The sequence below is a fragment of the Nocardiopsis sp. JB363 genome, from assembly GCF_900143625.1.
Classification (GTDB): domain Bacteria; phylum Actinomycetota; class Actinomycetes; order Streptosporangiales; family Streptosporangiaceae; genus Nocardiopsis.
On sequence record NZ_FRFF01000072.1, the window covers coordinates 1 to 115343 of the forward strand.

104 protein-coding genes, 1 pseudogene and 1 riboswitch (1 of these 106 running past the window's edge) are annotated in these 115343 nt (G+C 68.9%); of the genes and pseudogenes, 28 read left to right on the top strand and 77 right to left on the bottom strand.

All coding sequences use genetic code 11. From position 1 onward, the window contains the following. Positions 1 to 449: 449 nt before the first annotated feature. Positions 450 to 1748 carry a tyrosine--tRNA ligase gene (gene tyrS, locus BQ8420_RS10800; RefSeq protein ID WP_087097944.1) on the bottom strand — a complete coding sequence of 433 codons (1299 nt, stop codon included), beginning with the start codon at positions 1746 to 1748 and terminating at the stop codon, positions 450 to 452. A 170-nt stretch (positions 1749 to 1918) separates the two neighbouring features. Between tyrS and BQ8420_RS10805 the strand changes: the two genes are divergently transcribed. The 3 genes from BQ8420_RS10805 to BQ8420_RS10815 all read left to right on the top strand — a co-directional run bounded on the left by BQ8420_RS10805 (position 1919) and on the right by BQ8420_RS10815 (position 4103). Beyond that, positions 1919 to 2728, top strand: coding sequence for an alpha/beta fold hydrolase (locus BQ8420_RS10805; protein ID WP_087097946.1), 810 nt, complete (start codon positions 1919 to 1921; stop codon positions 2726 to 2728). Continuing rightward, on the top strand, positions 2721 to 3302 hold the full coding sequence (locus BQ8420_RS10810) for a TetR/AcrR family transcriptional regulator (protein ID WP_087097948.1): 582 nt from the start codon (positions 2721 to 2723) through the stop codon (positions 3300 to 3302). The genes BQ8420_RS10805 and BQ8420_RS10810 overlap by 8 nt, the downstream gene beginning before the upstream one ends. Positions 3303 to 3392: 90 nt before the next feature. Then, positions 3393 to 4103, top strand: a complete 711-nt coding sequence (locus BQ8420_RS10815) for an HNH endonuclease family protein (protein ID WP_087097949.1) — start codon at positions 3393 to 3395, stop codon at positions 4101 to 4103. Here BQ8420_RS10815 and BQ8420_RS10820 read toward each other — a convergent pair. The 35 genes from BQ8420_RS10820 to BQ8420_RS10990 all read right to left on the bottom strand — a co-directional run bounded on the left by BQ8420_RS10820 (position 4100) and on the right by BQ8420_RS10990 (position 44271). Then, positions 4100 to 4606 carry a hypothetical protein gene (locus BQ8420_RS10820; protein WP_087097951.1) on the bottom strand — a complete coding sequence of 169 codons (507 nt, stop codon included), beginning with the start codon at positions 4604 to 4606 and terminating at the stop codon, positions 4100 to 4102. The two genes, BQ8420_RS10815 and BQ8420_RS10820, sit on opposite strands and share 4 nt — an antisense overlap. A gap of 116 nt (positions 4607 to 4722) precedes the next feature. Next, the gene (gene lhgO / locus BQ8420_RS10825; RefSeq protein ID WP_087097953.1) at positions 4723 to 5952 is read right to left on the bottom strand and encodes an L-2-hydroxyglutarate oxidase; all 1230 of its coding nucleotides are present in this window, start codon (positions 5950 to 5952) and stop codon (positions 4723 to 4725) included. A gap of 57 nt (positions 5953 to 6009) precedes the next feature. After that, complete coding sequence (locus tag BQ8420_RS10830) at positions 6010 to 6456, bottom strand: DUF742 domain-containing protein (protein ID WP_087097955.1); 447 nt, start codon at positions 6454 to 6456, stop codon at positions 6010 to 6012. Continuing rightward, positions 6446 to 8611, bottom strand: a complete 2166-nt coding sequence (locus tag BQ8420_RS10835) for a nitrate- and nitrite sensing domain-containing protein (protein WP_087097957.1) — start codon at positions 8609 to 8611, stop codon at positions 6446 to 6448. The genes BQ8420_RS10830 and BQ8420_RS10835 overlap by 11 nt, the downstream gene beginning before the upstream one ends. Positions 8612 to 8885: 274 nt before the next feature. Continuing rightward, positions 8886 to 9803, bottom strand: a complete 918-nt coding sequence (locus tag BQ8420_RS10840; protein ID WP_087097959.1) for a sirohydrochlorin chelatase — start codon at positions 9801 to 9803, stop codon at positions 8886 to 8888. Between the two features lie 149 nt (positions 9804 to 9952). Then, on the bottom strand, positions 9953 to 10555 hold the full coding sequence (locus tag BQ8420_RS10845; RefSeq protein WP_087097961.1) for an ATP/GTP-binding protein: 603 nt from the start codon (positions 10553 to 10555) through the stop codon (positions 9953 to 9955). Beyond that, the gene (locus tag BQ8420_RS10850; RefSeq protein WP_087097963.1) at positions 10536 to 11009 is read right to left on the bottom strand and encodes a DUF742 domain-containing protein; all 474 of its coding nucleotides are present in this window, start codon (positions 11007 to 11009) and stop codon (positions 10536 to 10538) included. Before BQ8420_RS10850 ends, BQ8420_RS10845 begins: the two co-directional genes overlap by 20 nt. Continuing rightward, positions 11006 to 11440: a roadblock/LC7 domain-containing protein gene (locus BQ8420_RS10855; RefSeq protein WP_087097965.1), complete on the bottom strand. Its 435-nt coding sequence runs from the start codon at positions 11438 to 11440 to the stop codon at positions 11006 to 11008. Before BQ8420_RS10855 ends, BQ8420_RS10850 begins: the two co-directional genes overlap by 4 nt. 1 nt (position 11441) lies before the next feature. After that, complete coding sequence (locus tag BQ8420_RS10860) at positions 11442 to 13961, bottom strand: nitrate- and nitrite sensing domain-containing protein (RefSeq protein ID WP_087097967.1); 2520 nt, start codon at positions 13959 to 13961, stop codon at positions 11442 to 11444. A gap of 261 nt (positions 13962 to 14222) precedes the next feature. Further along, positions 14223 to 15641, bottom strand: a complete 1419-nt coding sequence (gene argH, locus BQ8420_RS10865; protein WP_087097968.1) for an argininosuccinate lyase — start codon at positions 15639 to 15641, stop codon at positions 14223 to 14225. Positions 15642 to 15687: 46 nt separating this feature from the next. After that, a complete protein-coding gene (locus BQ8420_RS10870) occupies positions 15688 to 16224 on the bottom strand; it encodes an arginine repressor (RefSeq protein WP_087097971.1) in 537 nt (178 codons plus the stop codon). Beyond that, positions 16221 to 17165, bottom strand: coding sequence for an ornithine carbamoyltransferase (argF, locus tag BQ8420_RS10875; RefSeq protein WP_087097973.1), 945 nt, complete (start codon positions 17163 to 17165; stop codon positions 16221 to 16223). The genes BQ8420_RS10870 and argF overlap by 4 nt, the downstream gene beginning before the upstream one ends. After that, a complete protein-coding gene (locus BQ8420_RS10880; protein ID WP_087097975.1) occupies positions 17162 to 18370 on the bottom strand; it encodes an acetylornithine transaminase in 1209 nt (402 codons plus the stop codon). Before BQ8420_RS10880 ends, argF begins: the two co-directional genes overlap by 4 nt. Further along, a complete protein-coding gene (gene argB, locus BQ8420_RS10885) occupies positions 18367 to 19353 on the bottom strand; it encodes an acetylglutamate kinase (protein ID WP_087097978.1) in 987 nt (328 codons plus the stop codon). Before argB ends, BQ8420_RS10880 begins: the two co-directional genes overlap by 4 nt. Then, positions 19350 to 20132, bottom strand: coding sequence for a bifunctional ornithine acetyltransferase/N-acetylglutamate synthase (locus BQ8420_RS10890; RefSeq protein WP_087097980.1), 783 nt, complete (start codon positions 20130 to 20132; stop codon positions 19350 to 19352). Before BQ8420_RS10890 ends, argB begins: the two co-directional genes overlap by 4 nt. Positions 20133 to 20145: 13 nt before the next feature. Further along, on the bottom strand, positions 20146 to 21174 hold the full coding sequence (gene argC / locus BQ8420_RS10895; protein ID WP_087097982.1) for an N-acetyl-gamma-glutamyl-phosphate reductase: 1029 nt from the start codon (positions 21172 to 21174) through the stop codon (positions 20146 to 20148). A gap of 119 nt (positions 21175 to 21293) precedes the next feature. Next, positions 21294 to 22739 (bottom strand): FAD-binding oxidoreductase, encoded by a 1446-nt coding sequence (locus BQ8420_RS10900; protein WP_087097985.1) that lies wholly within the window; start codon positions 22737 to 22739, stop codon positions 21294 to 21296. Positions 22740 to 22901: 162 nt separating this feature from the next. Further along, the gene (locus BQ8420_RS10905; protein WP_087098130.1) at positions 22902 to 23393 is read right to left on the bottom strand and encodes a MarR family winged helix-turn-helix transcriptional regulator; all 492 of its coding nucleotides are present in this window, start codon (positions 23391 to 23393) and stop codon (positions 22902 to 22904) included. Positions 23394 to 23587: 194 nt separating this feature from the next. Then, positions 23588 to 24814, bottom strand: coding sequence for an aspartate aminotransferase family protein (locus tag BQ8420_RS10910; protein ID WP_087097987.1), 1227 nt, complete (start codon positions 24812 to 24814; stop codon positions 23588 to 23590). A 433-nt stretch (positions 24815 to 25247) separates the two neighbouring features. Continuing rightward, positions 25248 to 27737 (bottom strand): phenylalanine--tRNA ligase subunit beta, encoded by a 2490-nt coding sequence (gene pheT / locus BQ8420_RS10915; RefSeq protein WP_087097989.1) that lies wholly within the window; start codon positions 27735 to 27737, stop codon positions 25248 to 25250. Further along, complete coding sequence (pheS, locus tag BQ8420_RS10920; protein WP_087097992.1) at positions 27737 to 28855, bottom strand: phenylalanine--tRNA ligase subunit alpha; 1119 nt, start codon at positions 28853 to 28855, stop codon at positions 27737 to 27739. The genes pheT and pheS overlap by 1 nt, the downstream gene beginning before the upstream one ends. Before the next feature lie 233 nt (positions 28856 to 29088). Then, entirely contained in the window at positions 29089 to 30225 is a 1137-nt protein-coding gene (locus BQ8420_RS10925) for a HAMP domain-containing sensor histidine kinase (protein ID WP_087097994.1), read from the bottom strand. Between the two features lie 521 nt (positions 30226 to 30746). Then, complete coding sequence (locus BQ8420_RS10930; protein ID WP_087097996.1) at positions 30747 to 31592, bottom strand: RNA methyltransferase; 846 nt, start codon at positions 31590 to 31592, stop codon at positions 30747 to 30749. Between the two features lie 25 nt (positions 31593 to 31617). After that, entirely contained in the window at positions 31618 to 31989 is a 372-nt protein-coding gene (rplT, locus tag BQ8420_RS10935) for a 50S ribosomal protein L20 (RefSeq protein ID WP_200815888.1), read from the bottom strand. Positions 31990 to 32158: 169 nt separating this feature from the next. Next, positions 32159 to 32353 (bottom strand): 50S ribosomal protein L35, encoded by a 195-nt coding sequence (gene rpmI, locus BQ8420_RS10940; RefSeq protein WP_067607638.1) that lies wholly within the window; start codon positions 32351 to 32353, stop codon positions 32159 to 32161. Positions 32354 to 32523: 170 nt separating this feature from the next. Next, positions 32524 to 33108: a translation initiation factor IF-3 gene (gene infC, locus BQ8420_RS10945; RefSeq protein ID WP_087097998.1), complete on the bottom strand. Its 585-nt coding sequence runs from the start codon at positions 33106 to 33108 to the stop codon at positions 32524 to 32526. Positions 33109 to 33480: 372 nt separating this feature from the next. Beyond that, on the bottom strand, positions 33481 to 34311 hold the full coding sequence (locus BQ8420_RS10950; RefSeq protein WP_087098000.1) for a shikimate dehydrogenase: 831 nt from the start codon (positions 34309 to 34311) through the stop codon (positions 33481 to 33483). After that, positions 34311 to 36551 (bottom strand): endolytic transglycosylase MltG, encoded by a 2241-nt coding sequence (mltG, locus tag BQ8420_RS10955; protein WP_087098002.1) that lies wholly within the window; start codon positions 36549 to 36551, stop codon positions 34311 to 34313. The genes BQ8420_RS10950 and mltG overlap by 1 nt, the downstream gene beginning before the upstream one ends. Further along, a complete protein-coding gene (gene ruvX / locus BQ8420_RS10960; RefSeq protein ID WP_087098004.1) occupies positions 36548 to 37036 on the bottom strand; it encodes a Holliday junction resolvase RuvX in 489 nt (162 codons plus the stop codon). The genes mltG and ruvX overlap by 4 nt, the downstream gene beginning before the upstream one ends. Positions 37037 to 37529: 493 nt before the next feature. Then, entirely contained in the window at positions 37530 to 40196 is a 2667-nt protein-coding gene (gene alaS, locus BQ8420_RS10965) for an alanine--tRNA ligase (RefSeq protein WP_087098006.1), read from the bottom strand. 265 nt (positions 40197 to 40461) lie between these two features. Next, positions 40462 to 40821 carry a hypothetical protein gene (locus tag BQ8420_RS10970; RefSeq protein WP_087098008.1) on the bottom strand — a complete coding sequence of 120 codons (360 nt, stop codon included), beginning with the start codon at positions 40819 to 40821 and terminating at the stop codon, positions 40462 to 40464. 213 nt (positions 40822 to 41034) lie between these two features. After that, positions 41035 to 41595, bottom strand: a complete 561-nt coding sequence (locus tag BQ8420_RS10975; RefSeq protein ID WP_087098010.1) for a hypothetical protein — start codon at positions 41593 to 41595, stop codon at positions 41035 to 41037. A gap of 175 nt (positions 41596 to 41770) precedes the next feature. Further along, positions 41771 to 43441, bottom strand: coding sequence for a DUF262 domain-containing protein (locus BQ8420_RS10980; RefSeq protein ID WP_087098012.1), 1671 nt, complete (start codon positions 43439 to 43441; stop codon positions 41771 to 41773). A 156-nt stretch (positions 43442 to 43597) separates the two neighbouring features. Continuing rightward, on the bottom strand, positions 43598 to 43882 hold the full coding sequence (locus BQ8420_RS10985; RefSeq protein WP_087098014.1) for a hypothetical protein: 285 nt from the start codon (positions 43880 to 43882) through the stop codon (positions 43598 to 43600). Continuing rightward, positions 43879 to 44271: a DUF948 domain-containing protein gene (locus tag BQ8420_RS10990; protein WP_087098016.1), complete on the bottom strand. Its 393-nt coding sequence runs from the start codon at positions 44269 to 44271 to the stop codon at positions 43879 to 43881. Before BQ8420_RS10990 ends, BQ8420_RS10985 begins: the two co-directional genes overlap by 4 nt. Positions 44272 to 44665: 394 nt before the next feature. On the opposite strand from BQ8420_RS10990, the gene BQ8420_RS10995 reads away from it, so the two are divergent. Further along, complete coding sequence (locus BQ8420_RS10995) at positions 44666 to 46240, top strand: serine/threonine-protein kinase (RefSeq protein WP_087098018.1); 1575 nt, start codon at positions 44666 to 44668, stop codon at positions 46238 to 46240. On the opposite strand, the gene BQ8420_RS11000 is transcribed toward BQ8420_RS10995, so the two are convergent. Together BQ8420_RS11000 and BQ8420_RS11005 are read right to left on the bottom strand one after the other, a co-directional pair. After that, positions 46237 to 47577, bottom strand: a complete 1341-nt coding sequence (locus tag BQ8420_RS11000) for a replication-associated recombination protein A (protein WP_087098020.1) — start codon at positions 47575 to 47577, stop codon at positions 46237 to 46239. The two genes, BQ8420_RS10995 and BQ8420_RS11000, sit on opposite strands and share 4 nt — an antisense overlap. A gap of 36 nt (positions 47578 to 47613) precedes the next feature. Beyond that, positions 47614 to 49644: a SpoIIE family protein phosphatase gene (locus BQ8420_RS11005; RefSeq protein WP_087098022.1), complete on the bottom strand. Its 2031-nt coding sequence runs from the start codon at positions 49642 to 49644 to the stop codon at positions 47614 to 47616. A 581-nt stretch (positions 49645 to 50225) separates the two neighbouring features. Here BQ8420_RS11005 and BQ8420_RS32295 point away from each other — a divergent pair. Next, a complete protein-coding gene (locus BQ8420_RS32295; protein ID WP_200815889.1) occupies positions 50226 to 50363 on the top strand; it encodes a hypothetical protein in 138 nt (45 codons plus the stop codon). 98 nt (positions 50364 to 50461) lie between these two features. On the opposite strand, the gene BQ8420_RS32675 is transcribed toward BQ8420_RS32295, so the two are convergent. From BQ8420_RS32675 to BQ8420_RS11025, 5 genes and pseudogenes are all read right to left on the bottom strand, one after another. Then, a complete protein-coding gene (locus tag BQ8420_RS32675; RefSeq protein WP_235006085.1) occupies positions 50462 to 50746 on the bottom strand; it encodes a hypothetical protein in 285 nt (94 codons plus the stop codon). Between the two features lie 336 nt (positions 50747 to 51082). Continuing rightward, positions 51083 to 51319: pseudogene (locus tag BQ8420_RS33010) on the bottom strand (HNH endonuclease); the annotation flags it as partial. Next, positions 51220 to 52014: a transposase family protein gene (locus BQ8420_RS11015; protein ID WP_235006072.1), complete on the bottom strand. Its 795-nt coding sequence runs from the start codon at positions 52012 to 52014 to the stop codon at positions 51220 to 51222. The gene BQ8420_RS11015 and the pseudogene BQ8420_RS33010, both read right to left, overlap by 100 nt. A 179-nt stretch (positions 52015 to 52193) precedes the next feature. Next, positions 52194 to 53000 (bottom strand): RNA-guided endonuclease IscB, encoded by an 807-nt coding sequence (gene iscB, locus BQ8420_RS11020; protein ID WP_369825497.1) that lies wholly within the window; start codon positions 52998 to 53000, stop codon positions 52194 to 52196. A gap of 118 nt (positions 53001 to 53118) precedes the next feature. After that, complete coding sequence (locus BQ8420_RS11025) at positions 53119 to 53448, bottom strand: hypothetical protein (RefSeq protein ID WP_087098027.1); 330 nt, start codon at positions 53446 to 53448, stop codon at positions 53119 to 53121. Positions 53449 to 53562: 114 nt separating this feature from the next. Here BQ8420_RS11025 and BQ8420_RS11030 point away from each other — a divergent pair, with 114 nt between their 5' ends. Then, complete coding sequence (locus BQ8420_RS11030; RefSeq protein ID WP_087098029.1) at positions 53563 to 54399, top strand: helix-turn-helix transcriptional regulator; 837 nt, start codon at positions 53563 to 53565, stop codon at positions 54397 to 54399. Continuing rightward, the gene (locus BQ8420_RS11035; RefSeq protein WP_087098031.1) at positions 54396 to 54602 is read left to right on the top strand and encodes a DUF397 domain-containing protein; all 207 of its coding nucleotides are present in this window, start codon (positions 54396 to 54398) and stop codon (positions 54600 to 54602) included. Before BQ8420_RS11030 ends, BQ8420_RS11035 begins: the two co-directional genes overlap by 4 nt. Before the next feature lie 49 nt (positions 54603 to 54651). On the opposite strand, the gene cmoA is transcribed toward BQ8420_RS11035, so the two are convergent. The 4 genes from cmoA to BQ8420_RS11055 form a co-directional block, all read right to left on the bottom strand. Further along, the gene (cmoA, locus tag BQ8420_RS11040) at positions 54652 to 55380 is read right to left on the bottom strand and encodes a carboxy-S-adenosyl-L-methionine synthase CmoA (RefSeq protein ID WP_087098033.1); all 729 of its coding nucleotides are present in this window, start codon (positions 55378 to 55380) and stop codon (positions 54652 to 54654) included. Continuing rightward, on the bottom strand, positions 55373 to 56986 hold the full coding sequence (locus BQ8420_RS11045) for a ThiF family adenylyltransferase (RefSeq protein WP_160049295.1): 1614 nt from the start codon (positions 56984 to 56986) through the stop codon (positions 55373 to 55375). The genes cmoA and BQ8420_RS11045 overlap by 8 nt, the downstream gene beginning before the upstream one ends. Before the next feature lie 210 nt (positions 56987 to 57196). After that, positions 57197 to 58969 carry an aspartate--tRNA ligase gene (gene aspS, locus BQ8420_RS11050; RefSeq protein ID WP_087098037.1) on the bottom strand — a complete coding sequence of 591 codons (1773 nt, stop codon included), beginning with the start codon at positions 58967 to 58969 and terminating at the stop codon, positions 57197 to 57199. Positions 58970 to 59354: 385 nt separating this feature from the next. Further along, the gene (locus BQ8420_RS11055; RefSeq protein WP_087098039.1) at positions 59355 to 60032 is read right to left on the bottom strand and encodes an MBL fold metallo-hydrolase; all 678 of its coding nucleotides are present in this window, start codon (positions 60030 to 60032) and stop codon (positions 59355 to 59357) included. Between the two features lie 459 nt (positions 60033 to 60491). On the opposite strand from BQ8420_RS11055, the gene BQ8420_RS11060 reads away from it, so the two are divergent. Next, on the top strand, positions 60492 to 61724 hold the full coding sequence (locus tag BQ8420_RS11060) for a DUF349 domain-containing protein (protein WP_087098041.1): 1233 nt from the start codon (positions 60492 to 60494) through the stop codon (positions 61722 to 61724). Between the two features lie 72 nt (positions 61725 to 61796). On the opposite strand, the gene BQ8420_RS11065 is transcribed toward BQ8420_RS11060, so the two are convergent. The 14 genes from BQ8420_RS11065 to pyrR form a co-directional block, all read right to left on the bottom strand. Further along, positions 61797 to 62477 (bottom strand): DUF11 domain-containing protein, encoded by a 681-nt coding sequence (locus BQ8420_RS11065; protein ID WP_087098043.1) that lies wholly within the window; start codon positions 62475 to 62477, stop codon positions 61797 to 61799. Positions 62478 to 62659: 182 nt separating this feature from the next. After that, positions 62660 to 63853 (bottom strand): methionine adenosyltransferase, encoded by a 1194-nt coding sequence (gene metK / locus BQ8420_RS11070; RefSeq protein WP_087098045.1) that lies wholly within the window; start codon positions 63851 to 63853, stop codon positions 62660 to 62662. Positions 63854 to 64140: 287 nt separating this feature from the next. Then, positions 64141 to 65343 (bottom strand): bifunctional phosphopantothenoylcysteine decarboxylase/phosphopantothenate--cysteine ligase CoaBC, encoded by a 1203-nt coding sequence (coaBC, locus tag BQ8420_RS11075; protein WP_087098136.1) that lies wholly within the window; start codon positions 65341 to 65343, stop codon positions 64141 to 64143. A 115-nt stretch (positions 65344 to 65458) separates the two neighbouring features. Continuing rightward, positions 65459 to 65725, bottom strand: coding sequence for a DNA-directed RNA polymerase subunit omega (gene rpoZ / locus BQ8420_RS11080; protein WP_087098047.1), 267 nt, complete (start codon positions 65723 to 65725; stop codon positions 65459 to 65461). Between the two features lie 139 nt (positions 65726 to 65864). After that, the gene (gene gmk, locus BQ8420_RS11085; protein WP_087098049.1) at positions 65865 to 66455 is read right to left on the bottom strand and encodes a guanylate kinase; all 591 of its coding nucleotides are present in this window, start codon (positions 66453 to 66455) and stop codon (positions 65865 to 65867) included. A 321-nt stretch (positions 66456 to 66776) separates the two neighbouring features. Continuing rightward, positions 66777 to 67100 (bottom strand): integration host factor, actinobacterial type, encoded by a 324-nt coding sequence (mihF, locus tag BQ8420_RS11090; protein WP_017546565.1) that lies wholly within the window; start codon positions 67098 to 67100, stop codon positions 66777 to 66779. A 391-nt stretch (positions 67101 to 67491) separates the two neighbouring features. After that, the gene (pyrF, locus tag BQ8420_RS11095) at positions 67492 to 68199 is read right to left on the bottom strand and encodes an orotidine-5'-phosphate decarboxylase (RefSeq protein WP_087098051.1); all 708 of its coding nucleotides are present in this window, start codon (positions 68197 to 68199) and stop codon (positions 67492 to 67494) included. A 303-nt stretch (positions 68200 to 68502) separates the two neighbouring features. Then, entirely contained in the window at positions 68503 to 69438 is a 936-nt protein-coding gene (locus BQ8420_RS11100; protein ID WP_087098053.1) for a dihydroorotate dehydrogenase, read from the bottom strand. 69 nt (positions 69439 to 69507) lie between these two features. Continuing rightward, entirely contained in the window at positions 69508 to 70407 is a 900-nt protein-coding gene (locus BQ8420_RS11105) for a dihydroorotate dehydrogenase electron transfer subunit (RefSeq protein WP_087098054.1), read from the bottom strand. Positions 70408 to 70493: 86 nt separating this feature from the next. Next, positions 70494 to 73802, bottom strand: a complete 3309-nt coding sequence (gene carB, locus BQ8420_RS11110; protein ID WP_087098056.1) for a carbamoyl-phosphate synthase large subunit — start codon at positions 73800 to 73802, stop codon at positions 70494 to 70496. 15 nt (positions 73803 to 73817) lie between these two features. Then, the gene (carA, locus tag BQ8420_RS11115; RefSeq protein ID WP_087098058.1) at positions 73818 to 74960 is read right to left on the bottom strand and encodes a glutamine-hydrolyzing carbamoyl-phosphate synthase small subunit; all 1143 of its coding nucleotides are present in this window, start codon (positions 74958 to 74960) and stop codon (positions 73818 to 73820) included. 44 nt (positions 74961 to 75004) lie between these two features. Beyond that, positions 75005 to 76306 (bottom strand): dihydroorotase, encoded by a 1302-nt coding sequence (locus tag BQ8420_RS11120; protein WP_087098060.1) that lies wholly within the window; start codon positions 76304 to 76306, stop codon positions 75005 to 75007. An 88-nt stretch (positions 76307 to 76394) separates the two neighbouring features. Beyond that, positions 76395 to 77303 carry an aspartate carbamoyltransferase catalytic subunit gene (locus BQ8420_RS11125; RefSeq protein WP_087098062.1) on the bottom strand — a complete coding sequence of 303 codons (909 nt, stop codon included), beginning with the start codon at positions 77301 to 77303 and terminating at the stop codon, positions 76395 to 76397. Then, complete coding sequence (pyrR, locus tag BQ8420_RS11130; RefSeq protein WP_087098064.1) at positions 77303 to 77977, bottom strand: bifunctional pyr operon transcriptional regulator/uracil phosphoribosyltransferase PyrR; 675 nt, start codon at positions 77975 to 77977, stop codon at positions 77303 to 77305. Before pyrR ends, BQ8420_RS11125 begins: the two co-directional genes overlap by 1 nt. Before the next feature lie 502 nt (positions 77978 to 78479). Here pyrR and BQ8420_RS11135 point away from each other — a divergent pair. Both BQ8420_RS11135 and BQ8420_RS11140 read left to right on the top strand, forming a co-directional pair. Further along, positions 78480 to 78974: a transcriptional regulator gene (locus BQ8420_RS11135; RefSeq protein WP_013154123.1), complete on the top strand. Its 495-nt coding sequence runs from the start codon at positions 78480 to 78482 to the stop codon at positions 78972 to 78974. A gap of 312 nt (positions 78975 to 79286) precedes the next feature. Then, positions 79287 to 79895 carry a GNAT family N-acetyltransferase gene (locus tag BQ8420_RS11140; RefSeq protein WP_200815890.1) on the top strand — a complete coding sequence of 203 codons (609 nt, stop codon included), beginning with the start codon at positions 79287 to 79289 and terminating at the stop codon, positions 79893 to 79895. Here BQ8420_RS11140 and metF read toward each other — a convergent pair. Next, positions 79813 to 80742 (bottom strand): methylenetetrahydrofolate reductase [NAD(P)H], encoded by a 930-nt coding sequence (gene metF / locus BQ8420_RS11145; protein ID WP_087098140.1) that lies wholly within the window; start codon positions 80740 to 80742, stop codon positions 79813 to 79815. The genes BQ8420_RS11140 and metF overlap by 83 nt on opposite strands. A gap of 260 nt (positions 80743 to 81002) precedes the next feature. On the opposite strand from metF, the gene BQ8420_RS11150 reads away from it, so the two are divergent. The 4 genes from BQ8420_RS11150 (at position 81003) to BQ8420_RS11165 (ending at position 85537) form a co-directional block, all read left to right on the top strand. After that, complete coding sequence (locus BQ8420_RS11150) at positions 81003 to 82079, top strand: polyprenyl synthetase family protein (protein WP_200815891.1); 1077 nt, start codon at positions 81003 to 81005, stop codon at positions 82077 to 82079. Between the two features lie 156 nt (positions 82080 to 82235). Beyond that, positions 82236 to 83516, top strand: coding sequence for a DUF418 domain-containing protein (locus tag BQ8420_RS11155; RefSeq protein WP_087098069.1), 1281 nt, complete (start codon positions 82236 to 82238; stop codon positions 83514 to 83516). Between the two features lie 67 nt (positions 83517 to 83583). Then, a complete protein-coding gene (locus BQ8420_RS11160) occupies positions 83584 to 84477 on the top strand; it encodes an SDR family oxidoreductase (protein ID WP_087098071.1) in 894 nt (297 codons plus the stop codon). Between the two features lie 85 nt (positions 84478 to 84562). Next, entirely contained in the window at positions 84563 to 85537 is a 975-nt protein-coding gene (locus tag BQ8420_RS11165; RefSeq protein WP_087098073.1) for a zinc-binding dehydrogenase, read from the top strand. Between the two features lie 14 nt (positions 85538 to 85551). Here BQ8420_RS11165 and thiE read toward each other — a convergent pair whose 3' ends face one another. Both thiE and BQ8420_RS11175 read right to left on the bottom strand, forming a co-directional pair. Then, a complete protein-coding gene (gene thiE, locus BQ8420_RS11170) occupies positions 85552 to 86214 on the bottom strand; it encodes a thiamine phosphate synthase (protein ID WP_087098075.1) in 663 nt (220 codons plus the stop codon). A 75-nt stretch (positions 86215 to 86289) separates the two neighbouring features. Beyond that, on the bottom strand, positions 86290 to 86649 hold the full coding sequence (locus tag BQ8420_RS11175) for an Rv2175c family DNA-binding protein (protein ID WP_087098077.1): 360 nt from the start codon (positions 86647 to 86649) through the stop codon (positions 86290 to 86292). Positions 86650 to 86725: 76 nt separating this feature from the next. Further along, positions 86726 to 86836, top strand: a riboswitch (TPP riboswitch). On the opposite strand from BQ8420_RS11175, the gene thiO reads away from it, so the two are divergent. The 7 genes from thiO (at position 86834) to thiI (ending at position 94896) form a co-directional block, all read left to right on the top strand. Continuing rightward, positions 86834 to 88036 (top strand): glycine oxidase ThiO, encoded by a 1203-nt coding sequence (gene thiO / locus BQ8420_RS11180; protein WP_087098145.1) that lies wholly within the window; start codon positions 86834 to 86836, stop codon positions 88034 to 88036. It overlaps the preceding riboswitch by 3 nt. 26 nt (positions 88037 to 88062) lie before the next feature. Beyond that, positions 88063 to 88275, top strand: coding sequence for a sulfur carrier protein ThiS (thiS, locus tag BQ8420_RS11185; protein WP_200815892.1), 213 nt, complete (start codon positions 88063 to 88065; stop codon positions 88273 to 88275). Positions 88276 to 88278: 3 nt separating this feature from the next. Then, a complete protein-coding gene (locus BQ8420_RS11190) occupies positions 88279 to 89076 on the top strand; it encodes a thiazole synthase (protein WP_087098080.1) in 798 nt (265 codons plus the stop codon). A 362-nt stretch (positions 89077 to 89438) separates the two neighbouring features. Beyond that, entirely contained in the window at positions 89439 to 91385 is a 1947-nt protein-coding gene (pknB, locus tag BQ8420_RS11195) for a Stk1 family PASTA domain-containing Ser/Thr kinase (RefSeq protein WP_087098082.1), read from the top strand. 126 nt (positions 91386 to 91511) lie between these two features. Beyond that, a complete protein-coding gene (locus tag BQ8420_RS11200; protein ID WP_087098084.1) occupies positions 91512 to 92177 on the top strand; it encodes a response regulator transcription factor in 666 nt (221 codons plus the stop codon). A 203-nt stretch (positions 92178 to 92380) separates the two neighbouring features. Further along, positions 92381 to 93406: a 6-phosphofructokinase gene (locus tag BQ8420_RS11205; RefSeq protein WP_087098086.1), complete on the top strand. Its 1026-nt coding sequence runs from the start codon at positions 92381 to 92383 to the stop codon at positions 93404 to 93406. A 197-nt stretch (positions 93407 to 93603) separates the two neighbouring features. After that, positions 93604 to 94896 (top strand): tRNA uracil 4-sulfurtransferase ThiI, encoded by a 1293-nt coding sequence (gene thiI, locus BQ8420_RS11210; RefSeq protein ID WP_087098088.1) that lies wholly within the window; start codon positions 93604 to 93606, stop codon positions 94894 to 94896. 63 nt (positions 94897 to 94959) lie between these two features. Here thiI and aroF read toward each other — a convergent pair whose 3' ends face one another. After that, positions 94960 to 96006 (bottom strand): 3-deoxy-7-phosphoheptulonate synthase, encoded by a 1047-nt coding sequence (gene aroF, locus BQ8420_RS11215; protein ID WP_087098090.1) that lies wholly within the window; start codon positions 96004 to 96006, stop codon positions 94960 to 94962. 373 nt (positions 96007 to 96379) lie between these two features. Between aroF and BQ8420_RS11220 the strand changes: the two genes are divergently transcribed. After that, positions 96380 to 97009 carry a molybdopterin-dependent oxidoreductase gene (locus BQ8420_RS11220; protein ID WP_200815893.1) on the top strand — a complete coding sequence of 210 codons (630 nt, stop codon included), beginning with the start codon at positions 96380 to 96382 and terminating at the stop codon, positions 97007 to 97009. Positions 97010 to 97014: 5 nt separating this feature from the next. Here BQ8420_RS11220 and macS read toward each other — a convergent pair whose 3' ends face one another. From macS to BQ8420_RS11235, 3 genes are read right to left on the bottom strand one after another with little or no spacing between them, the layout of a single operon-like run. Continuing rightward, a complete protein-coding gene (macS, locus tag BQ8420_RS11225) occupies positions 97015 to 98160 on the bottom strand; it encodes a MacS family sensor histidine kinase (protein WP_255404863.1) in 1146 nt (381 codons plus the stop codon). A gap of 3 nt (positions 98161 to 98163) precedes the next feature. Further along, entirely contained in the window at positions 98164 to 99060 is an 897-nt protein-coding gene (locus tag BQ8420_RS11230; RefSeq protein ID WP_087098094.1) for a hypothetical protein, read from the bottom strand. Continuing rightward, entirely contained in the window at positions 99057 to 99854 is a 798-nt protein-coding gene (locus tag BQ8420_RS11235) for a carboxylesterase (protein WP_087098096.1), read from the bottom strand. The genes BQ8420_RS11230 and BQ8420_RS11235 overlap by 4 nt, the downstream gene beginning before the upstream one ends. A 414-nt stretch (positions 99855 to 100268) precedes the next feature. Here BQ8420_RS11235 and BQ8420_RS11240 point away from each other — a divergent pair, with 414 nt between their 5' ends. Beyond that, positions 100269 to 101096 carry a 1-acyl-sn-glycerol-3-phosphate acyltransferase gene (locus BQ8420_RS11240; protein ID WP_087098098.1) on the top strand — a complete coding sequence of 276 codons (828 nt, stop codon included), beginning with the start codon at positions 100269 to 100271 and terminating at the stop codon, positions 101094 to 101096. A gap of 93 nt (positions 101097 to 101189) precedes the next feature. On the opposite strand, the gene BQ8420_RS11245 is transcribed toward BQ8420_RS11240, so the two are convergent. Both BQ8420_RS11245 and BQ8420_RS11250 read right to left on the bottom strand, forming a co-directional pair. Beyond that, complete coding sequence (locus BQ8420_RS11245) at positions 101190 to 102137, bottom strand: ROK family glucokinase (RefSeq protein WP_087098100.1); 948 nt, start codon at positions 102135 to 102137, stop codon at positions 101190 to 101192. 129 nt (positions 102138 to 102266) lie between these two features. Then, the gene (locus BQ8420_RS11250) at positions 102267 to 102758 is read right to left on the bottom strand and encodes a hypothetical protein (RefSeq protein ID WP_087098102.1); all 492 of its coding nucleotides are present in this window, start codon (positions 102756 to 102758) and stop codon (positions 102267 to 102269) included. Positions 102759 to 103246: 488 nt separating this feature from the next. Here BQ8420_RS11250 and BQ8420_RS11255 point away from each other — a divergent pair, with 488 nt between their 5' ends. Beyond that, positions 103247 to 105055 (top strand): long-chain fatty acid--CoA ligase, encoded by a 1809-nt coding sequence (locus BQ8420_RS11255; protein ID WP_087098104.1) that lies wholly within the window; start codon positions 103247 to 103249, stop codon positions 105053 to 105055. A gap of 277 nt (positions 105056 to 105332) precedes the next feature. On the opposite strand, the gene BQ8420_RS11260 is transcribed toward BQ8420_RS11255, so the two are convergent. The 4 genes from BQ8420_RS11260 to BQ8420_RS11275 form a co-directional block, all read right to left on the bottom strand. Continuing rightward, entirely contained in the window at positions 105333 to 106979 is a 1647-nt protein-coding gene (locus BQ8420_RS11260; protein ID WP_087098106.1) for a cytochrome bc complex cytochrome b subunit, read from the bottom strand. 3 nt (positions 106980 to 106982) lie between these two features. Further along, positions 106983 to 108110 carry a ubiquinol-cytochrome c reductase iron-sulfur subunit gene (locus BQ8420_RS11265; protein ID WP_087098108.1) on the bottom strand — a complete coding sequence of 376 codons (1128 nt, stop codon included), beginning with the start codon at positions 108108 to 108110 and terminating at the stop codon, positions 106983 to 106985. Beyond that, positions 108103 to 108972 (bottom strand): c-type cytochrome, encoded by an 870-nt coding sequence (locus tag BQ8420_RS11270; RefSeq protein ID WP_087098148.1) that lies wholly within the window; start codon positions 108970 to 108972, stop codon positions 108103 to 108105. Before BQ8420_RS11270 ends, BQ8420_RS11265 begins: the two co-directional genes overlap by 8 nt. Before the next feature lie 95 nt (positions 108973 to 109067). After that, on the bottom strand, positions 109068 to 109622 hold the full coding sequence (locus BQ8420_RS11275; RefSeq protein ID WP_087098110.1) for a heme-copper oxidase subunit III: 555 nt from the start codon (positions 109620 to 109622) through the stop codon (positions 109068 to 109070). 562 nt (positions 109623 to 110184) lie between these two features. Between BQ8420_RS11275 and BQ8420_RS11280 the strand changes: the two genes are divergently transcribed. The 3 genes from BQ8420_RS11280 to trpD all read left to right on the top strand — a co-directional run bounded on the left by BQ8420_RS11280 (position 110185) and on the right by trpD (position 111980). Then, a complete protein-coding gene (locus BQ8420_RS11280) occupies positions 110185 to 110616 on the top strand; it encodes a hypothetical protein (RefSeq protein WP_087098112.1) in 432 nt (143 codons plus the stop codon). A gap of 5 nt (positions 110617 to 110621) precedes the next feature. Continuing rightward, the gene (locus BQ8420_RS31865; RefSeq protein ID WP_160049296.1) at positions 110622 to 110783 is read left to right on the top strand and encodes a hypothetical protein; all 162 of its coding nucleotides are present in this window, start codon (positions 110622 to 110624) and stop codon (positions 110781 to 110783) included. Positions 110784 to 110858: 75 nt separating this feature from the next. Then, on the top strand, positions 110859 to 111980 hold the full coding sequence (trpD, locus tag BQ8420_RS11285; protein ID WP_087098114.1) for an anthranilate phosphoribosyltransferase: 1122 nt from the start codon (positions 110859 to 110861) through the stop codon (positions 111978 to 111980). An 88-nt stretch (positions 111981 to 112068) separates the two neighbouring features. Here the strand turns inward: trpD and BQ8420_RS11290 are convergent, their stop codons facing one another. From BQ8420_RS11290 to BQ8420_RS11300, 3 genes are all read right to left on the bottom strand, one after another. After that, positions 112069 to 112344 carry an Lrp/AsnC family transcriptional regulator gene (locus BQ8420_RS11290; protein WP_067606568.1) on the bottom strand — a complete coding sequence of 92 codons (276 nt, stop codon included), beginning with the start codon at positions 112342 to 112344 and terminating at the stop codon, positions 112069 to 112071. A gap of 103 nt (positions 112345 to 112447) precedes the next feature. Further along, complete coding sequence (locus BQ8420_RS11295) at positions 112448 to 113212, bottom strand: rhomboid family intramembrane serine protease (RefSeq protein ID WP_087098116.1); 765 nt, start codon at positions 113210 to 113212, stop codon at positions 112448 to 112450. Beyond that, a complete protein-coding gene (locus BQ8420_RS11300; protein WP_087098118.1) occupies positions 113190 to 114917 on the bottom strand; it encodes a DEDD exonuclease domain-containing protein in 1728 nt (575 codons plus the stop codon). The genes BQ8420_RS11295 and BQ8420_RS11300 overlap by 23 nt, the downstream gene beginning before the upstream one ends. A gap of 156 nt (positions 114918 to 115073) precedes the next feature. Here BQ8420_RS11300 and BQ8420_RS11305 point away from each other — a divergent pair, with 156 nt between their 5' ends. Beyond that, positions 115074 to 115343, top strand: the 5' portion of a protein-coding gene (locus tag BQ8420_RS11305; protein WP_087098120.1) for a hypothetical protein. The gene runs 12 nt beyond the window's last position; the window shows 270 of its 282 coding nt (coding positions 1-270); its start codon is at positions 115074 to 115076; its stop codon lies off the right edge, out of view.

Genomic DNA, 115343 nt, shown 5'->3' on the forward strand with positions numbered 1-115343 from the left:
GCCCCCGTTGTGCTTCTTCTGCTTTGCGTTTCCGCTGGGCTTTTGAAGCGACTCTTCGAAGTTTACATGCTCCGAGCACCGCTCGAACCAGGTTGCTGTGAAGAGGATGTCTGTGATCGCGGCCCGGTTCTGAACGTGAACCCTGAGGTTCGTACGTTCGCCGTCCCGCAGCGACTCTTACGAGTTTAGGGGTCTCGGGGGCAGACGTCAAGTCAGGACCCGGATCGGATGCCTTCGCGGCGATCCGGGCCTCGGTCGCCCCGGTTCGGGCGGCTTCTCAAGGCCCCTGACGTGCGCGATCCTCACACCGGGTCCGCGTGGTCACGTCGGCTGTTGTCGAACATCGGCATCATGCCCTGTTCGTACCCGACCCAAACCCGGGTTTTCCTCGGGACGAGGAAGGGGCCGACCTCCACTCGGAGATCGGCCCCTCTGTGAGCGGATCGCCCTCACCCGCGCAGGACGACGCCGCCGACGTTGCGCTTGCCCTTGCGCAGGACGACGAAGCGGTCCTGGAGCACGTCGTCGGCGGACAGCTTGGCCTCGACGTCGGTGACCTTGACGTTGTTCACGTACGCGCCACCCTCCTGGATCGCCCGGCGGGCCGCGGACTTGCTCGGGGTCAGCCCGCTCTGGGCGAACAGGTCGGTGACGAGCAGGTCGGTGACCTGCCCCTCCACCTCGGTCTTGGGCACCTCGGACAGTGCGGAGTCCAGGGTGCGCGCGTCCAGCTCGGAGAGATCGGCACGGCCGAAGAGGGCCAGGCTGGCCTCCTTGACCTTGCGGGTCTCCTCCTCGCCATGAACCAGCGTGGTGAGCTGCTCGGCGAGAGTGCGCTGGGCGGCACGGGCCTGGGGACGCTCCTCGGTCTGGCGCTCCAGGTCGGCGAGCTCCTCCTGGGACAGGAAGGTGAACACCTTGAGGTAGCGGGCGACGTCGCGGTCGTCCGCGTTGAACCAGAACTGGTAGAAGGCGTACGGCGAGGTGAGTTCGGGGTCGAGCCAGACGGTGCCGGACTCGGTCTTGCCGAACTTGGTGCCGTCGGCCTTGGTCAGCAGGTTCGTGGTGAGGGCGTGCGCGGGGCCGTGCGGCTCGTTGCCCTCCATCCGACGGACCAGGTCGAGACCGGCGGTGATGTTGCCCCACTGGTCGGATCCGCCGGTCTGCAGGACACAGCCGTAGCGCCGGTAGAGCTGCACGTAGTCGTAGGACTGGAGCAGCACGTAGCTGAACTCGGTGTAGCTCATGCCCTCCCCGTCGAGACGACTCTTGACCGTCTCGCGGGCCAGCATCTGGTTGATGCTGAAGTGCTTGCCGACGTCGCGGAGCAGCTCGATGGCGTTGATCTCGCCGAGCCAGTCCCCGTTGTTCGCCAGGATCGCGTCGGTGGGGGCGGGCCGCTCCCCCTCCGGCGTGAATCGCAGGAAGGACGACAGCTGGCCGGCGAGGTTGCGGACCCAGCCCTGGACCGTCTCCACGGAGTTCATCTGCCGCTCGGCACTGGGCTTGGGGTCTCCGATGAGACCGGTGCCCCCGCCCACGAGGGCGAGGGGGCGGTGCCCGGCCCTCTGGAAGCGGGCCAGGGTGAGCGCTTGGATGAGGTGGCCGACGTGCAGGCTCCCCGCGGTCGGGTCGAAGCCGCAATAGAGGGTGATCGGACCATCGGCCAGCGCCTTGCGGAGTGCGTCAAGGTCGGTCGTCTGCGCGATGAGTCCGCGCCACTGGAGTTCGTCGATGATGTCGATCACTGTGTAGCTCTCTGTCGGATAGGTGGGCCCACGGCCCGATCTGCTTAGCAGTCTAGGTCGGCGCACCGGGTGCCTCACCCGAATTTCCGTTCGGTGCGCCCTTGACCGCTGAAGCTAATAGCATTAGCTTTTAAGCTAATACCCATAACCAACATGGAGGAGCACCGGCCATGCACCAGCTATCGCGGCCCGAGGGACGCATCGCCTACGACCTGTACGAGGGGGACGGCGACGGGACCCTCGTGGTCTGCGTTCCCGGCATGTTCGACCACCGCGCGTCCTTCCGCTTCGTCGGCCGGGCCCTGGCCGCCGCCGGGTACAGGGTCGCCGTCATGGACCTGCGCGGCCACGGGGACAGCGACATCACCTTCACCGCCCACGACAGCCGCGCGGCCTCGTCCGACGCGATCGCCCTGGCCGAGGAACTGGGCGGGGAGCGAGTGATCATGGTCGGCAATTCCATGGGCGCCGCCGCGGTGACGATCGCCGCCATCGATCGACCGGACCTGGTCGCCGGCATCGCCCTGCTGGGTCCGTTCCTGCGACAGCCCTCCCTCGGTCTGCCGACGCGGGCCATGATGCGGATCCTGCTCACCCGCCCCTGGGCGCCGTGGGCCCTCACCTTCTGGTACGACCGACTGCACGTCGGGCGCACCCCGGAGGGCCACGACGAACAGAAGGAGCGAGTCCTGCGGATGCTGCGTCCAGCGGACCGCTTCCGGGCGATCGCGGCGACGATCAACGCGTCCAACGAGACCGTCGACTCCACCGACGGGATGATCGCCGAGGCGGTCGTCATCATGGGCGAGGGGGACCCCGATTGGAAGGACCCGGGAGCCGAGGCGCGCTGGGTCTCCTCCGTGGTGGGCGGCCGGCTCGTGATGGTGCCCGACTGCGGTCACTACGCCCAGGCTCAGCGACCGGACGTGGTCGCCCCCGTCCTGGTGGACCTGATCGAGCGGGCGGTCGCCGATGCCTAGAGCCGGCCTGACCCCGGAGGTGGTCGTCACCGAGGCCTCCCGGCTGTGCGACGAGCGAGGGTTCGAGGCGCTCTCGCTGGCCGCTGTGGCCAAACGGCTGGGGGTGGCCACACCCAGCCTCTACAAACACGTCCCGGGGTTGGCCGAGCTGCGCCGCCGGGTGGCGTTGGGGGCCGTGGACGACTTGACCGAACGGCTGCGCGCGGCCGCGGTCGGGCTCTCCCGTGGTGCCGCCGTACGCGCTCTCTTCACGACGTTCCGGGTGTACGCGCACGCGCACCCCGGGCGTTACACGGCGCTACAGCGGGAGGCCCCGTCACCGGAGGACGCCGAGACCTACGCGGCGTTCGCCCGCCCGGTCGAGGTCATCGCCTCGATCCTTCGGGGGTTCGACATTCCGCAGGACCGCGCGGTGCACGTCATCCGGGCTCTGCGCAGTGCCCTGCACGGGTTCATCGACCTGGAGACGCACGGCGGGTTCCAGATGCCGGAAAGCCTCGACGAGAGCTACGCGCTGCTGGTGGACGGCTTCGTCCGGATCCTCGAACAATGGCCCGAGGCGGACAGGGCCTGAGGTTCTCCGGGACTCTTCGATGGTCCAAGCTTGGAGTATCCGTTACCTTCTCTCCGCTGGTCGGGGAGCACAGATGTTGGAGTCTCCCGCATGTCGAAGCAGTCCTCTCCCGGGGGCCGAAAGCCGAAGTCCAAGTCGGCGGCCGTCATCAGCGCGTTGGTCGGCGTGGTCGTGGTCGCCGTCTTCGTGTTGCAGCAGATGGGGGTGATCGATCTGGAGGGCGACGGTACCTCCACCGAGCCACAGGGCGCTCCCGGTAACATCTCGGCCTCCGACCTCGACCAGGCCCGTGAACGCGTCGAGGAGATCCGTGTCGAGGAGGAGAGCGACCCCGGCGGCTACGACCGGTCGTTGTTCCCGCACTGGAGCGAAGAGGACGGCTGCACGACGCGCGAGGTGGTGCTGGAACGCGACGGCGAGGGTGTGCGGACCGACGAGGATTGCCGGCCGACCTCCGGCAGCTGGTTCAGCCCCTACGACGGTGAGACCTTCGACGACGCCTCGGATCTCGACATCGACCACATGGTCGCTCTGAAGGAGGGGTGGCGGTCGGGCGCCCACGAATGGTCGACCGAGGACCGCGGGCAGTTCGCCAACGACCTGGACACCACCCAACTGTGGGCCGTGAGCGCCTCGACCAACCGTTCCAAGGGCGACGCCGACCCGTCGGACTGGCTGCCGCCGCTGGAGTCGTCGCACTGCGACTACGTGGTCTCGTGGATCGAGGTCAAGCACGAGTGGGATCTGAGCATGGACCCGGATGAGGAGACCGCGGTGCGCGAGGTGCTGGAGAGCTGCTAGAGATCGGCCGGGACCACTCCCCTGGCGGTGGCGAGCAGTCCCTCCTCTCCCACGAGCCCCGAGGCGTCGCGGACCTCCACCGCGACGCCTTCGCCCGGGACCCAGAAGGCCTCGGTGTCGCCGTACAGTCCGGGAGCGCCGTCGTCCCGGGTCAGGTCGGTGAGCTCCCAGTCGTCGGGGTCGCGTTCGTGGTAGCGGGCGAGGAAGGCCCGGACCGCGGCCAGGTCGACGAGTTCGTCGCCGCGCAGCACCAGGACCTGGAGCACCACCTGGAATCCGCCGCTCTCCTTGGCCTGTTCCCAGACCCTTGAGGTGAAGGCCACGTCCTCCCACTCGTAGGTGAAGTCGGCGGCCGAGGCCTGCGGCCCGACCGGGTCGGGCAGGTGCGTGACGGTGAATCCGTCCAAGGGTCCTCCTCGGGGTCCTGCGGCCGGTGCGGCCGCGGTGAGCACGAGTGCGAGTACGACGGCCAGGACCGTCGGGGCCCACCTGGTCAGGGACATTGCGCCTCCACCGGTGACCACGGGACCCTCCCGCGCCACCCTTTCCATCGTCGGCGCGGCGGCGGCCCGGTACCAGGGTGTCCTCGAACCTGTGGATAACTCCGGTCCGACACACCCTAGTGAGAGGGTCGGTGCCCGGCCACGTGCGAGTCGTAGAGGAACTCGGCGATCGCGAGGGAGGAGGTCGCCGCGGGTGAGGGCGCGTTGCGCACGCACACCACCCGCCCGTGTGTGTCCACGTGGAAGTCGTCCAGCAGGGAACCGTCCCGGCCGAGTGCCTGGGCGCGCACCCCGGCGGGGGCGGGGCGCAGGTCGGCGGTGGTGATCTCGGGCAGCAACCGGCGCGCCTGCGCCGCGAACACCGCTCGGGACGCCGAAACGACCGTCTCGCGCGCACCCACCGTCCAGTGTCGACGGGCCAGCCGCCAGAAACCGGGCCAGGCCAGGGTCCGGCCGAGTTCACGGGCGCGCAGATCGCGGGCGCGATATCCCTCCAGCGCGGTGGCCAGGATCGCGTTCGGCCCGGCCATGACCTCGCCGTGGACGTGGCGGGTCAGGTGCACGCCGAGGAAGGGGTAGCGCGGGTCGGGCACCGGGTACAGGAGGCCGCGGACCAGGTCCCGGCGTTCGGGGACGATCTCGTGGTAGTGCCCCCGGAAGGGGACGACACGGGGGTCGGGGTCGGCCCCGGCCATGCGCGCGAGTCGGTCGCTGTGCAGACCACCGCAGAGCACGAGCCGATCGAAACGGTGGATGATCCGCTCGCCTTGGGGGTCTCCGGTGAGGACCTCGGCACCATCGTCGTCTTGCCGCAGGTCCAGCACAGGGGTGTTGAGCAGTACCCGTCCCCCTCCCCTGCGGACGTCGTCGGCGAGCTGTTCGGCGACGGCGACGAAGTCCGTGATGGCGGTGGTGGGCGAGTGGAGCCCCGCCAGGCCCACCGCGTGGGGTTCGATGTCGCGGATGCCGTCGGGGCCCAGGCGCGTGACGTCGGGGACGCCGTTCTCCTTGGCCCTTTCCTCGATGTCGTCGAGGCGGGCCTCGTCTTCGGCGTTGACGGCGACCAGGAGCTTGCCGGCCTCGCGGTAGGGCAGGTCGTGCTCGGCGCAGTACTCGCGGAGCATTCCGACGCCTCGGCGGCAGAGGGTGGCTTTGAGGGACCCGGGCCGGTAGTAGAGGCCGGCGTGGACGACGCCGCTGTTGTGTCCGGTCTGGTGCGCGGCGACCCGGTTCTCCTTCTCCAGGACGGTGACCCGGGTGCCGGGGCGGTGGAGGGTGATGTGGCGGGCCAAGGCCAGTCCGACGATGCCCGCTCCGATGATGCCGATGTGTTCGGTGCTGCGCATGGGCGCACGCTAGCAACACGGTGGTGGAGCGATGGGAGCGGGTGCCGGAGGCGGGTGTTACAGGGAGTGCAGTCCGACGAGGACGGCGTGCAGGATGTCCTGGCGTTCCAGGGGCCGTGAGGGACCACAGCGTTGGAGGGCTCCCTCAGCGACCATGGCGGCGACCATGGTGCGGACCTGGCCGACCGGAAGGCCGACCTCGGCGACGAGTTCTGCGATGGTCCGGGCGCTCAGGGCGTGGGCGAGGATGGCTTCGCGCTCGGGTCTGAGCCCCTCCTTCGGACTCGGGGTTCTGGCGGCCACGACCAGGGAGAGCAGGTCGAGATCGGCCGGCCCGTTCTCAGGCGGGATGTCCGGTTCCCCGAAACCCGCGTCGATGGCGTAGGGGCGGAGGAACCGTTCGTTCTCCGCGGCTTCCTCGGTGTCCCGACCTCGGGAGAAGGTCCCGGTGTGGTCGAAGGCGTCTCTTTCCGGACGGCGGGCGTGCCGGCCCTCAGCGTTCACTGCGTCCTCCTGGTGGCGTCTGGGTCGGGAGCGGCGCGATCCCGTGGGGGCCGGACGGACCGAGGTGGCTCTGTGGGCCCGAAGCGCCCACGGTCCATTGCGGCCCGGAGTGGACGGGCGGCCCCTGGGGAGCGGAGGCCCCGACCCCGTTGCCGGCGTGCCCGTTCACGGGACCGGAGACGGTGAGCGGGTTGTCGACGGGTTCGAGCAGGCCGTCGGGGATCAGGGCGGTCGCTCGGGTCCCCCCGTAGGGCGAGGGGTGGAGCCAGACCCTGATGCCGTGGCGTTCGGCGAGGCGGGCCACGACGAACAGACCCAGGCGCGGGTCGTCGGGCAGCGCCATCACGTCGAATTCCGGGGGCCTGGTGAGGGTCCGCTCAGCGGCCGCGTACCCCTGTTCGGACATGCCCAGGCCCCGGTCCTCGATCTCCACCAACAGCCCTTCGGGGGCCGGGGCGCAGCCGACGTCCACCGGGGTTCCCGCCGGGGAGAACTGGGCGGCGTTCTCGACGAGTTCGGCCAGCAGGTGGACGATGTCGGCGACGGCCTGCCCGTGCATGAGGACACGGGGCGCGGAGGTGAGGCGGACCCGTTCGAAGTCCTCGGTCTCGGCGATGGCCGCGCGCAGCACGTCCACCACGGGGCGGGGTTGGCGCCAGCGCCGGGCGGACTGCCCGCCACCGAGGATGATGAGGTTGTCGGCGTAGCGGCGTGCCCGCGTGGCCAGGTGGTCCAGGCGGAAGAGACGGCGCAGGGCGTGGGGATCCTGTTCGTTGTACTCGATCTCGTCGAGCAGGCGCAGTTGGCGCTGGACAAGGGTCTGATTGCGAAAGGCGATGCCGAGGAAGGCCCGGTTGGCGCCGCGACGGATCTCCGCTTGGCGGACGGCGGCCTCCACCGCGGTGATCTGGGCGCTGTCGAAGGCCTCGGCGACCTGACCGATCTCGTCGTCCCCTTGCTCGTCCAGGGGCGGCAGTTCGTCGATGACGTCGACCTTGTGACCCAGTTGGGCGCGCTCGACGATGTCGGGCAGGTCCGCGTCCCGTTCCATGATCTGCTCGCGCAGCCCGGAGAGGCGTTCGCTGAGGCGGCGGGAGGAGCGACCGACCAGGGCGATGGCGGTCGCGCCCCCGAGAAGGGTGATGGCGGCCCCGGCGGCGTACATCCAGATTTCGAGGACGGCGGCGCTCCAGGCCAGGTCGACGGTCCTTTCGGTCTGGGACCGGGTCAGCTCGCCCAAGGCCTCGACGGAGTCGGTGGAGGAGGCGTCCCACTCGGCCGCACCCACCTCCACGGAGGAGTTCCACTCGCTCAACGGTCCGCCGTCGACCTCGTCGACGCCTTCGGCGACCGGGGGGCGGGTGACCACGCGTCGGCTGAGCCGTTCGGTCTCGGTCCAGGCGGCGCCTTCGGTGATCGCCTCGTGGTCACGGCTCACCTCGGGGTGCATGCCGTGGATGGCGCCGTCGAAGGTGGCCCGGTAGGAGGCGGTGAGATAGGTGAAGTGGGCCGTCTCCTCGTAGCCCATCCGACCGGCGGCGATGGCCCCGGCCAGGAGAGCGTCGGCGGTCGAATAGTCCTCGTACGCGTTGAGGAGTTCACGGGTGAGGACGGCGTCGGTGAGGTTCTCCCCCACTCCGGTGGAGTGGACCAGGGCGACGGAGGTGCTCTGGAGGGTTTCAACGAGGGCGCCGTAACCGACCAGGATCTCCTCGCGGGCTCCGGAGGGGGCGTCGACCGATTCGCGCAGCATGGCGAGGCCCTCGGTGGCCTCGGTGATCTCGGCGGCGCCGCGACGGACCTCACCGTCTCGGTCCTCGAAGCCCGCGGACAGATCGACCGCGCTCTCCAGGGCCTCGTCGGTGCGGCCGCGCTGTTGGTCGAGCGCTTCCCGGACGGTGGAGGTGTCACCGGCGTCCTGGGCACCCAGGTGCACGACGGACAGTCGGCGTTCGGTGCGCAACTCTTCGGCCGCCGCGGACAGGACCTCGGTCCCCTGGCGTGTCTGTCCGATGTCGCCCACGAACCGGGCGGACTGGACCGCGCCGACGGTGGCGATGATCAACCAGAGCGCGAGGAAACACAGGCTCGGGATCAACACGATGCGGGTGAGTTGCCCGCGGATCGTCCGGGTGGACGCGTGGTTTCTGCGCATGGCCCCCTCCGGCCCGTGCGGGTGCCGGGGCATTCCGTGGAGGTGCCGCGGCGGCTTTCGGTCCTGCCGAGGCTATCGAAAAAACATTGCCGTACGTTGCCGAATAATCACAAACAGTTATCCATGCAGGTGCGAAAACCGGTCCGAAACGTGTTAGGTGGACCGGAACCCCCGGATGAACACCCAGGTCACGGCGGATGGGAACAGAACAGGACCGCCTGGATCTCCGGGCGGTCCTGTTCTGGAACCCTCAGGCCATGGGCGTGTCGCGCCCTCAGGCCTCGGGGCGGTGTCGGGAACCCACCGGCGCGGGCAGTTCCTCGGCGGTCGGGGGCTGTTCCACCCCCAGGGAGTTGAGCACCTCGGCGTAACGCAGGGCCGCGATCTTGCCGAGCAGGCTGTCGGAGCCCATCGATGTGCCCGGTCGGGCCCCGAAGCGCTCGGCGAGGTCCGCCAGGCGCTCTGCCGGGAACTCCGGCCCCAGGGCACTGGGCGCGATGACGGGACGCCGACTGCCGCCCTGATGCAACTGGCCCATGACCTGTTCCATCGAGGCCTCGTTCTCCAGGTCGGCGGGCAGAACGGTCAGGCCCAGGCGGGCCGCGAGCAGAACCGCGGTCACACCGGCGGCGCCCACGGCCCCCTCCCCGCCGACGGCACCGACGACGACGCCGTCGGCCATGGTCGTGTTGCGGGCGGTGACGCTGATGAGTCGCATCCGGTCGGCGCGGACGTACCCGGCCTCGGCCAGGCGAAGGTGGAGGACCTCGGCGAGCATCGGGTGCGGGCCGAGTCCTTCGGTCACCCGGACGTTGGCATCGGTCTCGGAGACCGCGGTCTCGATCGCGTTGCTGGTGGCCAGGTGCGGGGCGGTGACCAGCGGGACCACCACACCGGCGAGCGGCCGGTCGTCTCCGTCGCGCAGGTCGGTGAGGGCCTCGGTCAGGGTCTGACGGTCGCCCTCGATGTGTCCGTAGCGGATGGTGACCTCGGGGCGGTAGGCCCGAACGAGGTCGGCCATCCGGGCGCCGATCGACTCACCGTCGGCCCCCAGGGCCTGTTCGGCCGTGCCCGGCACCGCCATGATCAGAGCGGGGGTACCGAACCAGTTATCGAAGGACAACGGGTTGCGGTGACGTCCAGAGCGCCGCTTGGGCAGTTCACGTGGGGGAAGTCGGTCAGAGTTTCGCATACCAGGATTCAGACGAGAGGGCGGATGGGTGCGCATGAACAAAGCAGGGGTGACTGCGGCGACATTGTAGCGTTCAACACCACATTCAGGGGCGTTCACCCTGAACGTATACCGGTTCGGCCCCCTCTCGTTGCCCGGGGGCGCCCCGGTCAGCCGCTCAAGGCGGGCCGGCGGCCCTCGATGACGTGGGTCACCAGACGGACGAGGACCTCCTTGGCCGAGGCGCGTTGACGCGCGTCCGACATCAGCACCGGTACGTGTGCCGGGACGTCGAGGGCTTCGCGCACCTCCTCGGTCTCATAGGAGGTGGCGCCGTCGAAGCGGTTGACCGCCACCACGAAGGGAACCTCGCGGCGTTCGAAGAAGTCGACGGCGTGGAAACAGGTGTCGAGTCTGCGGGTGTCGGCCAGGACCACGGCGCCCAACGCGCCTTCGGCGAGTTCGTCCCACATGAACCAGAAGCGGTCCTGGCCGGGTGTGCCGAAGAGGTAGAGGACGACGTCCTGGTCGATGGTGATGCGGCCGAAGTCCAGAGCGACCGTGGTGGTGGACTTGGACTCCACCCCGGAGAGGTCGTCCACGCCGTAGCCCGCCTCGGTCATCACCTCCTCGGTGCTGAGAGGGGTGATCTCGCTGACGGCGCCGACCAAGGTGGTCTTGCCTGCGCCGAACCCTCCGGCGACGATGATCTTGACTGCCTGCGGGATCGCCTCTTGGGCGTCCGGCCGGTTTTCAGAGTCTGCGGATGCCATCGAGTACCGCCTGAAGCACTTTCTTCTCGGGAAGCTTGGTCATGGGCGTGTCCGCCCGGGTCCGGACGTCGCCCTGGGCGATCAGGTCACCCAAGAGGACCCTGACGACGGTCAGGGGGATGTCCAGGCGCGCGGAGACCTCCGCGACCGAGATCGGGCGACGACACAGGTCGAGGATTTCCTGACGTTCGGGGTCTTGAGGGCGCCCGTCGTGATCACCCACCGCCATCACGATCGTGATCATGTCCAGCCGCCCGCCCTCGGTGGGAGGCCGGGTGCGGCCCTTGGTGATGGTGTAGGGACGCACCAACGGACCGGCGGGAGCGTCCCCCGGACGCGCACCCGAGGTGGGACCTTCGGAGGTGGGGTGGCCTCTCCCCCAGTGCCGGGTGCGGTCTCGACCGTGGAACGGTCCCCGCCCCCGCGCACCTCGCCGTTCATGTGCGGCGCTCATGAGCCGGCACCTCCCGTGGACGTGAGTTGCCCTGGACGGCGGGGCGCGGCGGTGAGGAATTGGCCGACCCGCTTGACCCGGAGGTTCATTTCGTAGGCGACCAGTCCGACGTCCGCGTCCTCGGTCGCCAGCACCGCCAGGCAGGCGCCCTCGCCCGCGGCGGTGACGAACAGGTAGGAGTGCTCCATCTCCACCACGGTCTGTCGGACGTCTCCGCCGCCGAAGTGCCGCCCGGTGCCCCGTGCCAGGCTTTGAAAGGCCGAGGCCAGGGCCGATAGGTGTTCGGCGTCCTCGGCGCCGAGGTCCCGGGATCGGCCGAGCAGTAGTCCGTCGGCCGACAACACGATCGCGTGACCGGCGCCGACGACACGGTCCACCAGGTCGTCGAGGAGCCAGTCCAGGTTGTCCGCAGCCTTGCTCTTGCCCACCATCTCAGTCGCTCTCTCCCGTGTGGTCGTCGGCAGCTGCACCGACCTGGTCTTCGCTTCCGTGTCCGAGACCGTCGGCGCCGAGGTCCTCGGCCCGACCGCGTCGAGTTCCGGCACTGAAGGCGTTCATCATGCGGCGTGCCTGTTCCGGGCTGCGCTGTGTCGCCGACGCGGACTCGGCGGGGGCACTGTCCCGGAGCCGTGGCGCCAGGCTGGCCTGCTTACGACGTCGAGGCAGTCCCTCCCGGTCGGGGCCCGCGCCGACCCTCGCGGATTCGATCTGCGACACCCGGTCGTCCTGCCGCTCCGGTCCCTCGCCTGTGGCACGCCTCGCGTTCCGTCGGGGCAGTGGCGCGTTCCCGCTTTGCGGGTGGGGGACCTGGCGGAGCGTGGGCGGCCGGGTGAGTTCCTCCCCGGCGCGGGGAGCGACTTCCTCGTGGTGTTCGGGCACCGGCCGCAGGATCGGGCGTCCGGGCCTGGTCCCCGCCTCGGTGGCGAGCAGATCGGCGGCGTCGGGCTCCGCCTCGGGACCGCCGGATCCGTTCGCGCCGGACCGGGCCAGGGCGGTGATCCCGGCCAGGTCGTGCGAGGGGCCGGAGGCCACCAGGTCGCCCGGGATCAGTACGACGGCCCTGGTGCCCCCGTAGGGCGAGGGGCGCAACTGCACCCCGATGTCGTATTTGCGCGCCAGGCGGGCCACCACGAACAGGCCGAGTCGACCGTCGGTCCCGGGGGTCATCATGTCGAACTCGTGGGCGTGGGCGAGGGTGCGCTCGGCCTCGCGCAGTACCTCCTCGGTCATGCCCAGGCCGCGATCCTCGATCTCGATCGCCACGCCCTTGGGGACGGTGCCGGTATCGATGGTGACGTCGGTGTGCGGCGGTGAGTAGGCGGTGGCGTTCTCCACCAGTTCGGCGAGCAGGTGGATGACGTCGGCCACGACGGACCCCACCAGGGACAGCTCGGGCGCGGAGGTGAGTTCGACGCGGGCGTACTCGTCGGTCTCGGAGATGGCGCCGCGCAGGATGTCGACGAGAGGCACGGGGTGGCGCCAGCGCCGGCCCGGCCGACCCCCGCCCAGGATGATGAGGTTCTCGGCGTGCCGACGTCCACGCGTGGCCAGGTGGTCGAGCTGGAAGAGGCTTTCGAGCAGGTCGGGATCCTCCTCCTCGCGTTCGACCCGGTCCAGGAGCTGGAGTTGGCGTTGGACCAGCGACTGGTTGCGATGGGCGATTCCGAGGAAGACCCGGTTGACCCCGGCCCGGATGTCGGCCTGCTTGACGGCGGCGGCCACGGCGGTGCGTTGGGCGGTGTTGAAGGCGTCGGCGACCTGACCGACCTCGTCGCCGCCGTGGTCGAGCTGTTTCATCTCGGTGTCCAGGTCCACCGGTTCTCCGGCCTCCAGGCGGCGCACGATCCTGGGCAGGTCGGTGCGGGCCATGGCCAGGGTCTGGGCCCGGAGGGTGGCCAGGCGGTGGGTGAGCCGGCCGGCCGAACGTGCCGCGACACCGTAGGCGACGGTGCCGGCGAACAGCGAGGTGATGCCTCCGCCCACGGCGAGGGTGAACATCCAGGAACTGGACGATTCGGTGGCCTCGACCACGGCGTCCGCGCGTTCCGCGGCCGTGGCGGCCAGGACCTGCTCGATCCGATCGGCCGAGGCACGCCAATCGCCGAGTCCCGTGGGGACGGAACGATCGTGGACCCGTTCACCGGTGAGGGGGTCGATCTCGACCGTGCCCTCGTGGTGGGCGAGGGTGCCGGCGATCTCCGTCGCCCGCACCCAGGACGCCGAGTCCAGGAGTTCGGCGACCTCGTCGGAGCCCTCACCCTCGGACGCGGCCAAGGCTTCCAGGCGACCGGACACCTCCCCGTTCAGGGAGGCGAGGTCGGCCCGGCGGCCCGGGTCCAGGTCGCCTTCGGTCAACACCCCGCTGACGACGGCGTCGGCGTGGGCGAATCCCTCCTGGGCCCAGAGCAGGTCCCCGGTGGTCGCGGCTTCGAGGGCGGCGGGGCCGTCGTCGAGTCCGCGGACGGAGTGCTCGTAGAGGCGGACTCCCAGCCGCGCGGCCTCGGTGTACACCCGCATGGTGTCCTCGGCCTCCCCCGGTTCGACGAGGTCGGCGGCGCGCGTCTCCTCGACCGCCGAGAGGGACTCCTGGAAGGCGCTCGCGCGCGGGTCCGGGTTCTCGGGGTCGCCTTCGAGGATGTCCCAGACCTCGCGCACCCCCTCCAGGGCGGTGTCGGTCTCCCCCGCCGCCGCGGCCCACACGCCGCGGCGGTCCGCGTCGGGACGGGCGAGGTATTGGGCGCTCACCCGTCGTTCGTGTTGGAGCGCGGTGAGCGCGGTGGTGAGTTCGGCGGCGGCCCGGCCGTCGGTGACCGAGGAGCGCAGGGAGACCGCCTGGGCGAGGGTGGCCGAGCTGAGCACCAAGAACAGCACGAGGAAGGTGATGCCGGGGATCAGCACGATGCGGTTGAGCTGTGTTCTGATCCCGGACCCCGGACCTGCGAACTGTCCCACTGTGCTCCTCCCCCGGCCATGGCCGCGGGCACCGAACAGCACGCGTCGGAGTGGCGGTTCCCGCGCCGATGATCACGTTGTGCGCAGAGGGGAACACGCGTGGTGCCCGCAGTGTCAGGACGCTATCGCACTCCCCCCGGCGGCGTACGGGGAATTCCACATCGGTCGTGGAAACCGTGCCACCTCGGGTGATGCGGTCGTCAGGGGCGGCCTCACGAACGCGCGTGGGCGCGCGTCCCGGTGGACGCGCGCCCTGTCCTCTCAGGAGACGAAGCCCTTGCGGTGTTCCTCGATGGCGGAGCGCAGCCGTTCCAATTGCTCGGCGACCCGGACCGGGGCGGTGCCGCCCTTGCCCGAGCGGGAGGCGAGGGAACCGGGGACGGTGAGGACCTCGCGGACGGCCGGGGTGAGGTGTTCGGAGATCGCGGCGAAGTCGGCGTCGGTCAGGTCGGGCAGGTCGGTGCCGCGTTCCTCGCACACGCGCACGCAACCGCCCGCGATCTCGTGGGCGTCCCGGAAGGGCACCCCTTCGCGGACCAGCCACTCGGCGATGTCGGTGGCCAGGGAGAAGCCCTGCGGGGCGAGTTCGGCCATCCGGTCGGTGTGGAAGGTCAGGGTGGCGACCATGCCGGTCATGGCGGGCAACAGCAGGTGGAGGTTGTCCACGGCGTCGAAGACCGGCTCCTTGTCCTCCTGTAGGTCCCGGTTGTAGGCCAACGGCAGACCCTTGAGGGTGGTGAGCAGGCCGGTGAGGTCACCGATGAGGCGACCGGCCTTGCCGCGGGCCAGCTCGGCGACGTCGGGGTTCTTCTTCTGCGGCATGATCGACGAACCCGTGGAGAAGGCGTCGTCGAGGGTGATGAAGGAGAACTCCTTGGTGGCCCAGAGGATGATCTCCTCGGACAGGCGGGACAGGTCCACGCCGATCATCGCGGTGACGAACGCGAACTCGGCGACGACGTCACGTGCGGCGGTGCCGTCGATGGAGTTCTCCACGGAGTCGGGGAACCCGAGTTCGGTGGCGACCTCCTCCGGGTCCAGTCCGAGGGAGGAACCGGCCAGCGCACCGGACCCGTAGGCGGAGACGGCGGCGCGACGGTCCCAGTCCCGGAGCCGTTCGACGTCACGGACCAGCGGCCAGGCGTGCGCCATCAGCTGGTGGCCGAGCAGTACCGGCTGGGCGTGCTGCAGGTGCGTGCGGCCGGGCATGGCGGCGTCGGGGTGGGCGCCGGCCTGGTCGGCGAGGGCGCGCACCAGGTCCAGCAGGGCGTCGGCGATGGAGCGGGCCTCCTCGCGCAGGTACATGCGGACCAGGGTGGCGATCTGGTCGTTGCGGGAGCGTCCCGCGCGCAGCCGTCCGCCGAGTTCGGTGCCGACCCGCTCGATGAAGCCGCGTTCGAGCGCGGTGTGCACGTCCTCGTCCTCCAGGACGGGGGTGAACTCCTCTGAGGCCACGTCGACCTCCAACCGGTCGAGTCCCTCGATCATGCGGTCGAGTTCGTCGGCGTCGAGCAGCCCGGCGCGGTGCAGGGCGCGGGCGTGGGCGCGCGATCCCGCGATGTCGTGGCGGGCCAGCCGCCAGTCGAAGTGGGTGCTCAGCGACAGGCGGGCCAAAGCCTGGTCCGGTCCGCCCTCGAAGCGGCCGCCCCACAGGCGCAGGGCCTCGGGCTGGTCGGCCATGGTGTTCTCCTTGAGTGTTCGGTCGGTGTGGACGGTGCGGGCGCCGTCAGGGTCTGCGGTCGGCCAGTCGGAGGAGGGCGGCGGCCAGCTCCTCACCGCCCCGGGGGTCGCGGGAGATCACCAGGATGGTGTCGTCTCCGGCGATGGTGCCGAGGATGGCGTGGAAGTCGGTGTGGTCGATGGCCGACGCCAGGAACTGCGCGGCCCCGGGCGGGGTGCGCACGATGACCATGTTGGCGGAGGCCTCGGCGGAGACGAGCAGGTCCTCGGCGAGCCGGTTCAGGCGGGCGCCGGAGACCTGTTCGAGGTCGAAGTTGTCGGGGCGGGTGCGTTGGAGGCGCTCGCCGCCCTCTCCGGGAAGGACGTAGGCCAGGTTGCCGTCGGCGGTGCGGAGTTTGACCGCACCGAGTTCGTCCAGGTCCCGGGAGAGGGTGGCCTGGGTGACCTGCACCCCGGCCGCGGCCAGGCGTTTGGCCAGCTCGCCCTGGGACCGGACGTCCTGGCGGGTGAGGACGCCCGTGATGCGTGCGTGTCTGGCGGCCTTGGTCATGGGGGCGGTGGCGCCGCCGTCGTTGCTCGTCATTCCCGGGTCGGCAGCTTGTCGTTCTCCTCCAGGAGGAACGCCAGGAGGGCCTTCTGGGCGTGGCGACGGTTCTCGGCCTCGTCCCAGACCACGCTCCGGGGTCCGTCGATGACCCCGGCGGTGATCTCCTTGCCGCGGTAGGCGGGCAGGCAGTGCAGGACGATCGACTCGGGGTGGGCGGCGTCCATGAGCGCCTCGTCGACGATGAAGGGTCGGAAGAGGGCCTCGCGGGACTCCTTCTCCTCTTCCTGGCCCATGGAGACCCAGGTGTCGGTGGCGACCACGTCCGCGTTCTCGGCGGCCTCCCGGGCAGCGGTGGTGACGGTGATCGACCCTCCGGTGGCGGCGGCGACCTCCCGGGCTCGGGTGAGGACGACTGGGTCGGGGTGGGAGCCCTCCGGTGCGCCGATCCGCACGTGCATGCCCGCCGTGGCGCCGCCGAGCAGGTAGGAGTGGGCCATGTTGTTGGCGCCGTCGCCCACGTAGGCGAGGGTGAGGCCGGCCAGTGCTCCCTTGTGCTCCCGGATCGTCTGCAGGTCGGCGAGGATCTGGCAGGGATGGAACACGTCGGTGAGGGAGTTGACCACCGGCACGTCGATGTGACGGGCCAGGTTCTCCAGGTCGGCTTGGGCGAAGGTGCGCCAGACGACGGCGGCGACCTGGCGTTCCAGGACCCTGGCAGTGTCCTCCAGGGGTTCGCCACGGCCCATCTGGGTGCTGCCGGAGTCCAGGATGAGCGGGCTTCCGCCCAGGTCGGCGACGCCCACGGAGAAGGACAGGCGAGTCCGGGTGGAGGGTTTGTCGAAGAGGAGGGCGACGGTGCGCGGCCCGGCCAGGGGCCGGTGACCGAAACGGTCCCTCTTCATCTCATCGGCCAGGTCCAGGACACGGGCCTGTTCCTCGGGGGTGAGGTCGTCGTCACGCAGGAAGTGGCGGGTCATGCTTGCTGCTCCTTCGTCGCGGCGGCCTCGGCCGCGTCCAGGATCGTCGGCAGGGCCTCGATGAACACACCGATCTCCTCGGGTGTGATGACCAGGGGCGGGGCGATGCGGATGGCGTCGGGGGCCACCGCGTTGACGAGGAACCCGCGGACCGCGGCCTGCTCCTGTACGTGGGCGGCGTGCGGACCGCTGAGTTCCAGGGCCCGCCACAGACCACTGCCGCGCTGGCCGGCCAACAGGGGGTGGTCGATCCCTTCGAGCTGCTCGGCGAGTACTCCGCCCATGGCCCGAACGTGCTCCAGCAGGTTCTCGTCCTCGATGGTGTCGATGACCGCGAGCGCGGCGGCGCAGGCCACCGGGTTGCCGCCGAAGGTGGATCCGTGGTCGCCCTTGTGGAAGGCGTCGGCGAAGCGACCGAAGCCGAGGGTGGCGCCGATGGGCAGGCCACCGCCCAGGCCCTTGGCGAGGGTGAGCACGTCGGGGCGCACGTCGTCGGCCTGGTGGGCGAACCACGCGCCGGTACGGCCGATGCCGCTCTGGATCTCGTCGAGGACGAAGGCGGCGCCGGTGCGGTCGCACAGGGCTCGGACGCCGGCGAGGTAACCCTCGGGGGCGGGGACGACCCCGGCCTCTCCCTGAGTGGGTTCGAGGAAGACGGCGACGCAGTGCTCGTCGACGGCCTCGGTGAGCGCGTCGAGGTCACCGTGCGGGACGAAGCGCACGTCCATGCCGAAGGGACCGAAGGGTTCGCGGATGGCGTCCTTGCCGGTGAGGGCGAGCGCGCCGGAGCTGCGGCCGTGGAAGCCGTTGCCCGCGGCGACGAAGTAGTGCCTGGCGGGACCGGCGGCGCGCTTGACCAGTTTCAGGGCGGCTTCGTTGGCCTCGGTTCCGGAGTTGGAGAGGAAGACCTTGGCGTCTCCCCCCGCCAGGGCGATGAGGCGTTCGGCGAGCTGGACCTCGCGTTCGTGCACGAACAGGTTGCTGGTGTGGGCGAGGGTGGCCGCTTGGCGTGCGACCGCCTGGACCAGGGCGGGATGTCCGTGTCCCAGGGCGGAGACGGCGATGCCCGCGATGAGGTCGAGGTACTGACGGCCGTCGGCGTCGTAGACCTCGCAACCGCGCCCGAGGGAGAGGGCGATCGGGGGGACCCCGTAGTTGGGCATGAGCGAGGCTTCGAAGCGCCCCCTCAGTTCGCTGCTGGTCACTTTGTCTCTCCCGGGTTCGTGCCGTTGGTGTGGGTGGGGCGCCAGGGGCGCGGATAGTGGCCGGTGCCGCCGAGCAGCTCGGCCTCCAGCTCCTCGTCGGCGACCATCGTGCCCACGCCCCGGTCGGTGAAGACCTCCAGGAGCAGGGAGTGCGGGACCCGGCCGTCGATGATGTGGGCTTGGGGAACGCCGCCCTCGACCGCTCGCAGGCACGCCTCCATCTTGGGGAGCATGCCCGAGGACAGGGAGGGCAGCAGGGCGCGCAGTTCGTCCACGTTCAGCCGGCTGATGAGGTCGGTGTTGGCCGGGTAGTCGGCGAACAGGCCCTCGACGTCGGTGAGCATGATGAGTTTGCTGGCGCCGAGCGCGACCGCGAGCGCGGAGGCCGCGGTGTCGGCGTTGATGTTGTAGACGCCGCCGTCGTCGGCGCGGGCGACGCTGGAGACGACGGGGATGCGACCGTCGGCGATGAGCGCGGAGACCGCACCGGGGTCCACCCCCTTGACCTCGCCGACCCGACCGATGTCGAGCTTCTCGCCGTCGACCTCCACGCTCTTGCGCTCGGCGTACAGGAGGTTGGCGTCCTCACCCGACATACCGACGGCGAAGGGGCCGTGTTGGTTGATCAGGCCGACGATCTCGCGATTGACCTGGCCGGTGAGGACCATGCGGACGATGTCCATGGCGTCGTCGGTGGTGACGCGCAGACCGGCGGTGAACGTGGACTCCACCCCGGAGCGTTCGAGCATGGCGCTGATCTGGGGGCCACCGCCGTGGACGACGACGGGACGCAGTCCGGCGTAGTGCAGGAAGACGATGGACTCGGCGAAGCGGACCCGCAGTTCCTCGCTGACCATGGCGTTACCGCCGTACTTGACCACGACGGTGCGTCCGTGGAAGCGCGAGAGCCAGGGCAGCGCCTCGATGAGGTTGGCCGCTTTGTCCAGGGCCCGGGCCTGCTCCTGTGAGGTGCGGGAGTTCATGCGGTGACCTGCTTGTCTTCGGTTGTGGGGGGATCGGCGGCGAGTTGGGCGGCGAGTTCGGCGCATACCCGGGCCAGGAGGTCGCGGACGACGTCCTCGTCCGTCGGGCCCTCGGCGGCTCCACTGGCCAGGAACAGCACCGTGTCGTTGGTGCCGGTCAGTGGCGCGAAGACCTTCGCGGTGGCCTCCTCGACCATGGCCTGGCACTGGTGGTGGTCCAGGTCGGCGTCGGTGGTGAGGACGCACAGGACGGATCCCACGGAGGGGTCGGGGCCCTTGGCCATACCGCCGACCGTGACTCCCCCACCACGCCGGAAGGCGATCTTGGCGACGGTGTCGTTGGTGCGGATGGCGTCGGCGGCGGCCAGGCCACCACCGCGTCCGGCTTCGGCGACGGCCCTGGTGAGGCCTTCGTCGAGGGTCTTCAGGGGTGGTCTGGTCCCCACGGGGCCGGCCGCGCACAGCACGATCTCGGCGGCGGAGTCCTTGAGCAGTTCGGCGGCGTGTTCGGCTTCGGAGTGGGCGTCCTGGAAACCGGGCGGCCCGGTGCCGGCGTTGGCGCAGCCGGCGTTGAGGACCACGGCGCGCACTCGTCCGCCCGAGACGACCTGGCGGGACCACAGCGCCGGCGGGGCCGGGTCCGAGTGGGTGCCGAAGACGACTCCGGCGGCCCGGGAGGGCCCGTCGTTGACCACGAAGGCGACGTCACGGCGGCCGTCGGGGACGATTCCGGCGTGGACGCCCGCGGCGCGAAAGCCCAGGGGTGCGGTGACACTCATGGGGTGTCCTTCCTCAGGGGGCGACCGCGGCGAGCGGCAGTCCGGTGGTCTCGGGGAGCCCGAGGGCGAGGTTGGTGCTCTGGACGGCACCGCCCGCGGTGCCCTTGGTGAGGTTGTCCAGGGCCGCGACCGCGACCATGCGGCCGGCGTCGGCGTCCACGGTGACCTGCACGAGGGTGGTGTTGGCCGCCAGGGTCATGGCGGTGTTGGGCCAGGTGCCCTCGGGAAGCAGGTGGACGAAGGGTTCGTCGGCGTAGGTGGTCTCGTAGGCGGCGCGGACCTGGTCGGCGGTGACGCCGGGCTTGAGGGGGGCGGTGCAGGTGGCGAGGATGCCTCGGGGCAGCGGCGCCAGGACCGGGGTGAAGGACAGACGGACCGGCTCTCCGGTGACGGAGGTGAGGTTCTGGACGATCTCGGGGTTGTGCCGGTGGGCGCCACCGACCCCGTAGGGGCTGAGGGCACCCATGATCTCGCTGCCGACCAGGTTGGGTTTGGGCGCCTTGCCCGCGCCGGAGGCCCCGGTGACGGCGACGACGGTCAGGTCGGGCTCGACGAGCTGTTCGGCCAGGCCGGGGAAGAGTCCGAGGGTGGCGACGGTGACGTGGCAACCGGGGACGGCGATGCGGCGGGCGTCGGTGAGGCGTTCGCGCTGACCGGGAAGCTCGGGCAGGCCGTAGGGCCAGGTGCCGGCGTGGGGGGTGCCGTAGAAGCGTTCCCACGCGGCGGCGTCGTCGAGCCGGAAGTCGGCACCGCAGTCGACCACGAGGGCGTCGTCGCCGAGCTGTCGGGCGATGTCGGCGGACTGGCCGTGCGGCAGGGCGAGGTAGACGACGTCGTGGCCGCGCAGTTCCTCGATCGTGGTGGGGGCCAGGATCCGGTCGGCGAGCGGCAGCAGGTGGGGCTGGTGCTGGATGAGCGGGGTGCCGGCGTTGCTTCCGGCGGTGACGGTTCCGATCTCGATCTCGGGGTGTCCCAGGAGCAGACGCAGCAGCTCACCTCCGGCGTAGCCGCTGGCTCCGGCGATCGCCGCTGTGTATCCCATGGTGAGACCCCCCTCTTCGAAATGGACTGGACCATCATGCATGCCCTTGCAAGTTTATGCAACAAAGTCCGCGTGGAGCCACCATCGATCACGTGACATGGACGACAGAGGTACGGCGGTCAGCGGCCGGGCATGCGGGTGGCGATGCCGGCCAGGCGCGAGGTGCCCTTTCCGCTGGAGCGGGCCTCCCGGCGGTCGGCGGTGCGGTACAGACCGTTCACGATCTGGGTACCGACCCAGCGCAACGGTTCGGGTTCCCAACCGCCGGCCTCGTGGCCGACCCAGGGCAGCCGGGTCAGGTCGGTGCTGCGGCCCAGGACGAGGTCGCGCAGGGTCCGCCCGGCCATGTTGCTGGTCGAGACGCCGCTGTGGGCGTAGCCGCCGGCCCAGGCCAGGCCGGACTCGGTGTCCAGGTGCACGGTGGGCGACCAGTCCTTGGGCACCCCCAGCACCCCGGACCAGGCGTGCTCGACCGGCACGTCGGCCATCTCGGGGAACATGCGGGTCAGGGCGCGCCAGAGTTCGACGATGGCGTGCGGCTGAGTGGCGCCCTCGTCGCCCGAGGAGGCACCGGGGCGTCGGGGTGTTCCTCTGCCGCCGATGGCGATGCGCCCGTCCGTGGTGCGCTGGGCGTAGACGTAGGAGTGGGCCGCGTCGCCGAGGACCTCGCCGCCCTCCCAGCCGATCCCCTTCCACAGCGGGTCGGGGATGGGTTCGGTGACGATCATCGAGGAGTGCATGGGGCGCCACCGGCGGCTCTGGCCGCGCAGGGTACCGGTGAAGCCCTCGGTGGCGCGGACGACGTGGTCGGCGCGCACGGTGCCGTGGTCGGTGACCACGGCGGGACGCTCGGCGCCCTGACGAGGGCGGATCTCCTCGACCGTGGTGCCCTCGAACAGGTCCACGCCCAGCCCCTCCACCACGCGGGCCAGTCCGGTGACCAGCTTGGCCGGGTTCAGGCGGGCGGCGTGCGGCGTGTAGCCGGCGGCGACCGCGTCGCGCACGGCGATGCGGGGGGTCTCGTCGGAGTCGACCATGTGGAAGTCGTCGGGCCAGTAGCCCCAGTCCTGGAGGTACTCGATGTGACCTTGGAGCCGTGCGCGCTGGGCCTCGTTGCCGGCCACCAGGTACATACCGCCTTTGACCTGGTCGGCGTCGATGCCCTCGGCCTCGGCGACCGAGAGCACCTCGTCGACGGTGGTCATCAGGCCGCGTTGCAGCGCGACCATGGCGGATTTGCCGTGTGACTGTGCGTAGCTCTCCCGGGAACCGGCGAACTCGGCCGACAGCCACCCTCCGTTACGGCCGGATGCGCCGAACCCTGCGAACTCACGTTCGATCACGCACACGCGCAGGTCGGGCTGGTCCTTCTTCAGGTAGTAGGCGGTCCACAGGCCGGTGTAACCGGCCCCGACCACGCAGACGTCGTAGTCGGCGTCCGCCGGCAGAGGTGCCCGTCGCTCGGGCACACCGGTGTCGCGGAACCAATGGGAGACGCCGCCGTTGGCGAATCGCGTGGACCGGGGAATCGGCCTCAACTGGGCAGCAGTGGTGAAAAGCCTCATGATTCCCCCCGGAACGTCCGTGCTCCCGACCCACCCCACGCTGGGTCTCCGAACTCTGGCCAACCTACATGGGGAACGACCATGCGTGGGATGGTTCCTGCACATTCGCGAGGATCTCAACCCCCCTGAATGGGGATTCGACTACGCAGAGTTCCGAGATCCTCAACTCGAACTGTCACGGAGGGTACGCGCGATGGTGGCGAATTGTCGAACGCCTTCGGCCCCCAACGGGGTGAGCACGTGTTCGTGCAGCCGTTCGACGTGTTTGTCGCGTGCCGCGCTGATGAAGGTCAACCCGCTCTCGGTGAGGGTGGCGTAGACGACCCGACGATCCTCGGCACAGTTGTGCCGCTCCAGGTAGCCCTCCTTCTCCAGCCGGTCGGCGAGCTTGGTGAAACCACCGGTGCTGAGACTGACCTCGCGGGCCAGGCGGCTCATCGGCAACCGGTGGTCGGGGGTGCGCTGGAGACGGATGAGCACCTCGAACCAGGGGCCTGCCATGTCCTTACCGTCGGGTGTTATACCCCGAAGGAGCTTGGGCTGGATGGAGTGCATCGCCTCGGAGACCAACCCCCAGGCGGTGATGAGGTCGTCGTCGCTGGGACGACCCTCGTCTTGGGCGTCCTCGACCCTGTCGGCCGGTTGTGCGGTCATGATCTCTCCCCTGTCGTCACCCAGGGCTCCCTGCGTCACACCACACCCTGGAGAAGTATCTTCCGAGTAAATATTACCCGAAGATAGCAACCAGGGACAGTATTTTCCTGAGAAATAAATTTCCCGTCGGCGCGCTCTCGCGCCGACGGGTGTGTATCGGACCTGTGTACGGGAGCCCGTCCGGACTCCCGCCATCAGTGTCGAGCCATCACGGCGTCCAGCGACGCCCTGAGGGTGTTGGCCATGTGGTCGATCTGTTCCCAGGTGATCACCAGGGGCGGCGAGACCAGCAGAGCCCGAGGAATCGGCCGTACGATCACCCCTCGGGTACGTGCCTCCGCGAAGATCTCCGCCGTGGTGACCCCCCGCTCGGTGAGCGCTTCCTCGGTGAGTTCCACCGCGCCCATCACCCCGACCCCGGAACGGACCTCCGCCACCAGCGGGTGGTCGGCCAGCCCACGCAGGGCCGAGTCCAGGTGCCGTTCCACCTCACGGGAGACCGTGAACAGGTCCTCCCGCTCCAGGATGTCCAGGTTGGCCAGGGCCGCCGCGCAGGCGGACGGGTGTCCCGCGTAGGTGGTGCCCTGCAGGAACGGGTGCCCCTCCTGGTTCCAGAACGGGTCGGCCACCCTGCCGTTGACCATGACCCCGCCCAGCGGAAGGTACCCGCTGGAGACACCCTTGGCGAAGACGATCATGTCCGGGCTCACGCCGAAGCGCTCGATCCCGAACCAGTTGCCCATCCGCGCGAACCCGCAGATGACGCTGTCCACGACGAACAGCACACCGTACTTGCGACAGATCCGCGCGACCTCGGTGAAGTATCCGTCCTGCGGTGGGAAGACGCCGCCGGCCCCGATGACGGGTTCGGCGAAGAAGGCGGCGACCCGGTCCGCCCCCACCCGGAGGATCTCCGCCTCCAACGCGGCGGCGGAGTCGTGCGGGATCACAGAGGTGTCCTCGATGAGACGGCCGTGCCCGGTACGGAACCGCTCCATCCCGATGATGCTGGTACCGAAGCCGTTGAGACCGTGGTACCCGCCGGTGCGGCTGATCAGGTGTTGACGGTCCGGCTGCCCCAGCGCCGCCCAGTAGCTGCGGGCGAGCTTGGCGGCGGTGTCGATCGACTCCCCTCCCCCACAGGTGAGGATGGTGCGCGGGTCCTCGATCGGAGCGTGCGCGGCCAGGCGCTCGCTCAGTTCCAGGGCGGGTTCGTTGGCGAAGTCCCCGTAGATGGTGTAGGCGTCCAGCGTGTTCATCTGACGATGGACCGCGTCCGCGATCTCGGTGCGACCGTGCCCGACGTTGCAGTACCAGAGGCTGGCCGTGCCGTCGAGGTAGCGGTCTCCGGACCGGTCCCACAGCCACACGCCCTCGGCGCGGGCCACCACGAATTCCGGGCCCTTGGCCACGGTGTTCATATCGCAGAAGGTATGCCAGAGACGGCTGGGCTCCCGGTGATCCTTGGGAGTGAGCGCGGACGAGACAACCGTTTCGGTCATATGGCGACCTCCGAGCCGTGACATGCGCGAAAGCGCGCAGTGGAATACGGATCCGACCCCTTACCCGGGCGCCCAGGTTGTGTCAGGTGATTGCAGGCTAAGTTGTCGACCCGCTCCACAGCAAGAGCCAAAACGAAGGTTCATGCCCCGAAACACAAACTTCATTCCGGCTACCCTCGGTCCAGACGCCCAAAACCCCTGCTGTACAGGAAAAACAGGCCTCAAAAAAACTTGGAATCCGGGGTCGAACATCGGACGTTTCGCATGTACACCGGGGTTTCGAAGGGTGCGGGGCGAGCCCTCCCCCAGGGAGAACCCGCCCCGCTCACGCGCGATCGGCGTGTCGCCGACCTCAGCCGCGCAGAACCGCTCCGGTGCGCTCGGTGGCCAGGGCCACCGCCGCGTCACGGGCCGCGCCGGCCTCCTCCGCGGTCAGAGTCCGGTCACCGGCCCGGAACCGCAGCGCGAAGGCGACGGACTTGCGTCCTTCCTCCACCTGCTCACCGTCGTAGACGTCGAACAGGCGCACGCCCTCCAGTAGTTCACCGGCGCCCTCCGCCAGGGCGGAGCTGATCGCACCGACCGGGACGGAGGCGTCCACGACCAGGGCCACGTCCTGGGTGGCCACCGGGTAGGTGTGGATCTCGGGGGCGGAGATGTCGGTGCGGGCGCTCTCGATCCGGTCGAGGTCCAGTTCCATGGCGGCGGAACGCTCGGGCAGGGAGAACGCCTTGACGGTACGCGGGTGCAACTCACCGGCGTACCCCACGAGTACCCGCTCTCCCTGGACGCGCACGTACAACGCCGCGCAACGACCGGGGTGCCAGGGCGCGTGGGCGTCCGCCTCGATCTCCAGTTCCACACCGGACACGTCCGCGACCTCGCGGGCGGCCTGGATCGCGTCGGCCCAGGAGGCCTGTCGACCCGGACCCCACCAACCGGTGCGCTCGGCGGCGCCGGAGAGCACCACGCCCACACGGCGCGGCTGAGCGGGAAGGGCCGCGTCGATCCGGGCCAGTTCCGCCACGCTCGGACGACGGTCCACCGGCGGGATCGGGGCGCGTTCGGCCACGGGCCCGGGCCGGTAGACCAAACCCATCTCGAAGAGGCCGACGTCGTTGAGACCCCGGCCCACGTTGCGCGCCAGAGTCTTGAGCAGGCCCGGCAGCAGCGTGGGGCGCAGCAGCGGTTCCTCGTCGTTGAGCGGGTTGGCCAGGCGCACGTTGGCGCGACGCGGGTCGTCGGCCTCCAACTGGAGCCCGTCGAGGTCTCGCTCGCCGACGAACGGGTAGGTGAGCACCTCGTTGTAGCCGACGGCCGCCAGGGTCCGGCCCACGGCACGGCGGAGCCGCTGGCTCCGGGTGAGCCCGCGCCCGAAGCCCTTGAGCCCGATCGAGGGGATGTTCTCATAACCCTCGAAGCGGATAATCTCCTCTGCGATGTCGTTGGGGTCGGTCAGGTCCGGCCGCCAGGACGGCGGAGTCACCGTGAGCACGTCACCATCGGCCTCGTAGGTGCACCCGATGGCGCGCAGCCACTTCTCGGTGGTGCCCTCCGGATAGTCGACCCCGGCGACGGAAGCGGCGTGCCCGGTAGGCACCGTGATGGTGGCGGGCGCGGACTCGTGGTGGACGTGGGTGTAGGCCGACTCCACCGTGGCGCCGCCCAGCTCGGCGAGCAGCCGAACCGCGCGGGTGGCGGAGACCAGCTGCACCCGGGAGTCGACACCGCGCTCGAAACGGCGCGAGGCCTCCGAGGAGAGCTGGTGGCGACGCGAGGCCCGGGCGATGTGACGCGGTTCGAAGTGCGCGGACTCCACCAGCACCGAGCTGGAGGAGGACCCGATCTCGGTGTCCAGGCCGCCCATGACGCCGGCCACCGCTTGGGCGCCGGACTCGTCCGCGATGACGATGTCGTCGGTGTCCAGGGAACGCTGGACGTGGTCCAGGGTCTCCAGCTTCTCGCCCGCCTCGGCGGCGCGCACGGTGACGGTGCCGGTGAGCCGGTCACGGTCCCAGGCGTGCAGCGGCTGGCCGAGTTCGAGCATCACGTAGTTGGTGACGTCCACGGCCAGGGAGACGGGGCGCATCCCGCTCTGGTGCAGGCGACGCTTCATCCACAGCGGGGTGGGCGCCTCGGGGTCGAAATCGGTGGCGCCACGCAGCACCAGGCGGTCGGCCAGGGCCGGGTCGGCGATGACACCGGGGTGGCCCGCACCGGTGGGCTCGGCGACGGTCATCTCGGCGGGGTCGTGGAAGCGGACCCCGTACAGGGCCGCCACGTCACGGGCCACGCCGCGCATGGACAGGGCGTAGCCGCGGTCCGGGGTGACGGCGATGTCGAGGACGTCCTCGCGCAGGCCGAGCGCGGCGATGGCGTCGTCTCCCACCGCGCCGAAACCCTCCGGCAGGACGACGATGCCGGTGTGGTCCTCCCACAATCCGAGCTCGGTGGCCGAGCAGATCATCCCGGCGGACATCTTGCCGTAGGTCTTACGGGCGCCGATCTCGAACCCGCCGGGGAGTTCGGCTCCGGGCAGGGAGACGACGACCAGGTCGCCCTCGGAGAAGTTGCGGGCACCGCAGACGATCTCCTGGGGCTCTCCGGTGCCGTTGGCCCGCCCGACGTCCACCATGCAGTGGCGGATGGGCTTCTTGAATCCGGTGAGCTCCTCGATCTCCAGCACACGGCCGTAGACGATGGGGCCGGTCAAGTCGTCACCGAGCTCGTCGACGGTCTCGACCTCCAGACCCGCCAAGGTCAGGCGGGAGGCCAGTTCGCGGGCGGTGACGTCGGCGGGCAGCTCGACGTACTCGCGCAGCCAGGTCATGGGGACACGCATCAGATCTCACTCCCGAACGCCGAGGTGAAGCGCACGTCACCCTCGACCATGTCGCGCATATCGCGCACACCGTGCGCGAACATCAGTGTTCGTTCCACTCCCAGGCCGAAGGCCCATCCGCTGTAGACCTCGGGGTCCACCCCGGCGGCGGTCAGCACGCGCGGGTTGACCACGCCGCAACCACCGATCTCGATCCAGCCCTCGCTGGAGCAGGTGCGGCACGGCTCGTCGGGGTTTCCCACCGACGCGCCCCGGCACACGAAGCACTCCATGTCGACCTCGGCGGAAGGCTCGGTGAAGGGGAAGTAGGAGGCGCGGAAGCGGGTCCGCAAAGCCTCACCGAAGAAGGACTCGACGAAGGTGTCGATGGCGCCGCGCAGGTGCCCCATCGTGATGCCCTTGTCGACCACCAGACCCTCGAACTGGTGGAAGACCGGGGTGTGGGTGGCGTCGAGTTCGTCGGTGCGGAAGGTCTTGCCCGGTGCGACGACGTAGACCGGAAGCTCACGGGTCAGCAGGGAGCGCACCTGCACCGGGGAGGTGTGGGTGCGCAGGACCATGCCGGACTCCCCGCCGTCGGGTCCCTCCACGAAGAAGGTGTCCTGCATGGTGCGGGCGGGGTGGTCGGGCTGGAAGTTGAGGGCGTCGAAGTTGAACCACTCCGCCTCGACCTCGGGGCCCTCGGCGATCTCGAACCCCATGCCGACGAACACGTCGGCCATGCGTTCGGCGACCGTGGTCAGCGGATGCCGGGCGCCGCGGGGGCTGCGGTCCCAGGGCAGGGTGACGTCGACGCGCTCCTCGACCAGGACGCGCTCATCGCGCTCGGCCTCCAGAACGGCCTGGCGGGCCTTGACGGCCTGTCCGACGTCACGGCGGGCGCCGCCCACGCGCTTGCCCGCGTCGGCCTTGGCGGCCGGTGGCAGGGCTCCGATCTCGCGGTTGGCCAGGGCCAGTGGAGAACGGTCGCCGGCGTGGGCGAGCCGGACCTCCTTGAGTTCGGCGAGGTCGCCGGCGGCCTCGATGGCGGCCAACGCCTCCTCGCGCATGCGGGCGACCTCGTCGGGGTGCAGGGGGGTCACCTCGACCGGGTCGAAGGAATCGTTCGGTGCAGACATGTGGTTGCCTCGCCGTCACCGCATCCGCGCGGGGCGGGTGCGGGCGGTGGTCATGGGTCCGCGCGGGGGCGGACGTAGCCGACAGGAAGAAGCACGGGGTTACCGCGAGCCGGACGCGAAGCCGACCAGGTGTCACAGCAAGCCCGAGGTTGACGGACCACGCCGGACGGAATCCACGGCGGGATAACGGGACGGGGCCTCGTGCGCCCACCGGGGCCGAAGAGTCTGAGGGCTCAGACGAACTCGGGTGTCCCGGCGGGCATCGTAAATCGGAACTCTGCGCCACCGTTGGGGGCGCGGCCGACGGTGATCGTGCCGCCGTGGGCCTCGACGAGGCCCTTGACGATGAACAGTCCGAGTCCTGTTCCACCACGGCGCTTGCTACGCCAGAACTGGCGGAAGACGCGCGGAATGGTCTCGGGCGCTATGCCCTGGCCTTCGTCGCGCACCGACACCGCTGCTCCTCCTTCACACGGCTCGATCACGATACTGACAGTACCAGCGCCGTGCCGTACCCCGTTTTCCACGAGGTTGGTGAGGATCTGTTCGAGCTTGTCGGGGTCCAGCCACATCTGGGGCATGTCCCCGTGCGTCTCGACCCGGAAGCGCTCCTCCGACTCACCGGAGGCGACCCGTCCGGAGACCACCCGACGGACGGCCTCGGACAGGTCGACGACCTGGCGTCGCACTTCCAGGCGTCCCGACTCGATCCGGGAGACGTCCAAGAGGTCGTGGATGAGGCGGGTGACGCGGTCGGCGTCGGCGTTGACGGTCTCCAACATGAACAGCTTCTGTTTGTCGGTGAGCCGTTCCCATTTGGTGAGGAGGGTGGAGGTGAAGCCCTTGACGCTGGTCAGGGGGGACCGTAGTTCGTGGGCGACCTCGGAGACCAGGTCCGCGCGGGAGCGCTCGGCTCGCGCGGAGGCGTCTCGGAGGCTGACGACCAGGCGAACGAGGTCGCCGCCGGGGCGGGCGCGCACGTAGCGGGCCGCGACGAGGACCTCGCGTTCGTCGGGCAGACACAGGACCCGTTCGATCTGACGGGTGCGGTCGCGGTCACCGCCGTAGGGGGCGCTGGCCTCCCACCAGTCGTGTCCGTCCAGCCCGCGCAGGGGCAGGGCGGTGCGGTAGTCGCGGCCGAGCGCGGATGTGGTGGGGACGCCGACGAGGTGGGCGGCCTGGGTGTTGAACAGGACGACACGGCCGCGCGCGTCGGCGACGACGACGCCGTCGGGCAGGTCGTCGGCGTGCAACGGGATGCCGCCGGTCGCGACGATGTCGAGGTCGGAGGTGACGGGTTCGTCCGCCGGTTGCGCCGCCGCGCCGTCGGAGTCCTCCGCCGGTCGATCCACCTGCCGGCCGCTGCCCACGCCTCTCCCAGCTCCCCTCCGAAGGTCCGTGGCGCAGGTGTCCTGGGCCGCGGATCTGTGATCGGTGGTGTCCGTCCTCAGTGGACTCTCCCTGGACACCACCGCAGGTCTACCCTGCTCTCCCACCTGGTACGCCTCGCGTGTCGGGGCACGATCTCGGGTGGGAGTCCGAGCGTACAGACACCGAGGCCCGCCCACTGGTCATGGACGGGCACCTCCTTCGGACGCGGTCCTCGTCCGAACGCTCACACCGTGTGGTCGAGTCTGCCGTGCGGACCGGGCGATCGCACCCTTCTACCCGTGACGCGGGACGCGCGAGGGTGGCCACGCGGAATCCGCATGAACACCGCGGTGCCGGTCCGACCCTATCGACACTCGGGCCCCGTGCACGTGCATTCCGGGAGGTTGTCATGACCTGTTACCGAGTGTGTACACCCAGCGAAGCTCAGGCCCACCACAGGGAGGTTTCGAACACGGAGGGTGATCAACCGTGGAAGTATCCGAACGTGGTCAGGGGCGGTTCAAGAGCGTCTCTGTTGGCGCGCCGTCGTGTACAGGCACACCGCTGCGGCCGTGGCCAGATTCAGGCTTTCGGCCCCGCCGTAGATCGGGACGCTGACCGCGCCGTCGGTCAAACGGACGGTCTCCTCCGGCAACCCCCAGGCCTCGTTGCCGAAGACCCAACCGACCGGACCGTCCAGGTCACCGTCGTCGGCGACCTGGTGCAGGTCCTTGTCGCCCCCGCCGTCGGCGGCCCACACCTTCGCCCCCGCCTGGTTCAGGAAGTCGATCGCGCCGGCGACCGGCACACCCACCACCACGGGCAGGTGGAACAGGCTTCCGGCGGAGGCCCGCACGCACTTGCCGTTGTAGGGGTCCACGGACGCGTCCGTGAAGATGACGACGTCCGCACCCGCGGCGTCCGCGGTGCGCAGGACCGTCCCGGCGTTTCCGGGGTCGCGCACGTGGGAGAGAACGACGGCCAGACGCACGTCGGTGACCTTCTCCAAGGGAACGTCGACGAACTCGCAGACCGCGAGGACCCCCTGGGGGGTGATGGTCTGCGCCAGTTCGGACATCACGTCCAGGCTGACCCGATGGGTCGGCACGCCGGCGGTGTGGGCGGCGTCCATCAGGTCGATGTGACGTTGCATGGCCTCCGCCGTGGCGTAGACCTCGACCACTCCCTGGCCGCTCCCGCCATACGGAGGTCCCCCGCCGCCGTTCACCGCGGCGAGAGCCTCCCGCACAGCCTGAGGGCCCTCCGCGAGGAAGCGCCTCTCACGCTGGCGGAAGGTGCGCTTGGCGAGCCGCCGAACCCCCTTGATCCTGGGTGACCGAACGCTCGTGAACTCGTGGCTCGCCATCGCTACCTGTCTTCGTCTCGCCGAACTAGGCCGCGGCGGAGGCCGGCAGGGCCTGCTTGGCCTTCTCCACCAGCACGGCGAAGGCGGCCCCGTCGTTGACGGCCAGCTCGGCCAGCATGCGACGGTCGACCTCGATCTCGGCCAGCTTCAGACCCTGGATGAGACGGTTGTAGGTCAGGCCGTGAGCGCGGGAGGCAGCGTTGATACGCTGGATCCACAGACGACGGAACTGCCCCTTGCGGTCCTTGCGGTCCCGGTAGGAGTAGGTCATCGAGTGGAGCATCTGCTCCTTGGCCTTGCGGTACAGACGCGAGCGCTGCCCGCGGTAACCACTGGCCCGGTCGAGAACGACCTTGCGCTTCTTTTTGGCGTTGAGAGCCCGCTTCACGCGTGCCACAGTGACTCCCTCATTGGTTCTTCCGGCGCGCCCAGCGCGCCGACCGGTCCGGCCAGGACGGGCCCGGCGGCCGTGTTCGCTTCAGGTGGTCGCCCTTCGAGCGCTCAGAGCGAACCGACCGGGTCGGACGCGGGGCACTGTCGAGAAGGGCTGAGGTTACTGCCGTTTCCTAGCGACCCAGGAGCTTCTTGATGCTCTTGGTGTCGGCCGGGGAGAGCTCCGCCTCGTTGCTCAGCTTGCGCTTGCGCTTGGAGGTCTTGTGCTCAAGGATGTGGTTCTTGTTGGCACGGCGGCGCATGATCTTGCCGGAACCGGTGACCTTGAAACGGTCCTTGGCTCCGCTGTGGGACTTGTTCTTCGGCATGTCGCCGTCGTCTCCTACTCCGTCGGCGCGGCATCCGCCCCGGGGACGAATGTCGCGATTGTTCCGCGCTAGGCGGGTCTCGGATCGCACGCCTGTGCATCGTGGGCTGTTCGCGCACAGCCCACCCCACCACCGGCCGCCTTCGAGGCGGCCGGCCGGTGGGGGAATTGCTAGGCCTGGTCGCCGCTCTCGCCGCGGGACTTGTCCCCCGCCGCAGCACGGGCCTCGGCCTTGTGCTCGGAACGCCGCTTGTGCGGACCGATCACCATGACCATGTTGCGGCCGTCCTGCTTGGGCTGGGACTCGACCATGCCGAGGTCCTGGACGTCCTCGGCCAGACGCGCCAGCAACCTGCGCCCGAGTTCGGGGCGGGACTGCTCGCGACCACGGAACATGATCGTCACCTTGACCTTGTCCCCACCCTTGAGGAACCGAACGACGTGACCCTTCTTGGTCTCGTAGTCGTGCGGGTCGATCTTCGGGCGGAGCTTGATCTCCTTGATGATCGTGTTCGACTGGTTCTTGCGCGACTCACGGGCCTTGACCGCGGACTCGTACTTGAACTTGCCGTAGTCCATCAGCTTGGCGACCGGCGGGCGCGCGGTCGGCGCGACCTCGACGAGGTCGAGGTCGGACTCCTGGGCCAGACGCAGAGCGTCCGGCACGGAGACGATTCCGACCTGCTCACCGTTGGGCCCGACGAGTCGGACCTCGGGCACCCGGATACGGTCATTGATGCGGGGCTCGGCGCTGATGAGACCCCTCCCTAGCTTTCTCGGATTACCTGGGACCGGCCGACCACCTCGAAGTGGTCGACCTGTTCGACCGGGTCGCCCGCTCTATCAGGCCACCCGCCCGCTCCGGGGTCCGTGCAAAGCAAAAACCCCGCCAGCGTGTGCAAGCGGGGCGATCCGATCGGACGTGGAGGACGAAGGCGCGACGCACCCGGGCCTGAAGAACAGCCGAGGGGTGGGAGCCGAACACTCGCCATCCGACCGAAGACCCACACGGACGAAAGTCCGGTAGGTGGGAGGATCATCTCCGCTTGCGGTTCCCCTACGCCTGAGCGCAGAGGAATGAAGTCGATTTACATCGAGTGTATCAGCACTCCGAAGCGCTCCAACCGCTCAGGAATCGGCGGTGGCGCGACGCTGGAGCTCCGCCTCGCCGGCCTCGCGCATGGCGGCCACCGGAACGTCCACGGCCCCCGTCATGAGTCGGACCTGGGCGACGGCCTGGTGCAGCAGCATAGGAAACCCGCCCACCACACGTCCGCCCCGATCGGTGACGGCCACGGCGGCCTTGGTCGGCCAGGGCGCGTAGACGACGTCGAACAGGTCGGCCCGGCAGTCGGCCAAGGCCTCGGCGTGGACGTCCGTGGCGCCGGAGGGCAGGGTGGACATCACCAGGTCCGTGTCCAGGTGCCGTTCCACCTCGGCCAACGGGGCCACCTCGATCGGCGTCCCCAGCCGTTCGGCCGCCGCCACCACTTCGCCGGTGCGTGCGGTGCTGCGGGCCAGCACCCTGACGGTGCCGATCCCGCCCAGCTCGCGCAGGGCCGCCAGGGCGGAGGCCGCGGTGGCCCCCGCCCCCAGGACGACCGTGTCGCGCGGTGCGGTGACTCCCGCCTCGGCCAGCGCGACCGCGATGCCCTCGACGTCGGTGTTGTGCGCCGCCCACCCGTGGTCCTCCCGGACCAAGGTGTTGGCTCCGCCCACCCGCGTGGACAGGTCACTGACCCGGGCGGCCAACTCCATGGCGCGACGCTTGAGCGGCATGGTCAGGGACAGACCCGCCCAGTCGTCGTCGAGTCCGCCGAGGAAGGGCGCGAGGCCCTTCTCGTCGCATTCGTGACGACCGTAGGACCATTCGGTGAGCCCCATCGCGGCGTAGGCCGCCGTGTGCAGGACCGGAGACAGGGAGTGCGCCACCGGCGACCCCAGGACCGCGGCGCGCATCAGCTACCGCCACCGCCCCAGGTCTCCTCGAAGGCTTCCTTGAGGAGCTCGAACTCCTCATGGGTCTCGGCGAACTCGGTGACACCGTTCTCGGGATCGGTGGCCACGAAGTACAGCCACTCACCCTCCTCCGGCTCCAGGGCCGCCTCGATGGCGTCCTCGCCCGGTGCCACGAACGGGCCCGGGACGAGACCGGTGCGGTGGTAGGTGTCGAACCCGCTGTCATCGGCCTCGCAGGCGGACAACTGATCGTTGTTCAGTGCGATGCCGTAGTCACCGATGGCGTAGAAGCAGGTGCTGTCCATCTGCAACGGCATGTCGATGTCGAGCCGGTTGTGGACCACCCGGGAGATCTTGGGCATGTCCTCCGCGCTACCGCTCTCGGCCTGAACGATCGAGGCGATCGCCATCATCTCGTTGGCGTCGTAGCCGAGCCCTTCGGCCCGCCCCTCCAGGTCGAGTCCCTCGGTCACCTGACGATGCTGGGTGACCATGGTGCGCAGCATGGACAGGGCGTCGGTGTCGGGCTCGAACCGGTAGGTGGCCGGGTACAGGTAACCCGCGGGCCCCTCGGAGGCGTAGTCCGGCAGACCGAGCTCGTCGGTCTGGGCGTAGGCCTCTTCCAACTCTTCCTTGCTCGCACCCGTGCTCGCGGCCAGCTCGTCCAGGATCTGGTCACCGCGCAGGCCCTCCCGGATGGTGACCCGGCCGCCGAGGCGGCTGTCGGGATCGAACAGGGCGGCCACGGCGGCCTCCCCGCTCATGCCCTCGGCGAGGGCGTAGGTACCGGGGGCGAGCGCCTCGCCGGACTCCCCGAGCGCGTTAGTGAAGGCTCGGCTACTGGCGACGACACCCTGATCGACCAGGGCCTGGGCGACGGAGCCGCCGCTCTGCCCGTCCTCGACGGTGATGACGACCTCGCCGGAACCGGTCCCTTCGAAATCGCTCGGGAACACGTAGGTCCGCATGACCGCGAAACCACCACCGGCGATGACCAGCATCAGCACGAGGGCGAGCAGGATGGTCGGACCCTTGCGCTTGCGGCGCGGGGGACGTCCACCGCCGCCTTTGGCCGATTCCCGCCGCTTAGCCTGTGCCTTCTTCGCGGCCTTGAGCCGCTTGCGGGTGGCTCGTCCGTCGCCGTAGGAGGCGGCGATGTCCTCCAGGCTGTCCTCTTCGTAGTCGTCCTGCACCGGATCCTCGTCGAACTCCTGCTCGACCGGCTCCGGTTCGGGCTCGGCGCGGCGGCCTCGACGCCGACCACGGCGACGCTTGGGTTCCTCTTCCTCGGGCAAGGGGAAGGCGCCGGTGGCGGCGGTCTTCTCCTGCACCGGGAAGGAGCCGGTGGACGCTCGGGGTTCGTCCTGGTCACGGGGGTCGTCGGGAAGGTCGGGAAGGGGGAAGGCACCGCTGCTCGGTTCGGCCGAACGCCGGCGGCGGCCACGGCGGGTTCCGGGTTCCGGTTCGGGTTCGGCGAAGGCTCCGCTGTCCGGTCCTGCCGCGAAGGACCCCGTGTCGGATCGGGATCCACCCGTGGCGGGGAAGGATCCGGTGTCGCCTGGTTCCTCGTCGGCCCCGCGACGGGCGCGGCGTCGACCACGGCGTCCGGGCGGTTGCTCGTCGGGAACGGCCTCGAACGCGCTGGTCTCACGTCGGCGGCGGGCGCGGCGACCTTTGGGCTCCTCGTCGGGGTCTTCGGCGAAGAACGCGGGGGTGGGTTCGTCCTCGTCGTCGCCCCACAGGGGTGAGCGGGCCTCGGGTGCTTCGTCCGCGCGGGTACGGCGAGCCCTGCGGGGCGGCTCCGCCGGAGGTTCCTCGGGCCGGGGACGGCCGGGCGTCTCGGAGGATCCACCGAGACCGGCCAGGGCGGCGAGGGCCTCCTGGGTGGGATCGGCTCCGGGCGCCTGGTGACTGCCCGTGTCCGTGGGCGCGCCCCGGGGACGCTGTCCACCGCGGGCCGCTCGGCTACCCCTCAGGGCGTCGGCCGCGCCGAAACGGCGCGGCGGCTGCTCATCGACTTCCGGCGGTTCGGCCCTGCGTCGACGCCCCGAGGGCGGACCCATCGGATCGTGGCCGGGAGGCTCGTTCCAGGCGTTCTGGCCGGGTTCGGGGCGGGCCCGACGGCCGCGCGGCGGGGGTTGCGCGGGCAGGGGATCGCTCAGCGGGTCGTAGTCGTAACCGCCCTGACGGTCGGCACGGCCACGGTAGGGACTATCGGGGTAGTCATCCCTGTCGGTCATGAATCTCCCTGGCTGGCACGGACGATCTCGCCCGGGGGATGGCCTGTTGACCGTTCCTGGTCCAAGGCACTCTGCAAGAGCACGGTCGCCGCCGCCTGATCGATCACGGAACGGCGGGCACGGCCGCCCTTGGCACCCTTCTTGCCGAAGGAGGCGCCGGCGAGCAGCTGACCCTGAGCGGTCACCGTGGTGAGTCGTTCGTCCACGAGCCTGACGGGGACGGGGTCGAGGAGTCTGACCAAGGAGTTCGCGAACCCACGGGCGGACCGAGCGGCCGGTCCCTCCTTGCCGGACAGTGATGCAGGGTAACCCACGATGACCTCACGGGCCTCCCTCTCCACCACGAGAAGGGCGATGCGCTGGGTGTCCCCCTTGCCGCGAGGGATCGTTTCGACGGGGCTGGCGAGCATCCCGCTCGGGTCACTCGCCGCGACGCCGATACGGGCGTCACCAGGGTCGACCGCCAGTCGGACTCCATGCCTCACGAGGACGCCTCCCCCGGTGCGGGGGGAGTGTACGGAGGGGCTGTGCGATCGACGGCACAGCACCGCTGTTGGGAGATCCTCAACACGGTGGTCCTGTTCATCAGCGGGGTCGCGGGAAAGCCGCGCAGACAGCCATGGGGTTCGGCTGTGGCGCGCCACAGTATGCCCGATTCGATGCCGGTGCGCAGCCTCGGCCTCGGCATCCGTCAGCTCGGGGTTCTCCGACCGGGTGGAGGGCCTCGTGTCGGGCTGCGGCGGGTGTCCAGGGCGAACACGTACCGTCCGAGTGTAGATCACCCAGGCCCCACCTCGCGTCGGACTCGGAGGCTTGTACGGGTTCGGTACGATCACGGATTCGGTACATGAGAACAACCACATAGTCACACAGAGTCACACTACGGGCGTTTTCGGTGTCCGTTGTGGAGCGCGCGGATTCGGAGTGGCGAACGCCCCGCGCGGTTCCCTCGGGTCCGCGCGGGGCAGATCACACTTCTCAGGCGCCGGCCACGCGCGCCTCCACGGCGCGCAGGGCCTCGTCCACCTTGCTCGGGTCGCTGCCGCCGCCCTGGGCGATGTCGGGCTTGCCGCCCCCTCCGCCGCCAAGCGCGCGGGCGGCCACGCCCACCAGCTCACCGGCCTTGGTCCCGGCCTTCTGCGCGGCCTTGTTCGCGGCGATCACCACGACCGGGCGGTCCTTGGGCACCGCGGTCATCGCGACGACCACGGGCTCGTCCTCGCCCAGGCGACCGCGTACGTCCAGCACCAGCTTGCGCAGGTCGTCGCCGCTCGCACCCTCGGGTGCCTCGGTGGCCACCACCAGCGTCGAACCGTGCCGGCGCGCACCCGCCGCGATCTCGCCCGCGGCCTGAAGCACCTGGGCCGCGCGCAGCTTCTCGATCTCCTTCTCCGCGGTACGCAGCCGCGAGACCATGGAGTCGATCCGCTCGGGCAGCTCCTCGCGCGGTGTCTTGAGCTGTTCGGAGAGCTGACCGACCAGCGCCGACTCCTTGGACAGGCGCTTGAAGGCGTCCACGCCCACCGCGGCCTCGACGCGACGCACGCCCGAACCGATGGAGGACTCCCCCAGCAGCTTGACGATGCCCAGCTTCGCGGTGGAGCCCACGTGGGTGCCGCCGCACAGCTCGACGGAGTAGTCGCTCATCTCCACGACGCGGACCCGGTCGCCGTACTTCTCACCGAACATGGCCAGGGCGCCCATCTTCAGCGCCTCGTCCAGGTTCTTCTCCGCGGTCTGGACCGCGATGTCCCCGGCCAGGACGGTGTTGACCTCCTCCTCGACCTCGGCCAGGCGAGCACCGCCCAGCGCGTTGTCGGCGGTGAAGTCGAACCGCAACCGACCCGGGCTGTTCTCCGAACCCGCCTGGCCCGCGGTGGGGCCGAGCGTGTTGCGCAGCGCCGAGTGGATGAGGTGGGTGGCGGAGTGCGAACGCTCGATGGCGTTCCTGCGGCCGGTGTCGATGGCCGCGTGCACGGTGTCGTCCAGGACGACCTCGCCCGAGCGCACGGTGCCGCGGTGCACGAAGAGGCCGGGCAGGGGCTTCTGCACGTCCTCGACGTCCACGACGCCGCGCCCGTCCACGGTCAGGGTGCCCTTGTCGGCGAGCTGGCCACCGCTCTCGGCGTAGAAGGGGGTGCGGTCCAGGACGATCTCGACCTTGTCGCCCGCCTTCGCGGCGGGTACGCCCTCGCCGTCCACGACGAGGCCCTTGACGTGGGACTCGCTGTCGGAGTCGGTGTAGCCGAGGAAGTCGGTGTCGCCCGCCTCCTCGTGCATCCGCCCATAGAGGGAGATGTCGGCGTTGCCGAGCTTCTTGGCCTTGGCGTCGGCCTTGGCGGTGTCCCTCTGATGCTTCATGAGTTCGCGGAAGGCGTCCTCGTCCACGCTCAGACCCTGCTCGGAGGCCATCTCCAGGGTGAGGTCGATGGGGAAACCGTAGGTGTCGTGGAGCTGGAAGGCGTCGGAGCCGGAGAAGACGCTGCCACCCGCGGCGCGGGTGCGCTCGGCGGCCCGGCCGAACAGCGTGGTGCCCGCGCGCAGGGTTTCGGCGAAGTTCTTCTCCTCGGCGTCGATCACACCGTGGATCACCTCGGCCTTGTCGAGCAGGTCGGGATAGATGTCCTTCATCGCGTCGATGCTGACCCCGGTCAGCTCGTTCAGGAAGAAGGAGTCGGTGCCCGAGAGCAGACGCAGGTTGCGGATCGAGCGGCGCAGGATGCGGCGCAGCACGTAGCCGGCCTTCTCGTTGCCGGGCTTGACGCCGTCACCGACGAGCATGACGGCGCTGCGCACGTGGTCGGCGACCACGCGCAGCATCACGTCGGTCTCGTCGTCCGCGCCGTAGGTGGTGCCGGTGAGCTCCGCGGCGCGGTGCAACACCCGGCCCATGATGTCGGTCTCGTAGATGTTGTCGACACCCTGAAGGACCGAGGCCAAGCGCTCCAAGCCCATGCCGGTGTCGATGTTCTTCCTGGGCAGGTCGCCGAGGATCGGGTAGTCCTTGCCGCTGCCCTCACCCCGCTCGTACTGCATGAAGACGAGGTTCCAGATCTCGATGTAGCGGTTCTCGTCCGCCGCGGGGCCGCCCTCGACGCCGTACTCGGGGCCGCGGTCGTAGAAGATCTCGGAGCAGGGACCGCAGGGACCGGGCACGCCCATGTCCCAGTAGTTCTCGTCCATGCCCAGGCGCTGGATGCGCTCGGGGCGCACCCCCACCTCGTCGCGCCAGATCTGCGCGGCCTCGTCGTCGTCGAGGTAGACGGTGACCCACAGCTTCTCCGGGTCGATCCCGAAGCCGCCCTGGTCGACGGGGCCGGTGATGAGCTCCCACGCCAGTGGGATCGCCTTCTCCTTGAAGTAGTCCCCGAAGGAGAAGTTGCCCAGCATCTGGAAGAAGGTGGCGTGCCGGGAGGTCTTGCCGACCTCCTCGATGTCGATGGTGCGGATGCACTTCTGGACGCTGGTCGCGGTCTCCCATGGGGCCGTGCGCTGACCCAGGAAGTAGGGCTTGAAGGGGACCATGCCTGCGGGCACCAGCAGCAGAGTGGGGTCCTCGGCGATCAGGCTTGCCGAGGGCACCACGGAGTGTCCGTTCTTCTCGAAGAAACCGAGGAAGCGGCGCGCGATCTCTGCCGTCTCCATTGTGATGCCCTCCTGTGTTCGGCTCCACCGCTGCGGAGGCGGCGGGGTTGTCCCTGAGTGGGACCGTGGTCACGCATGGTCGATAGGGGCCCATCGTAGAGGGGAATCCCGCACCGGCGCGCATGGTTTGTCGTGGCCGCCGAGGGACCCGTCATCCGGGACGACGGTGGCGGTCCGGTCGTTCCACCAGGCTATCGCCGCCGGACCGCCGAACGCCCGTGGGGCCCGCCGAAGCGGGCCCCACGGGGGCGATCTTCGCTACCGATCAGAGGCCGTAGTAGGCACGCACCCGCGGCGTGAACATCAGGCCCGTCATCACGGTGTGGAGGATCAGCGGAACCCACCATGAGGAATCCCCCATGACGATGAAGAACAGTGAGAACAGGGCGGCTGCGACAACGAACCCGACGACGCTCCGGAAGACGCCCTTCCTTCGACGTCTCATGAGCGCGGCGAGCGTGATCGAGAAGGCGCCGTATCCCAGTGGGAGGAAGACCAGCACGACGTTCGGTGCATCGACGATGAGGTGCAGGACGCCGATGAACAGGCCTGCAAAGACACCGCAGGAACCGAGGACGAACATCAGGACACGGGCCGCGACCCCTTGGCCCGGGAGGGCGGTCACACCCTGGAACGCCCTCGTGGGAGGACGGGGCGGACGACCGATCGGCGCGGGGTTTCGGCGCACCGGCCCGCGCGGCGGTTCCGGGTACTCGGACGGAGATGGGGGATGCACAGGGCCCCTCTCGGTGTGATGTGTTCACGACGCCTCGGGGATCCTACTGAGAGGATCGACGGGGCCGACCCGTGAGTCGACCCCGAACGAAGGCGTACCGGCTCAGTAGGCGCCGGGGTGACCGGGCGCCGCGGGGTACCCGGGGCCGGCCGGCTTGTTCTCGTAGTAGGCGCGCGTGTTGGGCACGACCATCAGGACGATCATGCCGATGGTGAAGATCAGCGGGATGATCGAGGCGAACCCTCCCATGACCACGGCCAGGACCAGCAGCAACGCGGCCAGGCCTTGGAAGACCACGACCGACCACATGACGCCGGCGCTGCGTCGGCCCATGAGGGAGGCCAGCACGATGGACAGCACCCCGTAGATGAACGGGATCGCGCCCATGATGCCGAAGTACGCCCCGGCCTGACCGCCGGAGAGCGGCAGCCCGGCGTCCCCCATCCCGTCGAGGAAGTCCCGGCTGAACTGCCCCTCGCCGGTGGCCATCACCGCGAGGAGCCAAAAGAGCACGCCGAACAGCACCCCGCACACACCACCGATGAACTTCAGGACCCGCACGGCGATGGCCGTCCCCGGCATCCCCGTGGGTACCGGAGGGCCCGGCTGGTAGGCGTACGCCCCGGCGGCGTAGGGGTCGTGGGGCGGTTGTGGCGGATACATGCGAACCTCCGTCTGTTCTTCGACTACATCGAGAACCCTATAGAGGCACACTTACCCAGTGTGAGACCGACCAGATGACAATTCCGGGCATCTTGCAACGGTTTCCGCAAGAACCGGTCACCATCGGTCACCGTTCGACGGAGTCGGTTGGTGACCCGGATCCCCGGGGGTCGAGTCACAGACTCCACTCCCCTGTCAACGACTCCAGCAACCGTTCCTGACGCTCTTCGAGCACCTCAGGAGTCCATTCGGAGTGAGTGAGAACCTGGCTGGTGAGCGCGAAGGTCACCACACCGCTCTTCCCCAAGAAGTACTTCGCCTTCTTCTTGGGGAAGTCGAAGTTCTGGGCTTCGGAGTTCTTTCTCCTGTTGAGCAGGACGAGATTGCCGATGCGATGGGTCCAGTACTCACGCGCCGCCTCGTCGAAGGTGGAGACCCACTCCTCGCCTGGTGTCTGCGGAAGAACGTGCTCGACCGTGATGGTCTCGTAGTCGTAGACGACGCCGGGCTCGTCCGCGAGGATCTCGTCGAGACGCAGTAGGACGTAACGGCGGACCTTAGTGGACAGGTATAGCTCACCATCGAGTTCGGCCCTGGTCGCCCGCTTCTCCTCTTCGGTGAGATCGAAGGAAAGCGCGTCCAGGCCTTTACCGGAGTTGAGCTCGCGCACGAGTTCGACGTAACGCTGGATCCGGGGCGTGCGATAGACCCGGCGGATGAACATGCTCGCGGCCAGGCGTTCCAGTCGGCGGAAGTATCGGTCGAGCCATTCGGGGTCATGGCCGTGGTGGCGCACCGCCCAGAGCGCGGCCGGGCGCCAGTCGCTGTTGTCGAGCTGTTCCAGTCGCTTGAACCAGGCGTTGACCTTGTCCTGCCCTGTCGGAGAGGAGTAGAGCTGGTCACGGATCTGGACATAGGCCTCGGTGTAGGGGATCAGGACGTCGTCGATGAACTCCATCGCCCCCTTGGCGTCAGGGAAGTCAACGAGGACCTGTTCGGGGAACTCCAGCAACAGTTCCCGCCGTGCGCGCTCACCCGAGAAGATCAGCCGCAGATGCAAGAAGATGTCGGCGAAGTCGTCACGCCCCAGGGTCTCCTCGGCGTCTTCCCACTTGGCCGCGTACACGCTGCTCAGCTTGGGATCCAGGTCACCGATGATCCGTGCCTTGAAGATGTCGGCCGGAGACAGGTCCAGTCCACGGGCGTTCATGACGCTGAAGATCCGGTGTGCGCTGTTCAGGTCAGGGGTGCTGACCACGACGAGGTAGGTCCGTTCACCGAGCATCCCGGCGAGTTCCAACCGACTTTCTTCGGACCACTCCCGCAGCTTGTCTCGCAGGGCCTTCGCGTTGTCCCGGACCGCCTTTTGGGCGCTGGTCTTCAAGGCCGAGGGAGGAAGGTCAAGGAGGCTGGACACGGAGCCGGTCGTCTGCACGTGCTTCCGGAAGAATTCCGTGTCCTTGGGGCGTAGCGCCAGCCGGGGTTTGGGGTCCAGCTTGAGCATCTTGCTGCCCGGCTCCGCCACCATCCCCTCCAGCTCGGTCCGCAGCTTCGCGTCCCCGGCCTGGTCCCGCAGGATCGCGAAGAGGATCGTGAGGGTCGTCAGTCGCTGCTGACCATCGATGACCTCGGCACGGGCCGACTCCTTGCCTTTGACCAACACGACCGACCCGAGAAAGTAGGGTTCTTCCCCGTCGCGCTCCAACGCGTCCGTCAGGTCATCGAGAAGCTGGAGCGCGTCCTCGACCTCCCAGGCATAGGGGCGTTGGTAGTCGGGGATGCGAAAGTCGTAGTCACTGGAGAAGACCTTGTGCAGGGGGACCTCGTGGGCTTCGAGTTGTTGCATGCACTCGATGGTGCCCGAGTCCGGTGACTTTTTCGTCGCGAAGGTGGGTTCTTCGCGCCCGCGCGAGAACGCAGCCGGGGGCCACGTCGAGAAGCGCCCCCGGCGGGCGTCGGTACCGAATGAAAAGGATGGTTCGCATCGTTGAGGATGGTGCGATCAATCGTCCCGGCGGGCCGATGATTCTTTCGGAGTGATCGTAGGACCGCTCACGGCACCTCGGCTCGGGGAGTAGTGGCGGAGCAGTTCGGCCTCCTCCTCGCGAACGGCCTCGGCCAGGTCGTCGTTGAGTTCGCGCAGGGCGCCCTTGTACTGGCCGACCCTGTTCTCCACCCGGTCGGCGATCCCGCCGGGCGTCAGCGCGTTCCGGGCCCGGTTGACGCGGTGGACCACGTAGCCGCCCACCACCGCCCCGGCGGCGACGTAGAACAGTCGGCCGATCACCGGCGCTCCTTCCGGCGACGTCCCCGCATCACGGCCAGGGCCTTGCGGCGTCCCAGGACCTGACGGATGGCGTAGGAGAACGACGCGACCCTCACCAACGGTCCGGTGAACACCGAACGGGTCAGGGCCGTCATGGTGGAGACATCCTCGGAGGAGGCCTGCACGTTGGCGGTGATCTCCTCCACGCGCTCCAGCGAAGTGTGGGTACGCTCCATGGTGGAAGCCACGTCGTCCAGTAGTGGCGGGGTACGTTCACCGAGTTCGGAGACGACCTTGGTGGTCTCGTTGATGAGCTTGATCAGTTTGACGAGCGCCACGCACATGAACGTGGCCAGCACCGCCCAGACCACCGCGGCGACGAGCGCGGCGACCTCTCCTCCGGTCAGCATTGAGGCTCCGTAGGCAGATAGCAGGGTTGCTTCGAGGGTGTGCGAACGCGCCCTAGGGGCGAACACGGGGCACACGGGGGTGGGGAAGCCGGCGACTGCGCCGGGTCGGGCTCCCGGTCCGGGAACGTCGCGGGGCCCTGAACGGGCCGGGGACGAGCCGGTTTCGGCCGACCCTATCGTGTCCACCCGCTGTCCGCGCGGGCACGCCACGGTGTGCCGGGAACCGGATGGGGGTGAGGTGATCGTCTGCCTCGCCCACCGCCCTGGCCGATGCGGGACGCGGGGATCGACGAGGTCACGGTCTTCCGCGAGAATCACTCCAGAGCGGGATCTTCACTACGATGTCCGGACACCACGCCGCCCGCCTGCCAATGGAAGCACCGACAGGACACCCATGAGCCCTCGTTCTCCCCGAGAGATCTCCGTACTGGTACCACCGGACCTCGCTCCCCTGTATCCGGACGACCCGTCGCGGATCGGTCCCTACCTCGTCCTGGGGCGGTTGGGGCAGGGGTCCACCGGCACCGTCTACGCCGCGGTGGACACCTCCTCCTCCAGCGCGGACGACCGCCTGGTCGCGGTGAAGGTGCTCAAGGCCCCCGAGCTCGACACCCCCGACGCCTATACGAAACTGGCCCGCCGGTTGCGGAACCTGTCGGCGGCCGACCCCGAGCGGGTCGTGGTGCCGATGACCTTCGACGCCGACGCCAACCCGCCGTGGCTGGCCATGCCCTACCTGGCGGGGGAACGACTCTCCCACTTCGTGACCAAGAGGGGCGGCCTGGGCTTCGGCAAGCTCATCGCGTTGGCCACCGGGCTGGCCGAAGGGCTGGCGTCCCTGCACGCCCGAGGGGAGCCCCACGGCTCCCTGCGCCCCAGCGAGATCCTCCTGGAGTCGCGCGGGCCGCACATCATGGAGTGCGCCATCGCCGCCGACTCCGAGCGACTGCTCGGTTCCGGGGCGACCTGGTTGGGTCCCGAACGCTACCGAGGCGGCCCGCCCACGACCGCCGCGGACGTATTCGGCTGGGGTGCGGTGGTGGCCTTCGCCGGAACCGGGCGTCTGCCCTTCGGCCCGGGCGAACCGGAGGAGATCGCCCAGCGGGTGGCCTCGGGCACCTTCGACCTGGAGGGTCTGTCCAAGGGGCTGCGGCCCGTGGTGAGCCGTGCCCTGGACCCCAACCCGGACCACCGGCCCAGCCTGCGCGAGGTGATCGGCGCGGTCATCGCGGTCTGGCAGACCGAGACCGCGGAGGAAGACGCGCCCCCGACTCCGGGCGACCGCGAGGAGATCAATCGGCTCCTGGAGCGGGAGTGGCACGGGGTGGAACCACCGCCCCGGATCCCCGAGGTGATCCGGTTGGAGGGGCGGATGTCCAACAAGCGTCCGACCCGCACCCTGTTCGTGGTCGGTTCCGCCGTCCTGGCCGCGGTCCTGATCGGCGGGGGGATCTGGGGGATCGGCCAACTGGTCGGCGACAGCGCCCAGGCCGGTCCGGTCGCGGACGGGGCCGAGGAGGACGCTTCCGAGGACGCGAGCGCCGCCGAGGAGGAAGAGGATCCGCTGACCCTGGTGGTGCGCTTCGACTCCGAGGAGCAGGAGGAGCCCGAACCCGGCGAGGAGGAGCGTTCCTGGGTGTACACCCCCGTCACGCGCGAAGGCGAGGTCCCGCGCAACCAGGGTGTACCCAGCCACGAGGCCTGGGCCGAGGAGTGGGAGGAGGACGGCGAGCCCGGTGAAGCGATCATCGACCCCGACGCCGAGGTCCTGTGCGCCAAGTTCTGCGCCGCACCCGACCACGTGTTCCTCGACGAGGAGGGGCGCGGCACCTGGGAGCTGACCGGTAGCGACTTCGAGGGCTACCTGTCCTGGGGACCGGTGCTGATCGTGGAGGTCACCTTCGCCGAGGAGCAGGAGGGCGAGGGCCCCCGTGAGGTCGTACAAGTGACGGAGCTGTTCTCCGACTAGTTCCGACCGCCGCCCCGCAGCACCTCCTTGATCTTGTTCAGGACCTCGGTCAGGCGGCGTTCGGTGCCGTGTTGGGTGGGCCGGTAGTACTCGCGGTCGGTGAGACCGTCCGGGGCGTGCCGTTGCGGGGCCACCCCGCCCGGGTAGTCGTGCGCGTAGCGGTATCCCTTGCCGTGTCCCAGGTCGACCGCGCCCTTGTAGTGGGCGTCGCGCAGGTGCGCGGGGACCGGTCCGGCCTTTCCGGCGCGCACGTCCGACATGGCCTCGTCGATGGCGGTGATGACCGCGTTGGACTTGGGGGCCAGGCTGATGTGGATGACCGCTTGGGCCAGGTTGATCCGGGCCTCGGGCATGCCGATGAGCTCGACCGCCTGGGCCGCGGCGATGGCGGTCTGGAGCGCGGAGGGATCGGCCATGCCGACGTCCTCGCTGGCGTGCACGATCAGCCGGCGGGCGATGAAGCGGGGATCCTCCCCCGCCTCCACCATGCGGGCCAGGTAGTGCAGGGCGGCGTCGGCGTCGGAGCCGCGCATGCTCTTGATGAACGCGCTGATGACGTCGTAGTGCTGGTCGCCGGAACGGTCGTAGCGGACCGCGTGACGGTCGACGGCGCGTTCGACGTGGGCGCCGGTGATCTCCACCGGCTCCTTGGCGGGTGGGCCGGAGACGAGGGCGGCCGCCTCCAGGTAGGTCAGGGACCGCCGTCCGTCTCCCCCGGCCAGCCGGATGAGGTGGTCGGCGCCCTCCTCGGTGAGGGTGTAGCGCCCGTCCAGACCGCGTTCCTCGCTCAGGGCACGGTCCACCAACGTCCTGACGTCGGTGTCGTCGAGCGACTCCAAGGACAGCAGCAGGGAACGCGACAGCAGCGGGCTGACCACGGAGAAGAACGGGTTCTCGGTGGTGGCGCCGATGAAACTGACCCAACGGTTCTCCACCGCGGGCAGCAGGGCGTCCTGCTGGGTCTTGTTGAACCGGTGGACCTCGTCCACGAAGAGCAGGGTGCGGGTGCCGTTCATACCCATGCGGCGTTTGGCCTCGTCCACGACCGCTCGCACGTCCTTGACCCCGGCGTTGACCGCGGACAATTCCACGAACCGGCGCTTGGTGACCCGGCTGACCACGGAGGCCAGGGTGGTCTTCCCGGTCCCGGGCGGCCCCCACAGGAACACGGACATGGGAGCGTCGTCCTCGACCAGGCGACGCAGCGGGCTGCCCTCGCCCAGGAGGTGGCTCTGACCCACCACCTCGTCGAGGGTGCGCGGCCGCATGCGCACGGCCAGCGGCTCCTGTCCCTTGGCCGCTTCGGCCCCGGCAGCGTCGAACAGTGTTTCGGACATCAGTTCAGAGTAGGCCAGACCGGTGACGGCCCGGGCTCAGTTGGAGGGGACCGACAGGTTCTCCGGGCTCCCACCCTGCTCGGGCGGGGCCGGGGTACGCGGCGGCATCCGGGTGATGAGCAGGGCGATGTCGTCGCCCCGCCCGGCGGGTGCCATCTCGGCCAGGACCTGGGCCGCCGCCTTGGGGTTCTCCGCGTATTCGGCGAGCGCCTCCCCCACCAGGGCCAAACCCTCGCTCATCGGCATCTCCGAGCTCTCCACGAGCCCGTCCGAGCACAGCAACAAGGTGGTGCCGGGTGCGAGCACACGCGTGGTGACGGTGTACTCGGTGTCGGGCATGACGCCCATGGGCGGACCGGTCTCCGGGGACCACAGCTCGTAGGTGCCCTTGGCGGCGAGCACCGCGGGCGGCTGCCCGGCCCAGGCCGCCTGCATGACGCCGCTCTCACGGTCCACGACCAGGTACCCGCATGTGGCGAAGACGATCTCACCGGTCTCGGTGAGCAACCGGTTGGTCTCACCCAGGACGACACCGGGGTCGGACTGGTTGGTGGCGTAGGCGCGAAAGGCCACCCGGATCTGCCCCATGGCGGCCGCCGCCTCCACACCGTGGCCCTGCACGTCACCGACCAGGAGCCCCACCTTGTTGTCGGGCAGTTCGATGACGTCGTAGAAGTCGCCGCAGATCCGCCACTCGGCGCGTGAGGGCAGGTACTTGGTGGCGATGTCCATGTCGGGGAAGCTGGCGACCTGGCGGGGCAGCATACGGCGCTGGACGGCGTCGGCCAGTTCGAGTTCGGCCTGTTGGGCCTTTATGCGCTGCAACGCCTGTCCGGCGAGGCCGGCGAAGGTGAGCATGAGCGCGCGTTCGTCGCGGCTGGCGTGGTGGGGGCGGTCCCATATCATCTGCCACACCCCCAGAGCGATCTTGCCGTCACCGAAGATCGGCACGGTGGCCCACGCCTGGCCCCGGACGGTGCGCATCATCTCGGCGGCGGCCGGGAAGCGGCTGACGATCTCGGCGCGGCTCTCGAAGAAACGGGGTTGACGGTCCTGGATGACCGCGCCCATCGGGTAGTCGGTGTCGTCTGCGCGACGCCCGTCGATGTGGGAGATGCCCCCGCGTTCCACCGCGCTGGGCGAGGCCCGGAGCATGCCCTCCTCGACGTAGAGGGCGACCGCGTTGAACCCGCCGAAGATCGGCAGGAACTCCTCGCTGAGCAGGTCCATGACCTTGTCCACGGTGGTGGCCGAGACCAGTTTGGAGGACAGCTCGGTGACCAGGCGGCCGTGTTCGGCCTCGGTACGTCGACGGTCGGCCAGGCGGCGGACCAGCTGGACGTGCTCGGTGACGTCGTCGACGATCCCGACGAGGCGGTCGGGTGTGCCCGGGACGAAGCGGGCGCGCACGTGGAGCGAGCGCTCGTCCCCGAGACGATCGAAGACCCGGAAGCGCTGCTCGTAGTCGCGACCGTGGAAGGACGCGGACATGGCGTCGCGGACCCGGGCGGTGTCGTCCGGGTGGATGCGCGTCAGAATGTTCTCCAGCTCGCAGTCGTTACCGGCCAGGAGCGCGCCCAGCGGGGTGGGCCCGAACAGTTCGCGGATGCGTCCGCTGCTCAGGTCCAGACTCCACAGGACCGAGTCGGAGTTGTCGGTGCGCAGGTCACCGACGACCCTCAGGTCCGCTTCCTCGGTGGAGAGGGTGTGGATCAGGAGCACCGCGGTGTCGTGGTCGGTCTCGGGTCGGACCGGGCGCACCTCGACCTCCGCCATCCGGGAGGCCTTATCGGTGACGGCCAGGCGCAGGCGGACACGGCGGACGTCGCCGTTCACGGCGTCCCTGTGCAGGCGAGCACCCCGGGCGACCTCCCCGCCTTCCAAGAGGTCGAACCAGGCCGTGCCGGAGAGATCGGCGACGGTACGGCCGAACAGTTCGGTGAACGCGAGATTCGCGTGCCGGATCGCACCATCCTCCGCGGTGAGGGCCATGGGCTCGGGCGCATGGCGGAAGGCTCCCGCGAGTGCCGCCTCGGAGCCATCGCCTGAAGCACGTTTTCCGTTCACGTATGACTCATCCTCATGTCGTCTCGGACGCCACACCCGCGCTCAGACGCGGTCACCCCTGGAACGTTCCGATTCGGCTCATTGTAGTGTCCGAAAGCGGACCCGGCCCGGGCAGGGACCGGAACGGGCACGAAGGCTCCCGTTCGCTTTCGGGCGCGTCACCTCGCCCAATACGCCGATGCACTCCCCGCCGACACGGATGATCCACGGTCGGCCCCACCTAGGGATATCCCTCCCGGACGACCCCCAGGCGCGAATCGTTACGCTCGCGTGACTTGGTGGCGCACAAATGCACTCCGCACCCTCCGCGCCTCCAAAGGAGGTCGGCCCCACCGGTGCACCGTCTTCACTCCAGGACGCGTGCCGTTCTCGGTATGGGAGGGTGATTCGCCCCCAACGGTAGGGGATGACGGCCCCGATCGCATCCACGTACGTGCCACATCCGCATTCCGGGCGTGCATTTTGGTCACTTAATCACCATTTTCAGGTATATGACTGAATGTGGAAAGTTCAAAGAGGAGACTTTACGGGCACCGATTCTGCAGCGGAGAACTCGCCGAACTTCCCCGAGGACACACTTCATGGACCCTGTCACCGGCCGCCCCGCTCCGAGGACCCGCCTATCCACCGTCCGGAACTGGACCTGTCCCCTCTGCACCCACAGCAACCCCGACGACGAGGACATCTGCTGTCAGCAGTGCGGCGCCGGCAAACGCTGACGCGCCTCGCCCCGCCCGCCCCGTCCCCGTACATGAGGACGGGGCGGTGCGCTGAGGTCGATCCCCGCACACCGCCCCGTGAAGAGCCCTGAGTCGCTCTACTCGACCTTCGCGGCCTTCTTCTCGGCCTTCTCCGCCTCCGGGTCCACGTCCACCCCGGCCTCGGCCCGTTCGGTGTAGGCGTAACCGTCAGCGCGTTGAAGCAACCGAACATGCCGGTGGTGCACGCCTTGAACCACCGTTCGACCGCTACGGATGTTGAACTTTCCACTGGCCCTGACCGCGACCCTGCCCACGTGAGTGCCCACCTTCTTGCCACGGGGGACGACGGCCCTGACGAAGTCCCCCGTAGCGAAGCCGAAGAAGCGCTTCTGCCTGGGCATGAGCAGCCGAGGAAACCCATACCGGTCGCTCCTGGTTCGGGCATGGCTACCTCGACCCGTGCACTCCGCGATCAGGACGGTGGACACGACCTCCCTGACCCCACTCGGCTCACCAAGGGCCAACGCATCCAGTGTGTGCGATTTGGGAAGTCCCCACCTGTGTCGATTCCACTTCGTGCGGCCACCTGAAGACACACTGGTAGGAAAACCATCCCGCAGCCTCCGCAACAGAGCCCACCTTGTGGACTGGACCACCGCCGCGTCCCGAAGCGGCGCCCTCACCTGGGACAGAACCTTGGCAAGAGTCCGTGGTCTTCCCTGAAGGAATTCCTGAAGAGAGCGTGAGTCCTTATCCTGATTGCAGGGTCCACATGCGATGACCAGGTTCGACAACCGATCCGAGCCGCCTCTGCCACGGGGATGGATGTGGTCGATGTTCAACGGAACACCCGTCACGCCACAGTGAGGTGATCTCAGCGATTTTGCTTCTCGATATTTGTCAGAGCCAACGCCGCTTGCACGATCGAGCCGATCTTGGATGGGCTCATCGTGGTGTGGCGCAGCACTCTCCATCGGCCGGTAAGCACGGCCATCGCGCGCTCGCCGATGCACCGCAGACCGCGTAGGAGCCGGTTGTGGGCCCGGTCATCGACATGCCATCGGTGCTCGTCGACCTGGGGCGGACGCTTGATCGGGGTGCGCACACCCACTCCGGCGCCCTCGTAGCCAGAATCGGCCAGCGTCACCACCCCGCCGGCCATGGCCTTGTGCAAAAGCGGGAACACGTGCAGGCGGGCGGCGGTGATGTCAGCTGTGGATCCGGGCTCGACCTCAGACACCCACAAAGGTTCTCCGCGAGCGTCGGACAGGAACTGGATGTTGCCGCCGTGGCGGTGTTTGTGGCCGCTGTACCAAAGGTCGCTTTTGCCGGTGGGGCCCGGCTCCGCGCTACGGTCGGAAGGAAATAGTTTTCCGTCCAGGATCAGAGGGTCCTGCGGAACCAGACGGGCGTGTTCGAGCACTTCGTACAGGTCGGGGGCTTGGTCGGCCAGCACGTCGACACCCTCGTCGATGTAGCGGTAGCCGGTGGCCCGGGAGATGTGGTTGTCCCTGGCCAGCGCTTCGATGGCCGTGTCATCGCGAAACCACCGCAAGATCAGGACCGCCTGTTTGTAGCAGGTCAGGGAGCGGGTTCCCGTGCGGGTGCCGCGGCGCCGGCGTTCGGCGTTCAGCAGAGCCGAAAGATGCCAAACGGTGGCCTGGTCCACGTCGAGGGTGGCAGTATAGGGAACCACGTGGAGCCTTTCATGGTGGTCCGGTGCAGATTCGACACCTCGCCTTCTACCTGGGGCTCCACGTCTGTGTCAGGGGAACGGAAGTTCACCCATGAATGCACTTCTCGTCTTGATTGTCCATTTCCTGCCGATTCCCAGTTACTGAGATCACCTCAGTAGGCACAGCTTCGATCCCACTTGGCCAGAAGATACTCGCGCGCCTCGAACCCATACAGCGTTCCGCGCTGGTACTCGACACCTTCCAAGGGCCGCCCCGCGGACAGAGCATGAGTGTCGAACCGCGCCAACTCCATGTGGACCGTCCTCACCGGCACCCATCGAGCTATCCGCTCCACCCAACTCGCCACACTCTCCACCTGATGCCGGAGCGAGGGCGGGAGCCAGCCACGCGCCCGACGCCTGTTGTGGAATCGAGGCCCTCGGTAGCGCAGGTTCCGGCTGCGCCTCGCTCTTCGCAGGCTGGAGCGTCGCTCCATCTTCTGGCGGATCCACCTGCCTCTATGCTCGATCACGAGGGCGAACCGGCTATGCCTCACACCGGAGCGTGCAGCGAATACCGCGATCCCCGTGTGTTTGGATCCAGGATCGACTCCGACCTCACAACCCTCCACTTCGGACTCGGCGAGTTCACGGTCCTTGAGCCGGATGACGAATGGTGTTCGTCGATGCACGACCGCCCGTCCGGCCTTGAGCAACTTTCTGGCCCGGGCCGGACGGCACGGATCCAACGGGCGTCCATGTCTGTCGATCACGAACACGGAAGGGTGCACCTCACGGTGCTTCTCCCCGACCTCGATGAAGTCAGGGGTAACGCCGGCACCGCCAGGTGCGGCGGCTCCGGTCTCACCTCGCACATGTCCCGCAACGGCTGCCGTGGAGTGGCCTCCGAACCCCGTTTCGTCCCTGATCCCGGGGGTGTCTACTGATTCGGATTCCAGAGCAGGCCGCTGGTGAAGCACGGCCTGGTGGGTCTTCCCACCTTTACGGAACGTAGCCAATATCAGTCACCTCTGAACTCGTATCGGCTTGTGCTGGTAACGGCGGCCCCGGCCCCTTGGGACGTGAAGCTTCCACCCATCAGGCGGAGGATCCCGCTACGTAAGGCGTCTCGATGCGCGTTTCCGTCCGGAAGACACGGGTTTCACGGTTGGCCACACTGGAGCCGTCCCACAACAGCAACTCCTCGCGATGGCACACGAGCTCCTCGCCCTCCTCACCGAGCTCGACGTGACTGGAGCTGTACAGTCCCAGTTCGTAGCCCCTGGACAGTTCCTCGATCGTCCACCGGTAGAGCCCGCTGCCAGAGGGGATCTCCCCTTTCAGGTGATGGGTCACCAGGGTGAGGAAGGTAGGGGCTTCCTTCGGTTTCGGTGAGGCCCAGACGGCAGAGAGCAGGTAAGCATCCACGAAGTCACTCCTCTTAGCAGCTCCAGGATCTTACGGTAACATGGATTAATCCACCTAGTTGGAATATCTGATAGATATGATTCAATCCGGCTCACACGATGCGCGGGGAGTTCGATGGCTCAGGTGAACATCCGGCGGCACCGGCTCGGCCGCAAGCTCGCTGAGATCCGCAAACAGGCGGGATTCACACAGGCCCAGGTGGCCGACCACCTGGAGACCCTCCAAGGGTCCTTCGCACGCTACGAACGAGGCGAGCGCATCCCCAAGCGCGCGGTGCTTCACCAGCTCTTCAAGATCTACGAGGCCTCAGATGACGTTCGGCAGGAGGTCATGTCACTCTTCCGTCTCGCGGAACAGCCGAGTTGGTGGCATCCCTACCGCGATCTCCTACAGCCCGAATACGCGGCCCTGTTGGACCTGGAAGTGGACGCCTCGGAGATCCGGACCTATCAGGTGATCGTCCCGGGGCTCTTGCAAACCCCCGAGTACACGCGTCAGATCCTGCTGTACGGCCCGCAGGAGCTCGACGACGAAGAGGTCGAGCGGCGCCTTGAACTGCGCATGGCACGGCGGCAGATCCTCTCCCATGAGGCAAGCCCTCGTCTCCTGGCCCTCATGGACGAGGGCGCACTACGCCGAATCGTGGGAAACGAACAGGTGATGCGGGAACAGGTCCAGCACCTTCTGAACGTCTCAGGCCAAGCACAGACCTCGGTACAGATCGTGCCGTTCTCCGCAGGCGCCCACCCGGCCGCGGTAGGGGGCCTGACCCTGCTCGACTGTGACGATCGTCGAGTGGTCTACGTGGAGACCACCGTGGGTGAGCTGTTCTTGGACAAACCCACCGAGGTCACCACCTCCGCTCGTGCTTTCGAGAGCCTGCTGGGCTTCGCGTTGAGTGTGAAAGAATCCCGTGAGCTGATGGAGAAGTACGTCGAGGAGTACTCGTGAGGATCAAATCGAGCTTCAGCGGGCAGAAGGGGGAGTGCGTGGAGGTGGAGCAGGTCGGCGACGAGTTTCACGTCACGGACAGCAAGCACCCCGAACGTCCCGCCCACGTGTACACCCGTGGGGAGTGGCGTGCGTTCCTCCAGGGTGCACGTAACGGCGAGTTCGACTTCGACGTGTTCGATGTAGAGGGCGTCCAGGCCTGACATCCGGACCGAACGGGGCGGGGCATCCGAATCGGTGCCCCGCCCTCGTCTATCTCACCGCGAGGTAGACGACGAAGTTGTACCAGCGGAACACCTCATCCACCCGAGAGAACCCCGCCTTGAGCAGTGCGTCACGATTCTCCGAGACACGGTACGGAACGAGGACGTTCTCCAGGGCTTCCCGCTTCTTCGCGATCTCGGTCCGGGAGTAGCCGCTGCGCTCCTTGTAGTCGTGGTAGAGGTCGATGTAGACCCGGGAGAGGTCGTTGTCGTCTCCAAGCACCTTCTCCCCCAGCAGCAACGCCCCGCCTGGTTCGATGGACGCACAGATCTTCGCCAGGACCGCGTCGCGCTGAGGCGGTCGAACGAATTGCAGGGTGAAGAGCATGATGACGACTCGTGCACCGGGGAGATCCGGCAGACATTCCACCGAATCCTCAAGGATGTCGACCTCGTGGCCGAGACCCTCCGCTCGAATCTTCTCCCGACACCGTGCCCGCATCGCGGCCGAAGGCTCCACACCCACGAACTTCACCCGGGTCTTCGGAGAGATCGCCTTCATCAGTCGGACCAACGTGTTCCCCGTGGAGGAACCCACGTCGTAGACGGTCCCACCCTCCTCTTCGAGGAAGCTTCGACTGAGTTCGACGGACATCCTCTGGATCTCGTCGTAGAACGGGATGCTGCGGTCCAGCATGTCGTCGAAGACGTCCGCCACACCCTCATCGAAGACGAAGTCGCCCACCTGGGTCCTGTCCACGAAGATCTCGTCACGCATCGAGACTCCTCTCCAAGACCATGACCAGGAAGTAGGGGATGCGGCTCGACTTGTCGAAGATGACGGGATCTCGTTCCGCGATCAGCTCGTCGGGCTCTGGTTCCAGCACTCGACGCACGAGAAACCCCTGGCCGATGAACTCTTCGAAGTACCTGGACATCGTCCTGTGGTGGGTTCGAATCCCTCGGATCCTGACCTCGCCGTGCCGGTCCTCTCGATCCTTCAGGCATTCCCCCTCGACGAAGTAGTCATCGAGGACGTAGTGCCGGTACTCCCACCCTTGTGGGCCGGGAACCTTGTACCAACCGCCGCGATCCTTCATCGGGTGTGGGAGCGACAGCACGAGACGGCCCCCGGGTTTGAGCGCCGAGTGAAGACTCCGAACACTGGCCGACAAGTCGGCGATGTGGTCCAGGACGTTGAGGCAACAAATAGTGTCGTAGCGTCCTTCAGCCTCGGTGAGGGCCTCCAGACCGGCACGATGCACCTCAACGCGCTTCTCCCACCCCTGGACACGGTCACGAAGGATCCGCTCCATCGCCCCATCTGGCTCATAAGCGTCAACGTTCGCTCCCAGGGCCACGAGTCGATCCGTGACCTGCCCGGAGCCCGCACCTACGTCTGCCACCCTTTGCCCCTGGATCGACCCCACGAGTTCGGGAACGAGAGGATCGAGCAGAACCGCGTTGAAGGAATGCACTTCGCGTTCCTCCGCGTACTGAGCCGCGATGCCCTCCCAATCCGCCTTCGTGCTCTCTCCACATACGGAACAGCCGGCGTCGCGCTGACGAAACTCCTCCCAGGTGGTGTCGTACGAACGGGAGTCAATGAGCATCCGGCGTCCTTCCGTCACCGCGGGGAGCCCCAAGAGCCACCGGATCGCCTCATTGGCCTGTACCGATGCCACCAGAGCGTTCAGGGGTCCAAAACTCGGGGCCTGCCAGTGAGGGTTCAGCTCAACGTCGAGTGTTGGCTGCACGGAAACGCTGTCGCCTGTGTTCTCCTCCGTCTCCGGAAGACTCTCGGCCTGCTCTTGGCTGCAAGGGAAACAAGGTGTCCTCGGTGGCAGAAGCAAGGGCCCCACACTGCCGTGCCCCTCGATGTATCCCGAGGCACTGAACGGGATCCCCCGGCTCTGACAGGCGCGACCGGTCCAGAGGTGAACGTCGGCCGGACGGTCGGCGGACAGTAGAACGATGTCCGATCGCGCGGCCACCCGCCCCGCCAGATCGGAAGAAGTGAACGATTCGGGGATCGTGACCACTTCCAGGTCCGAACGGAGTTCGAGCAGTCTTTCCGCCGCGACGTCGACCTTGAGTCGGCCGACGTCCTTCTCCTTGAAGAGCGTTTGCCGGGTGAGGTTGGACAGCTCCACCACGTCACCGTCCGACATCACCAGACGTCCGACCCCGGCGGCGGCCAGATGCGTCGCCACATGGGTGCCGATTCCACCCATACCCACCAGACCCACCGTGACCTCGGAGAGCCGCTCCTGCGCGCCCTCGTCGACCCCCATGAGCTGAAAGAAAAGACCGTGGCGGTCGTACCGGCCACGGTCTTCGGGTGCGGGGACAAGGACACGGGCCTGTTCCAGGTCAGCGATCATCGCTGTGCATTCGGCCCGTGTCCAGCCGGAAAGCTCGGCTGCCGCCTCTACCAGTCCTTCACGTTCCCTTGGCCGAATACAGCCTTGGAGCAACGGAATGAGGAACTCGGGTGGTTCCTCAAGGTGCCACGCGTTCGGTGGAAGGGTCCCTATGCGGAGACCACCATCGGTTCGACGAATCGAGAGGTAGGGCGGCAGCCAAAGCTTCATCTAGCTCCTTTTTTTGTCTCCCTGAGGGATGACCGTTCGGATGTGCACGTCACTCAGCTGCTTCTCAGAGACGGCCGCGGGGGCACCCATCATGAGGTCCTGGGCGTTCTGGTTGAGCGGGAAGGCGATGGTTTCGCGGATGTTGGGCTCATCGGCCAGCAACATGACGATCCGGTCGATGCCAGGAGCGATGCCACCGTGAGGCGGAGCACCGAACTTCAGGGCCTTGAGCATGCCGCCGAACTCGGCTTCGACGGCGTCCTTGTCGTAGCCGGCGATCTCGAAGGCCTCGTACATGATCTCGGGCGAGTGGTTCCGGATCGCGCCGGAAGACAACTCCACACCGTTGCAGACGATGTCGTACTGCCAGGCCAGAATGTCCAGAGGGTCCTTGTTGAGCAACGCGTCCATCCCGCCCTGCGGCATGGAGAACGGGTTGTGGCTGAACTCGATGTCGCCCTCGTCGGAACGCTCGAACATCGGGAAGTCCACGATCCAGCAGAAGCGGTAGACCTTCTCCTCCGCCAGGCCCGCGCGCTTACCGGCCTCGACACGGACCGGGGCCATGATCCGGTTGATCTCGGCCTCGTCCTCACTGGCACAGAAGAACAGGCCATAACCGGGACCGGCGCCGAGGGTGGTCAACAGCTCGTCAGAGATTTCGGTGACGAACTTGGCAATGGGACCGGTGAGTTCGTTGTTCTCCCCGACCTTGAGCCAGGCCAGTCCCTTGGCGCCCTGTTCGACGGCGAAGTCGCCGATGCCGTCGTAGAACTTGCGCGGCTGCCCGCCCACGTTCGGCACGGCCAAGGCGCGGACCTTCTTACCGGCGAAGGCGCGGAAGTCGGTCTTGTCGAACAGCGCGGTGACGTCGAGCATCTTCATCGGTACTCGCAGGTCCGGCTTGTCGGTGCCGTACCACTCCAGGGCGTCCCGGTAGGCGATGCGCGGGTAGGGAGAGGTGATCTCCCAACCGGTGGAGAACTCGCGGAAGACGTCGGTCATGACCTTCTCGATGACCTCGAAGACGTCCTCCTGCTCGACGAAGCTCATCTCGACATCGAGCTGGTAGAACTCACCGGGCGAACGGTCCGCGCGGCTGTCCTCGTCCCGGAAGCAGGGGGCGATCTGGAAGTACCGGTCGAACCCGGCGATCATGAGGAGCTGCTTGAACTGCTGCGGCGCTTGGGGCAGGGCGAAGAACTCGCCGGGGTGCAGGCGCGAGGGGACCAGGAAGTCGCGAGCACCCTCAGGGCTGGAGCTGGTGAGGATCGGGGTCTGGAACTCATTGAAGCCCAGGTCCGTCATCTTCTTACGGATGGCGGCCACGACCTGCGAACGCAGCATGACGTTGCGGTGCATCCGCTCACGACGCAGGTCCAGGAAGCGGTAGGTCAGGCGACGCTCTTCGGAGGTGTTGTCCTCGGGGAAGACCGTGAGGGGAAGCTCCTCGGTCGTTCCAAGGATCTCCACCTCCGCCGCCTCGATCTCGATCTCACCGGTGGGCAGGTTCGGGTTGATGTTCCCGGCGCTACGCGCAGAGACCTCGCCCGTGACCTGAATCACCGATTCCTTGGAGATTCGGCTGAGTTCCTCGAACACCGGGGATTCGGGGCGAGCCATGAGCTGCGTGACGCCGTAGTGGTCGCGCAGGTCGACGAAGAGCAGACCACCGAGATCCCGGCGGTTGTGCACCCAGCCAGAAAGGCGCACCTGCTGCCCGACGTGCTCCTTACGGAGCTGACCACACGAATGAGTCCTGTAACGATGCATGAGTTACCAAGTCCACTAACTACACGGCTGGGTGAGGATGCCGGGGAGCCCGCGGCCGGGTCCGGCTGAAGGCATGGCATGCCCTTGAACAACTGGGATCCTACCGCCAACCACGCCACCTGGCCTCCTGGTTCAAGTGGCACACGGACCCCCGAAGGCCCGGGGGTCCGATCCCGGCCGCTAGTTGGCGACCACGGTGGTGCTGCCCTTGACCTTGCGGACCGGGGTCATCGAGATACGGCGCATGCGGCTCTCCTCGGGCTGTATCGAACACCGCCGGGATCGACGGCACTCGAAACGCTACGCCAGCATGCTGGAATATTCCAAGGCTTGGAAGGAAACCATATCTCTGAAGATAGGAAATTCCACGACGCGTAAGACCGGGTCAGCCAGCGATATCGCGCAGGTAGGGGTTGGTGGCGCGCTCGCGCTCCACGGTGGTGGCCGGGCCGTGCCCGGGCAGGATCCGAGTGGCGTCGGGGCGGTCCAGGACCGCGGAGGCCAGACTGCGGTTCATCGCGTCGGTGCTGCCACCGGGGAAGTCGGTGCGGCCGATGGATCCGGAGAAGACCAGGTCACCGGCGAACATGACCGGGACGCCATCCTCGGCGGTCACCGTGTAGACGACCGAACCCGGGGTGTGGCCGGGGGTGTGCTCGACACCGAACTCCACCCCGGCCAGGGTGAGGGTGTCGCCGCCACTCAACTCACGCAGGTCGGCGGGGACCGGGTAGGGGCCGGGGCCCAGCAGCATTTGCAACTGCGCGGCGAAACCGGCGTCCACTCCGGCGGCGGGTTCGGTGAGCAGGCCGTGGTCCTCGACGTGCAGGTACACCGGGACCCCGTGGGCCTCGGCGAGTTCGGCGGCCGACCACACGTGATCGAAGTGTCCGTGTGTGAGCAGGATCGCCGCCGGGGTCAGGTCGTGTTCGGCCAAGACCTCGGCCACCTGGACCGTGGCTTCCTGCCCGGGGTCGACGATGACGCAATCGCCGCCCGGGGCCGGTGCGAGCACATAGCAGTTCGCGGCAAGGGGCCCGGTGGGAAGAGCGGCGATGAGCACGGCAGCGGTCGTCCTGTCCTGGTTTGTCGTGGTCCGGAAGGGATCGGCCCGGGTGCGGGGCACACGAACCGGTCGGGTACAGAGCCTACCGAGAGGGAGGAGGAGCGGCGAACCGAAAAGCACAGGGCGGAAGGCGTTTGATCACCATTCGATCACCGCGCATGCCCGGGCTCTTTGCGGAACCGCGTGGTAATGCCATATTGGTCACCGTCGTCGTGTGTGTCGGGGCCCTCGACCTGCGCCTCCTTTCCGGGGTGCCGGGCCCGGGCCGACCACAGGAGGACGAAAGCAGACCCGAAAGATCTGCGTAGACGTTGAACACGGCGCGTCGTTGTCCGCCAGAACGTGGGGATATCGTGCAGGGCACGGTGGCCTTCCCCTCACGAAGAGGCCCGGATACCGCCGCGACGACCCGAACCCGGCCCCGCCCGGCCTGGTTCACGACAGCAGGAGGACACGGTGACCACGGACCCTTGGGGCCGCGTAGACGACGACGGCACGGTCTATGTGCGCACAGGTGATGGCGAGCGGGTCGTCGGATCGTGGCAGGCGGGTGCCCCGGAGGAGGCCCTGGCCTTCTACCGGAACAAGTACGACGCCCTCGTGACCCAGGTGGGGCTGCTCGAAAAGCGGCTCCGCAGCACGGACCTGTCCGCCTCAGCCGCGATGAGCAGCATCGACAAGCTCCGCGACGCGGTCAAGGACGCCAACGCCGTCGGTGACCTGGACGCGCTGATGGAGCGTCTGGAGAAGCTGTCCGGCCGCGCCGAGGAGCGCAAGGTCGAGCAGAAGCAGGCTCAGGAGCAGGCTCGCGGCCAGGCCCGCGAGATCAAGGAACGGATCGTCGCCGAGGCCGAACGGGTCGCCGTCGAGACGACCCACTGGAAGTCCGGTGGCGAGCGCATGCTCCAGTTGATCGAGGAGTGGAAGAAGGCCCCTCGGGCCGACCGCCCCACCGAGCAGGCGCTGTGGAAGCGCATGTCGGCGGCGCGCAACTCCTTCTCCAAGCGGCGCAAGACCTACTTCGCCAACCTGGACCAGCAACGCGAGGGGGTGCGCACCGACAAGGAGCGCATCGTGGAGGAGGCCGAGGCACTGTCGGGTTCCACCGAGTGGGGGCCCACCGCCCGCGCCTACCGGGACCTGATGCAGCGTTGGAAGGCCAGTGGCCGCGCGGACAGGTCCAGCGAGGACAAGCTGTGGACGCGGTTCAAGGCCGCCCAGGACACCTTCTTCGACGCGCGCAACGCCACCTTCGCCGAACGTGACGCCGAACTGAGGGTCAACGCCGACGCCAAGGAGAAGATCCTGGCCGAGGCCAAGGCGGAGATCCCGGGTATCACGAACCCGCGCCGTGCCCGCGCCCGCCTGCGTGACTTCCAGGAGGCCTGGGAGGAGGCCGGCGAGCTGCCCCGCGATGTCCGCGACAAGCTGGAGGGTTCCTTCCGGCAGATCGAGGAGGGTGTGCGCCGGGCCGAGGACGCCGAGTGGGATCGCACCAACCCCGAGGCCCGCGCCCGTGCCAAGGACACCGTCGACCAGCTGTCGACGGCGATCCAGGGTCTGGAGACCAAGCTGGAGAAGGCCCGGACCGCGGGTGACGAGCGTCGGATCAAGGAGCACGAGGCCGCCCTGGAGGCGCGCCGTTCCTGGCTGACCGAGGCCGAGAAGGCACTCGACGACATGAGCTGAGGCCCCTCGCCGCGAGGACCCGTCACGGGCCGCATCCCACCGGGGTGCGGCCCGTTCGCGTGCGCCACATACTCAGCGGTGCGCGTCCAGGTGGTAGACCGGCGCGCGGTCGGAGGCGGGGTCGGGAACGGGGTCGGGGTCGACGTCGGGCACCGGATCCGGGGCCTGGTCGTTCGGTGGCTCCGGTTCGACTCGTGGTCCACGCGAGCCCCGGTAGCGCAGGTATCCGCCGACCCCCGCGGCGAGGGCCACCACCAGCGCCACGCCGGCGACCACCCAGGCCATCGGCAGCTCGCGGTGCACCCGGTGGACGCTGGCGGTGCAGGAGGCGAGCCGCGCGTCGGCGGCGGGGCGCATGCAGACGGTGGAGACCGGTTGTACGCCTTGCTCGGGCAGGGTGGTGACCTCGGCGGTGACGGTGAGGACGTGCCGCTGGCCCGGCTCCAGGGGGATGTCCCAGACGCCTTGGCCCGCCTCCACGCCTTCGGGGGCCCCGGAAACGTAACGCATCGACTCCGGCAGGAACTGCACGACCTGGGCTTCGGGTACCGCGTCGTAGCCGGCGTTGCGCACCCTGATGGTGTATTCGATCCGGTCACCGATCCGGAGGTGCTCCTCGGAGCGCTCACCGACGGTGACGTGCAGGCTTCCCGCTCCGGGTACCGGCCCCTCCTCGTCCTCCGGGGCCGGTTGCCCGGGAAGAGCGATCAGTACGGCCAGTCCGACCGCCGACACCGCCGATGGCACGGCCATGGTGTTCTCCCTCGCGAAGCATCGCGCCAATGACTCGAAGTACGTACTTTGTAACACTGTGTAGTCATCGAGCGTGGGAGGCATGCGGGGAAATGTCCCATGGACGCACCGAGGGGGCGCACGCCCCTCGCGGTCGGGCGCCCCCTCTCGGAGTGCCCAGGTGTCCAGGCGCTTACGCGAGTCTAGGCGCCCACGAACGACCGCAGCGCGGCGGCGCGGTCGGTGTTCTCCCAGGTGAACTGCTTGAGCTCACGGCCGAAGTGACCATAGGCGGCGGTCTTGGAGTAGATCGGACGCAGCAGGTCCAGGTCGCGCACGATGGCGGCCGGACGCAGGTCGAAGACCTCCTTGACGGCCTTCTCGATCAGCTCCGGAGCGACCCGCTCGGTGCCGAAGGTCTCCAGGAACACACCGACCGGGTGCGCCTTGCCGATCGCGTAGGCCACCTGGACCTCCACGCGCTCGGCCAGCTCCGCGGCGACGATGTTCTTGGCGACCCAGCGGGTGGCGTAGGCGGCCGAACGGTCCACCTTCGACGGGTCCTTGCCGGAGAAGGCACCGCCACCGTGGCGGGCGTAGCCGCCGTAGGTGTCGACGATGATCTTGCGGCCGGTCAGACCGGCGTCGCCCATCGGGCCGCCGATCTCGAAGCGACCGGTCGGGTTGACCAGGAGACGGTAGTCGTCGGCGTCCAGGCCGTAGGCGGCCACGACCGGCTCGATGACGTGCTCCCGGATGTCCGGGGTCAGCATCTCTTCGAGGTTGATGTCGGCGGAGTGCTGGCTGGAGACCACCACGGTGTCCAGGCGGACCGGGGTCTGACCCTCGTACTCGACGGTGACCTGGGTCTTGCCGTCGGGGCGCAGGTAGGGCACCGTGCCGTCCCGTCGGACACCCGCGAGCCGCTCCGAGAGCGCGTGCGCCAACTTGATGGGCAGGGGCATGAGCTCGGGGGTCTCACGGTTGGCGTAGCCGAACATCAGACCCTGGTCACCCGCGCCCTGACGGTCGAGGGCGTCCTCTTCGTTCTCGACACGCGCCTCGTAGGCGGTGTCGACGCCTTGGGCGATGTCGGGGGACTGCGCGTCGATGGAGACGTTGACCCCGCAGGAGTCACCGTCGAACCCCTTGGCGGAGGAGTCGTATCCGATCTCGAGGATCTTCTCGCGCACGATGGCGGGGATGTCGACGTAGGTCTGGGTGGTGACCTCACCCGCGATGTGGACCTGACCGGTGGTGATCAGCGTCTCGACCGCGACCCGGCTGGCGGGGTCGGTGGCGAGCATCGCGTCGAGGATCGCGTCACTGATCTGGTCGGCCATCTTGTCGGGGTGGCCTTCGGTGACGGACTCGGAGGTGAAAAGGCGGCGGGACACGTTGCGTGACTCCTTGCAGCGGCTGCTGGCTGACATGGTCGGTGCGGTCCGGCTCGCCCCGGCTGCGCGCCGGGGGTGGTCAATGCCGACCGACGGGGTTGGTTATTCGTCCACTGTAACGGGAGCAGTGGGGATGGTCGCCCGCTGGTCGACCTGGCAGGTCGCACACGGGGCCCGTTCGAAGTGTGCCGTACTCGACGGTAGGAATCTAGCGTAGCGACATGGGGATTTTCTCGCGTTCACCTCGACGGAGACCGTGTTCCCGCCGGTACCGGGCACGAACGCTCTCAGGAGGATCGCTCTGGAAGGCGTTCGACCACCAGGTCCCACACCCGGTCCGCGAGGTCCTCCTTGGGGCCGGTGGGAATGTCCACAACGGCACCGTCGGCGGCCAGGACCGTCGCCTGATTGTCCTCGGTGCCGAAGGCGCGTCCGCCACCGACCTGGTTGACCACGAGCAGGTCGCACCCCTTACGGGCCAGCTTCGCGCGGCCGTTGGCGATCACGTCGTCGGTCTCGGCCGCGAACCCCACGATGGTCTGGTCGTCGCCCTCCCTCTCCCTGGTCGTGACGAGACCGGCGAGGATGTCGGGGTTCTCGACCAATTCGATGGGGGCCGGGGCCGCACCGGACTTCTTGATCTTGGACGCGGCGCTGGTGACTGGACGGAAGTCGGCGACGGCCGACGTCATCACCACGATGTCCGCCGCCTCGCGCTCGGTCTCCATGGCCTCGGCCAGCTCCACGGCGGAGGACACCCGCACCAGACGCACACCTGCCGGATCCGGCAGGGAGACGTTGGCGGCCACCAACGTGACGTCGGCGCCGCGCGCCGCGGCGGTGCGGGCCAGAGCGTAGCCCTGTCGCCCCGAGGAGTGGTTTCCGATGAAACGCACCGGGTCGATGGCCTCACGTGTGCCGCCCGCGGAGATGACCACGCGCCGGCCGGACAGATCGGGTTCGGTGGCCCCGCGGCGCAGGACCAGACGGGCCGCCTCGAACAGCTCGGCGGGTTCGGGGAGTCGACCACGGCCGGTGTCGACCCCGGTCAGCCGGCCCACGGCCGGGTCGAGGACGATGGCGCCACGCGAGCGCAGCGTGGCCACGTTGTCCTGGGTGGCGGGATGTTCCCACATCTCGGTGTGCATCGCCGGAGCGAACACGACCGGACAGCGGGCGGTGAGCAGGGTGTTGGTCAACAGGTCGTCGGCGATCCCGGCGGCGGCCTTCGCCATGAGGTCAGCGGTCGCCGGGGCCACGACGACCAGGTCGGCGGACTGGCCGATGCGTACGTGCGGGACCTCGTGCACCTGATCCCACACACCGGTCTCCACGGGCTGCCCGGACAGGGCCGCCCAGGTCGGCTCTCCGACGAAACGCAGGGCGGAGGCGGTAGGTACGACACGGACTCGATGGCCGGACTCGGTCAGACGGCGCAGGAGCTCGCACACCTTGTAGGCGGCGATGCCACCGCCGACGCCGAGGACCACCTGGGGAACGTTCTCTGTGTCACTCACATCAGTGTTCTACCAGGACGCGCCCGCCGCACGCCCCGGGTGGGGTGTGCGACGGGCGCGATGAAGCCTGAAGAACCCGCTCTCGGGCTCAGAGGCCTTCGAAGGGCTCCGCGGTGAGCAGGCCGGACTTGACCTCGCGCAGGGCGATGGACAAGGACTTCTCCTGGACCTGGGTCTCCACCAGCGGGCCGACGTACTCCAGCAGGCCCTCGCCCAGCTGGGCGTAGTAGGCGTTGATCTGACGGGCCCGCTTGGAGGCCATGGTGACCAGGCTGTACTTGCTGTCCACCAACTCCAGCAGGTCGTCGATCGGCGGATTGGTGATGCCTTCGGCGACGGGCTCGGTACCAGCCACTTCGTTACCCCCAGAGACGGTCTGCGGCTCGTCGAAAAGCCGTGACGTTGGTTGGATGGATGGAATGGTTCTCGAAAACCCCGGTGAGACGGGTGGGCGCCACCGCCGATATCCGGCGCGGCCGCTGCCGGCCCTGCTATCACACCTTGGGTTCGGTCATCAACGCTAGCAGCTCGTCGCACACGTCCTGTACGGACGTGTTGACCAGGGTTGTGTCGAATTCCTTCTCGGCGGCGAGTTCGATCTTGGCCGCCTCCAGCCTGCGCTGGATGACCTCCTCGCTCTCGGTGCCGCGGCCGGAGAGCCTGCGCACCAGCTCCTCCCAGGAGGGCGGGGCGAGGAAGACGTGCAGGGCGTCGGACATGGACTCGCGGACCTGGCGGGCCCCTTGGAGCTCGATTTCGAGCAGGACGGGGGTGCCGGTGTCGAGGCGTTCCTGGACCGGGCCGCGCGGGGTGCCGTAGCGGTTGCCGGCGAACTGCGCCCATTCGAGCAACTGGTCGGCGGCCACGAGGCGGTCGAATTCCTCGTCGGAGACGAAGTGGTACTGGACGCCGTCCCGTTCACCGGGGCGGGGGGCGCGGGTGGTCACCGACACCGACAGCCACACGTCGGGGTCGACCTCTCGCAGGTGCGCGACCACCGTGCTCTTACCGACGCCCGAGGGTCCGGACAGGACGGTCAGCCGTTTCGCGACGGGGCGGGCGGGGTCCGCGTTCTGCGCAGGCATGTGAGATCAGGATTCCATTCGGCGTGTTCGCCGCGCGGTGGGCCATCGGTCCGCCGGGACCGGCCGGGTCCGGCACGGTGCCGCGCGGATTGCTCACGCGGCCGCCGAAGACGTGCCGCGTACGTTCGCGGGAGATCCCTTTATACCACCGGGCCGCGGCGCGACGGACGGAGTGTGACCTGGGGCCCACTCCTTGTCCGCCGGCCGCGGCCTCGGATCCTGCTTCTCACCGATGAGACCCCACCGGATGCGGGGGCTCTTCACGCGTCTGTGGGGGACGCGAGGTCCGGTGTTCGGCTATCTGCTCCGTACTACCGAGCACTACTTGGTGAGGTCACCGAACTCGCTCTCCAGGGCGGCACGCTGGTTGGTGCCCAGACCCCGGACACGGCGCGACTCAGCAATGTTGAGCCGCTCCATGATCTGCTTCGCGCGGACCTTGCCGACACCGGGGAGGGATTCCAGCAGAGCCGAAACCTTCATCTTGCCGATGACGTCGTCCTTGAGGCCGTTGGAAAGCACCTCGGACAGCGAGATCCCGCCGTTCTTGAGCTTGTTCTTGACCTCAGCGCGCTCTTTTCTGGCCTTGGCGGCCTTCTCGAGAGCCGCGCTGCGCTGCTCGGGTGTGAGGGGAGGAAGGGCCACGCCGGGTCACCTCGGATTTCTACTCGTTTGTAGAGGGCGGACGCCTGCGCAAGTTAGTAGGTCCGACCCCTGTTAGGCAACGTAAAGTGCCCTTTCAACGGCTATTTCATTGAAGGAACTACCTAGAGTAGTCGATCAATTGCGGTCGGAGACGAAAACCAGGACTTTCGTCCCGATTACCGAGGGGGCGAAGCGTCCGACCAGCGCAGGTCACGCAGGGGTGACGCGGGTCACCCTTTGCCATGACTCCGGGGTTTCGGACACGCCTAATTGATCACCGTCTGTGACCCGCAACTGTGGGTGATGGGGCGGATGCGACGAACCGGGACCGGTCCGTACGGTCGGGCCGGGGTCCGCGCAGCGCAGCGACCCCGGGCCCGGCCGCCGGATTTCAGACACGGGCCCCCGCGCGCCGAACGGCCGCCGCGATGGAGGCCGCCGCCGCACCGGGATCCGCGGCACGGGTGATCGGGCGACCGATGACGAGAAGGTCCGCCCCTGCCTCGATCGCCTCCTCCGGGGTCGCGACCCGGGACTGGTCACCCTTGTCCGCACCGGCCGGGCGCACGCCCGGGGTGATGAGGGTGACGTCCGGGCCCACCTCTGCGCGGACCGACGCCACTTCCTGTGGCGAACACACCAGTGCGCGCGCTCCCGCGCCCACCGAGAGCGCCGCCAGGCGCCGGACCGCGTCCCGTGCCGGACCGAGCAGCCCCACCTGCTCCAGGTCCGTCTCTCCCATGGAGGTGAGTACCGTCACCGCCGCGATCTCGGTGTCCGGGGCGGCCTCGACCGCTGCCCGGACCATGTCCGCTCCCCCGCTCGCGTGCACGGTCAGGAACGAGGGACGCAGCCCCGCGACACTGCGCGCGGCGCCGGCGACGGTGGCGGGGATGTCGTGCAGCTTCAGGTCGAGGAAGACACCGACGCGGTTGGCCCCGCGCACGGCGCTGATCACCTCGGGCCCGTAGCGCAGGTACAACTCCAGACCCACCTTCACGGTGCTCACGTGCGGTGCGACGGCGGAGGCCCAAGTGGCCGCGGTCTCGATGTCGCCCGCATCGATCGCGACGGCGATGGGCGCGGAAGGAGCGGTCATGTCGGTCTCTCCAATCATGTGACCCGGCCGGAGCCCGGGGTCCGGCACTCGCCGCCGTTCTTACGAACGTGCTTACGAATGCACATCCACTGTCATGTGCACACCGCATGGTGTGCGATTCCCTGGATCGAGCGCTTCATGCACCCGATCCGCGTCACTTCCCTGTAACGGCCTTCCAGTCGGCCGCAGGCGGACGTTACCCCCGAACCCTGCTTCAGATGCCGGGAGCGGCCATTCGGCCACTCAGAGCCATCTCAACGCTGTTCAGGCCGGTCAGAGCGTTGCCGCCCGGTGACCCGTGAATCACAGGCCCGAACGGTGCGCGGCCCCCACCAGGGCCGAGGCCTTGGCCACCCCTCGGGCCTCCAGCGCTTCGGTGAACTCGCGCAGGATCCGCGTGCAGGCGGAGGGGTCGGCGAAGTTCACCGTCCCCACCGCCACGGCGCTCGCCCCGGCCGCCATGAACTCCAGTACGTCGGAGCCGGTACGCACGCCGCCCACACCGACGATCGGCACGTCGGGGAAGGCCTCGTGGACCCGGTAGACGCACCCCACGGCCAGCGGACGGATCGCCGGCCCGGAGAGCCCGCCCATCCCCCCGGTCACCGCGGGACGCAGCGTGCGGGTGTCCACGCTCATCCCTCGCAGGGTGTTGATCATCGTCAGCCCGTCGGCCCTGGCGTCGACGCAGGCCTCGGCCAGCTTCAGCACGTCCGGGACGTCCACGGCGATCTTGGCCAGCACGGGCAGGTCCGAGCGGGCGTGTGAGCGCACCGTCTGCACCACGGCGGCGGCCTGGGCCGGATCGTCGGCGAAGTGCCGTCCGGCGGGGTCGGTCGGGTCGGGACAGGACAGGTTCACCTCGATGGCGTCCACCCCGTCGGCGGCCGAGACCCGGCGGGCCAGCTCACCGAACTCGCCAACGCCCGAGCCCGCGATCGACACGATCGCCCGGCCGCCCCGGGACAGCAACCACGGCAGGTCCCGTTCGAGGAACACGTCCACGCCGGGTCCCTGGAGGCCGGTGGTGCTGAGCATCCCGCTGGGGGTCTCCGCCATACGCGGGGCGGGACGGCCCGCCCGCGGCTCCAACATCAGCGACTTGGTGGTGACGGCGCCGATCTCCGCCACGTCGAAGAACTGCGCCAACTCCCGCCCCGAACCCGCGCACCCGGCGGCGGTCACCACCGGGTTGGGGAGCTTCAGGGGTCCGAGTCGGGTCCTGAGGTCTGCGTTCACGTGTTTTCGCTCGCTCGTGGTCGCCCGGACGACCCGCGCCCGGGACCTGGGGTGACTCATCATTGCCTGTCAGGCGATATCACGGGTCGGTTCCGCCGCGCTGGCGGCCCCCGACCCCTTCCAACCGGGTGCGCCCAGCGCGTCGAAGGGAATGGTGCCCACGTCGTCGAACCGCACCTGTTCGCCCCGGAAGACCGGGCCGTCCACGCAGGACCGCACCATCCGCGTGATGCCGTCCTCCCCCACCACCGGGATCACGCAGGTCATGCAGATCCCGATGCCGCAGGCCATGGTCTCCTCCACCGCGACCTGTACGGGGACGCCGTGGTTGCCGGCCACCTGGGTGACGGCGCGCAGCATCGGCATGGGGCCGCAGGCGTACACGGCGTCGGAACGGGTGTCCTCGATCACCCGGCCCAGGACGTCCGTGACCCGCCCGCGGGTACCGAAGGAACCGTCGTCGGTGGTGAACTCGGCGGTCTCCGCGATCCGGCGGGCGGTGATCGCGCTGAACACCCGATCGGCGGAGGCGGCGCCTAGGACGAAGTCCACCCGGCAGCCGCGCCGACGCAGCGACTGGGCCAGTGGGAAGAGCGGGGCACTTCCCGAGCCTCCGCCCACCAGCACGCAGTTGACCGGGTCCCGGGGCAGGGGGAAGGGACGGCCCAAGGGGCCCACCACGTCGAGCAGGTCGCGTGATCTTCGCTCGGCCAGCCAGGCGGTCCCGGCGCCGCGCACCGCGAACAGGAACTCGACGGTTCCGCCGTAGTCGGGTTTGACGTCGTGGATGGCGAAGGGGCGACGCAGCAACGCGCTGGAGTGGTCGCCTCCCACCGCCACCGAGACGAACTGCCCGGAGCGGAACCGCTCGGCTATGCCCGGTGCGACGACGGTGATGGCGTAGTAGGCGTCCACCCTGCGCACGTTCAGTACGGGGCACCTGACCTGCACCGGTCCGTTGTCGCTCATCTGTGGTGGCAGCCTCTCTGGACTCGCGGCGGTACGGCCCGGGTGCCGCGGGGCCTCCCCACGGCTCCCGGACCCTCCGCTACAGCCTAGGAGTCTCCGCGACTCGCCGTGAGCGCTCGTGCGTGCTCCTGCAGGGAACGCACCCCCACGTCGCCGCGCACACTGGCCTCGATGGCCTGCACGGCGGCGGCCAGACCCTGCACCGTGGTGACGCTGGGGACCCCGCGAACGATCGCGGCCGTCCGGATCTCGTAGCCGTCCAGACGCGGGCCGGCCTGCCCGGCGCTGCCGAACGGGGTGTTGACGATGAGGTCGACCTCCCCGTCGTGGATGAGCTGCACGATGGTGCGCTCACCGTCGGGGCCGGGGCCCTCGCTGTGCTTGCGCACCACGGTGGCGCGCACGCCGTTGCGACGCAGGACCACGGCGGTGCCCTCGGTGGCCAGGACCTCCAGACCGAGGTCGGCCAGACGCTTGACCGGGAAGATCATCGAGCGCTTGTCCCTGTTGGCGACCGACACGAACACCTTGCCCTGGGTGGGCATGGCGCTGTTGACCGCCAGCTGGGACTTGGCGAAGGCCGCCCCGAACTCCACGTCCAGACCCATGACCTCACCGGTGGAACGCATCTCCGGGCCGAGGATGGTGTCGACGCCTTCGCCGTGCTTGTCGATGAACCGGTTGAACGGCAGCACCGCCTCCTTGACGGAGACCGGGGCGTCGGCGGGCAGGTCGCCGCCGTCGCCCTTGGCGGGCAGCATGCCCTCGGCGCGCAGGTCGGCGATGCTGCTGCCGGCCATGACCCTGGCCGCGGCCTTGGCCAGCGGAACCGCGGTGGCCTTGGACACGAACGGGACCGTCCGGGAGGCGCGCGGGTTGGCCTCCAGGACGTTGAGGACGCCCGAGGCCAGCGCGTACTGGACGTTGAGCAGTCCCCGTACCCCGGTGCCGCGGGCGATGGCCTCGGTGGAGTAGCGGATGCGCTCGATGTCCTCGCTGCCCAGCGTGATGGAGGGCAGGGCGCACGCCGAGTCGCCGGAGTGGATGCCGGCCTCCTCGATGTGCTCCATGACGCCGCCCAGGTACAGGTCCTTACCGTCGTAGATGGCGTCGACGTCGATCTCGATGGCGTCGTCGAGGAAGCGGTCGATCAGGACCGGGTGTTCGGGGCTGACCTCGGCGTTGCGCTCGATGTAGTCGGCGAGCATCGTCTCGCTGTAGACGATCTCCATGCCGCGGCCGCCCAGCACGTAGGAGGGGCGGACCATGACCGGGTAGCCGATCTCGTCGGCCGCGGCCTTGGCCTGCTCGAAGGAGTAGGCGGTGCCGTACTTGGGCGCGGGGAGCCCGGCGGCGTCCAGCACCTTGCCGAACTCGCCGCGGTCCTCGGCCAGGTCGATGGCCTCGGGACTGGTGCCGATGATGGGCACGCCGGCGTCCTTGAGGCGTCGGGCCAGGCCCAGCGGGGTCTGGCCGCCGAGCTGGACGATGACCCCGACGACCGTGCCGGTGGCCTGTTCGGCGCGCACGACCTCCAGGACGTCCTCCAGGGTGAGCGGCTCGAAGTAGAGCCGGTCGCTGGTGTCGTAGTCGGTGGAGACGGTCTCGGGGTTGCAGTTGACCATGACGGTCTCGAACCCGGCGTCGGAGAGCGCGAAGGAGGCGTGGACGCAGGAGTAGTCGAACTCCACGCCCTGGCCGATGCGGTTGGGGCCCGAGCCCAGGATGATGATCTTGGGTTTGTCCCCGGCGGGGACCTCGGTCTCCTCGTCGTAGCTGGAGTACAGGTACGGCGTGTGGGCCTCGAACTCGGCGGCGCAGGTGTCCACGGTCAGGTAGACGGGGTGGATGCCCAGGGCGTGGCGGAGTTCGCGGACGACGTCCTCGGACCTGCCGGTGATCTCACCGATCTGGACATCGGAGAAGCCGAGCCCCTTGGCCTCGCGCAGCAGCGCGGCGTCGAGCTTGGGCGCGACCGCCAGGGTGCGCGCGGCCTCCTCCAGACGCAGCATCTGGTCCAGGAACCACGGGTCGATCCTGGTGGACTCGTGCAGTTCCTCGACGGTGGCTCCGGCGCGCAGGGCCTGCTGGACCTGGCGCAGACGGTGCTCGGTGGGCCGGGCGGCCTCGCGCACGAGCTCGTCCTTGTCGCCGGGCTCGCCCGCCCAGGTCAGGCCCACGCCGGACTTCTCCAGGGAGCGCATGGCCTTCTGGAGCGCTTCGGGGAAGGACCGGCCGATCGCCATGGCCTCGCCCACCGACTTCATGGTGGTGGTCAGGCCGGCGTCGGCGCCGGGGAACTTCTCGAAGGCGAAGCGGGGCACCTTGACCACGACGTAGTCGAGCGTGGGCTCGAAGCTGGCCGGGGTCTTCTTGGTGATGTCGTTGGGGATCTCGTCCATCGTGTAGCCGACGGCGAGCTTGGCGGCGATCTTGGCGATCGGGAAGCCGGTGGCCTTGGAGGCCAGCGCCGAGGAGCGGGACACGCGCGGGTTCATCTCGATGACGATGATGCGGCCGGTCTCGGGGTCGACGGCGAACTGGATGTTGCAGCCGCCGGTCTCCACGCCGACCTCGCGGATGACCGCGATGCCGATGTCCCGGAGTTCCTGGTATTCGCGGTCGGTCAGGGTCATGGCGGGGGCGACGGTGATGGAGTCGCCGGTGTGCACGCCCATGGGGTCGAGGTTCTCGATGGAGCAGACGACCACCACGTTGTCGTTGGTGTCGCGCATCAGCTCCAGCTCGTACTCCTTCCAGCCGAGGATGGACTCCTCCAGGAGCACCTCGGTGGTCGGGGAGAGCGTCAGGCCTTGGCCGGCGATGCGGCGCAGCTCGTTCTCGTCGTGGGCGAAGCCGGAACCGGCGCCGCCCATGGTGAAGGAGGGCCGGACCACGACCGGGTAGCTCAGTTCCTCGGCGGCGTCCAGGCAGTCCTGGAGGGTGTGGCAGATGCGTGAACGGGCGGACTCGCCGCCGATGCGCTCGACGATGCCCTTGAAGGTCTCGCGGTCCTCACCGGACTGGATGGCCTCGATGTTGGCGCCGATGAGCTCGACGTCGTACTTGGTCAGGATCCCGGCCTCGTCCAGGGCGACCGCGGCGTTGAGCGCGGTCTGTCCGCCCAGGGTCGGCAGGAGCGCGTCGGGGCGTTCCTTGGCGATGATCTTCTCGATCATCTCGGTGGTGATCGGCTCGACGTAGGTGGCGTCGGCGATCTCGGGGTCCGTCATGATCGTGGCCGGGTTGGAGTTGACCAGGATGACCCGAAGGCCTTCGGCCTTGAGGACGCGACAGGCCTGGGTTCCCGAGTAGTCGAACTCGGCCGCCTGCCCGATCACGATCGGGCCGGAGCCGATCACGAGGACGGATGAAAGGTCACTACGGCGCGGCATGCTCTGTACCTCTTACTACTTGGCAGCCGGTGCGGGCTGGGCGGACATCAGGTCGACGAACTCGTCGAAGAGATCGGCGGCGTCGTGGGGGCCCGCGGCGGCCTCCGGGTGGAACTGGACGCTGAACACGGGGCGGTCCAGCAGCCGCAGGCCTTCGACGACCTGGTCGTTGAGGCCGATGTGGCTGACCTCGGCCCGGCCGTAGGGGGTGTCGAACGGTGCGTCGAGTGGTGCGTCCACGGCGAAACCGTGGTTCTGGCTGGTGATCGCCACCTTCTTGGTGCGGGTGTCGATGACCGGCAGGTTGGCTCCTCGGTGTCCGAAGGGCAGCTTGTAGGTGCCCAGGCCCAGGGCGCGGCCCAGGATCTGGTTGCCGAAGCAGATGCCGAAGAGCGGCGTGCCGGCCTCCAGGACACCGCGCACGGCGGCCACGGGGCCGTCGGCGGTGGCGGGGTCGCCGGGACCGTTGCTGAAGAAGACACCGTCCGGGTCCAGGGCGAGGATGTCCTCGGCGGTGGTGGAGGAGGGCACCACGGTGACCCGGCAGCCCCGCTCGGTCAGACGCTGGGGCGTCATGGACTTGATGCCCAGGTCGACGGCGACGACGTGGTATCGGACCTCGACGCCCTCGGGCGGCTGGATCTCGTAGGCGGTGTCGGTGCTGACCTCGCCCGCCAGGTCGGCGCCGGCCATGGAGGGCTGTTCGAGGACGCGCGCGAGCAGCGCCTTCGGGTCGGTCTCGACGCTGCTGACCCCGGCGCGCATGGCGCCCTTGTCGCGCAGGTGTCGGGTGAGGGCGCGGGTCCCGGTCAGGGCGATGCCGACCACGTTCTGGCGGCGCATCTCGTCGTCGAGGGCGCCCTTCGAACGCCAGCTGGAGGTGATGCGGGAGGGCTCGCGCACCACGAAGCCGGCGACCCAGATGCGGATCGACTCGGGGTCGTCGTCGTTGACCCCGGTGTTGCCGATGTGCGGGGCGGTCATCACGACGATCTGGCGATGGTAGGAGGGGTCGGTGAGGGTCTCCTGGTAGCCGGTCATCCCGGTGTTGAAGACGGCCTCGCCGAAGGTCTCACCGACGGCTCCGAAGGATCGGCCGTGGAACACGCGACCGTCCTCCAGCACCAGAATCGCCGGTCCACCGATCTCCTCGGACACGTTTGCCCCCTCTGTCGTGCCAGGTCCGGCCTGGGCTTGGTAGCTCATTTGATCTTCCCTTCCAGGACGGTCGGGACGCCGCGCAGGAACGTGGCGATGATCCGACCGGGCAGGTTCATGCCGCGGAAGGGTGTGTTGCCGCTCTTGCCGGCCATGGCGGCGGCGTCGACGTCGACGGGCGCGGCGGGGTCGTACAGAACGATGTTGGCCGGCTCGCCGACGGCGAGTTCACGGCCGTGTCCACCGACACGACCGATGCGGGCGGGGGCGGCGGACATGCGGTCGGCGACCTGGTCCCAGGTGAGCAGACCGGTCTCGACCATGGTCTTGTGGACCACTCCGAGGGCCGTCTCCAGTCCGATCATGCCCATCGCGGCGGTGGACCATTCGGTCTCCTTGGCCTCGACCGGGTGGGGGGCGTGGTCGGTGGCCACGATGTCGATGGTGCCGTCGGCCAGCCCCTCGCGCAGCGCCTGGACGTCCTCGGCGGTGCGCAGCGGCGGGTTGACCTTGTAGACCGGGTCGTAGCTCTCGACCAGGTCGTCGGTGAGGATCAGGTGGTGGGGGGTGACCTCGGCGGTGACGTCGCAGCCGCGTTCCTTGGCCCAACGGATGATGTCGACCGAGCCCTTGGTGGAGACGTGGCACACGTGCAGACGCGAGCCGACGTGCTGGGCGAGCAGACAGTCGCGGGCGATGATCGCCTCCTCGGCGACCGCGGGCCAGCCGGGCAGGCCGAGGCGGTCCGAGACGCAGCCCTCGTTCATCTGGGCGCCCTCGGTCAGGCGCGGTTCCTGGGCGTGCTGGGCGATGACGCCGTCGAAGGCCTTGACGTACTCCAGTGCGCGGCGCATGAGCAGCGCGTCGGAGACGCAGATGCCGTCGTCGGAGAAGACCCGGACGCGGGCGGCGGAGTCGGCCATGGCACCGATCTCGGAGAGCCGTTCGCCGGCCAGGCCGACGGTGACGGCGCCGACCGGGCGCACGTCGCAGTACCCGGCCTCCTCTCCCAGGCGCCAGACCTGCTCGACCACGCCGGCGGTGTCGGCGACGGGGTCGGTGTTGGCCATGGCGTGTACGGCGGTGTAGCCGCCCATCGCGGCGGCGCGGGAGCCGGAGGCGACGGTCTCGGCGTCCTCGCGGCCGGGCTCGCGCAGGTGGGTGTGCAGGTCGACCAGGCCGGGCAGGGCGATCAGTCCGGTGGCGTCCACGACCTCGGCCCCGTCGGGGATCGGCAGGTCGGGGCCGATAGCGGTGATGGCGCCGTCTTCGAGCAGCAGGTCGACGGGGTCCTCACCCAGCGGGCGTGCCCCGCGGATCAGGTGGGTTCCCTGGTTTTCGGGCATGGAGATGTCGGCTTTCTCGTGTTCGTGAAGTTCGTGGGCGGTGGGAGGGGCCTCGAACGCGCGGTGGCGTGGGTGGGCACCCCTTCCTCTAAGAACCGCCGAGCAGCAGGTAGAGCACGGCCATGCGCAGGCTGACACCGTTGGCGACCTGCTCGGTGACGGTGCAGCGGGGCGAGTCGGCGACCTCGGCGGAGATCTCCATGCCGCGCACCATCGGGCCCGGGTGCATGACGATGGCGTCGCCCGGCATCCGGTTCAGGCGTTCGCGGTCGAGACCGTAGTTGCGGCTGTATTCGCGCACCGAGGGGAAGAAGGAGTCGTGCATGCGTTCGGCCTGCACGCGCAGCATCATCACCACGTCGGACTCGGGCAGTACCTCGTCGAGGTGGTAGGACACCTGGCAGGGCCAGGTGTGCACCGAGACCGGCATCAACGTGGGCGGAGCGACCACGGTCACGTGCGCTCCCAGGGTGGTGAGCAGCAGGACGTTGGAGCGGGCGACCCGGCTGTGCAGGATGTCGCCGACCACGGCCACGCGCAGCCCTTCCAACCGTCCCAGACGCGCGCGCATGGTGAAGGCGTCCAGCAGGGCCTGGGTGGGGTGCTCGTGGGTGCCGTCGCCGGCGTTGAGCACGGATCCGTCGATCCAGTTCGCCAGGCGGTGGGGGGCTCCGGAGGCGCTGTGTCGGATGACCACGCCGTCGGCGCCCATGGCCTGGAGGGTGAGGGCCGTGTCCTTGAGGCTCTCCCCCTTGGAGACGCTGGAGCCCTTGGCGGAGAAGTTGATGACGTCGGCGGACAGTCGTTTGGCCGCCAGTTCGAAGGATGTGCGGGTGCGGGTGGAGTCCTCGTAGAAGAGGTTGACCACGGTGCGCCCGCGCAGGGTGGGGAGCTTCTTGACGGAGCGGTCCCCCACCTGGGCGAGTTCGCCGGCGGTGTCCAGGATGAGCGTGGCCTCGTCACGGCTGAGATCACCGGCGGAGAGCAGATGGCGCATCAGGTGTCCCCTTCCGTGGTCTCGGAGCGCTGGAGGGAACCGGGCCGCGTGCCTTCCTTGAGGGTGGCGGAGGGCGAGGGCCCGAGGAGGACGGCGTCGAGGCCGTCGGTCTCCTCCAGCTGGACGGTGACGCTCTCGCGCAGGGAGGTGGGCAGGTTCTTGCCCACGTAGTCGGCGCGGATCGGTAGTTCGCGGTGGCCGCGGTCGACGAGGACGGCGAGCTGGACGGCGCGGGGCCGGCCGAGGTCGCCGAGGGCGTCCAGCGCGGCGCGCACGGTGCGACCGGAGAAGAGGACGTCGTCGACGAGGACGACGACGCGGTCGTCGAGGCCGCCGGCGGGGATCTCGGTCCTGCCGAGGGCGCGCGCGGGTGCGAGCCGCAGGTCGTCGCGGTACATGGTGATGTCGAGGGAACCGGCGGGAACGTCGAGGTCCTCGACCCGCTCGATGCGTCGTGCCAGACGTTCGGCGAGGGGAACGCCTCTGGAGGGGATGCCCAGGAGGGTGACGTCCTGGCCGCCCTTGGTGCGTTCCAGTACCTCATGGGCGATCCGGGTCAGTGCCCGGTTGATCTCGTTGCCGTCGAGGACGGCTCGGGTGCCTTCGGGTACTTCGGGTACGGACGCCGGGACGCCCGTCTCGTTGTCGTCCCGCGCGGGTTTTCGCGCATGCAAAGTAGTGACCCCTTCCCTGCCTCACAGAACAGGTCGTTAAAGGATGTCGATCGGGCTCACGCTACCAGCGAGGACTCCGGCCCCCTTGGGTGCGCCCCCACGCCTGAAAGCTCTAGTGTGATGCTCATCACATTACATGCCACGGATTGCCCAGCCAAGAGTATCTATTTCGTGACACTCCGGAATCGTCCCTCATTCACGGGAAACACGAAATTCCCTGCAGGAGTGGGCTTTTCGCCCCTGAAGGGCGCCCCACTCGTCCCGAGCTTTCCGGAAATGAGAGGCGTCTCACCTACGCACGGTTTGGCCACTGATTAGTCGCGTTTCACACCAACGGCTTGACCTGGACACCGGCACCCCTCTACCGTCACTGTCTGTAACCATTACCGGGTGGGGTTGCACCCCGTGACCATCCGCTGGACCGCCCAGGCGGCCCGCCGAGTACGAGCGGACGTCTCCCCCACTCAGGCCAGCCACCGTCACGGCCGGGAGCGACAAGAACATGCCATCCGAATACGCCAAGTCCCTCGGTGCGCGACTGCGTGCCATCCGCACTCAACAGGGCCTTTCCCTGCACGGAGTGGAGGAGAAGTCCCACGGACGCTGGAAGGCCGTCGTGGTGGGCTCCTACGAACGTGGCGACCGCGCCGTCACCGTTCAGAAGCTGGCCGAACTGGCCGACTTCTACGGTGTGCCGATGTCGGAACTGCTGCCCGGCGGCGCCGCACCCACTCCGTTGGGGCCGACACCCAAGCTGGTCATCGACCTGGAGCGCATGCAGCAGCTGCCGCAGGAGAAGGCCGGTCCGCTCTCCCGCTACGTCGCCACCATCCAGAGCCAGCGGGGTGACTACAACGGGCGGGTGCTGTCCATCCGCCAGGAGGACCTGCGCTCACTCGCGGTCATCTACGACAAGTCTCCCGGTGACCTCACCGAGGAGCTCATCAACTGGGGCGTCCTCGACCCCGAGGCCCGCCGCGCCGTCGACGCCTTCTGACCCCGGGCGCGAGTAAGCACGATCGCTCGCGAGGAGCCGGGTGTCGCCCTTACGCGGCGGCACCCGGCTCCTCGTGCGTCCGATCCCCGCGATCGGGGACCCGGACTTGCGACGGGGCCGGGTAAGGGCTTCCCCTCCCCGACCCGGCCCCGCCACGCCCGCACTTCGGCGGACTTATCGAACTGATGTTCGATAGGCACCAGTTAACACCCCCGCGAACGGAGCGTCAAGGAGAGTCTCGAGGATACGTCCGGGACCACCGGCCCCGTGAAAACCAGGTCGAACGTCGGCACCACCGCCTACTCTGGACTCGTGGCAGTCGACACGGAGTTACGTGAACTCGCCCCCGGCGCCTTCACACACGTCGTTCCGGCGCTTCTGGAGGTCTACGAGGCCGCCATGCGCCCGCCCCCGGAACAGTTGCCGGGTCGGTCCTCGGTCATGCACGGCCACAGCCTCTACCCGGGCTTCCGGGGCGTTCTGGCCGTCCACGACCAACGCGCCGTGGGGTTCGCCTACGCCTTCCACGGCGTGCGGGGCCAGTGGTGGCACGACATGGTCACCGAGGGTATGCGCACCCAGGGGCGACGAGGCCACCTCAAGCGCTATCTGAGCGATCCCTTGGAGATCGCCGAGGTGCACGTCCACCCCGAGGCGCAGAACCAGGGGATCGGCCGCCGCATGCTGCACCGACTGTGCGAGGGAAGGCCCGAACGCACGGCGGTGCTGTCCACGCGTTCGGGCCCCTCGGCGGCTCGCCACCTCTACCGTTCCTGCGGGTTCGTCGAGGTGCTGGACCCGTTCTGCTTCCCGGGAAGCCCGGATCAGCCCTTCTCGATCATGGCCGCGCGTCTGCCGCTGACGGCCTCTGCTCCGGAGCGATCTCGCGGTAGATCTCCCTGGTGGCCGTGGACTGGTTGAAGGTGATGAAGTGGATGCCCGGCGCGCCCTCCGCCAGCAGCCGCTCGCACATGTTCTGGGCGTGCTCGATCCCGAACGCCCGCACCGCCTCGGCGTCGTCGCCGAAACGCTCGAAGCGCTCGGCCAGCGCGCGCGGGAACGGAGCACCCGACAGCATCTCCGAACGCCGGATCGAGGCCAGCTTCACCACCGGGAACACCTCGGGGATGATCGGGATCTCGCAACCGCGGGCGGCCACACGGTCGCGCAGCCGTAGGTAGTCCTCGGCGTCGAAGAACATCTGGGTGATGGCGTAGTCGGCGCCCGCCCGGCACTTGCGCACGAAGTGGTCGGTGTCGGTCTCGACGTCGGCCGAACGCGGGTGCTTGAAGGGGAAGGCGGCCACACCCACGGAGAAGTCGCCGCTCTCCTTGAGCAGCCGGACCAGTTCCTCCGCGTAGGTGAGCCCCTCGGGGTGACTGACCCACTCGCCATCGGGGTCGCCGGGCGGATCACCGCGCACGGCCAGCATGTTGGACACACCCGCGTCGCACAGACGACCGATGAGGTGGCGCAGCTCGGCGACGGAGTGGTCGACCAGCGTCATGTGCGCGACCGGCATCAGCGTGGTGTCGGTGGCGATGCGCTCGGTGGTCTCCACCGTGAGGTCGCGGGTGCCGCCGCCGGCTCCGTAGGTGACGGAGACGAACGAGGGGCCCAGCGCCTCGATCTCCCGAATGGCCCGCCACAGACGCTCCTGCGAACGGGCGTTGCGGGGCGGGAAGAACTCGAAGGAGAACAGCGGGTCGCCCGAGTCGAGCAGATCTCGGATATGGCGCGGCCTGGGGGCCGGGCTTCGAGGCGCCACGAGGCGTGTCGGTGCAGCGAGCATGAGCCCCATGCTAGGCCAGGACCCCGATTCGCGGACACTTCATCTCAATATCCAAGATGAACATCGACTCGATCGTCCCACGTACCATCATGCGAGACGATTTTCCCTCTTCGCTCGCCCGATTGTCCATATCGCGGACGCCGAGAATTCCATCACCGAGAATCACCGGAGGACACCGGGAGCGCAACCGAACACCCGGGCCTCTACCCCCTCAGACAGGGACTAACCTGCTGGTTATGGCCCCTTCCACTGCCTCTTCAGCCGTGTCCGTCATCCGTTCCGACGTGGACCGCGAACTGTCCGACTTCTGCGCCGACCACCGTGTTCGGCTGCTGGAGATCGGCGCCGAGTTGGCCCCCGCCATGGACGCTCTGGAGGGCATGGTCTCCGGCGGCAAGCGGCTGCGCCCCACCTTCGCCTACTGGGGGTGGCGTGGCGCCGGCGGTGCCGAGGGCGACACCAGGATGGTCCGGGCGGCCGCGTCCCTGGAGTTCCTCCAGGCCTGTGCTCTCGTGCACGACGACGTGATCGACAACAGCGACACCCGGCGCGGGCTGCCCGCCACCCACAAGCGCATGGCCGGGCTGCACGCCGACCAGGGTTGGATCGGCGACAGCGACGGGTTCGGCCAGGGTGCCGCGATCCTCATCGGGGACCTGTGCCTGGCCTGGTCCGACGAGATGTACCAGGCCAGTGGGTTCGAGCCTCGGACGTTGCAGGACGGGCGGGCCCCCTTCGACGCGATGCGCACCGAGGTCATGGCCGGGCAGTACCTGGACACCCTGGAGCAGGTGCGCGGCACCGCCACCCGAGAGGCCGCCCTTCGGGTGATGCGGTACAAGTCCGCCAAGTACACGGTGGAGCGTCCCCTGCACCTGGGCGCCGCGTTGGCCGGCCGGGGCGCCGAGCCCTCCGGGGTCTACACCGACTACGGCATCCCGCTGGGGATCGCCTTCCAGCTGCGCGACGACCTGCTGGGCGTGTTCGGCGACCCGACCACCACGGGAAAGCCGGCCGGTGACGACCTGCGCGAGGGCAAGCGGACCCTGGTGGTGGCCGAGACCCTGGTGCGGTCCGGGGACGAGGACGCCGAGCGCTTCCGCTCGCTGTTGGGCGTCCCCGACCTGTCGACGGACTCGGTGGAGTGGATGTGCTCCCTGATCGAGTCCAGCGGCGCCCTGTCGGCCTGTGAGTCGCTGGTCGAGGAGTACTCCGAACAGGCGCTCGCCGCGTTGGAGAGCCCTGAGCTGGACGAGGGCGCGCGCGGTCCGTTGAGCGAGTTGGTCGTGGCCGCCACCCGACGCTCCCACTGAGCCGGCGCGCTCGGCGACGACGAGAGCCCCCGAAACCCCTAGGGGAGGTCCTGGGCGGATTCGGGGGTTTTTCCATGCCGGGTGCCGGTTGTGCTGTTCGTCCTCCCCGGGATGGAATCGGAGGAACGCGATAGATCTCGACAGCGGGAGTCCTCCATGTCCAGGCAGACCGCCTCGAACGACCCGACGAGCATGACCGGACGGGCCTTGGCGCCCGACCTGGCCCGTGGCTTCATGTTGCTGTTCATCGCCCTGGCCAACACGGTCTGGTACCTGTGGGCCGTGCCGAGCACGGGCGCCACCATGCACCCCGAACCCCAGAGCGTCCTGGACACGGTGGCGCAGTTCTTCACCGTCCTGGCCGTGGACATGCGCAGCTACCCGATGTTCGCGTTCCTGTTCGGCTACGGCATGGTGCAGCTGCTCCGGCGCCAGGAGGCGGCCGGGGCGAGTCCCCAGGAGGTCTCCGCGCTGCTGCGCAGACGCAACCTGTGGCTCCTCGTCTTCGGGTTCCTCCACTGCCTGCTGCTGTGGATGGGCGACATCCTGGGTGCCTACGGTCTGGCCGGCCTGGTCCTGGGATGGCTGTTCCTGCGCCGGCGGGACACCACGGTCATGGTGTGGGGCGTCGTCCTCATGGCCCTGATGGCGACACTGGCCGTGTTCAGCCTCCTGTCACTGCCCTTCCTGGCCGGTGTCCCCGTCGACGACGCCTTCAGCATGCAGGACATGGCCGCCAACGTGGGCGAGAGCTCCCTGGTGGCCGCGGCCGTGGGCCGGATCTCCGCCTGGCCCCTGATCGTGCTCGGCCAGGGTCTGCTCGGCTTGGCGGTGCCCGCCGCGATCCTGTTCGGGTTCTGGGCCGCCCGCCGCCGCTTCCTGGAGGAGCCCGGACGGCACCGCAGGACCCTGACGCGCGTGGCGATCGTGGGCATCACGGTGGGCTGGCTCGGTGGTCTCCCCCTCGCTCTGCAACAGATCGGGGTCCTGGGCCTGGATCCCATGCAGGCGCAGATGCTGTCCATGCCGCACATGTTCACCGGTGTCTTCTGCGGTGTGGGTTACGTGGCGCTGATCGCCCTGGTGGCGCACCGGATCCAGGAACACGGGCGTACCGGCGGTGTGGTGGTGACCGCGTTGAGCGCCACCGGCAAACGGTCCCTGAGCGCCTACCTGGCCCAGTCGGTGCTGTGCGCCCCGCTGCTGGCCGCCTGGGGTGCGGGGCTGGCCGCCGACATGACGTCGTGGACGATGTTCCTGTTCGCGATCGGGGTGTGGCTGGTCACCGTGGTGGCCGCCTACGCGCTGGAGCGCGCGGGGCGTCGTGGCCCGGCCGAGGTGCTGTTGCGCCGGCTGGCCTACCGGCGCGCCACCGCCGCGGTCACCCCTTCCCCCGGCGGGGACGACCTCTCACCCCAAGAGCACACCACTCCCTGACCGACGAGCTCAAAAAGGGGCGTGCCGATGAGCGCCAGGCACGTCCCCGTACTCCAGGATGGCTGTCATGGGTGACGATCACATGACAAACCACACCATAGGGGTGACCGGGTCCACGGGAGCGGTGGGCGGGCGCGTGGCCGCCCGGATCGCCCGGCTCGGGTTGACGCAACGGTTCATCGTTCGTGACATCAACCGCGCTCCGGAGTACCCGGGCAGCAGCGCGTCGATGGCCGCCTACGAGGACGGAGCCGGCTTCGCACGGGCCTGCCAGGGTGTGGACACCCTGTTCCTGGTCTCGGCGCACGAGTCGGAGGATCGAATGGACACCCACGTCAGCGCGGTGGACGCCGCCGTCGAGGCCGGGGTGTCCCGCATCGTGTACCTGTCGTTCCTGGCCGCGGGTCCCGCAGCGACCTTCACCTTCGCCCGGACGCACTTCTTCACCGAGGCGCACATCAGATCCACCGGTGTGTCCTACACGTTTCTGAGACCGAGCCTGTACCTGGACCTGCTGCCCCATTGGGTGGACGACGAAGGCGTGGTGCGCGGCCCGGCCGGTGACGGACGGGTCGCGTGGGTGTCCCGGGACGACGTGGCCGACGTGGCCACCGCCGTGTTGACCGACCCGGTGGTGATCGCCGCCTCGGAGGAGATCGCCTACGACGTGACCGGGCCGGAGGCGCTGTCGGTGGGCGCCACGGTGGAGAAGCTGGGCCGGCTCACCGGCCGTTCCATCCGCTACGTGCCCGAGACGTGGGAGGAGGCGTTGGAGTCGCGCCGTGCCACCGGTGCGACGGAGTGGGAGATCGAGGGGTGGGCGTCGTCGTACGCGGCGATCGCGACCGGGGAGATGGACGTGGTGGCCGACACCGTGCCGGATCTGACCGGGCACCCGGCGCAGTCCATCGAGGGTTTCCTGCGGCGTCATCCGAGCGCGTTGGCGCACGTGGGGGTCTGATCCCGTCGTTTCCGACCCGAGGGCTTGACCTCGACCTTGGTTGAGGTAGGAGGGTCGTCGGAACAGACGACGGAGTGGAGGCGCGATGCGCGCGGTGCGAGCGGTCGGGTTCGGCGGCCCCGAGGTCCTGGTCCCCGAGGAGTTCCCCGACCCCGAACCCGGGCCCGGAGAAGTGGCCGTGGCGGTGGAGGCCGCCAATGTGATCTACCTGGACACCCTGATCCGCGCCGGCCTCACCGAGGACTTCTTCCCGGTCACGCCGCCGTACGTGCCCGGCGGGAGCGTGGTGGGCCGGGTCCACGCGGTCGGGCCCGGGGCCGACCCCTCCTGGACAGGCGTTCCGGTGCTCGCGCGCACCGGGCACGAGGGCGGGTACGCCGAGCGGATCGTGGTCTCCGAGGAAGGGCTGTTGCGTGTGCCCGAGGGGGTCGGGCACCAAGAGGCCTTGGCGTTGCTCGTCGACGGCGCCACGGCGATGCGCCTGGAACAGGCCGCACGGTTCCGACCGGACACCTGGGTGCTGGTCCTGGCCGCCGCCGGTGGCGCGGGAAGTCTGGTCGTGCAGCTCGCCCGTCTCGCGGGGGCGCGGGTGATCGGCGCGGCGTCGAGTCCTCGGAAGCGGGAGTCGGCCCGGTCCCTGGGAGCGACGGAGACCGTGGACTACACGGCACCCGACTGGCGGGAGCGGGTCCTGAAGATCACCGACGGAGCCGGGGCGGACGTGGTGCTCGATGGGGCGGGCGGGACAGGGGGAGAGTCCTCCTTCGACCTGGTCGCCGCCGGGGGCCGTTTCATCGGCTACGGGACGGCCGGAGGTTCCTTCGCCGAGGTGGACCAAGGCGAGGCCGACCGGCGCGGGATCACCGCTCTGGGCCTGATGGACCTGAAGGAACAGGAAGGGCTGAGTATGGCTGATCTGGCCCGCTTGGCCCTGGAGGAGGCGCGTGAGGGACGGCTCCGCCCGCACGTGGGGATGACCCTGCCCCTGGAACGGGCCGCCGAGGCGCACCGGGCGCTGGCCGAGCGTCGCGTGGTCGGCAAGGTGCTTCTGGTGCCCTGAGTCCACGGCCCGGTTCAGGGGCGCGCGGTGAGCCGTTCCTTGAGGGCCGCCGCCGCGGCGCGGGGGTCCTCCGCCTCGGTGACGGCGCGCACCACGACCACACGGGTGGCCCCCGCGTCGAGCACACGATCGATGTTGTCCAGGTCGATGCCGCCGATGGCGAACCAGGGTCGTTCGGTACCCAGCGCCGCGGCCCGCTCCACCAGGCCGAGACCGGCGGCAGGGCGCCCCGGTTTGGTGGGGGTGGCCCAGGTCGGTCCCACACAGAAGTAGTCGCTGCCGGGTTCCTCGGCGGAGGCCATGGCGGCGTCGACGTCGTTGTTGGAGCGACCGATGACCGGGTCGGCGCCGATGACGTCCCGGGCCATGGGCACGGGCAGGTCGCGCTGTCCCAGGTGCAGGACGTCGGCGCGCACGGCCCGGGCGATGTCGGCGCGGTCGTTGACGGCGAGCAGGGCGCCGTGGCGTTCGCACGCCTCGCGCATGACCTCCAGCGCGGCGAGTTCCTCGCGGGCCTCCAACCCCTTGTCCCGGAGTTGGATGACGTCCACCCCTCCGGCCAGGGCCGCGTCCGCGAACTCGGCGAGGTCACCGCGCTCGGTACGGGCGTCGGTGCACAGGTACAGAAGGGATGCGTCCAGGCGCTCGCGCAGGCTGGTTCCGTGGTTGGTCCTCACACCCGACACATTAGGCCCTGGCCGCTGAGAGGCCCAAGGGCGCACCCCCTGGTGCGTCCCTCGGGCAACCACGACTCAGAAGGCCATGCTCTGGGCGCGGCGGCGCACCTCGGTCCCCCGGTTCTCGTGCATGGCCTGGATCGGGGTGCCGGGAAGGCTGTCGTCCGCGGTGAACAACCAGCGCAGGGCCTCCTCGGTGGAGAAGCCCGCGTCGGAGAGCAGCACGATGGTGCCGGGCAGTCCCTTGACGAAGTCATCACCGTCCAGGAAGGCGGCGGGGATCGAGATCTCTCCCTTGCGGGCCACGCCGATGAGGCGGTTCTCGCGGATGAACGTCTTGATCCGGTTGGGACTCACGCCCAGCGGCTTGGCCGCCTCACGCAGGGTCAGCCAGTCGCCGACCAGTTCGTCGATGTCGAGGTCGTTGTGTGTCACCCTCCCAATCTGCCACACCCCACCGGCCACCGAGGACCACCCGAACCCGTTGTCCTAGGATGGCGGGGAGCGAACAGACACGTCCCGCGGGAGCCGGGTGGGCCCGGCTGAGAGGGAGACCGAGCGTCTCCGACCGCACGAACCTGATCCGGATCATGCCGGCGAAGGGAGGGGAGAGCGCACCATGCGCGACTTCGAAGATCCCCCGAACACGACCGTTCGTCCCACCCGAAGCGTGGTCGTGGTCGGTGGTGGCGTCATCGGGAGGGTCACCGCCTGGCGGGCGGCCCGACACGGTCTGGACGTCACCCTGGTCGAACCCGACCCCGTCACCGAACCCGCCGACGCGCGGGCCTCCTCCACCGTCGCGGCGGGCATGCTCACCCCCGCCACCGAGGCGGTGTTCGGTGAGGAGGAACTCATGGGGTTGGGCGTCCGCTCCGCGCGGATGTACGACTCCTTCGTCACCGAGGTGGAGGCCGCCGCCGGTATGTCGGTGGGCCACCACCGCACGGGCACGCTCCTGGTCGCCTTCGACCGGGACGACCTGGCCGTCCTCGACGAACTGCACGCCCTGCAACGGCGCCTGGGCATCGCCACCGAGCGGCTGAGCAGTCGGGAGTGCCGCCGTCTGGAACCCCACCTGGCCCCTTCGGTGCGGGGCGGGGTGCTGGCCTCCGACGACCACTCCGTCGACCCCCGTCGTCTCCTGCGGGCCCTGGCCCGGGCCGCCGAACGTTCGGGAGCGCGTGAGGTGGCCGGTTCGGTGACCGAGGTCTCCTCCCCCGGACCCGACGGCGCCCGGCTGGGCGTGCGTCTGGCCGACGGCACCGTTCTCCCGGCCCACCAGGTCGTCCTCGCCACCGGCTGTTGGGGCGACCGGATCACGTTGCCCGCGCCGGTGCTGCCGCCGATCCGCCCGGTCAAGGGGCAGCTGCTGCGCGCCCGGGTCCGTGACGGCGAGCCCCCTCTCGTGGAACGGACCGTGCGCGGCCTGGTCCGCGGTTTCCCGGTCTACCTGGTGCCCCGCGCCGACGGCGAGGTCATCGTGGGCGCCACCCAGGAGGAGCTGGGTCACGACACCGCACTGACCGCGGGCGGACTCTGGCAGGTGCTGCGGGACGCGCGCGAACTCGTCCCCGGGATCACCGAACTGGAGATCACCGAGACCTGTGCGGGCCTGCGCCCCGGGTCTCCCGACAACGAACCCCTCCTGGGCCCCACCCGGGTCCCGGGCCTGCACCTGGCCGTGGGCCACTTCCGGCACGGGGTGCTGTTGGCCCCCGTGACCGGAGAGGTCATGGTCGAAGCGCTCACCACCGGGGTCCTGCCCGAGTACGCGCGCAGGTTCGCCGCCGACCGGCCTCTGTCCGGTGGCGCCGCGTGAGACAAGCCGACGACGTGGGAGTGACTGTGGAACTGATCATCAACGGCGAGAGCCGCCAAAGTACGGCCACCACGGTCGAGGCGGTCGTACGCGACCTCACCTCGGCCGGGAGCGGGGCGATCCCCGGCGGGATCGCGGTGGCGATCAACGACGAGGTGGTGCGGCGCACCGCGTGGGCCGACACCGCCCTGGTCCCGGGCGACCGCGTGGACGTCCTGACCGCCGTGCAGGGAGGCTGAACCATGACCGACATCCTCGACACCCACAGCGACGTCGACACCGTGGAGGACCCTCTGGTCATCGCCGGCGTCCCCTTCTCCTCCCGACTCATCACCGGGACCGGCGGCGCCCCCTCCCTCCATGTGCTGGAGGAGGCCCTGTTGGCCTCGGGGACCGAGTTGACCACCGTGGCCATGCGTCGGGTCACCCCGGGCACGCAGGGTTCGGTGTGGGACGTCCTGTCCCGCAACGGCATCCGGCCGTTGCCCAACACCGCGGGCTGCTTCACCGCCGTGGAGGCCGTGCGCACCGCCCGGCTGGGGCGTGAGGCCCTGCAGACCGACTGGGTGAAGCTGGAGGTCGTCGCCGACGAGCACACCCTGCTCCCCGACCCGGTGGAGCTGCTGGACGCCGCGGAGACGCTCGTCGACGACGGTTTCACCGTGCTGCCCTACACCAACGACGACCCGGTACTGGCCCGGCGCCTGGAGCGTCTCGGCTGCGCCGCCGTCATGCCGCTGGCCGCGCCGATCGGCTCCGGTCTGGGCATCCGCAACCCGCACAACCTGGAGCTGATCGTCGAACAGGCCGGTGTGCCGGTGATCGTCGACGCCGGGATCGGCACCGCCAGCGACGCCGCCCTGGCCATGGAACTGGGGTGCGACGCGGTGTTGTTGGCCACTGCCGTGACCCGCGCCCAGGACCCGGTCCTCATGGCGCGGGCCATGCGTGACGCGGTCCGGGCCGGACGCGGCGCCCGTCGGGCGGGGCGCATCCCGGTCCGGCGATACGCCCTGGCCTCCAGCCCCGATCCGGTCTGAGCGGAACGATCCCCGGCCCGCCCGGCCACGGAAGGCGTCCGGGCAGGTCGGGGCCATCGTCGCGGCCTCAGGTCAAGGCCCGGCCGGTGCGGCGTCACGCGGAGGTTTGGTGTCGTCCCCTACCGTGGATGAGATGCGTGTGCCGAGAGAGGGCACCGCACCCATGTAAGACAGCCCAGGCGCGCGCATCCCCCGAGCGCACACGGACCGGCCGTGTGCCGCATGGTGCGGGGCCGCGACCGTGAACCGCGGGGCAGAACCGACCCCGGATTCCGCTATCGTGTCGGTTCGACATCTGGTGTCGGGTACGCGCCATCGGCCGCGACCTCCCGCGCTCCCCGCAGCAAGGACACAACTCCGCCGTGGACATGACGACTTCCGACCCGCTTGTAGGCGCGACGCTGGACCGTCGCTACTTCGTCGAGTCCAGGATCGCCGGTGGCGGCATGGCGACGGTCTACGTCGCCCACGACCTCAGGCTGGACCGCAGACTCGCTCTGAAGGTCATGCACCCGTCCCTGGCGCAGGACCCTTCCTTCGTCCAACGCTTCATCAACGAGGCGCACTCGGTCGCCAAGCTCTCGCACCCCAACGTGGTCCAGGTCTTCGACCAGGGCGAGGACCAGGGACACGTGTTCCTGGCCATGGAATACGTCCCCGGACGTACCCTGCGCGACCTGCTCAAGGAACGTGGTCGACTGACCCCCCGGCAGACGCTGAACTTCATGGCTCCGGTGCTGGCCGCCCTGGGCGCCGCCCACCAGGCCGGCATGGTGCACCGTGACGTCAAGCCCGAGAACGTCCTCCTCACCGAGGACGGTCGGGTCAAGGTCGCCGACTTCGGACTGGCGCGCGCGGTCGAGCAGTCCAACCAGGGACTGACCCGCACCGGCACCCTGATGGGTACCGCCGCCTACCTGGCCCCCGAACAGATCGAGAAGGGCGTCGCCGATGCCCGCAGCGACGTCTACGCCGCGGGCATCATGTTCTACGAGCTGCTCACCGGCGGTCAGCCGCACACCGGCGAGACCCCCATCGCCATCGCCTACCAACACGTCAACGAGGACGTACCGCGGCCCTCGCACTTCCTGCCGGGTCTCCCGCCCGAGGTGGACGCCCTGGTCACCAAGGCCACGGAGCGTGACCCCAGGTACCGGCCCGGCAACGCCGGTCAGTACCTGGCCAAGGTGCTGGAGGTCCTCCGGACCCTGCCCGAGTCGCCCTCGGGCTCCCAGCACATGACGCCGGTCGCGCCCTCCGGCGCGGCAGGCGTCACCATGACCGCGCCCCAGCTGATCGCGGGCGGGGCGGGACCGGGCACCGAGAACGCCACCATGGTCGTCGACATGAACGCCGACGACTACGACGACGGCTACGGCTCCGATGACGGGGGCGGTTCCTGGTTCTCGCGCAACCGCCTGCTGGTGGTGGGCGCCGCCGCCATGGCGCTGCTCGTGGGCGTGGTCGGCTGGTGGTTCCTGCTGGGCCGCTTCGAACCCGTCCCCGACGTGGTCGGCGCCACGCCCGAGATCGCCCGGGACGAGATCCGTTCGGCCGGACTGATCTACGACCTGTCCGAGGAGCCGGTCTACAGCGACGTCTCCGTGGGCGAGGTGGGCGCCACCGACCCCGAGGAGGGTGAGCGCCTCTCCCCCGGCGACCCGGTGACGGTGTACGTCTCCAAGGGGCCGCAGGAGGTGGAGATGCCCGACATCGCCGGGCAGAACATCGCCGACGCCCTCAAGGACCTGGAGGACCTGGGCTTCGAGACCGACCGGATCGAGCAGGAGGAGGTCGAGTCCCCCGACAACGATCCGGGCCAGGTCATCTCCAGTGCGCCCGAGGCGGGGGCCACCGCCGACCGCGAGGAGACGGTGACGCTCACCGTCAGCAAGGGCATTCCGGTGCCGAGCCTGGCCGGCGAGGAGCGCGAGGACGCCGAGGCCACCCTGGAGGATCTGGGCCTGACGGTCGAGATCGTCGAGGAGGACAGCGAGAACGTGGACGAGGGTCAGGTCATCGACCAGACCCCCGACACCGGCACCAACGTGGGCCCCGGGTCCACCGTCACCCTGACCGTGTCCACCGGTCCGCCGGAGGTGGAGATCCCGGACGTGCTCGGCGAGCGGATCAAGGACGCTCGTGAGACCTTGGAGGACGCCGGTTTCGACGTCAAGGTGGAGCGCATCCTGGGCGGTCGGACCATCGGCCACCAGTCGCACACCGGTGAGGCTCCGGAGGGCACCGAGATCACGATCACCGCGACACCCGGCGGTGTCGTCATCGACCCGGACGAAGACGACGACTGACCGCCGAGGAACGTCCACCACCGCCCGGGAGGGGCGGGGAGCTCGTGCTCCCCGCCCCTCCCGGCGTTGGGGCCCGATACGGCCGGCCCGCTGTGCTCACGGGCCCGCGCCCGCTACGCTCGGCGCATGGACGGCGAGAACATCCGGGTACTGGTGGTGGACGATCACCCCATGTGGCTCGACGCGGTCGCCCGCGACCTCGGCGAGGCGGGGATGACGGTGGTGGGGACCGCGGGCGACGGCGCCAAGGCGATGCGCATCGCGCCCGCGGCCCGCCCCACCCTGGCGGTGGTGGACCTGAACCTGCCCGACACCACCGGGGTGGAACTCACCGCCGCCCTGATCGCCCTGCCCGAACCCCCGCGGGTGCTGGTGTTGTCCGCCAGCGGGGAGAGCGAGGACGTCCTGTCCGCGGTCAAGGCCGGGGCCACGGGCTACCTCGTGAAGTCGGCCGGGCGCGAGGAACTTCTGGACGCGGTGCGCCGTGTCGACGCCGGGGACGCGGTCTACACCCCCGGACTGGCCGGTCTGGTCCTCGGTGAGTACCGCAGGTTGTCGAGCGAGCACGATCGTTCGCGGGAAGGGGCCGAGAACGCGCCGCGGCTCACACCCCGGGAGACCGAGGTGCTGCGCTTGGTGGCCAAGGGCCTGGCCTACAAACAGATCGCGCGCCGACTCACCATCTCCCATCGCACGGTGCAGAACCACGTGCAGAACACCCTGACCAAACTGCAGCTCCACAACCGTGTGGAGCTGGTGCGTTACGCCATCGACCAAGGGCTGGACGACTGAGGGCTGGACGACTGAGGACGGGCCGGCCGGGTTCCGTCCACCGGGACGTCCGGCTCTTTCGGACACCCGCACCACCTGATGGGGTGTGGGTTTCGGAAGGCGTTTCCCGTTGCGGGGTTGGCCCGAACTCCCCGCCCCCACTATGGTCTAGACCATATTGGCGCCAGGCGCCGTGAACACATCGAACGTCGAGGAGAAGTCGCATGCGAGTCGGGGTCCTGACCGGTGGCGGAGACTGCCCAGGTCTGAACGCTGTCATCCGCGCCGTGGTCCGTAAGGGCATCAAGGACTACGGCTACGAGTTCATCGGCTTCCGGGACGGCTGGCGTGGGCCCCTGGAGGGCGACACCATGCCGCTGGACGTCAGCACCGTGCGCGGCATCCTGCCGCGCGGCGGGACCATCCTGGGCTCCTCGCGCACCAACCTGATGAAGATCGAGGGCGGCGTCGAACGCGTCAAGGACAACATGGCGGGGTTGGGCGTGGACGCCCTCATCGCCATCGGCGGCGAGGACACCCTCGGGGTGGCGCGCCAGCTGCACGACCGCGGCGTCAACGTCGTGGGCGTGCCCAAGACCATCGACAACGACCTCAACGCCACGGACTACACGTTCGGGTTCGACACCGCCGTCAACATCGCCATGGAGGCGATCGACCGGCTGCACACCACCGCCGAGTCCCACCACCGCGCCCTGGTCGTGGAGGTCATGGGCCGGCACGCCGGGTGGATCGCCCTGCACTCGGGCATGGCGGCGGGCGCCAACGTCATCCTCATCCCCGAGCGCCCCTTCGACATCGACGAGGTCGTCAAGCACGTCCAGAGCCGCTTCGAGACCCAGTACGCCCCCATACTGGTGGTCGCCGAGGGTGCTCACCCCAAGGAAGGCCAGATGGAGCTCGCCACCGGCGCGAAGGACTCCTTCGGGCACGTGCGTCTGGGCGGCATCGGCCAGAACCTGGCCGAGGAGATCGAGAAGCGCACCGGCAAGGAGTCCCGTTCGGTGGTGCTGGGTCACGTCCAGCGCGGCGGTACCCCCAGCGCCTTCGACCGGGTGCTCGCCACCCGCCTGGGCGTGAACGCCATCGACTCCGTGCACGACAAGGCCTTCGGCAAGATGGTGGCCCTCCAGGGCACCGACATCGTCCGGGTGGACCTGGCCGAGGCCACCGACACGCTCAAGACGGTCCCGGCCGAGCGTTACGAGGAAGCCGAGGTCTTCTTCGGCTGATCCGAAGAGCACCATGGACGGCCCCTTCCGGTCCGGGAGGGGCCGTTGGTGTGTCCGGTGTCCGCCGGGAATGTACCGAGCGCTCCGTGGATTGTTCGATACTGGAAGACAGCGGTGGACGCGCCCGGTCCCACCACCGCCCGCCCCTCATCTCCTCACCGGGCACGAAGGCATCATCTTTTCCGGAGGTAAGCACCATGTCCGCGTCGCTGGAGTCCGCGCCGCTCCCCGTAACCGAGGCCGGAGCCGACGCCGGGCTCGGCGAGCTCTGCGTGCTGATGAAGCTCGGTGAGATCGTCCTCAAGGGTTCCAACCGCAAGCTCTTCGAGCGCCGGCTGCACAACAACATCCGCTCTTCCGTGCGCGATCTGGGCGATATCCGTCTCTCCCAGCGGGGCGCCGGCGTCATCATCGTGCGCAAGCCCGAGGCGTCGGACCTGGAGATCGCCGCGATCGCCGACCGTATGGCCAACGTCATGGGCGTGGTGTGGGTGCACCTGGTGCGCCGGGTCCGCAAGGACCTCGACGCCATCGTGGACGTGTCCGTGCGTTCCATGGCCGACCGGGAGGGCACCTTCGCGGTGCGCGCCCGCCGCCGGGACAAGCGTTTCGAGATGAACTCCGGTGAGCTGGCCGGATACCTCGGTTCCAAGATCATCGAGGCGCACGGCTACAAGGTGAACCTCAAGCGCCCCGACAACACCCTGTACGTGGAGATCGACAAGGACGAGGCGTTCGTCTTCACCGACGGCATCCCCGGCCAGGGCGGTCTGCCCGCAGGCATGAGCGGTCGCGGTCTGGTGCTGATGTCGGGTGGCATCGACTCGCCCGTGGCGGCCCACCGGATGATCCGGCGCGGGCTGAAGGTCGACTTCCTGCACTTCTCCGGGATGCCCTTCACCGGCCCCGAGTCCATCTACAAGGCCTACAGCCTGGTCCGGCAGATCGACCGTTACCAGGTGGGTTCGCGCCTGTTCGTGGTGCCCTTCGGCAAGGCCCAGCAGCAGCTGAAGAGCTCGGGCATCGAGCGCCTGCAGATCGTCGCCCAGCGGCGACTGATGCTCAAGGCCGCCGAGGCCCTGGCCGATGACCTGGGCGCGGAGTGCCTGATCACCGGCGACGCCCTGGGACAGGTCTCCAGTCAGACGATGACCAACCTGACCGCGCTGGACGACGCGGTGGACATGCCGATCATGCGGCCGCTCATCGGCATGGACAAGAGCGAGATCATGGACCAGGCCCGCAAGATCGGGACGTTGGCCATCTCGGAGCTGCCCGACGAGGACTGCTGCACGATGCTGACCCCGCGTCAGGTGGAGACCGCCGCCAAGATCCCCGACCTGCGCACGATCGAGAAGCGCCTGGACGCCGAGGAACTCGCCGAGTACCTGGTGACCACGGCCCAGATGCACAAGCCCAGCTTCCTGGGTGACGCGGCCCCAAAGAAGGGGGTCGTCCCGGCAGCGGCCACGGCCGTGCCCACCGTGTGAGCGACGGACCGGACACGAGAAAGGGAGCGGCGCCCCGAGGGCACCGCTCCCTTTCTCATACCTCTATACGTCGGCGAGCTCCCGCGCCGGGGCCGGGGTGAGCGTGCGTCCGCTCAGGGTGGCCAGGGTGCCGGCCACGTCGCGCAGCACACCCAGGTCCTCCTCGACCAGAGCCTGGGGGCCATCGCACAGGGCCGTCTCCGGGTTCGGGTGCACGTCCACGATGATGCCGTCGGCACCGATGGCGATGGCCGCGCGGGACAACGGCAGGACCAGGTCGCGCTTGCCACCGGAGTGGGACGGGTCGACGATCACCGGCAGGTGGGTGAGGTTCTGCGCCACCGGCACCGCGCTGATGTCCAGGGTGTTGCGGGTGGCCTTCTCGAAGGTGCGGATGCCGCGCTCGCACAGCACGATGTCGAGGTTGCCGCGCTGAGCGATGTACTCGGCGGCCATCAGCCATTCCTCGATGGTGGCGCTCATGCCGCGCTTGAGCAGGACGGGCTTGCCCGCGTCCCCGGCGGCCTGCAGCAGCGCGAAGTTCTGCATGTTGCGGGTGCCGATCTGGAGCATGTCCGCGTAGGAGGCGACCAGGTCGACGTCGGCGGCGTCCACGACCTCGGTGACGATCGGCATGCCGGTCTCGGCGCGCACGTCGGAGAGGATCTTCAGACCCTGCTCACCGAGCCCCTGGAAGGCGTACGGGGAGGTGCGAGGCTTGTAGGCGCCTCCTCGCAGCAGGGCGGCACCGGCGGCCTTGGCCATGTGGGCCGCCGCGAGGGTCTGCTCGGGCGTCTCGACCGCGCAGGGGCCGGCGATGACGGTCATGTGCTCGCCGCCGATCGGCACGCCGCGAACGCTGACGACGGTGCGGCTGTCGTGGTTCTCGCGGCTGACCAGCTTGTAGGGGGCGGAGATGCGCAGCACGTCACCGACACCGGGCTTGGCGCTCAGGCCCAGGTCCTGGAACCGCTCGACGTCGCCCACCAGCCCGATGATCGTCCTGCTGACGCCGCGGGTCACGTACGCCTCACCCCCGGAGGAGGTGACCAGCTCGACGAGCGCGTCGATGTTGTCCGCGGTGGCGTCCGGTGCCATAACGATGACCATGTGGGTTGTCCCTGTTCGTCGGTTGTGCGGCGGTGCCGCTGGGTCGTCTCGCCTGGCCAGTCCGGTCCGGGTGGAACACAAAGGAGCCCCGGGCCTGTACCGGCCCGGGGCTCCTGGGAAGTCGTCTGTGTCAGCGCAGGGCTTTACAGGCGACCGGGGAGATGGGCCGGTAGCCATAAAAGCGCCAAAAGTTCCGCTGCATGGCTGTGACTATAGCGCACGCCCGCGGCCGGCGCGCACGCCCGGGGTGAGTGATCTGGCTCTCGTCGCCGCCTGGCAGGATGACAGACGCCGCGGGTCCCACATCGGTCGTGGGAGCGCGGGGTCCATCGGCGAACGCCGGTGGACGAGCGAGCCTTGCAGGGGGAACGGAGTGTCCGAGGGGACGGAGCCCGACACGAGGGTCGACCGGGACGGGCTGCCACCGGGGCAGGCGGTGCGCCACGAGCACAAACCGCTGCACTACGGGCGGGTCCCCTCCTTCCGGCCGGCTCGGTGGGACTTCCGCGTGTTCGGGGCCACCGAGTCGTTGGGCACCTACCGGTGGGACTGGAACGAGTTCACCGCGCTGCCGCGCGCGCGGGAGATGCGCCACTTCCACTGTGTGATGCGGTTCAGCATCCCGGACGTGCACTGGGGCGGGGTACGCGCCACCGACCTGGTGGGGCTGGCGCCGCCCGCCCCCGAGGCCACACATGTGATGGCCTGGGGCGAGTACGGCTACAGCGCCAACATGCGCATGGACGACTTCCTCGCCGACGGGGTGCTGCTGACCACCCACCGAGACGGAGCCCCGCTCGCCCCCGAACACGGGTTCCCCCTGCGCCTGGTGGTGCCGCACCTGTACGGGTGGAAGAGCGTGAAGTGGCTGCGCTCGGTGGAGTACATGGTGGGCGACCGTCGCGGGTTCTGGGAGGACCGCGGGTATCACAACCGGGCCGACCCCTGGGGGGAGGAACGCTTCTCCCACCAGGAGGAGCCCGGTGACGGCCCGCCCCTGTGACCGACTCAGGCCTGCGGTCGGGGCACGCGCATCTCGAACTCGGTGCCCTCCCCCGGGTCGCTGTGGATCTCGGTAGTCCCACCCAGGTCGCCCACGCGCCCGAGGATGGACTGGGCGACCCCCAGACGGCCCTCGGCGCGCGCTCGCTCCAGCCGGTCCGGTGGGATGCCGGGGCCGTCGTCGCGCACGGTCACCATGACCGCGTCGGGTTCGTCCTCCACCAGCACCCAGGCCCGGGTCCCCTCCGGGCAGTGCCGTTCGACGTTGTCCAAGGCCGCCGCGACCGCCGCGGTCAGCTCACGGGCGGTGTGATCGGGCAGTTCGACGCGGGTGGCGGGCGCGGCGACGGTGACCCGGACCGACTGCAGGGGACGCAGCAGGTCGCGCAGGTCCAGGGGGCCGGCCTCCCCGGCCGAGACGTCGTGGACCGCCACCGTGGTGTTCAGCCCGTCCGCGACGAGCGACCGGAGCCGGACCTCCTGTTCACCGGCCATCCGCCCCAGTTCCGCGGCCTCTCCCCCGATCTCGTCACCGCGCCGACGCACCAGGGCCAGCACCTGCAACACCGAGTCGTGGATGGAACGGGCGAGTTGCTCCCGTTCACGGATGCGCGCCTCCAAGGTGACGGCCTGGGCGAAGCGCTCCTCGGCCTGTTCGGCCACTCGCGCCATGTAGCCCACGGCCAGGCCGGTCAGCAACAGCAGGACCACGCCTCGGGCGGTGGCTCCGGTGATGGCGGCGTCCATGATCACGCGCAGGGTGAGGTCGGCGATCCCATAAGCGATGGCGACCGTGGCGGCGCCTCGGCGGCCCCAGATGACGCTCGCGGCCAAGGCGGTCCCGGCGAACCAGTAGGAGCTCAGCGGCGGGGCCTGGGTGAGGTAGAAGGGTTCCGCTGCCAGGGCGGTGGCGAACAGACAGCCGAACGCGACGAGCAGGTCGGCGCACAGGAATCGTGAGGTGCGGCGGGAGGGGACGGCGTAGACCTGGTGGGTGACCACCGTCCACACCGCCATCACCACCAGGACGAGCCAGGCGACCCAGGGGCGGTCCAGGTACTGGTGGTTCTGGACCACCATGAGCAGCGCGTGGACCAGGGTGATGGCGCGGTAGAGGGTGAAGGTGCGCCAGAGGGGGACGTCGAAGCCCAGGGCTCAGACCACCGCCCCGTCGTCGGGACCGTTGTCGCCCGAGGACCGGGAATCGGCCATGCGCAGGATGAGCAGCACGAAACTGCCCAGGAACACCAGGATGCCCACCAGCATCATCCAGTCGGGCAGGGACACGCCCAGGAAGGCGGTGCCGAACAGCAACGCCGGCACGCCCAGGAGTCCGAACCAGGCGGCGATGCCGGCCCGGTCCCCCTGGATCAGCGGCGAGGGCGGAGGGGGTTCGTAGTGGCCCTCGCGTTCGGCCTCCGCCCGGCGCCGGTTCTCCTCGCGTGTCTCCTCGTCGTCGTCCTCGATGTCGCGCGGCAGGCCGGCGAGGATGTCACCGAGTTCGTTGCCGCGTTCGTCGGGCGCGTCGAGGTTCTCCGCGTCCGGCCAGGCGACCCGATCGCGCCGCGCGCCGGAGGTCTCGTCCTCGTCGTAGAAGCGGGCGACCAGGTCGTTCCAGACCTCGTCCTCCGCCCCCGGGAGCACGACCTCGTCGGCCAGGTCGGTCGTGGGACCGTCCAGGAGGTCGCCACCGACCGGGGGTTGGGGACCCTCCTTGGCGGTGAAGGTCTCCGGGTCCTGCTCGTCCTCCCCCTCGGGGCGGGGGTCCGAGCCCGGTGCGAGCAGGTCGGGTCCGGAAAGATCGGGCAGTTCGGAGCCCAGCACCTGTTCGGCGGCGCCCCGTTCCTCGGCGTCGACGTACAGGTGGTCGGTGGGCGGATCCTCGACCTGGCCGCCGGTGGGCTCCAGGACGTCCTCCTCCAGGGGGACCGCGTAGGCGGCGATGCCACTGCGTCGGAGCGCCTCCAGCATGAGGTCGGCGTGGGTCGGCGCGAGGAGTATCAGGGGGACGTAGGTGTCGGCGAGCAGGCCGTTGCCCCGACGTTGTGTCATCGGTCGGCTCCTTCCCCGCTTCTACTGAGTTCTCCCACGAAGGCGAGGCTGCCCTCGAAGATGGTGGCGGCGTCATGGTCGAGGGTCGCCACGTGGTAGCTGTCGTGAAGCAGGTGGATCGTCAGCCGGGTGTTGACCGCTCTCCTAGCGAGGATACGCAGACTCTCCGGTCCGACGACGTGGTCCTGTGTGCTGCGGTAGGCCAGGATCGGCGCGCGCAAACCGGACATGCTCTCCTGAACCGTGCGCCACAGTCTCGGGAGTGTCGCGGCGGCCGCGGTGGGGATCCGGTCGTACCCGCCCTCACCGGCCGGTTCGAGGGCGACGTCGCTACCGATCCCGGGCGTGGACGGCAGGAGGCGGGCGGCGAAGTGGCGGATGGGGGCGATGAACGGGAGCCGCCGATCCTCCACCGTCAGGGAGGGGTTGACCAGTACGACCCCGGTGACCACGTCGGGGTGTTCCTGGGCCAGGCGCAGGGTGAGCGCTCCGCCCATGGACAGCCCCATGACGAACACCTCGTCGCAGCGCGAGGCGAGATCGAGGAGCGCCTCCTCCACGGCCGCGTACCAGTCGTCGCTTCCGGTGGTGGCCATGTCCTGCCAGGTGGTGCCGTGGCCGGGCAGGCGGGGCAGTTCGACGGAGAGGCCGGACGCGGCCAGGTACTCGGCCCAGGGGCGCATCGAGTAGGGCGAACCGGTGAAACCGTGGCAGAGCAGCACACCAGTGCGGGACCCGACGTGGCTGAAGGGGTCCGCTCCCAGGAGGAGGGGAAGGGCGCTGGTCGGTCTCACTGGGTGGCTCCCGGGGATCGTGCGGCAGGGGGATCGGGATAGTGGACTCCCCAGCCGTGAGGCTAGTCGCTCGGGCAAGCGTTTGTCATCGAGTGCACGGTAACGTTCCCCTGCTCGAACCACGCGATGTCCGGGTGTGTTCCCTCGTTCGTCGGACCCCGCGGCGTGGGTCGGCCCCCGAGCCGCCCCGACCGGTGAGTATCCTCGACTATGCCCCGCGGTGCGGCCCCTCTTCACGACGGACACCGGCGTCCGGTTCCGGACGCTTTGGCGGTCACCCGTGCGTGGTGGGAGGATGACACGAGTCAACCTCCCCCTCGCCGTGTGGGGGCGTTCGTTGTCGGCCGAGCGGGACAGTGAGACGTGGCAGATCCTGCCCAGTGCTCCCCGCGTGTGCAGGGGTGATCTGAAGCGATGTTCTACTGGGTGGTCAAGGCGATCCTGGGGCCGGTACTGGCCGTGTTGTGGCAGCCCCGCGCCGAGGGCGTGGAGAACGTGCCCAGGCGCGGTCCGGCCATCATGGTCAGCAACCACCTGTCGTTCTCCGACCACTTCTTCGGGCCTTTGCCCCTGCCCCGCAAGATCACCTTCCTCGCCAAGGCCGAGTACTTCACCGGCACCGGGGTGAAGGGGTTCGTCAGTCGGGCGTTCTTCACCGGCGTGGGACAGATCCCGATCGACCGGTCCGGTGGCAAGGCCAGTGAGGCGGCGTTGCGCACCGGTCTGCGCGTGCTCAAGCGCGGCGACCTGCTCGGCATCTACCCCGAGGGCACCCGTTCCCCCGACGGCAAGCTCTATCGAGGCCGCACCGGTGTGGCCCGTCTGGCGCTGGAGGCCAAGGCTCCGGTGGTGCCGATGGCCATGATCAACCTCGAAAAGATCATGCCTCCCGGTCGCACCGTTCCCAAGCTGGGGGTCCGCCCCAAGGTGGTGTTCGGAAAGCCGCTCGACTTCTCCCGATACCAGGGGATGGAGAAGGACCAGCGGGTCCTGCGCGCGATCACCGACGAGATCATGTACGCGCTGATGGAGTTGTCCGGTCAGGAGTACGTGGACCGCTACGCCCAGTCGGTCAAGACCGAACTGGAGGCGGAGGCCAAGGAGGCCCGGCGCGAGGAGAACGCCGACGCCAAGGACCGTCGACGGTCCGAGCGCGCGGACCGCAAGGCCGACCGCAAGGCCCGCAAGAAGGCCAAGAAGGCGGAGAAGACGAAGACCGAGGACGGACCCGAGGACGCCTGAGGCTCGAAGCGACGCCGAAGGGGGCCGGTACGGAAGGAGTGTCCTTTCCGTACCGGCCCCCTTCACGTGCGACCGGGCCCGGTGACCCGCGGGTCAGTGACGGGCGAGGTCGGCGGCCCCCACGATGCCTGCGGCGCCGCCGAGTTCGGCCACCCGGACCTCGGCCAGGCGACGGCCCGGCCGGCCGGAGACGTGTCGGGCGAAGGAGGCCCGGACCGGGTCGAGGAGGATGTCGCCCGCGTCCGAGACACCTCCGCCCAGGACGAAGCACTCGGGGTCGAGGATGGCGGCCAGGTCGGCCAGGCCGAGCCCCGCCCACTCCCCCACGATCCGGAAGCACTCCAAGGCGGCGGCGTCGCCCTCCAACGCGGCCTGGGTGATGCACTCACCGCCGATGCCGTCCACGGTCCCGCCCGCGATGTCGAGCATGCGCTCGGCTCGTACGGGGTCGGTGCGGGCCAGGTCCTGGCCTTCGGCGACCAGGGCGCGACCGCTGGCGTACTGCTCCCAGCAACCGTGGTTGCCGCAGGCGCAGCGACGTCCGTGCGGGACCATCCGGTAGTGGCCCACCTCCGCCGCCACCCCGAAGCGACCGCGGTGCAGTTCACCGCCGAGGACGAGACCGCCCCCGATCCCCGTGCCCAGGGTGACGCAGACGATGTGGTCGCTGCCGCGGCCCGCACCGAAACGGGACTCGGCCCACGCGGCGGCGTTGGCGTCGTTCTCGATGACCACGGGAAGTTCGACCCGTTGTTGGACGCGCTCCTTGAGGGGTTCGTCGCGCAGCCCCAGGTTGACGGCGACCTGGACGGTGGAGCGGTCCTCGTCGACGAAGCCCGCCACCCCCACTCCGACCGCCTCGATGGGCGTGTCCGGGATGCGACCGCGCAGCTCCTCCACCGCCTTGGCGACGGTGTCGGCGAGCTGACCGGGATCGTTGGCGGGGGTCGGGTACTTGACCTTGTCCAGGATCTGCCCGTCGTGGTCGACGACACCGGCGGCGACCTTGGTTCCACCGATGTCTACGCCGATGGTCGGCATGGGGGCGGCTCCTTCACACTTTCGCCTAAAACCTGACATAAGTAGCGGGCTTGATGTCATCAGGTTTTCAAATGGTGCAAACCACTCGATTAAACCAGGCTCTCGACGCCGCGAACACCCCGGTGACGACTACTCCTCACCCCGCCCCTCACCTCGGCTCACGCCCTCCTCGACGGCGGAGGGTTCGTCGGTGGAGGACTCACGTCGCATCCGCGCGTCGCGCTCACGGTCGGTACGCTCGCGCTCCTCCCTCTCCGCGCGAGCACGATCGGCCTCCACGCGTCCCTGTTCCAGGCCGCGCTCGACCACGCCCCAGGTACGCCCCAGGGCGTCGGCCAGGGACAAGCCGGCGCGACCCAGGTGCCCGGCGACCTCCGGGGCGCTCTTGCGAACGATGTCGGCGAGCTCCTCCAGCGGAGGACGCTCCTGTTCGGTCTCCATCCGGATGGCCTCCTCCCACACGTCGCCCTTGGGCGGCGGATTGGTGACCGCGCTCACACCGCGCCGCACCCCCGCCGCCAGCAGTTTGCGCTGGAGCGTGCCGACCAGCCGTAGGGCGTCGTCGATGGGATCGGGGTCCTCGTTGCGGGAGCCGTTCCGTCCGCCGTTGTTCTCGGTCATCTCTGGCGAGCCTCCTGTCGTCCGTGGCATCACGTTAACCGCAGAACGAAGGGGCGGGCGGGCCACTCAGGGCAGGTTCAGGGGAGAGCCAGGGATGACTCGGGGCCCCTACCGCGTTGAGAGGATCGAAGAGGGTACCCGCCGGAGGAGACCACGGTCACCCCAGCCGGCGTAAAGAACTCATATGTAACAGGATGTACACGAAGGCACCGGCAGGCGATAGTCTCGGCTCCGCGCGAGGAGCAACCCCGACAACCCGTCTGACCTGCACATTCCGCAGATGGGATCCGGAAGAGACCCCCGCGCGTGAACCGGCACGGGAAAAGTCCGGACAGGCGGCTTGAACAGCGCTTTCGCCTGACCCCTCCCATCAAGCCCGGATCACCGTTGGATACCGAACGACAACCCTTCCTACTCACGAGTAGGGTCCTGTTGTTACGGTCGTCACGTCCCCATCCACCACACCCGTACACGCCCAGGAGCACCACGTGCGCGAATACAGCTCTCCCGCGAATGCTGAGATCTCCGATGAGGCGCGGCTGACCGACACGCTCTTTGCGCGCGCGGTCGCCGAGCCGAACGCCGTCGCCGCCCGTCGCCAGGAGCAGGCCGGAGCCGGCCAGTGGCGCGACGTGACCGTCGAGCAGCTGCACGGTGACATCGTCGGATACGCCAAGGGCCTCGTCGGCGCGGGCATCGGGCAGGGCGACCGCGTCGCCGTCATGTCGCGCACCCGCTACGAGTGGACGGCCGTCGACTACGCCATCTGGGCGATCGGCGCCGTCACCGTCCCGATCTACGAGACCTCCTCCGCCGAGCAGATCCAGTGGATCCTCTCCGACTCCGCCGCCAAGGCCGTCTTCGTGGAGACCGACGCCCACGCCGAGCGCATCGGGTCCGTCAAGGGCGAGGCCCCCGAGCTCGCCAACGTCTGGAAGTTCGACGGCGACGACCTGGAGACCCTGCGCGCCTCCGGCGCCGAGATCACCGACGAGGACCTGGAGAAGCGACGTACCGCGGTCAAGGCCGATGACGTCGCCACCCTCATCTACACCTCCGGCACCACCGGCCGCCCCAAGGGCTGCCAGCTGACGCACCGCAACTTCCTCTTCATCGCCCACTCGGCGCTGGAGGGTCCGGCCAAACCCATCATCAAGGAGCACGAGGGCACCCCCTCCACCCTGCTCTTCCTCCCCCTGGCGCACGTCTTCGCGCGTTTCGTCCAGGTCATGGTCATCGAGGGCAAGGCCGTCCTGGGCCACTACCCCAGCACCGGCCCGGACCTGATCGACGAGTTCTCCGTATTCAAGCCCACCTTCCTCCTCGCGGTCCCCCGCGTGTTCGAGAAGGTCTTCACCAAGGCGCAGCAGAAGGCCGAGTCCGAGGGCAAGGGCAAGATCTTCAACATCGCCGCCGACACCGCGATCGACTACAGCAAGGCGCTGGGCAAGGGCAGCGTGCCGTTCACGCTCAAGCTCAAGCACAGCGTGTTCAAGAAGCTGGTCTACAGCAAGCTGATGGACCGTCTCGGCAACGAGGCCAAGTACGCGGTCTCCGGTGGTTCCGCCCTGGGCGCGCGCCTGGGTCATTTCTTCCGCGGCGCCGGCCTGACCATCGTCGAGGGCTACGGCCTCACCGAGACCACCGCCCCGACGTCGGTCAACAGCCCCGGTTTCAACAAGATCGGCACCGTCGGCCAGCCGTTGCCGGGCACCACCATCCGCATCGCCGACGACGGCGAGGTCCTGCTCAAGGGCGACCACATCATGGTCGGCTACTGGCAGAACGAGAAGGCCACCGCCGAGGCCTTCGAGGACGGCTTCTACCGCACCGGCGACCTGGGTTCCCTGGACGACGACGGGTTCCTGAGCATCACCGGCCGCAAGAAGGAGATCATCGTCACCGCGGGCGGCAAGAACGTCGCCCCGGCCGTCCTCGAAGACCGGATTCGCGCCCACGCCCTGGTCAGCCAGTGCATGGTCGTCGGCGACAACCGCAAGTTCATCGCGGCTCTGGTCACGATCGACCCCGAGTCCTTCCAGCTCTGGAAGGAGCAGAAGAACAAGAGCGGTGAGATCGCGGACCTGACCGAGGACGCCGACCTCAACGCGGCGATCCAGGAAGCCGTCGACGACGCCAACAAGGCCGTCTCCAAGGCCGAGGGCATCAAGAAGTTCAAGATCCTGCCGCACGACTTCACCGAGGAGGGCGGCCAGATGACCGCTTCCCTGAAGGTCAAGCGCCACGTGGTCTCCAAGCATTGGAGCAAGGAGATCGACGACATCTACGCGGGCTGATCACCGCGGAAGGTCCGAGGGATCTTCGAGAGGGGGTCGGCGCCCATCCGGGCGCAGGCCCCCTTCGTCGTACTCGGGGCGCCCAGGGGGGCCCAGAAGGGCCGCGGGGCGTGGACCCGACCCTCGGGTGGTGCCGGCGGGATTCGGGGCCGCAGCGAGCGGTACAGCGCCTCGCAGGCTCGGAGCGAAGGGGCCGGGAACCAGGGGGAAACGCGAGGGACCCGGCCGCGCTCGGCGGCCGGGTCCCTCGTCTGTTCGGGGCGTGCCCCGATGGACTCTAGTGGTCCTTGTCCTCGGCTCCATGGTGCAGGTGGTGCCCGGTGTGGGCCTCCACCCCCTCGAAGGAGACGTTGTCCTTCGTGTACCAGTGGGCCAGGGCGCGGCGGAACTTGCCCATGCCCTTGCGGGCGTTGGGGTTCTCCACACCCTTGTCGTCGGTCTCGGGCTCCTCCAGCGCGGTGGAGGTGATGACCGGCTTGCTCTCCAGCACGTGAGTGGTCTCGTCCGAGTTCTCCTTGTGGACCTCGATGAACTCACCGCTGGGCAGCTGCTGGATGATGCCGCTCTCGTAACCGTGCTCCAGGCTCTCCCGGTCACGGCGCTGCAGACCCAGGCAGATCCGCTTGGCGACGAAGTAGCCCACGACCGGACCCACGAAGATCAGTACACGGAAGATGTACGTGGTCAGGTACAGGTCGATCGAGAACGTCTCCGACAGGATGTCGTTCGAACCGGCGAGCCAGAGCACACCGTAGAAGACGATGCCGCCGACGCCCAGAGCCGTACGGGTCGGGGCGTTGCGCGGACGGTCGGCGACGTTGTGGGCGCGCTTGTCACCGGTGATCCACTGTTCGACGAACGGCCAGGCCCCGAGCGCACCGAAGAGCAGACCCATGACACCCAGGCCCGGAATCAGGACCGCCGTGATGATGGGGTACCCGTTACCGATCGGGATCGTGAAGTCCAGCGAGTTCGGGAAGATGCGCAGCGAACCCTCCATGAAGCCCATGTACCAGTCCGGCTGGAGACCGGAGGTGATGGACGTCGGTGTGAAGGGGCCGAACAGGTGGATCGGGTTGATCTGGACGAACGCGCTCAGACCGGCGATGACGGCGAAGGTGAAGAAGAAGAACCCACCCGCCTTGACCGCGAAGGCGGGGAACATGGGTGTTCCGACCACCTTCTTGTCTGTTCGTCCTTGCCCTGGATACTGCGTGTGCTTCTGGTGCCACAGGATCATGAAGTGCGCCACGATGAGCGCCAGCAGGATCGCCGGGAGCAGCAGCACGTGCAGCATGTACAGACGCGTGATGATGTCCTCGCCGGGGAACTCCCCGCCGAACAGGAACATCGAGATGTAGGAGCCCACCAACGGGATCGCCAGCATCACGCCCTGGAGGATGCGGACACCCATGCCCGAGGGCAGGTCGTCCGGCAGCGAGTAGCCGAAGAGGCCCTCGACCATGGCCAGGGAGAAGATGGCGACACCGATGAGCCAGTTGATCTCACGCGGCTTGCGGAACGCACCGGTGAAGAACACACGGAGCATGTGCACCACCAGCGAGGCCACGAAGATCAGCGCGGCCCAGTGGTGGATCTGACGAACGAGGAACCCGCCCCGGACATCGAAGTCGATGTGCAGGGTCGAGGCGAACGCCTCACTCATGGGAACGCCCTGGAGGCGCTCGTAGGAGCCGTCGTAGACGACCTCCAGCATGCTCGGCTTGAACCACAGCGTGAGGAACACGCCGGTCACGAGCAGGATGATGAACGAGTACAGCGCGATCTCACCCAGCATGAAAGACCAGTGGTTCGGGAAGACCTTGCGCAGGTTCTTCTCGCCGGTCTTGGCCAGGTGGAAGCGGTCGTCGATGAAGTTGCCGACGCCGCGCAGCGCCTTGGGTGCTTGCGTGGTCTTACTCATCGACTAGTCCTTGTATTCCCAGAACGTCGGCCCGGTCGGCTCGTTGAAGTCTCCTCGGGCGACGAGGTAACCCTCGTCGTCGACGCCGATGGGCAGCTGCGGCAGCGGCCGGTGCGCCGGGCCGAAGACGACCTTGGCGGCGTCGGTCGCGTCGAACGTGGACTGGTGGCACGGGCACAGGATCCTGTGCGTGGTGCGCTCGTAGAGCGCCGCGGGACAACCGACGTGGGTGCAGATCTTCGAGTAGGCCACGATGCCCTGGTGAGTCCAGTTCATGTGGGTCTCGTCGCTGCCCTCACGGACGGGGGTGTCCATACCGGGCTTCCAGTCGTCCTCCGGCACCTTGATGAGCAGGATGACGGACTTGGCCTGGTCGGTGAGGCTCATCCCGTGCGGGTACCCGTCGTCTTCCAGCGCCGGGAGCGCGGAGATCATCCCGTTCGGGTCGTTCTCCAGGTCCTCGGCCCTGAGGTGACGGTGGGTCCCCTCGACGAACATGCGCATGCCGTCGACCCAGCGGGTCTCCTTCATCTGGTCACCGGGCATCGGCCCGGTGTCGCGCAGGAGCACGATCGGGGCCAGACCCAGCGGCAGCATGGCCAGGATGAGCGTACGGCGCATCAGCGGACGCTTGGTGAAGCCGCTCTCGTCGGCGCTCTTCATGAAGAACTCGCTGAAGGAGCTCTTCTCCTCCTCACTGGAGGGAAGGTCGTCGTAGGGAGAGGCCACCTCGTAGTGGGGCATCACGTTGCGCGCCCACACCGTCATACCGGCACCGATCGCGAACATGGCCAGGGTGAGCGTGCCACCCAGCAGCATGTTCGAGTACTGGCCGATCTGCGGGTCCGCGATCGCCGGCTCCCCCGCCGCGTTCGGCGGGAAGAGGAAGTAGGAGACCAAGAACCCGATACCGCCGAGGAAGGCGATGATGAACCAGACCGAGGCGAATTTCTCGCCACGGCGCTGCTGCTCCTCCGGACGCTTGTGGGTCTCCGAGGCCAGGTACGGCCCATTGTGCTCACTCTCGGAGTGAGCCGAGGTCTCGGTCACCACGTCGGTGGTGTCCGTCGGGGTGCCGACGACACGTTCGTCGGCACCGGCCTCGTTGTTGTCGTTGTTTTTCTCAGTCATGGGCACGCTGCTTCGCGGTGATCCAGATCGCGCAGGCGATGATCAGGGACAGACCGATGGTCCATCCGATGAATCCCTCCGCCACCTGGCCGACACGCTCCAAGTCGAAGATGCCGCCGGCGTTCGGTTCCGCCTGCAGCGTCTTCACATAGGAGATGAGCTCCTGCTTCTCCTCGGGGGTGATGACGCCGTCGCTGAACATCGGCATGGCGCCGGGTCCACTGACCATGGCCTCGTAGATCTCACGCGGAGTCGAGTCATGGAGCTCGGGGGCCCAACGGCCGTCGGTCAGGGCGCCGCCGCCACCGGACCAGCTGTGGCAGTGCGCGCAGTTGGTCAGGTAGAGCTTCATGCCCATGTCGACGTCGTCGGCGCCCTCGATGTAGGCGTCGTATTCGGCCTCGTACTCCTCGAGAGCGACCTCGTAGGACTCATCGTCCTCGAAGTCCGCGCGCTCGGGAGCGGCGTCCGGGACGTCATAGGGGATGTCGGCCCCCATGTCGTCGGTCCTGATCGACTCGTCGTAGTAGGCGATCAGGTCGGCCAGGTCCTGCTCGGACATGACCATGTCCTTGCGAGGCATCTGGGCCTCGGGGTTCATCGACGGCATACGGCCGGTGCTGACCTGGAAGTCGACAGAAGCCGACCCGACCTCACGGAGGTCGGGGCCGTTGGTCATCTCCCGGTTGCCGTCCTCGTCCGTGTAGGTGCCACTTCCGTCGTAGTTATGGCAGCTCGCACAGGTCTGGTCGAAGATGGCCTTGCCGTTGGCCGCGTCCACGTCCTCGGGGGACGGGGCCTCGGCCGAGAGCGTCTGCGCACGCGCCTCGTCCGAGGCGGGGGCCAGAGCGGCAAACCCCACCCCGAACAGGGCTAGCGCGAGGATGACGACGGCATACCCCGCCAGGGGATGCCGCCGCCGCGCGGTAATCCATTTCACGGTTTCCCCGTTTCGGGTCACTGGATGAAGTAGATGGTGAAGAACAAAGCGACCCAGACGACGTCGACGAAGTGCCAGTAGTAGGACACGACGATCGCACTTGTCGCCTGCTGGTGGGTGAAGCGCTTCGCGGCGTACGTGCGTCCCAACATGATGAGGAACGCGATCAGACCACCGATGACGTGGAGTCCGTGGAAGCCCGTGGTCAGGTAGAACATCGACCCGTAGGCGCTCGACTGAAGAGTCAGGCCCTCGTGGACGATGAGCTCGTAGTACTCATAAGCCTGTCCACAGATGAAGAACAGGCCCATGAAGAACGTGATGAAGAACCACATGCGCAGCTTCTTGACGTCGCCGCGCTCTGCGGCCCAAACGCCGAACTGCGCGGTGAAGCTGGAAGCCACCAGGACAATGGTGATCGTCGAGGCCCACGGCACGTTGAGGTGGACGTCCGCCCACTCGCCGAGCTCTGGGTTCCCGTTCGTCACCGATCGGATGGTGAAGTACATCGCGAACAGCGCGGCGAAGAACATGAGTTCGTTGGCCAGCCACACGATGGTGCCAACACTCACCAGGTCAGGACGCTTTGCCGCACCATGCGCTGATGCGGTTGCTGTTTTTGAGTTCGCGGTTGCTGTCGCCACGGGAGCATTATTACGGCATCCCGCGAAGACCCGTACTCGACCCCCCGTAAGGCGACGGATCAGCCCCGGGATCGACCGTCCTCCGGAGCTCGGGTGACGCCGCCAGCGTGACTCGGGCGTTACTGTAGCCGCCCTGCCGGTGATTCGGGGCATGCCACGCGCTCACATGCGAGAAGTAGCGCGAACCTGCGTGGCTGGGGCGTTCCGCGACGTTCAATACCCTTCCGAAAGCTCCCCGAACCCCTCAAAAGCAACGGCCGGATACCAAAAGAATCACCTTTGGACAACGCCGCGCCGGGGTGCCCGGAACGAAGGCCCCCGAGGTCCTGGCATCCTATGGTGTCCAAGGTCTCAACGCCCCCTCGCCCACCCACCCTCATCCGGGCCGGGCGCACGTGAGGCAATAGAGTCGAGTCGAACAGTCAACGAACGCCACGGTCGCACCCCCCTTGGCGGCGACCGAGGACTGACGCGATGGGACGGTTGCGCGATGAGCGGTACGGACACGGACGCCAGGATGCGCGTGCTGGTCTACAGCGACAAGGCCGACACCCGTGAGCAGGTGCGGATGGCCATCGGCCGCCGGCCCGCCACCGATGTCCCCAAGGTCGAGTTCGTCGAGTGCGCCACGGCGCCCGGCGTCCTGCGCAAGCTGGAGTCCAAGGACCCCGCCGAGCGCATCGATGTGGCCATCTTCGACGGTGAGGCCGCGCCCACCGGCGGAATGGGCCTGTGCCGCCAGGTCAAGGACGAGCTCTTCCGCTGCCCGCCGGTCCTGCTCCTGGTGGGCAGGCGGGACGACCGCTGGCTGGCGACCTGGTCGCAGGCCGACCAGGTGGTGAGTCACCCCATCGACCCGGTCGCACTCGCCGAGGCACTGGCCGAGCTCATGCGCCGGCGCGCGGTCGCGCTCACGGGATGACACGGGTGGGGCGTGACGCACACGGCCGGCTGACGGCCGAGAAGGACAACGGCGAGAGGGACCTGCGCCGTCGACTCGTGATGGGCGGGGCGCTCAACCACGGCGCGGACATCGGGCGATGGCGCGGCCGCGCCGACATTGCTCTCCTCCTCGTCCAGGGACGCTGAACGGGGCGGGCGCACCCGTGTGCCCGCCTTCCGGCGCCCCTCCCCTTTTCCACGTCCTTCAGCCAGGAGTCCCACATGAACGTCCCCGCTTCCTCGGCCGCCCCGGCCGAGAACAACGCGCTCGATACCAACGCCCAGGAGACCTCCGCCGTCCTGGAGCGGACCTGGTCCAACCTCATCACCGCCCTGCTGGGCGGGGTCTCCCTCAGTGCGGCCGACACCGAGTGGGCGATGAACGAGATCATGTCGGGTTCGGCCACCGACGCCCAGGTCGCCGGGTTCGCGATCGCCCTGCGCGCCAAGGGCGAGGGGGTGTCCGAGGTGACCGGTCTGGCCCAGGGCATGCTGGAGCACGCGGTGCGCATCGAGGTGCCCGGCCCCACCCTCGACATCGTCGGGACCGGTGGCGACCGCGCGCACACCGTGAACGTGTCCACCATGGCGGCGATCGTGTCCTCGGCCGCGGGCGCCCGGGTGGTCAAGCACGGCAACCGTGCGGCGTCCTCCTCGTGCGGTACGGCCGACGTGCTGGAGCGGCTCGGCGTGGTCCTGGACCTGCCGCCGGAGCTGACCGTGCGGCTGGCCGAGGAGGCCGGAATCTCCTTCTGCTTCGCTCCGCTGTTCCACCCGTCGTTGCGGTACGCGGCCAAGCCGCGCCGTGAGCTGGCGGTGCCGACCGTGTTCAACTTCCTGGGTCCGCTGACCAACCCGGCACAGCCCACCACCTCGGCCATCGGCGTGTTCGACGAGCGCATGTGCGAGGTGATCGCGGGGGTGTTCGCCCGCCGTGGTTCCTCGGCCCTGGTGTTCCGAGGCGACGACGGCCTGGACGAGCTGACCACGGCCACCACCTCCACCGTGTGGGTCGTCCGCGACGGTGAGGCGCGCCGTGAGCGGCTGGATCCGGCGGACCTGGGCATCGAGCGTTCGGCGCCCGACGCCCTGCGCGGCGGCGACGTGGAGTTCAACGCCCAGGCCGTGCGCGACATGGTGGCGGGTCGGACCGGCCCGGTGCGCGACGCGGTGCTGCTCAACGCCGGGGCCGCGCTGGCGGCGGTCGACGGTGTCGAGGGCGATCTGACCGCGGCCGTGCGCGCCGGCCACGAGCGGGCCGCCGCGGCGATCGACAGCGGCGCGGCCCAGCGACTGTTGGAGACCTGGGTGCGCACCAGCCAGGAGCTGGCCGAGAGCGTCTGAGGCGCTCTGAGGGGCCTTCGAGGACGACGAGGGGCGCGGTGGATCCCGATCCACCGCGCCCCTCACGCGTTCACGTGCCCGGCCGGGTCTACCAGCCGATGGCGAAGGCCGACTCCAGATCGTGCTTGGAGTAGGTCTGGAAGGAGATGTGGGTGTCGGAGGAGGTCACGCCGGGCACCTTGTTGACCCGTCCCGGGATCACGTCGGCCAGGTCCTCGTGGCGCCGGACCCGCACCATGGCGATGAGGTCGACACCACCGGTCACGGAGTAGACCTCGCTGACGCCGTCGATGTCGGCGATGGCCTCGGCGACCTCGGGGATGCGGTGGACGTCGGCCTTGATCATGACGATCGCGGTGATCACTGTGCCTCCTGGGCGTTGGTGAAGCGGGAGCGGGACTGTGTTCGTCTCGGGCCTTCCGCTTCGCTACGGCCCGTGTTCGACGCCCATGATGGAAGGGCCCCGGCTAGTACACGTCCGATAGGCGTGTTCCGGAGCGCCATCGCAGTCGGTAGACCACCAGTCCCGCGATCACCCCCGCGACGAAGCCGTAGACGTGTGCCGCGTAGGCCACGCTGGATCCGCCGCCCGGGGCGGTCGAGGATGTGACGTAGAGAAGATACTGAAGCGCGAAGTAGCTGCCCACCACGGCCCATCCGGGCAGACGCATCGGGATCACCCCGAACACCAGGGTGGTGACCCGGCTGCGGAACTGGACCACGAGGTAGGCGCCGAGCACCCCGGAGATGGCCCCGGAGGCACCGATCATGGGGATGCCGCCGTCCTGGTCGACCAGCGCGTGCCCGAACGCGGCCACCACCCCGGTGGCCAGGTACAGCAGCAGGAAGCGGACCTTGCCGAGCCGGTCCTCCACGACGGGGCCGAACACGAACAGGTACACCATGTTGCCGAGCAGGTGGGCCGAGCCGCCGTGCAGGAACATCGAGCTGAGCACCGAGAACCAGACGACCTTGCCGTCGATGGGTCCGCACTCGGGGGTCAGCGGTTCGGCCAGGTCGACCCGGCCGAGCATCTCGTCGGGGATGGCGCCCCAGCGCATGAAGTAGCCGTCGATCGAGCACACGCGTTCGAGCAGGTCGACGGGGTACCAGACGGCGGTGGCGGCCTGCGGCGAGAGCAGGTAGACGAGGACGTTGACCGCGATCAGGCCGTAGGCCACGACCGGGGCGCGGCGGACGGGGTGATCGTCATTGAGCGGAAGCGCGGCCATGGGCCCAGTGTGTCATCCGGGTGTGCGCTTCGGCGCCCCGCAACGGGCATGTCCACTCTCCTTCGACCTCGACCAGGCGCGTTCCGGGCGCGACCAGCCAGTCCAGGATCAGTTCGGTCTCCCCCGCGGTGGCGTGGGGGACCGGCCCGTATCCGGATGGGACGCGTTCGGCGGTGGCGACCAGGGAGGCGAGGAAGGCGGTCGGGTGGGTGCCCGGGGTGAGGACCGCGCTCGCGGCCAGGCGCCCGTGGCGGACCACGATCGTCTCCCACCCGGTGGCTCCGGGGCGTGAGGCGACCAGGTGCGGCACCGCGGCGATGGCGGTGAGGCGCTGGGCCCGGCGGGCGCCGCGGACGAACGCCATGAGGCGGTCGCGCAGGCTCGCCGCCTCCTCGTAGCGAAGGTCCTCGGACAGTTCGCGGATGCGGCCGGTGAGGGCGTCGACGACCACGTCCGGATCGGTGGTCATGGCGGTACGGGCGGCCTCGGAGTGGACGGTGTAGGCGTCCAGGGTCTCGGTGCCGTCGCAGGGTGCTCCACAGCGGCCCAGTTGGGCGAGCACGCACCTGGGGACCACGCGTTCGGGCGGGGCGAAGGTGTGGGTGCACTGGCGTAGCGGCAGCGCGTGCAGCAGCGCCTCCTTGGCCTCCTCGGCCTCACGCTGGGAGTTGTAGGGGCCCAGGTAAGGGGCGCCGTCGTCGCGCACGGCCCGCACGATCGACAGGCGGGGGTAGACGTCGGTGGTGAGTTTGACCCAGCGGGCGTTCTCGGGGTTGCGGGAACGGCGGTTGAACGGCGGTTTGCGTTCGGCGATGATCCGCAGCTCGCGGACCGAGGCCTCCAGCTCGGTGGTGCAGACGATGGGGGTGACCGACACCACCAGACCGGCCATCTCCCGGATGCGGCGACGCGACTCGGCCGCGGTGAAGTAGGAGGCCACTCGTCGGCGCAGGTTGTTGCTCTTGCCGACGTACAGGCTGCGCCCCTGGGCGTCGGTGAACACGTACACGCCGGGGCGCTCCGGCAGGTCCTCGGCCAGATGACGCCGGGACCGTTGGGCGCGGGTGGCGGGTTTGGCGACCGCGCGCAGCTCCTCGACGCTGGTGACGCCCAGCGGGGTGAGGCGGTCGATGAGGCCGTTGAGCACGTCCACGGTGGCTCGGGCGTCGTCCAACGCACGGTGGTTGGGGGCGATGTGGGCCCCGAAGTAGGCGGCGAGCGTGCCCAACCGGTGGTTGCGGACCTGGGACGCGGAGAGCAGTGCCCTCGCCAGGCGCAGGGTGTCGACCACCGGCGGCGCGGGCCATTCCAGGCCCTCCCGTTCGCAGGCCGCCTTGAGGAAACCGGTGTCGAAGGGCGCGTTGTGGGCGACCAGCACGGTGTCGGGGTCCTCGTTCAAAAAGGCGAGCAGGTCCGGCAGGACCTCGCCGATCGTCGGGGCCGTGGCCACCATCGACTGGGTGATGCCGGTCAGCAGGGTGATGGCGGCCGGGACGAGCATCCCCGGGTCGACGAGGGTGGTGTACTCGGCGACGATCTCGCCACCACGGACCCGTACGGCCCCGATCTCGGTGATGCGGGACCTGGACGCGCTGGTTCCGGTGGTCTCCAGGTCGACCACCACGAAGGTGGCCCCGGCCACCGGGGTACCCAGGTCGTCGAGGCTGGTCTGCTCGCCATGAGGTGTCGCGGACTGTCGAACCACGCGGTCAGGTTAGTCGGGGGTGGGGACCGAACACGTCCGGGATGACGGTCGACCCGCCCGACATGGAAAGATGTCGGTGTGGGCCGTCGTGACGTCGAGTGACCGACGGGTCGAGCGACGGTGGCCACGAACACGCAACGACACCGAGGAGGAACCGTGGGGATCGCGATGCCGGGTGACGATGAGCGTTGGCGGTGCACCGGGTGCGGCAACCTCACGCGGTTCGACGTGACGCGCACCGTGCGTTCACAGGACTACGTGCACCAGGAACTGTCCGGCGCCGGTGCCGTGGAGGAGCGCACCGTCCTCGCGGAGACGATCGAACGGGTGAAGTGTCGTTGGTGCGGCGCCACCGACAGCGTGGAGATCGTCCCCCGTCCCGACGCCGAACGGTCGGTCCCCGACACTTCGGCGGAGAGCTCGACG

Coding starts and splice junctions, on each gene's coding strand:
- BQ8420_RS10870 (WP_087097971.1), bottom strand. CDS start 16,224: ATGACGAGCAACGACGGCGGCGCCACCGCCCCCATGACCAAGGCCGCC.
- BQ8420_RS11240 (WP_087098098.1), top strand. CDS start 100,269: ATGTTCTACTGGGTGGTCAAGGCGATCCTGGGGCCGGTACTGGCCGTG.
- BQ8420_RS11065 (WP_087098043.1), bottom strand. CDS start 62,477: ATGGCCGTGCCATCGGCGGTGTCGGCGGTCGGACTGGCCGTACTGATC.
- rpmI (WP_067607638.1), bottom strand. CDS start 32,353: ATGCCGAAGAACAAGTCCCACAGCGGAGCCAAGGACCGTTTCAAGGTC.
- argB (WP_087097978.1), bottom strand. CDS start 19,353: ATGAACTCCCGCACCTCACAGGAGCAGGCCCGGGCCCTGGACAAAGCG.
- BQ8420_RS10995 (WP_087098018.1), top strand. CDS start 44,666: ATGAGCCCTCGTTCTCCCCGAGAGATCTCCGTACTGGTACCACCGGAC.
- aroF (WP_087098090.1), bottom strand. CDS start 96,006: ATGGTCATCGTTATGGCACCGGACGCCACCGCGGACAACATCGACGCG.
- BQ8420_RS11000 (WP_087098020.1), bottom strand. CDS start 47,577: ATGTCCGAAACACTGTTCGACGCTGCCGGGGCCGAAGCGGCCAAGGGA.
- BQ8420_RS11125 (WP_087098062.1), bottom strand. CDS start 77,303: ATGCGCCATCTGCTCTCCGCCGGTGATCTCAGCCGTGACGAGGCCACG.
- thiO (WP_087098145.1), top strand. CDS start 86,834: ATGCGCGACTTCGAAGATCCCCCGAACACGACCGTTCGTCCCACCCGA.
- BQ8420_RS10890 (WP_087097980.1), bottom strand. CDS start 20,132: ATGAGTGTCACCGCACCCCTGGGCTTTCGCGCCGCGGGCGTCCACGCC.
- BQ8420_RS10810 (WP_087097948.1), top strand. CDS start 2,721: ATGCCTAGAGCCGGCCTGACCCCGGAGGTGGTCGTCACCGAGGCCTCC.
- BQ8420_RS11205 (WP_087098086.1), top strand. CDS start 92,381: ATGCGAGTCGGGGTCCTGACCGGTGGCGGAGACTGCCCAGGTCTGAAC.
- BQ8420_RS11120 (WP_087098060.1), bottom strand. CDS start 76,306: ATGCCCGAAAACCAGGGAACCCACCTGATCCGCGGGGCACGCCCGCTG.
- cmoA (WP_087098033.1), bottom strand. CDS start 55,380: ATGCGTGACGAGATCTTCGTGGACAGGACCCAGGTGGGCGACTTCGTC.
- BQ8420_RS11250 (WP_087098102.1), bottom strand. CDS start 102,758: ATGACCGAGAACAACGGCGGACGGAACGGCTCCCGCAACGAGGACCCC.
- BQ8420_RS10930 (WP_087097996.1), bottom strand. CDS start 31,592: ATGGCGAGCCACGAGTTCACGAGCGTTCGGTCACCCAGGATCAAGGGG.
- BQ8420_RS11265 (WP_087098108.1), bottom strand. CDS start 108,110: ATGACTGAGAAAAACAACGACAACAACGAGGCCGGTGCCGACGAACGT.
- mltG (WP_087098002.1), bottom strand. CDS start 36,551: ATGACCGACAGGGATGACTACCCCGATAGTCCCTACCGTGGCCGTGCC.
- BQ8420_RS11135 (WP_013154123.1), top strand. CDS start 78,480: ATGCCATCCGAATACGCCAAGTCCCTCGGTGCGCGACTGCGTGCCATC.
- aspS (WP_087098037.1), bottom strand. CDS start 58,969: ATGCATCGTTACAGGACTCATTCGTGTGGTCAGCTCCGTAAGGAGCAC.
- argH (WP_087097968.1), bottom strand. CDS start 15,641: ATGGCCGACCAGCCCGAGGCCCTGCGCCTGTGGGGCGGCCGCTTCGAG.
- thiI (WP_087098088.1), top strand. CDS start 93,604: ATGTCCGCGTCGCTGGAGTCCGCGCCGCTCCCCGTAACCGAGGCCGGA.
- BQ8420_RS11150 (WP_200815891.1), top strand. CDS start 81,003: ATGGCCCCTTCCACTGCCTCTTCAGCCGTGTCCGTCATCCGTTCCGAC.
- BQ8420_RS11260 (WP_087098106.1), bottom strand. CDS start 106,979: ATGAGTAAGACCACGCAAGCACCCAAGGCGCTGCGCGGCGTCGGCAAC.
- carB (WP_087098056.1), bottom strand. CDS start 73,802: ATGCCGCGCCGTAGTGACCTTTCATCCGTCCTCGTGATCGGCTCCGGC.
- BQ8420_RS11230 (WP_087098094.1), bottom strand. CDS start 99,060: ATGACACAACGTCGGGGCAACGGCCTGCTCGCCGACACCTACGTCCCC.
- BQ8420_RS10855 (WP_087097965.1), bottom strand. CDS start 11,440: ATGGTGGGCAAGAGCAAGGCTGCGGACAACCTGGACTGGCTCCTCGAC.
- BQ8420_RS11105 (WP_087098054.1), bottom strand. CDS start 70,407: ATGAGCGACAACGGACCGGTGCAGGTCAGGTGCCCCGTACTGAACGTG.
- BQ8420_RS10840 (WP_087097959.1), bottom strand. CDS start 9,803: ATGCGAAACTCTGACCGACTTCCCCCACGTGAACTGCCCAAGCGGCGC.
- BQ8420_RS32675 (WP_235006085.1), bottom strand. CDS start 50,746: ATGCCCAGGCAGAAGCGCTTCTTCGGCTTCGCTACGGGGGACTTCGTC.
- pheT (WP_087097989.1), bottom strand. CDS start 27,737: ATGCGTGTCCCCATGACCTGGCTGCGCGAGTACGTCGAGCTGCCCGCC.
- BQ8420_RS10820 (WP_087097951.1), bottom strand. CDS start 4,606: ATGTCCCTGACCAGGTGGGCCCCGACGGTCCTGGCCGTCGTACTCGCA.
- gmk (WP_087098049.1), bottom strand. CDS start 66,455: ATGCCTGCGCAGAACGCGGACCCCGCCCGCCCCGTCGCGAAACGGCTG.
- BQ8420_RS11280 (WP_087098112.1), top strand. CDS start 110,185: ATGAGCGGTACGGACACGGACGCCAGGATGCGCGTGCTGGTCTACAGC.
- BQ8420_RS10990 (WP_087098016.1), bottom strand. CDS start 44,271: ATGCTGACCGGAGGAGAGGTCGCCGCGCTCGTCGCCGCGGTGGTCTGG.
- alaS (WP_087098006.1), bottom strand. CDS start 40,196: ATGGAGACGGCAGAGATCGCGCGCCGCTTCCTCGGTTTCTTCGAGAAG.
- BQ8420_RS11165 (WP_087098073.1), top strand. CDS start 84,563: ATGCGCGCGGTGCGAGCGGTCGGGTTCGGCGGCCCCGAGGTCCTGGTC.
- lhgO (WP_087097953.1), bottom strand. CDS start 5,952: ATGCGCAGCACCGAACACATCGGCATCATCGGAGCGGGCATCGTCGGA.
- BQ8420_RS32295 (WP_200815889.1), top strand. CDS start 50,226: ATGGACCCTGTCACCGGCCGCCCCGCTCCGAGGACCCGCCTATCCACC.
- BQ8420_RS10805 (WP_087097946.1), top strand. CDS start 1,919: ATGCACCAGCTATCGCGGCCCGAGGGACGCATCGCCTACGACCTGTAC.
- BQ8420_RS11155 (WP_087098069.1), top strand. CDS start 82,236: ATGTCCAGGCAGACCGCCTCGAACGACCCGACGAGCATGACCGGACGG.
- BQ8420_RS11030 (WP_087098029.1), top strand. CDS start 53,563: ATGGCTCAGGTGAACATCCGGCGGCACCGGCTCGGCCGCAAGCTCGCT.
- BQ8420_RS11200 (WP_087098084.1), top strand. CDS start 91,512: ATGGACGGCGAGAACATCCGGGTACTGGTGGTGGACGATCACCCCATG.
- BQ8420_RS11245 (WP_087098100.1), bottom strand. CDS start 102,137: ATGCCGACCATCGGCGTAGACATCGGTGGAACCAAGGTCGCCGCCGGT.
- BQ8420_RS10900 (WP_087097985.1), bottom strand. CDS start 22,739: ATGAGGCTTTTCACCACTGCTGCCCAGTTGAGGCCGATTCCCCGGTCC.
- pheS (WP_087097992.1), bottom strand. CDS start 28,855: ATGTCTGCACCGAACGATTCCTTCGACCCGGTCGAGGTGACCCCCCTG.
- argC (WP_087097982.1), bottom strand. CDS start 21,174: ATGGGATACACAGCGGCGATCGCCGGAGCCAGCGGCTACGCCGGAGGT.
- BQ8420_RS10835 (WP_087097957.1), bottom strand. CDS start 8,611: ATGCGCAGAAACCACGCGTCCACCCGGACGATCCGCGGGCAACTCACC.
- BQ8420_RS10910 (WP_087097987.1), bottom strand. CDS start 24,814: ATGAACACCGTGGCCAAGGGCCCGGAATTCGTGGTGGCCCGCGCCGAG.
- BQ8420_RS10980 (WP_087098012.1), bottom strand. CDS start 43,441: ATGCAACAACTCGAAGCCCACGAGGTCCCCCTGCACAAGGTCTTCTCC.
- pyrF (WP_087098051.1), bottom strand. CDS start 68,199: ATGACCGCTCCTTCCGCGCCCATCGCCGTCGCGATCGATGCGGGCGAC.
- BQ8420_RS11190 (WP_087098080.1), top strand. CDS start 88,279: ATGACCGACATCCTCGACACCCACAGCGACGTCGACACCGTGGAGGAC.
- BQ8420_RS10850 (WP_087097963.1), bottom strand. CDS start 11,009: ATGAGCGCCGCACATGAACGGCGAGGTGCGCGGGGGCGGGGACCGTTC.
- argF (WP_087097973.1), bottom strand. CDS start 17,165: ATGACCCGCCACTTCCTGCGTGACGACGACCTCACCCCCGAGGAACAG.
- BQ8420_RS10845 (WP_087097961.1), bottom strand. CDS start 10,555: ATGGCATCCGCAGACTCTGAAAACCGGCCGGACGCCCAAGAGGCGATC.
- BQ8420_RS11160 (WP_087098071.1), top strand. CDS start 83,584: ATGGGTGACGATCACATGACAAACCACACCATAGGGGTGACCGGGTCC.
- trpD (WP_087098114.1), top strand. CDS start 110,859: ATGAACGTCCCCGCTTCCTCGGCCGCCCCGGCCGAGAACAACGCGCTC.
- BQ8420_RS11045 (WP_160049295.1), bottom strand. CDS start 56,986: ATGATCGCTGACCTGGAACAGGCCCGTGTCCTTGTCCCCGCACCCGAA.
- BQ8420_RS11295 (WP_087098116.1), bottom strand. CDS start 113,212: ATGGCCGCGCTTCCGCTCAATGACGATCACCCCGTCCGCCGCGCCCCG.
- BQ8420_RS10815 (WP_087097949.1), top strand. CDS start 3,393: ATGTCGAAGCAGTCCTCTCCCGGGGGCCGAAAGCCGAAGTCCAAGTCG.
- BQ8420_RS10950 (WP_087098000.1), bottom strand. CDS start 34,311: ATGCGCGCCGCGGTCCTGGGGTCGCCGGTGGCGCACTCCCTGTCTCCG.
- BQ8420_RS10975 (WP_087098010.1), bottom strand. CDS start 41,595: ATGTATCCGCCACAACCGCCCCACGACCCCTACGCCGCCGGGGCGTAC.
- BQ8420_RS10905 (WP_087098130.1), bottom strand. CDS start 23,393: ATGACCGCACAACCGGCCGACAGGGTCGAGGACGCCCAAGACGAGGGT.